This window comes from Carnobacterium divergens DSM 20623, assembly GCF_000744255.1.
GTDB classification, from domain to species: domain Bacteria; phylum Bacillota; class Bacilli; order Lactobacillales; family Carnobacteriaceae; genus Carnobacterium; species Carnobacterium divergens.
In genome coordinates, this window is the sequence record NZ_JQLO01000001.1 from 1960588 (window position 1) to 2075930 (window position 115343).

A 115343-nucleotide genomic window follows, 5' to 3' on the forward strand; every position below is an offset into this window, starting at 1 on the left:
ATCCCATGCAAAAAGTTTTTTATCCTGTTCATGAACTTCATCGACAAAATCACTGGTGAGGGTAGAATATTCAGCGGAATAAAAATCTGCTTTTGTTTTCGGTGGTCCAATTAAATTAAACGGCATTACATATCCTACATAAAGCTGTGGCGCTTTTTCTTTTAATTCTTCCACAACATCATAGCTGATACTGTGGATAATATGATTGTTTTCTAAAATAGACTCTTGATAACGTTGGATAAAATTTTCAACCATGTCTTTTGAATCTTGCTTAGTTACTTTTACTTCAATCAATAATTTTTGATTCAACTCATTGGCTTTTTTCAAATACTCATCAAAACTAGGAATTTTAGCTTCATGACCATTCTCTGAAACAGTTAGTTTTTGTAATTCAGCAAGTGTTAGCTCGTATACTTTTTTATTTTCACCCGTTAAATTCTTTAACTTTACATCATGCATTACAACAAACTGATGATCCTTTGTTTCCAAAATATCCATTTCTACATAGTCGGGCTTTTCTTTAGCCGTTTTTTCTAATGCCTCAATTGTATTTTGTGCCCCATTTTTATTAGTAACGCCTCGATGAGAAATAAAGAGAGGTTCTGAAATTGACCGATTTGATAAGTAATCGTAGTTATAGAGGCTCATCCCCGTAATCATAATCAGTACCGAACTACCGATGACCAGGTTTCCAAATAGGATTAAAAAGCGATTGCCTTTAACCGGTGTTAACTTTGGCTGGATGTTAAACGTCTCATGGCTACTTGTCGTTGTTTTGTCTAATAAATCCACGATCAAGTAAAACAGGATAATCATCGCTAAAATATTTCTTACTGCAATCAGCACTTGAAGAAGCGTTAATGAAACAACCCCACTTACTAATGCAGCAGACGCGTAGTGGGTTTCAATCAAATCTTGTAAAAAGAAAATCACAAGATAACTTCCCCCTACCATTATTGACAGTGCAACCGTTAATAAAATCAATTTTCGAATCAACGTCCAAAACTGATCCTTCGTCAACTTCCAACTACGTCTAATGGCTTCTTTTAGTGGTAAATGATACAGGATCATCATCGGCAAGACCAACAACAAACGAATGCCTATATAGACACAAATTAAATAGCCTAACCCCAATAATGGAACAAAAATTAAGCGGTATTCAAAAAGGTAATCCATAATAAAGACTGGAATTTTTATTTTTGCTAATAAGGCTGTTTTAAATCCAATTCCCGCAAAAGGTAAAATCAAAAAGAAATAAAAGAGTAAAAATAAGATCTCGCTCCCAAAAACATGCTTAAACTGTTGAAAGGTCAGTCTCAAAAGCGTCCTTAAATGAAGCGGTTCTTTTTTACGAATAAAATAAATACTTAGCAATAAAAATGTAAATTCGAAAAAAATCATTAATGCCATCAAACACATCATCAACAGTAACCCTAACAAAACAAAGGGATGACTTTTGATAATTGGAAAAATATTGTCGAAAGATAAGTACGCAATATTTCCTCCTTTTAAAATCATTTTTGTTAGACCTGTAACTAATGGAATCATCACAATTAAGATAAATCCATGGACAATCAACACATTTTTAGAAGACTCTTTTGCACTTTGAAAAAAAGTCGCAATTGTACGCCAATTTAATTTTAAACGATTCATAAGCAGTTCCTTTCATCTTCTCTGTTTTCTACTAATTAGTGTACCATATTTCTAACTAGTCGTGCTTTAATGATGACTATTACTACATAGAAAAAGAGTAAAGAAGCCTTCAACATAAAGGCCCTTTACTCTTTTAATAATGATTTATTTTCTAGCTTCGTGTACTTTTAATTGCTTACCTTTAACGGTTTTATTTCTCATCGCGTCTAAAACAATCATGCCTTTACCATTTAAAATATCAACATAACTCACATTTTCTTGGATGGTAATAATTCCGATGTCTTCAGAAGTGATTCCAGGAATACTTGTTAAGGTTCCGACAAAATCAACTGCACGAATTTTTTTCTTTTTCCCACCGTTAAAATAAAGTTTTAAAATATCTTCGCTTAATGCTAACCCTTTATCTTTTTTCAAACGAGGGCGTTCGCTGATTTTTTTATCAAATGCCGCTTTATGACGCAACACAAATCTTGGACTAGGAGGCGTAATTTCTAAAATTTCGCCCGTTACATAGTCACGAATCTCACGCCACCAGTTTTTTTCTTTTGGCAATACTAACGTCAATGCAATTCCTGTTTTACCAGCGCGTCCAGTTCTGCCTGTTCTGTGGACAAAGCTTTCCTTTTCAACAGGTACATCATAGTTGATGACATGAGTAACGCTATCCACATCAATTCCTCTGGCTGCAACATCTGTTGCTACTAAATACCGGAATTTGCCGCGTCTAAAGTCATCCATTACTTCAAAGCGATCTTCTTGTACCATACCACCGTGAATTTTATCCACAGGTAAGCCTTCTTTATTTAAAAATTGGTATAAGTTATTCACATGTTCTTGTGTATTACAGAAAATCATACACGTATCTGGGTTTTCCACAGTTAATAAGTCTAATAATTGTTGCGGTTTTTTATCTTCTTCCACTACAATATAAGACTGTAAAATTTTAGGTTGTGAAGCTGCCGTCGTTTCAATCGTCACGGATGTAGCATCAGCAGACATATACGAGCTTGCTAGACGTTGGATATCCTGAGGCATCGTTGCTGAAAACAATAGCGTTTGGCGATTTGCTTTTGGTAGAAAGTCAATAATCGCTTCTACTTGATCGATAAAGCCCATATTTAACATTTCATCTGCTTCATCTAAAACTAAATATTGTAATTTATCCACAGCTAATGTGCCTTTTTCTAAATGATCCAACACACGCCCCGGCGTACCTACTACAATATGACTTTTTTGTTTTAATTCTGATTTTTGGGTAACAAAAGAAGCTTTCCCGAAAACAGCCGTTGCTTTAATTCGTTTGAAACGACCAATATTTGTAATATCTTCTTTAACTTGCAAGGCTAGTTCTCTTGTTGGCACTAGCACTAAAGCTTGAGGTTTATTTTCTTCCCATAATACTTTCTCACACAATGGAATGCCAAAACTTGCTGTCTTTCCACTTCCTGTTTGAGACGTTACAATAACATCCATTCCTGCTAATGCTAGTGGAATGACTTCTTTTTGAACTTTTGTTGGAACTGCGTAGCCTAAGCCGCTCAATGCCTTGACGATATCTGTACTTATTTCATAATCTGAAAATGTCGCTTTTTCCATAATAACCTCTTTCAATTCGTTGATTGGTTTATTATAGCATTTTTAAGCGAGTGATAGTTCAATTATCCTTTATTTAGTTGAACTATTTTCCAAAACGGTGTCTTTTTCAAGTGATACTTTTTCTAAGCCTTCTAAAATTTTGAGTAAATAATTATGAATACTTAGATAACTGTCATTTGAAAAAAGTTTTCGATTCACTAAATAAAAATTACGTACATAGTTCTGATTTAACGTAGTATACGGAATCTTATCTGTCATGTAACGTTTGGAGATAATCGCTTGCCCCATTCCTTTTTTTAAATAATCCACAATCAGCTCGTTACTAGCTAGAACAACTTTTTTATCTGGTGTAATATTCTGATTTTCTAAATACTGATTTGCGTAATAAAAACTACCTGAATGTTCTTCTCTTAATAGCCATAGTGAGCTTGAAGGATCTCCAGCTAAAACCAATTCGTCTGTCATCACTTCTCTTCGTGACAACGTCGTCGTAGACATCGCTTTTTCAATAAAACCAAAATGTAGAAATCGATTTTCAACTTTTTCTAAAATCACTTCCGAGTTAGCTACCATCACTTCAAATTCTACTGCAGGAAACTCTTCTTGTAACCACGGTAAAATTTGAGGAAATATAGTACTGGCAACAGTTTGCGAAGCTCCAATTTTACAAAGACAATGGGCTTGATTTTCTTGGTTAAGAGCCGAAACTTGTTCTTTTGTATCTTGCCATAAATCTAATAAATCTAATGTTTTTTGATAGAGTAAGTCTCCACTTGGTGTGATTGTAATTTCCTTTCGACCATTGCGGTTAAAAAGTCTTACTCCGCCTAATTTTTCTTCTAAATAACTAATTTGTGAACTAACAGCGGGTTGTGAAATGTACATTTTTTTCGACGCTTTTGAAAAGCTTTGCGATTCGTAAACACATTTAAAAGTTTTCAATTGTTTGAACATCTTTTTCCCTCCTTGTCGTTTCTCTTATTTGGTTGCTAAGTGGTGCATATATTTGATAAAAACAAAGGTAACAATTATCGCTGCAAAAATAGTTTCATATATCGCTAAATCATGAATCATAGGCACAATATAGTTATTTTTTGTATAAAATTGATCGCTTAAAGTTGCTGCCATTGCGGTAATCACTAAAGGAAAAGTAAAGGCTGCATAGCTAGGATAAAATTGAATCGTCAATAATTTTGGCAATTGACACAATACAAAACAATAAATCAGCTGTGAAAAAATTAGCAGTACCGTAACCCCCACCACATTAGGATTTGCAAAGGCATTTAAATATCCCGCTAAACACAATGAGCCCGGTGCCGCAATAATCGTAATTAACGGCATTGTAGATTCATGCATATTTTTAATAAAGTAGACTTTTTTTATAATAATTGGTAGTAGCACCACGTACATAAATAATGCTGACCAAAATGCGATTTGACCAATCAAGGGTGAAAAGGCATGACTTGTCACTGAGCCTACACCAATTCCTACATATACAATAAACCAACTTGGGTAGACTGAATGAATCGTCGATTTTTTAGCAAAATAATGTGTGAAATACAGCATCAATAGAATGTGGCAACTAAGTGCACTCAACCAAATGATAGTTGCAAGTAGATGAAGTTTCGCAAATTCATTTAAATAGGTAGCGACAACCATTGTTGCCATTGTAAAGGTTGGTGCAACTGAAGCAATAATTGGATTTTTTAAATCTAATTTTGTGTGTTCAAATGTAATGACTATTTTTATCATAATAATCACTACTAAGATAATTCCCACTAATCCTATCAAATTTCCTGCCGTCTTAAATTGAACTAATTTTAACAAGTTGCCTAATGACACAATGGCTAAAATCAAGCCACACATTGGAATCGGTATTTTCTTTAAAAAGTTTTTCATTCGTATCATCCTTTTAGTTAAATTTTTATTTGTTTCTCTTGGATTACCTTCTCCTGTAGTATAGCTTATTTATTCTATTAATTAAAATAATGATTAATAATATTAACTATTAAAAAAACAAATGCAAACGCACTCTCTTAAAAAATGATGAATTCACAAATTAGTATTGATTAGAATCCTATTAAATCAGTCTGACTTCAAGTAGGAATATTTGACGGATAGTCTAAAAATCGATACACTATTTTTAATTATAAAAAAACATGAGGTTCGTTATTTTTCTAATCAAATTAAATTTATTCAACAAAATAAATACTTACAGGTGGTGAAATTTCATGTCATTTAGAAACAATAAAAATTTAAATATAGTTATTTTATTAGCTATTGTAACGCTTTTTTCTTTTTTGCCTTTATTCAATTCAACTTTTTATAGAATGGATGATATTTATTTTGACATGCTTCGAATTGAGTCAACTAAAGATGCGCTAATCCAAGGGATTTTCCCCTTAAAAATTGCGCCTCATTATTTAAATAATTATGGCTACGGTATCGGCTTTTTTTATTGCCCTTTATTTATTTATCCAGCAGCATTTCTAAAAATAATTGGCTTTTCTACTGTTACTTCGTTTAAACTATTTTTAGTTGGTTGTGGTTTTGCTGCAACGGCTTCTATGTATTTTGCGGCTTATAAAATAACCGCTAAAAAATATTTTGCTTTAATCGCAACCATTCTTTATACAACAAGTCACTACAAAATTATCGATACCATTTATCGTGGTGCGATTGGCGAAACCTTAGTCTTTATCTTCTTACCCTTTGCCATTCTTGGCGTTCATGAAATGCTTTATGGGGATGGAAAAAAATGGTCGTATTTAGCGATTGGAATGTCAGGGATTTTCTTGTCTCATGTGTTGGCTAGTTTGCTTTTAGCCATCTATTTAGTTATCAGTTATCTGATTCGAATCAAACTTTTATGGCATGAAAAATATCGTATTTTGAACTCCTTGAAAGCAATTGGTGTCACTCTGCTATTGTCTGCCTTTTATTGGATCCCAATGTTTGAGCAGATGTTCCATTCACGTTTTTCTTTGAATACAAGTATTGCTAATATCAATTCAAGAGGATTTGAACTTGCAAGTCTATTTGATACAAAAATGGTTAATCAAACCATCGACACGCCTTATTCTGTTGGATTTATTTTAATTAGTATTGGTTTATTTGCCTGGATTTATCGCATCAAATTATCCGCTTTTATGAAAACGAGTTTAATTTTAGGCTATTGCTTCTTCTTCCTAACATTAAAGTCTTTCTTTTGGACACTTATTTTACCGATCCTACCTTTCTTTAATCAAATTCAGTTTCCTTGGCGTTTTAATATGTTGGCAACGCCACTTCTTGCCTTAGGAGGCGCCGCTATTTTGTACCAGCTTTTCTTTCAAGAGCGTACCGTACAAACAAAACACTTTGCCTTAACAGCCATTATCCTTGGCGTTTTTGGTTATGTTGGCTTTTATACATTCCAGTTTCCTTACCAAAGAGAAATGATTACATTTGATGAACATTATTTTGATAAACCGAATCTTCATAGTGCCATTGGCGCAGGAGAATATTTACCAAAAGGAACCTCTAAACGAATGTTTTTAAATCGTGGAGTTGTTTTTAAACATGATGGAAATATTTTATTAGTGGATCGTGTTACAAAGAAAAAAAACAACTTATCGTTTGATTATTTTCTCAATATGAAGGAACAAAAAATTGATGTTCCTTTAGTTTATTATTATGGCTATCGTTATAAAATTATTCAAGAAGACGGTACGGAAAGTAAAAGCTATCCGGTTAGTGAAAGTAACGATCATACCGTACAAATCAATACTAAATCTACTCACAGTGGGACCATTTCTATCGATTACGTTCCTACTCTACTCACTAAGATAGCGTATGGTATTACGTTTACTACACTAGTTGGCATCTCATTCTTTTATGTAAAAACAAAAAAATTTCCCAGGAAATAACCCTAAACAAAATAACTCTTTTGTTTAGGGTTATTTTTTATTAAAATTCAATTGATTCCTCTTACTTTTTTCTTATTTCGAAGTATTTCCAAATAAATTATGCTAAAATAAGCTGATATGAAATTGTTCAAGGAGGAAATTGCTGTGAAAAATATTTTAGTATTACACACTGGTGGGACCATAGCCATGAGTGAAGATCAAACTACTGGAAAAGTAGCTCCTAGTTCAGAAAACCCTTTATTAAATCAAGGGCATTTATTTGAAAATTTGGCACATTTAGTTGTAGAGGATCTCTTCCAACTGCCTTCTCCTCACGTGACGCCTGTTGAAATGCTGATTTTAAAAAACCGCATTGAAAAAGCGATTACCCATGAAGGAATTGATGGAGTAATTGTGACTCATGGAACAGATACATTAGAAGAAACAGCTTACTTTTTAGACATTACATTAGATCACAATATTCCAATTGTTGTAACTGGTGCCATGCGTTCTAGTAATGAAATCGGTTCAGATGGTCTGTATAATTTTCAAAGTGCCGTATGGGTTGCAACATGTGAAGAAGCCAAAGACAAGGGTGTTTTAGTCGTAATGAATGATGAAATTCATACCGCTCGCTACGTTACTAAAACTCACACCACTAATGTCGCAACGTTTAGAACGCCTACGTTTGGACCAATTGGTTTAATTGCTAAAAACAAAGTCTTATTTTTCCAAGAACTAATTGCTGAAGAAAAATTTGAAGTAAATGCAATCAATCAAAATGTCTACCTACTAAAAGCTTATGCTGGAATGGATGGCAGTTTATTGCAAGCCCTTGATAATCCCTCTACAGATGGCTTAGTGATTGAAGCGTTAGGTGCAGGGAATCTTCCACCACACACTTTACCTGCACTAGAAAACCTATTAAACCGTGGTGTTCCAGTCGTTTTAGTTTCCCGTTGCTTTAACGGTGTCGCTCAAGACGTGTATGATTATGCTGGTGGTGGAAAACGATTAAAAGAAATGGGGGTCATTTTCACGAATGGCTTGAACGGACCTAAAGCTCGAATTAAGTTAATGGTCGCTTTAACGAAATATAAAGACCTTGATTCTATCAAAAAATATTTCTAATAATTGAAAATAGTAAAACCCACTCAAGAAAAAGAGAATCTTGGGTGGGTTTTTTTGGTATTTATTGCATTTTATTTAATTCATTTCTTTAGTATTCTGAAGTTCTTTCTGTATTTTTTTAGGTAACTTTTCTACTATCAAATGATAGGATTTTTTCAACAGCACTAAAATATGCCCATCTTCCAGCTCAGTTGTTGATAAATCAATCGAAATCCAATGGGTTTTATTCATATAGTACCCATATGTAACTGAATGAAAGTCTTCTCGAAGCCTTTCATTGTCTTCTGGCAAACCCTTAACTGTAATAATTTCTTTTCCATCTTTATTTTCACCCATCAATGCATATAATTTATCTCCAACGGTAAAGGCCATTGAACCCCATTCTTCCTTTAAGGCAACCTTCGCTCCTGCTAACTTTTTTCCCTCTGCAGTTAAAAAAGCTTGTCTACTGGCAATGTTCATGTTTATTCCCCCTCTTTATCTTCTTCATTTATTTTACTATAAATATAGTAAAAAAGGACAGAATGAAGTTCTGTCCTTTTTTACCGATTAAGAATTTTGTTTTGCAAAGATTTTCCCCAATTTCATAAGCAACTCTGGAGCATCCGTTTGATCCATCACTACTTCAATCCACTGCAATCGATTATTGTCTAATCGTGCTGCTTTCAGTGCATTGGCCAATTCAAGTTCCGTTGTCACTTTGTACGTTATGACGGATTGCTCGCTACCACCAAAGACCAAAGGCAATTTTTGGTAGTCCCACATGGGAATATCGTTGTAAATTTCATTTGGTCCGTGAATTTCACGTTCCACAGTGTAGCCGTTATTATTAATCACAAAAACGATAGGTGTTAATTTTTCTCTTAGTGCCATTCCTAATTCTTGGATTGTTAATTGCAAGGAACCATCCCCAATAAATAGCAAATGACGACTACTTGGATTTGCTAGCTGACTTCCTAGCATCGCTGGAAAAGTGTAGCCAATTGAGCCCCATAAAGGTTGTCCAATAAAGCTCATTTCTGATTTTAGTGGCACCGTTGATAGACCAAAAAATGAGGTTCCTTGTTCTGCTACTGCTGTGTCTCCTTTTTCTAAAAAGCCTTCAATTGCTTCCCAAAAATGGCGTTGTGTTAACACTTGGTTCGTCGGTTTAATGGATTTCAAACGAGCCATTGGTTGAATGTCACCTTGATATCCTTGATAATCAATAGATGTTAAAGCTTTCATTACAGCTGGTAAATGGATGCCTTCTAAATGTTCTTCTTTAACAATTACTTCATCACTCGCTAAAGAAAACAATTGCTTTTCAGAAAAATCATAGCTAAAACCTGAAGTGGCGGAATCAGTTAACTTAGCCCCTAACGCTACTACTAAATCAGCAGTATCCACTCGTTTTCTCAAACCTTCTTCTGTCGGGCTTCCTGCATAAACACCTAAATAATGCTCATCTTCTTCATTAAAGACCCCTTTTCCAAAAGGCAAGGTTGTGATTGGCAAATTAAACTTATGAATAAAATCAGCTAAATAGGTTTCTAAATGGAAACTTGCAAGTTCATTCCCTGCTAATACTACTGGATTCTTAGCTTGTTGTAAGGCTTTTTCTAATTCATGTACTAACTCAACTTCTCTTGCTGAGAGGCTTGCTTGTTTTGGTAATAGCGGTCCACTAGGTTTTTCAACCACCATCTCGGCAACATCAATAGGTAAGTTCAAGTAAACTGGACGTCGTTTTAAAACTGCAGCTCTCAATACACGATCAATTTCAGTAACAGCATTTTCTTTTGTTAAGCTCCCAATTGCTTCTGTTACCGACTCGTGCATGTTTTCAAAATGATCAAATTTTCCATCGCCTAATGTATGATGGACTAATTTGTGCGCATTTTGAACAGCCATTGTTGGCGATCCAACAATTTGAATCACTGGAACTTTTTCAGCATAGCTACCTGCAATTCCATTAATCGCGCTTAATTCTCCCACACCAAAAGTGGTCACCAGTGCGGATACTCCCTTAGTTCGTGCATAGCCATCTGCTGCATAGGCTGCATTTAATTCATTTGCATTTCCAATCCATTTTAAGTTAGGATGCTCTACAATATGATCTAAAAATTTTAAATTATAATCTCCAGGAACACCAAATATTTCTTTGATTCCTAACTCACTTAATCGTTCTAACAAATAATCTCCAACTGTGTACATCTTATTGCCTCCTAAAAACCCTCTTCTTATTTCTACTCTTGTAGTATATTCTCCAACAGATTATAAGTCAATTATATTGACCTATAATCCAATACCTGTTATTTTTTTATGTATTGATTTCGAAATGAATCAAGTAACTTATGGTATACTAACCACAATGAATAACGTAAAGGAGGCTTTTGATGAATCAAGAAGCAATTAACTTTGATAAAAATCTTGCTTTGTTTTATTTTGCGTATCGCGCTTTTAGCAAAACGGCAGATGATTTAGTAGAAAACTACGGCATTAGTAAAGTTCACCGTCGCATTCTATTTTTTGTAGCTCGGATGCCAGGTTTAACAGTCAATGAATTGTTGACTGTATTAGATATTTCAAAACAGGCATTAAACAAGCCTATGCAAGAACTTTTACAAAAAGAGTGGCTTGTAACGAAGCCTAATGAAGCCGATAAACGAAGTAAGCGAATTTATTTAACCGCGCAAGGAAAGAACATCGACGCTCAAATAAGTGAGGCTCAAAAAGAAAAAATGAAAACCATCTTTCAACAAACAGGCGATCCGACAGGTGAGGCTTGGACGAACGTAATGACTGAATATGCTAAGGAAACAGGTACAGATTTTATTGAACGAATTACTTAAAAAAAGATCAATAGCATGACAGATAGTCTCTGTATGTTATTGATCTTTTTTATTGATTAAATTCATCTTATTTTTCTGCTGGATTCATTTCTTGATAGTGAATTACAGCTCCTAGTAAGTTCGCATCATTCTTAAATTCACATACTTTAAGAGTTGGAATAGCTGCCCCTACCTGCGAAGACTCTTTTTTGAATAGTCTTTGAAACCATCCTAGTAATTCCGTGTCTTCTGAAACCAATTTTTCCATCGCTTTTTCAATTCCTGGCACAAATTCATCATTGTTACTGACTCCACCACCGATTCCAATAAATTCCGGTTCAAAGGCACTATTTAAAGTCACCATAATTTGAGCCAAGCTATCATACATTGCTTGAAGTTCATTGACAGCTACCTCATCGCCTTCTTTGGCTAAATCAAAAACTTCCTTTCCTTCAATTGAAGAAGGCATTTGGAATTTCTTTAATGCGACCCTTTTTCCTAAGCTAACTGGTGATGCTTTTGGTGTTTTAAGAGCTGCTAGCTGTTGGGCGATGGTTTTATCTAGCTCATCTAATTTAAGCTCTTGCTTACGAAGAACTTCGCCATTTTCAACAATTGCAATTCCTACGCCAGTTCCAATAATAACAAAAAGTGGATGTGTATAGCCTTTGCCAATTCCTTCTTTCATTTCAGCAATTGCCGCACAATTGGCGTCATTTTCCATACTTACAGGTAAACCTAGTGCCTCTGAAAGTGACTCTTTTATTGGAATTAAATGTAGAAAAGGAACTGCACTCGTTCCACGTATCAATCCCGCCTCTTCATCTACATCACCTGGTGTGCTGATAGCCACACCATCAAAAGAATAGGTATTGGCTAGCTTATCTTTTGCTTCATTTAATAAATCAAAAAAACTACCTCGCGTTAACGGTGTGGGAAATTCATCTTTTTCTTTTAATTCATTTTGATCCCAAACGGCGTATTTTACGGCTGAACCGCCAATATCTACTACTAAAAGAGCCATGCTATTTCCTTCTTTCTTTATTTATTCGTTTAGAGGTTCCCATACCATACTTGCTTCGCATGAAAGAACGTCATGGTTTACGATTTGATGTGCGGATATAATGCTGCCATCTTCTTGGGTGCTAAGGCTAACCTTGCTTTGCACCATATTACCATAGGCTACTTCTTTTTCATATTTGACATTTAATGATTTGATACGATGTGTTTTGATAAAATCCAACCCTAATGAATCTAAAAACCAATCTAAATACTTGGAATTATTTACATGTTGATTGGCATCAATATCTAAATAACGCACACGATAATCAATTGTTGCAGCTTTTTCTAAATCAACTTTTTCAGGTTTTGGCGTTCGAATTAATTTTTTAGAGGCTTCTACTTGATAAGGTGCCACAACATCTTCTGCAATTCGTGCCATTTTTCTAGCAGCAAAATCCATTAAAGCAAACGTACAATGAACTTGAACACATAGCTCACCCGTCTCATCAAATGCTTTGAATTCCCGATAGGTAAACAATTTGTTGTAACTTAATGCTTGTGTTGTAATCGTGATGGTTTCCCCTGCTTCAGGCAGTCGCTGAATGTGAATATCATTTTGTAAAATAATCCATGATAATCCCTTTTCTAAGAGAATCGCATCTCCTACGCCTAATTTGTAACTCTGCTCACCTGAAACATAGAGCATAATATTTAACAACATTGGAATGCTGATTTGTTTGGTTGCATCACACTCATAGTATTTAACTCGATGCTCTTTTTGATAAATTAGTCCACTCATTTTGTATCCTCACTTTGCTTCCATTTGATTTCTTCTTTTAGCCTATCACATATTGCAAAAAATAGGGACTATTTCGCTAAATTAGTCATTGATTTTCTATAAATTAAAGCTTTTTATTTCTTTTTCAGATAAGATAATCTCTACTAAAACAATAGACAACTTAACAATTAGAGAAGGTATTTTGCAACTAATGTACAAAAAAATGTAACAAACCTTGAACTAATTGTTTTTTCGTCTATATTATACTATTCTTAAAACAGAAAAGGAGGTACAACCAATGAACTTTAACTTTAAATCTGATTCAACAATTCCTACTATGAATGCAATCATCTCTACAAATCCATCTGACCAGGATAAATGGGAAATCATTAAACATACTCTCGACTCAATCTCACTATCACTAACCGTTATTAATCCCAAAAATAATCGTCAACTACTTATTAAGTTAGCTGAAATCGTTGCAATTGAATCAAAAAATCGATACTGCGTCGTGCAAACCTTAACTAATCAACATTTTTATTTAAATAATCGATTAAAAAATATTCTCAGTACAATAAAATCAACCCACTTTATTCAAATCAATAATCAAACTATTGTAAATTTAACATATGTAAAGCATTTTTCGACAACTACAAACGCTCGAATTGAAGTTGTACTACAAAATGACCTTATGTATTTTGTAAACAGGCACTACATTAAAATTTTTAGGAGGAACCTGTCATGTTAAATCAATTAAAACAAGCTTTTTTTCAAGTCTTCACACTAACTCTTTTATGGGAAGTTCTTCTTCATATTTTATTTAAATTTCAAATTCAGTTAGTAAATGCCGTTGGAATTGCTTTGATTTCTGCATGTATTTTTGGTGTTTTTTATAATCTTTTATGGAATTATCTACTATTTAAAGCTAGTTGGAATATACTGATATCCTCAATTTTCAATACATTGGCTGGATTTTTAGTAATCTTCTTAGTTTCACACAATTTATTTTTATTTATTAAACCTTGGATAATCATCATTTTTGTTTTAACTCTCCTACTTCATACTATTGCTTTTTATTTTTACGCACGTTTTCAAAATCAAAAACATGTCCGTGAATTAAATAACTATTTGTCTTAAAACATCCCTAAATAAACATATTAAAGAATTCACCATCTTTAATATGCTTATTTTTTAGATTAATTTTGATACAACAATCCTACTAATTAAATTTGGCAGAAATAAAAATGAATTTTATTACCGTTGGTTAATTGTCAAAAATTCTACTATCTATTGATTTTTAATTTCCTAAAAGATGTTTCCAGTAAGAATTAACATGCAGATTTCCCTATTGTTTTATTTTTCAACGCCATTCCAAACATATATTCATCAACACTATCGACACACTTGATATTTTCAAAATTTGTCATGATTGATGTATGAATATCCTCCATGGTGTAATCCATTGGAAAAATTAAGATTTTACTAATCATTCTTTCTTCTATGGTAGTAAATACAACGGAATAAATCAGCACATCATTCCAATAATCTTCAATCTTTTTCATAATAAATACTCCTTTTTAAAGTCAACTGCTTCCCCGTAGAGCAGTGAACCGGTTAATGATAGATACATTTCGGATAAATAGGAACGTTTGGAATTATCTGCTCCAAAGCCCCCTCCATTATTCACTTCACTTGAAACATTGAGAATCAATGGATTTAATTCTGTTAACGGTGTTTTTTGTTTCACATTTTGTACCTTTAAAGAATCAATCAGAACTGCTTTTTTGCCATTCGGTGGTGAAACCGAAAAGTATTCTGTTTCCTTGTCTTTTTGCTGATCTATTCTAGGCGAATATTCAGGCGGCAAGGGTTCTACCGTTTTATTTGGATCCATTGGATCTACTGGCAAAGTTTGATTTACTGTTTGATTTATTCCATCAACTTGATACAAATAGACACCTGTCTCTGCAAAAACCTCCGTACGTACATTCAAATCTAAAAAGACATTAAAAGAAAACAACGAACCAAAAAGCAAGCATGAACGCAAATAATTATTTTGTTTAGGATACTCCATATGCTTCAAACTTCCCTTCTTGTTTTTTTTCACTTCTTAGAGTTGAAATACAATCTCCAAAATTCGCCCAATCGCTAGTAGTAGGTGGTGCGTTCCAAACAATCACTTGCATTTCTTCATTTCTAGAGTCATTGATTGTGTAGTCACATAATAAAATATCGGTATCTGATGTTAAACGATTGGTGACTTCAATATTAATAAAGTCAAAAGATTGAATGTTTCTTGTAATAAATTTATTGTAATTTTCACCTAATGAAAAATCGACACAGACTTTAATTGGTGTAGCAAAAAAAGAAGGAGGTAATATGTCGATTAATAAGAAAATATAATGATTAAACAAAAAAATATTATTGGCTTTAATCAATTGATATTTTTTAATATTCGGTGTATTCCGAATCAAAGAAGAACAAAATATAAGCACCTCTGGGTAATTTTCTTCAACAAATCGCGCTTGAATCGGCTGATCTAATTCGTTTTGTAAATAGTTGAAATTCAAGATCATATAATGGATTCTTCTTAAATAAGTAGTGATTTGTCCTCTTAATTTTTGGTTCATGCGATTTTCAAAACTGGCTTCAAATTCTGTTAAAAAATAATCCGTCAAGTCATCTAATTTTCCTTTTTCTAATGCTAAAAATTGGCTGAATTCGTCCAAATTCAAAATGAAATAGGTTAATATTTCAACTTCACTTGCACCCATTTTATCGCTAAATGCTTTTTCTGCAGCCTCTAAAACAACCTGATTCATTTCTTTAAAATCAATGATTGTTGTAAAAGTCATTCGTTGCTTAATTCCTTTTTTGCGCTGTATACGTTGTAAACTAATACCAATAAAGAAGCGCAGTTTATCTATGCTCGTTTGAGATAACTGAATGGCGCTTCTTTTTTGAATCTCTTTAAGGAACAAGTCGATTTGGCTTCTTATTTTTTTTGGAAAAGGAATTTTTTGCCCTCCATAGCACGATTGATAAAGATTGTAAAAATACATGCGAATCGTTAGTTCATTCCCTAAAATTTTAAATTGACTGGATAACGTTAGCTCATATTTTTTTAATTGTTTTTTTATCCCCGTAATTTGTGTATATACTTTTGTCCGACTAATGTAAAAGCGCTCTGCGTAATCGCTTGGATTGCTAAATTTTTCTTCAAAAATATCTTCAATAATTTGAAAATTCAAGGAACGTTGAATGTAAATACTTCTAAGTGATTTACTTGAAAAATTCATTGTTCTTTTTATCTTAAGAATCTTATTGAATTTTTGAATGGCAATTTGATCGCTTAAACGATAATTCTTAATGTCTTCTTTTAACTCTTCATATGCGCTAATTACAATAAATTCAGAAACTTCCATTCTTTTTTTTAGTTCCGAAATTGTAATTTGTTGTTGAAAACTTTCTTCAATAATATGAAGTAAGAGTAGTTTTCGGGTATCTGCTTTTGATAAAAATATCGACATCCCCTTTTCCACTCCCTTCTTATTTGATAGTTATTTCTCTTATTATTGAACAAATCACTCGTTTCCTTGTGGGGAATTCCATCAACTATTCTTTATTTTTTTTGATTTGATTCGCTTGTTTTTTTCTTTGAGCTTTTCTTTTTCTTAAACGTGCTGCTTTTTTACGTCTTTCTTCTTCTTCTTTTTTCTTCTTTTTATTACGAATCAAAAAGAAAATAATCAAAGCCACAATCACTAACAATAAAAGTCCAATTACAAAATAAATCCAAGTATTGTCTTTTTTAATCGATACATCAGCTTGATTGTATTTTTTGGCATCCTCTGCTTTGATAGTAAAATTTTTAGTAAATGACCAATTTCCTTCTTTGGCATCAGCTTTTAAAGAGAGAGTGTAGTCTCCTGCTTCTAATTTTTGACCGTTTAATGAAATTGGGTAATTAAAGTTCGAATTGGGTGCCATTTGCATATTCTTTTTAGAGCTTTCGTACAATACTTCACTGCTGCCTTTTTTTGTTACTTTAGCAACCACATCTAGTGCATTTACATAAGCTGCTTGTGTATTTTGTAAATTTGCATTGATGACATTTCTAGCATTAACTTGCGCTGGCTTCACATCATTTAAAACTAATTTAGGTGCAACTTCTTTATCAGTTTGATTTAAAATTAAAGCCACCACGTACGCATATTTATTATTAATCGCTAACCCTTGGCTATCAGATTCTTTTTTATCTGTTGCGACATCTTTTTCTTTGATTGTAATTCCTCCAGCTAAAACACCATCAAATTTTGTAGCAGGCATTTTAATCGTTAAAGGAACTTTGACTGAATCATTGGCAGGAATCGTCACTTCTTTTTGTACCGTAACGATATCGGTTAAATTGACAGGTAAGGTACTGTCTTTTTTTGCTTTTGTAACACCATACTCTACAACACCATTTAAATTAGTAGTAGCTGTATTTACACTTGGTTCTACTGTTACATCAGCATCTGTATCATTTCTTAAGTTCACTTCAATCGTTTGTTCTGTACTTGGTTCCATTCTTAAATCAAAATAAGTTTTTGTTTTATCCCTTTGATTCTCTGGAATTACGGCTTCCACTGCAAAATTTAGCTCTGATGCGTGGGTGATTGTTGGCAACTGGAATAAACTTGTTGCTAGGATAGGAATCAGCATGAATAGTGTCATTAATTTTGTTTTCATCATTAGTAAACCTCTTTTCAATCATTAGTTGAAAAGCATCGACATTTTTTGCCGATGCGATTCAACGATAGTTTAGTTTTTATGGTTGTGTTTCTACATGTGGAACATCTGCTAATGTCCATGTTAATTCTGTTGTATATTCTTCTGCGTATTTAGTTGTGCTTCCTGGTACAGCTAGCGTTACACTTGTTTCTTTATTTGTATCATCACCAAAACGATAGACCCACGTTCCAGCACCTTCTCCTGTTTTAGCTCCAACGATATTTTGAGAAACACCTGCTCCGTCTTCATCAATTGTTAAATCAAAGCTTTTATTTACTAATGAAGGAACTGTTGAAGTTGAAATTGAATCAACTTGTCCATTTTTAACAGAAATTAAAGCGCCGTCTAGAGTACCGCTTGCTGAAGCAAATTGTGTATCTTGTTTTACTTGAACAGTCCAACCATTCGCGCCCCCACGCTTATCTGTTACTTGCAAATAATTTGGACGGAATGTTCCATCAGACAAGATTTGTGCTTTTGCATTGTACACTTCATCTTTAGTTGTAATTTTTTGTTCATCAAATCCAAATGATGACGCAAAGTCAATACTTAATGGTCCAGCTGTTCCTGGATCAGGGTTTGTACCATCTGGGTCAACAGGCGTTACTTCACTACCTGGATTCGTTGGATCAACGGGTGGGGTAATTGACGTATCTTGCACAAATTTTACTTTAGCGTTTGATTTATAGGTACCAGCAGTTGCTGCTGATGCTGTTCCTCCGATTGTTAGTGCTACTAATGCTACTGCCCCAGCAGTTAAGATTGTTTGTTTTTTCATTTTTATTTCCCCTTTAGTTTCATTTTTTTTAGTGCTTAATTGATAAAAATATTAGGCATTTTCTTCTGGTGTATTTGCTGGAACATCACTTAATGTCCAAGTTAAGTCTGTTGAATATTTAACAGCATCTTTTGGAGTTGTTCCTGGAATAGATAATGTGATGGCTTTATTTTTTTGAACGGTTTCGCCATTAACTTCTGTATCCTCAAGTGTTCCAAAAACATCTAACCATGTTAATGCTCCCCCGCCTGGCGCTGCACTCATTACAGTTGAAGCTTCTCCCGTTGGGTTTAATACAACATCTTTAACGATTGGCGCAGTGATAGTTGTTGCTGCACTAACTGCTCGTCCACTTGTAAACGAAAGAACAGCTCCGACTAATTCTTTATTTGTTGTTGTTGCATTTTTTAATTGACCTTCTTGTTTCACAGTTAACGTCCAACCACCATTTGTACCACGAGTATCTGTCACTTGAACAAAGTTTTCTCTTGTTGTTCCATCATCTAATTTTTGTGGTTCAGCAAAGTAAGTCACATCTTTGTTGGTGATTTTATTTTGACCAAAGCTTAGGCTTGAAGCATAATCAATACTTAATGGTCCCGCTGTTCCTGGATTTGGTTTTTCACCGTCTGGATCAGTTGGCGTTACTTCTTTTCCTGGATCTGTTGGATCAACTGGTGGTGTAATGCCATCATTTGGTACAAATTCTACTGAACCCGTTGATTTGTATACTCCTCCATCAGCTGCTAAAGCTACTGACGTGGTGCTTAATGCGGTTAATACGATTGCAGATGTTGCGATTAGTTTAGTTAATTTCATTTTTATTTCCCCCAAATTGTTTTTTTATAAATGAATATGCTACCTACTAAAAAGATAAAACCCACTAACAAACTCTGTTGACTTGAAGACTCCCCTGTTTGTGGCAATCGGTTTAAGTGAGGTGTTGTTGTACCAATAGTTGTTGGCAAAGTGCCATTAGGTACAGGTGTTACTGGTATTGGCTTACTATCTGGTTTATCACTTGGGTACTCATAGGTCCCATAAAAACTGATTTCACCAGTAGATTGATAACCTTGATTTGATTCTGCAAGTACCTCTTTAAAGGGAAAAATACTGAACAGAATCACAACTGAAAAGATGAAACTTTTTCTTAAAGTGCTCATATTCTTCCTCCTTATGGGGTATCTTGTAAAGTCCAAGTGATAGAGCCTGTATACTCTTCTGGATAAGCTTCACCTGCATCTATTGATAAGGATAGGCCATCTCCATTAGGGATCCAACCATTGGTGATTGAAACAGGATCATCATCCACATTTGTATTTTCATAAATTGTAATAGCAGAGGTTCCCAATATTTGCTGCTTACCGGCTTTTGAATACCTTACCGCCTGTGGCAATGTTTTATTCGTTGCACTGGTTAACACTCGATCCATTTTAGCTGTCAGTGTCCAACTTAACTTGTCGGCTCTTGTATCCTCAACAACTAAGTCACCATCCATACCTGCTATAGGATATTGCGTTGTCTTAGCTCCTAGCGGCAGTTCCTCTCCAAATGAAATATCCTTTGGTGCACTAATAAACGAAAGTTCTCCGTCTGCCACTGTCACTGTTGTTGCTGGTGGGAAGATAGCATCATAGAGCGTTTTTTGAGTGACTGGATTTTTATTTCCAACCGTATCGGTTAAGAAAATCTGAACCTTGTCCCCTATTGTTAAGCGAGGTCCAGGTGTTGGAATTTCCCACGTCCCATCTGGTTGAACAATCGCTGAAATGATTGTTCCATCAATTTTGGCATCTACACCATTAATGGTATAGGTTACAGTTGCACCTGGTTCCCCGTTGATTCCCTTAATTTTTTTACTTGCAATCGTAAATTTCCCAGTCAATTCTGCTGGCTTTGGTGGCGTTACATCAGATACAACCGTTGTTCCAGGTTCTTCACTAAGGTAAGGACCTCTTACTGCAGTCGCAGATAGTGTCGTTCCTGCCTTATAAAAACTAGAAACTTTGTAACTAATGTACCCATCTTTATCAGTTACTAAGTCTTTTTGGACAAGCGATCCATCATCCGCTGTAACTGTAACTTTGGCTTGACCTGCTGAGGCATATACCGGAATATAAGTGATGTTTCCATCCTCATCTGAACCATTATTATCGGGAACCGTTCCAATTTGTACACGACCTTTTACAGTTAGGTTGGCATCTGTTACCGGTGAAAGCTCTACAATTGGATTTTGATTCATCCCTGAAATACGGCGAAACTTATTGGTTCTAAAGTTCGTTTGTAAGGCAGGCTCTGTTGAGGTAACGACTTGTGTGTTTGCTGGACCTGTTGCTGTTAAATTGCCAACTAACGCATACGTTAAAGATGACGGACCTAAGACATCTACTCCCATATTCCATAAGTCAATGTCGGAATCTGAAATCGATAATTTATTAGCCGCTCCTGTTATTCCAACCGCTGATGATGTACCTAAATTTCGAATATCGTATTGGGCAGGTTTACTTAAATCAAATACGTTATTACTACCCGAAGCAATATTCACTAGTGGTACCGAACTTACACCAATTGTGTAGAAATAGGCTCCTTCTTCAACTTTAAATACACTATTGCTTGCATTAAAGTTTACTACTGCACCAGATGCTAATTTACTAGTTAAGTTCGTAATAGACCCTTTTTTAGCAGTAAAGGTACTGCCAGATAAGTCAAAACGAACGGCATTTCCTGGCATATTTACATTGAAAACAGCATTCTCGCCAATTGTCATACTCTTATAATATTGATAAACCGCTGGATAGGCTGTTCCAGTTTGAGTTTGCCCTAATTTCACATTGGCCCCTTCACCAATTGTAAATTCTTGACTTGCTCCTGTTTCACCTGCACTAGAATTCTCTACAAACCAAATAACTGAGAAGTTATAATAGTTTACGTTTCCAATGTATTTTGTCCCCGGTTCAATAACCATACTTCCCACATAAAAGTTTTCAGCTCTGGTGTCGAGATTATTATTTCCATACATCGTAACCTCAGCATGATAGGCTCTGATAACACGTTGCACATTGGCTTTTGTTACAATATTTCCAAGTCTGAATTTCCAGTTTCTTGTATTGGCTGAACCATAGCCACTATTCACAAATGCTTCATTGTATGCGTTGTTGCTCATAATCATATCGTGAATATGAAAAACGGATCCTGCCACACTTGGATTATTGACTCTTAAATCATAATTACGCATCTCTAAAAGAAAGCCTCCTCCATCAATTTCAATGGGAGTTGTTCTAAAAGAAGTTGCACTACTTGCTGTAATTTCATTTTTCATTATGATCTTAGTTGTTGTAGGCTCATCATAAGCTGCTTTAAATTCTGCCCATGTGCTTACTTCAACTTCACCCGCTGCTCGTGCCATCATTCTTGATTGAACAGCAACTGGTACGTCTGCTTCATTTGCTTGAGAGTTCGTTGATTGCTCTTTTGATGATTGGTTTGGGTCAGTCTCTGGTTTTGTTGATTCTGGATTACTAGTTGTAGGTAGCTTTAAAGTCAACTCATCTGAATGAATGACTGAATCTTCGTAAGAGGTGACCGCTTTTAAGGTATACTCTCCAGTCTGGTTCACTGTAAAGCTAACAAGTACAGATTGTTCTTGGAACTCAGTAACTACTGGTACATTTTCACTCGTTGCTAATTCAGATGATTGTCCTTGGTTGGATTGGTTTGTTTTTTCAAATGGTTGAATGACCAATTCCTTTTTTTCTGTATCCAACGACACTTTATTCTCACTTTGCAAGGAAGCTAATGTTTCTTGATAGGTTAGTCCTTCAGGTACAGGTATCCGAATCTCTTCTGTTAAATAGGGACTAAATGTAATTAAGACATCGACTTGGTTAGCTATTGAAGATTGTATTGCTTGTTCTATTTTTACATATTGTGTTTCAGCATTTGCTGCGTCCGTTGCTTTAACACTTGGATCTTTCTTTAGTTGTTGAATGGATAAGCCACTAATAATTAAAGAAAGAAGCACGACGATACTCAACACTATTTTATAATTTTGTTTTAATTTCATTTTGGTATCCTCCTTTCTTTCGTATTTTATTACTTATTGCGTTCCCCCTTACTTATCAAGAATAGCAAAAAATGAAATTGCTTTTGTCCATTTTTTTCTCAATTTTCTCAAAGTTATTTGAACAAAATCGAACAAAAGATTGTTAAAAAAGCGTTTCTATCAGTTATTTAACTGTTTATTTTAGTAAATAGAATATAGAAATACGATTAAAACCCTCGTTATATTTTAAAAATAGACACAACTAAAAAGAAGCCGATGATTTTATTCATCGCCTTCTTTTTACCTTTGTTATAAAAAAGTTCTTACAATTCTTGTAATAAATCAAATTGTGATTGATACAGTTCATAATAAGGACCTTTTTCTACCATCAATTCCTCATGGCTTCCTGCTTCCATAACACTCCCTTGATCGATATAGAAAATACGTGAGCTATTTTTGATCGTGGACAAACGGTGAGCAATAATAAATGACGTCCGACCTTCTAGTAATTTTTCTAACCCTTTTTGTAATAATGTTTCCGTTTTCGTATCAATACTAGAAGTTGCCTCATCTAAAATCAAAATTTTAGGATTTGCCAATAACGTTCGTGCGAATGAAATTAGTTGACGCTGTCCGGCTGAAAGAGTACTGCCTCTTTCTTTCACTGCTGTATGATAACCATCCTTTAATTCTGAAATAAAATCATGTGCTCTGACAATTTTAGCAGCTGCCACGACCTCTTCTTCTGTGGCGTCTAATTTCCCATAACGAATATTTTCCATAATCGTTCCTGAAAAAATAAAGGTATCTTGCAGCATCACACCCATTTGTTTACGTAAGGATTCCAACGTTACTTTTCGTAGGTCGATGCCGTCAATTAAAATTTCTCCCTCATTAATATCATAAAAACGACTCAATAAGTTAATGACTGTTGTCTTTCCGGCTCCAGTTGGACCAACTAACGCAATTGATTCACCCGGTTCTACATGAAAATTGATATTTTTTAAGATATCTTTTCCCTCTTCATAGCGGAAAGTCACATTTCTAAAGAGTACATCTCCTTTGATAGGTGGCATTTCAATCGCTGTTGGACTATCTTTAATATCTGGTTCTACATCCAGCGTTTCAAAAATCCGTTCAAGATAAGCCGTTGCAGTAATTAATGAGTTATAAAAATTCCCAATGTTGATGACTGGATTCCAAAAATTATTCACATAACCAATAAAAGCAATCAACGTTCCCGTAGTAATATCTACGCCAATTCCACGAATCCCGACATAATAAATTAAGGAAGTCGTAATCACCGCAATATTTTGTACCCCTGGCCATAATAAAAACTGAATACTAACAGCTTTCATCCATGAAGCTCGATAATTTTTACTTACTTCAGAAAAAATCTCATCATTTACATTTTCCCTTGCAAAGGATTGCGTAACTTTAATGCCTGCAATGCTTTCATGAATATACGCATTCATATTCGATTGCTTGTTACTTAAATCTTGATAAGCTTTACGCTGTTTATTTTTGATAAACATCACAAAGACAAACAATACTGGCAACAAAACTAAACTATATAACGTTAACTTCCAATCAATAGCTAACATAAAAATCAACGTGATTACAACACTTAAAATATCTGAAATTAAGTTAATTAAACCGTTCGATAATAAATCACTCAACGTATTGATGTAATTGACCACACGAATCAATATTTTCCCATGAGGACGACTGTCAAAATAAGAAAATGGTAGCTTTTGCAAATGCTCAAAAATAGCTGAGCGCATATCCTTTAATATATCCTGTCCAATTACTGTAATGGACTGAATACGATACCACATACACCAACCCGTTACAATTACAGAGGCTAGAAAAGCTACACCAACCCATATCAACAAAGTCATATTTTTAGTTGGAAGCACATCATCAATGACAACTTTGCTTAAATATGGTCCTAGCATCATTGCAATATTCGCAATTAAAATAACAAACAACGTTTGATAAATCGGCTTTTTATAAGGTTTAACATAAAACAATAATCGTTTAAAATCTTCTCTATTAAATTCCTGAGCCAACTCTTCATCTACATCAAATTTATTCCTCGCCATTACTTGCTTCCTCCTTTTCATCAAAATTGCCTAGCTGTTTATTAAAGACATCATAATAATAGCCTTTTTTAGCTAACAAAGATTCATGCGTTCCTCGTTCAATTATCTTACCTTGCTCCAAGATCAAAATCTCATCCGCATCTTTCACAGATGAAATGCGATGGGCAATAATAAATGTTGTCTTATTCCCGGTAATTCCATCAAGTTCCTCTTGAATCTTCGTTTCTGTTTCCATATCAACTGCTGACGTCGTATCATCTAATATCAAAATAGCTGGGTTTTTCATCAATGCTCTTGCTAAAGAAATTCGTTGCTTTTGTCCACCAGATAACCCAACACCTCGTTCCCCAACAATTGTGCCATATCCTTCTGGCATCTTTTCAATAAAATGATTGGCATCTGCAATTTGAGCCATTCGTTGAATATCCGCATCCTCAGCATCCGGTACACCAAAAGCAATATTGTCCCCAATTGTATCCGAAAACAGAAAAATATCTTGCATGACGATTGCAATATGATTACGCAATTCACGAACATGCCATTTTCTAGCATCTACTCCATCTATTAAAATTTTTCCAGCTGTTGGGTCATAAAAACGAGCAATCAAATTAACTAACGTCGACTTACCTGATCCTGTTTCACCTAAAATACCAATCGTCTGACCTGGCGCTGCCTTTAAACTAATATCACTTAAAACCTCTGTGGTTGGATCATCATCAAAATGGAAAGACACATGATCAAACTCAACAAAACCTTCTAAATGTGGCACCGAATTTTCAGAATGAATTGGGATTCTTGATTTTGCTCCTAGCATTTCACGAATTTTAAATGAAGAGGCAATAAAACGTTGCACATCGTTAATAAGCCAACCGCTCATTCGCATCGGCATATTTAACATCCATAAAAAACCTGTAAATGCGACTAAATCTCCAAGTGTCATTTGTTCGATAATCACAAGATACCCACCAAAAACAAAGGTAATAATCGTTAAGCTACTTGCTAAGGAATCCAAAATTGGCAAGTATCGTTTTGAAACTGCAGCTGAATCCATATTTCGTTGCTTAAAATCCTCATTGTGTTTATTAAATTTATCAATTTCATAGTCTTCTCTAGCAAAAGCTTTCACCACACGATTGCCACTAATATTTTCTTCTACCATTGAATTCAATCTTGAAAAACTTTCTCTAATTTCATAAAAAATAGGTTGTGCTTCATTGGCCATTCGCATCGTTAAAATCCCAATGATTGGCGTAACAGCAACTAGCGCCAACATCAAGCGCCAATCAATCGTCGCCATAACAACTACTGCGCAAATAAATAACAATAAATTCTCTAATAAATTATAAAATACCCAGGAGATAAAGTGACGAATCGCATCTGTATCACCTGTCATACGAGCCATAATATCTCCCACTCTCGTTTGATTGAAAAAATTAAAATCTAATTCTTGCAATTTTTGATATAGATCTTCTCGTATCCGAAACAATGAATCTTGACCAATTTTTTCAAACATGATTTGATAGCAATATCGCAACACCGTTCTTAAAAAAGCAACGCCCATCATCACACCTAGTATCGGAACCAGTAAATTTGTTTTTCCTTGATCAATTACAACATCAACAATTTTTCCACCTAATAATGGATAAACAATACTTAAAACTGATGTTACAATAACTAAAAAAATAGCAATTACAGTTAACAAACGATACTTCTTGGCGTATTGCCAAACCCACTTCACACTCTCCATCACACTTCCTCCTCACGTATCACTAACTACTAACAGATTAATGTATCCGGATACAAAAAAGAATGGTCATTTTTCTTATTTTTGATGGATAAAATTCTTTAATTAATTCTTGCAAAAGAGACATAATAGTTGTTTAATAAGGCATAATGGTTCACAATTAGTGTACATATTTGCAAGACAAAGGAGCATTTTTATGGAATTTTTCATCGACAAAACAGCTGAAAAAAAATTAGCACTCTTTAAACTACTTTTCTTTGCTGACGAACCAATTTCTGTAAAGGAAATTCTAACTCAATTACAGTTTTCAAAATCAACACTTTTTCGTTATTTAAAAGAACTAGAAGAAGATTTGGCTTTAACTTTTGATCCTCAAAGTTTTTTGCTTATCAATGAAAATAACGTGTACGCATATAAAAGTGAAACTCAGATTGATAAAAGTTTGATTGTGAATCGACTGAATCTGTACTATGTTAAAGGCTCGATTCGTTTTAAAATCATCCTCGCTCTTTATAAAAAACGTTACACTTCAGTTGATGAAGTTGCTAATGATCTCTATGTCAGTCCTTCTTATTTATATCGACAGCTCAAAGATATTTATACTTTTTTAGATGACTTTCATTTGAAAATCAATTTCAAACCAGACATACAACAATCGACAAATTTTGTAGGTAGCGAGATTCATTTACGCTTCTTTTTCGTCTATTTCTACTGGTCTGTTTTTAAAGGCATTGAATGGCCCTTCAAGCGCTTACCTGAATCAATGTATGATTTATATTATAAAAATGAAATTGACAAACATTTTCCAAAAGAAAATTTAGCTCCTGCTAAGGCAACCCAAATTGGTTACCTATTGACCATCACTTTTTGGAGAGTAAACTCAAGAAAAGAATATATTCAATTAGACAATGATTTAACTGAAATTCTTACAGCTATTTGTGAAATCAATGATATTTCAAGCTCCATTGCGACAACTTGGACTCAATTACCAGAAAATATTGTCACTCAAGAAAAATTATTTTTTAATTTTTTTACTCGGATAGTTGTAGCAAGCGTTGATAGCGATGAAATGAAGGCCGACATTGCAAAACATCTCCTAACCTTAGATTCTTCAATCATCTATTATTGTGTTTCTTTTTTAGACGAATTACAACTTTATTTCAACTTAAAAATGACACCTCAAAAAAAGATGATTAATCTTTACTACGTTATTTTATATCATCTGTACATGCGCTATATTAAGGTTGAGCATGCTAAGTACTTAAATGATCCTTTTCAATTGAAGGAATTAAATAGTCCTGTCAAACTTTCTAAATCATTAGAAGCCAGTCTTAATAAATTTTACTCTCAATTTATTAAAAAAAACCATTCATTCAATCAAAGCGATTCTTCCAAACAACTTACATTTTCGCTAAGCTACTTTATTATCAACAGCATTGAATTAGAACCGATTCCCGTTTTGGTTCACTTTTCTAATAATATTTCTGGAGAATACCTCATAAAAAACAAAATCAATACTATTTTCGGAACCTCAAACATTCGATTTATTGATGATATCGACCAAGCCTTTCTAGTTATTTCTGACTGCTACGAAGGGGCTATCCCCAATGAAAATTATTTCTATATTGAAGAAATGCATAATCCCATCATTTGGAAAGGTCTTTTTGATTTTATCCAGCAACACCTCTTCAATCATTCTTTTGCAAATTAAAAACCAGCAAGGATAACTTTTACAAGCTATCCTTGCTGGTTTAAATTATTTAAATGTTTCTTTAATCGTTTTAGCTAACTTAGTATATCGCTTTTCTAATAACGTGTATTGCTTCATAATAAAAACACTCTCATCTGCCGCAGTCATCATCAGTTCTAGCGGAACATTTTCAATGGCTTTTTCTTCATCAATCAACTCATCACAATATTGTGCATAGTACAAAATATTACTTTGAGCTCGATTCAACGCCTTAACTAACTCTATATTCCCATAAATATCAAGTTGCTCCGACCTTTGATCGTCTATACGTTTTCCGTAATCCAATTTAAAAAATCACCTCTTCTTTGATACATGGTATTATTTGTTATCACATATTTTTTGTGCTTATTTGAAAATTTATGAAGTTCGCGATCCGTCACTACAAGGCCTACTTGCTCATCTAAATAATCAACCACCTCAATATGGTCTAGTAGCTCTAATGTTAAAAATTGTCTTTTAAAACTGTGGCTATTAAAGCCATGAATTGCTACATGTAGTTTTATTTTGTCAAATTCAATAATCTCTTGCAAACACCACGCAATCGCTTCATTGCTTAAATAATCATTTTGATAATGACTTTGATTTAGCAATTTTAAACACTTATAGTAATTCATACTTTGTTTCTTAATCCCAATAAAATAATTTAACACAACTGTGCTATTGCATTTTCTTAAAATCATACATTTTTTGATTTTTAAATGAATTCGATCTTGATTTTCTTCATTCAATGTAACACCTAATATTGAATGAATATCTTTTAATACTTTTTCATAGGGTTCATCAAATTCTGACAAGCGAACTTCCTCAGTCTTTGGTAAAATTTGATGCACTGTTTCTTCTAAACCAACAATCAACTGATACCAAATAAATTTTGCCTCCATATAAATCTGCTTTGGTTTGACATCTGGTGGCAAATGATTAGACACCCACATCAAAATCGATTCAGGAACCTCAACCCGATCTTGATTTTTTACTTTAATAAAATTACCTTGCTCCCAACGTATTTTAGAGGCAATCAGAACTGTGTAAATATAAGAATTTTTAGGTGGTAACTCAATCCCTTCAAGAAGAGGATAAAGATCTTCTAGTGATTCTTTTAATTCATCTAGTTGTTCTTGATATTCATTATCTGTTTCAAGCATCAAAATAGCAATGTACTGACGTAATACTTCTTCATTTCCGATTATTTTAACTGGTGAACTTCTTTGAATTTGAAAATGTGGACTAAATTGCTCGTTAATCAAATGAATCCTTCGGTAAACTGCTGAGTAACTTAAATATTGATTGTCTGCATATTCTGTAATCGATGGAACTAGTTCTTCAAAACAGGCAAAAAACAAATTAATTAAAAGAGATTCTTGATAAAAATAATGTTTTAGTCTTTTCATAGAAAATTCTGTAGAAAAGACTGCTTGAATTAGTGAGCTTTGACGCTCCCAAGTTACTTGAACACCTAATTCTTGAAGTTTAGTTCTTTCTACTATTTCGTCAACAACTACACGTAATGTTTTTAGAGTAACCCCTAGTTCCTTTACTAGTTCTCGTTTAGAGACTAATCCATTTGGTGACTCATATAACCTTTTAATAATACTGTATTTTCTTTTCTTCTCTTTTTCTACTAAAAAACCATCCTGTTCCAATTTATTACCAGCTTCTTTCTTTTTATTTTGATAGGTTATATTTATAAGATAACATCAAAAAAGCAATTTCCTTTCTCTATTTCCAGTCCATTTCGTCCCATTTTTGTTCAAAGTTCTATTTTTCACAAAGGGGTATTTAATAACAAAGAAGCTCCTAAGTTAGTGCTTATTTTTTGAATGCCTTTTCTTTCTTTGACGAATACTTGAAATACTGTTGCCACTAGTTTCTATTTCACGTATAATAGAAAGCGCTTAAGGAGGTGTTTTAATCGTGTTACAACTAAATCCAAAAACATTTAACCCTGAAATTTTATATATTTTTGACTATTCCAATGTTGGCCCTACTACGGGACAAAATCATGCCCATGACTTTTTAGAGATGTCGATTATTATCGATGGTTCTGTTGAATATTTAATTGATGAAAAAGCTTTTTTATTAGAAAAAGAGACTATTCTTTTATTTAATCCAGGGATTCATCACTACGAACATTACGAAGCAGGTATGGAAAGTACACAGATTCATATTGGTTTTCGCAACTTTTCTTTAACGGATTTCCCCAGAGATCATTTCCCTTTTAAAACATCGATTCTAAAATTAACCAAGTTTAAAAAAGAATTTTTTGAAGTCTGTCAGGAAATTTTAGTTGAAAAAGCAAAAGGCGAAGAAGGATATGACTTAATGTTAAAGACGTTAGTTATGAAGTTGATTATTTACATTTTAAGGGATGCTGAATCCAATCATTTAGAAATTAATGCATTAAAACTATCCTATGAAGAACAAGAAAAACAAACAATTGTTAGCAATATTATTCATTATTTAGAAAAACATCATACAGAAGACGTCAGCCTATCTTCACTTTCTCAAACTTTGTACATCAGCCCTACCTATATTTCTCGTGTTTTTAAGGAGGAAACAGGTGAATCTCCGATTAATTATTTAATCAAGCTCCGGTTAACTAGAGCAAAAGAGCTACTAGAAAATCAAGAAGACATTACCGTTAAAGAAGCTGCAAACTTAGTTGGCTATAATGATGCATACTATTTTAGTAAACTTTTCAAAAAATACTATGGCAAACCACCTTCTGTTTTTATCCGAAACAAGCACTAAATCAGAAATGATGATAGGCTTGTTTTTAATTTAATGCCTTAAGTGGTAAAATGTGGTTATACTTGCACATCAGAAAGGACGTTTTTCTTGATTACTTTAAATCATCAATTAAAAAAATTAAAGAAATTAGAATTTGTAGAAATTATTTTTTATTTCATTAAATGGAGCTTTTATGCTGGTGTCGTCGGAATTCTAGTCGGCTGTTTATCGGCTTTTTTTCTTTTGACCTTAGACATGACAACTGCTGAACGGCTAGCTCACCCCTGGTTGCTTTTTGGACTGCCATTTGCTGGAGCATTTATTAGCTATCTGTATTTTAAGTTTGGAAAAAATGCTGGTCGAGGTAATAATTTAGTCATTGAGCAAGCAAATGGGGGTTCAGAAACTATCCCTAAACGATTGATACCTTTAACATTAATTGGAACACTTGCTACTCATCTTTTTGGTGGTTCTGCTGGTCGTGAAGGAACCGCTGTTCAAATGGGCGGTTCAGTTGCAGATGCTGTTGGGTCTCTTTTTAAAATTAACGCAAAAGAACGACGCATTTTAATTATTTGTGGTATGAGTGCTGGTTTTAGCTCTGTTTTTGGAACCCCTATTGCTGGAACACTTTTTGCTTTAGAAGTGCTCGCTCTAGGTTTTTTTCGTGAAGAAGGTCTATTTCCAAGTTTATGGGCTGCATTGATTGCCAATTGGGTGACCCTATCTTTTGGAGTCATTCATCATTCCTATCAAATGGGCACTATTCCTGCTGCAAGTTTTGGCTTAATAGCAAAAATTATGCTAGCGGCTTTGTGTTTTGGCTTAACCGGTCGTTTATTTAGCCGTCTAACCGACTTCTTGAAGAGCTTCTTTAAAAAATGGATTCTAAATCCTGCTTTAAGAAGTTTTATCGGCGGCGCTCTAATTATTTTGATGGTTTTTGTCGTTGGATCAAGAGATTATTTAGGTCTAAGCTTGCCGTTGATTGATCAAGCTTTTAATGGAGAAGCTCATCCCTTTGCATTTTTATTGAAGTTATTTTTTACTGCTTTTACTTTAGGAACAGGGTTTCAAGGAGGCGAAGTCACTCCGTTGTTTGTCATTGGAGCTACACTTGGAAGTACATTAGCTCCCATACTGGGGGTTGCAATCCCATTTCTTACTGGTCTTGGTTTCATCGGCGTCTTTGCTGGTGCCACAAATACACCAATCGCATGCTTTGTAATGGGGCTAGAATTATTTGGAACTAAAGCACTGCCCTATTTATTTTTAGTTTGTGTCATTAGCTATCTCTTTTCAGGAAACTTTGGCATTTATGAGTCTCAAAAAATTGGAATTCGTAAAACAAAGCTTTTTGAAGATGACTAATAAAAAAAAGCCATTGACTCTATCTTTTATTAAAAGATAAAGTCAATGGCTTTTTTTATTTTAATCACACATAGGTAAAAGGAACCGATGGACGGTTATTTTTAATCCATTCATGCAAATTCATTTCTTTAAAGTGTGGATTCTCATAATCAATTTCTTCATGTTTTTTCATACAAACATCCATATAAGCTGATGCCGTTTCACTAAATTTATTTTCTTTATCTTGACGCATTTCACTAATAATTCTAAATTCATCCTTATCTTCAATTCCTAGTAGTTCACAAGTCCGTTCCCATTCGTTGTCTTCAATTAAATTCAGCATAATATCGATAAAACATTTTAATTTTAATGGGTTCATGTTGAACCACTCCTATCTTAATTTTGAATGATTGCATAATGTTAAATAACAGAAAGATAGATACACTAATTCCTTTGGAATAGTTACAAAAACTATTTAAAATCAGTCTAACTTTCGTTTATTACAGGTATTAAGATAACATATAAAAAAAGAAATTAAAATATTTTAGTCTTTATTAACAGAAAACTCTCACCCTTTTTATACTATGAGTTGTGTTGATAAAAGCTTATTTAAGTACATTTCAAGCAGTTTATACCATCTTTTTTTGCTAATTCTCTATTTTTTTCTGAATTTCTCTAATTATTGATAAATTTAAATCCGGCTAATTTTTAGAATTTTTGATAATTCAGGCTTAGACGAATTTCAGTCTAAAGGTCTATATCTATCTCTACTTATTTCTTGTATAATTATTAAAAATACCTATTACATACAAAAAGGATAAACTAATGAAAATATACCTAGTTTTAACAGCTACAAGTAGCTTACTTTCAAAAACAATTAAATTATATACGGGTGCAAATTACAATCATGCCTCCATCGCTCTTTCCTCTGACTTAAATGATTTAACTAGCTTTGGTCGAAAGGACATTAACAATCCATTTATTGGAGGCTTTGTTAAAGAAGATATTTCCCACGCTTTTTTTCTAGACGCACAATGCTCTATTTATACGTGTGAAGTATCACCTAAAGAATACGCTCATCTAAAAAGAGAATTAGATTACTATCATCAACAACAAGATTTCTTTCGTTACAATTTTCTTGGCTTACTCGCTTTAGCTGTCAATGTAAACTACAAACGAGATCACGCTTTTTTTTGCTCTGAATTTATCGCAACACTATTAGAAGAGTGTCAGATTTATCAATTTGATAAATCTCCAAACCTTGTTACTCCCCAAGATTTACAAGCTTCTATTATTTTCAAACCTATTTATACAGGAACAATCAAAAATTATCTTGTCAAAACCCACATACCTCTGTATGACTATGTTTAAAAAACAGCTTCTAATCGAAGTTGTTTTTTATTTTGCTCTTGTTATCTTTTTCTTGACAAAAAACGATTACAAGTGTAAACTTCAATTATCACAAACGTTTACTTCTGTAATCGAAAAAAAGAGAAAGAAGGAATCTATTATGAAACAAACTTTTAAAATCACTGGAATGACTTGTCAACATTGCGTTAAAAATATTGAAACTGCTGTTCAAGAACTAAATGGTCTTAAAAAGATAAAAATTCACTTAAAAAAAGAGACTGCTTTAGTACATTACAACGAAGAACAACTTTCAAGTGAAGCGATTATCAATAAAATTACTGAAGCTGGCTATCAAGCCGAGGTGATTTAATATGAGCCAAGATAAAAATATTGCCATGGATACACTCGTACTCACTGGAATGACCTGTGCAAACTGCGCACAAAAAATTGAAAAAACATTAAATCAACAAGAAGGCGTAGAGTTCGCTAATGTCAATTTAGCAACTGAGAAAGCCACCGTCACCTTCAATACACACACAACTACCTTGGAGCAATTAATTGCAAGTATTGAAAAAACAGGTTATGGGGCTATTCGTTACGACGAAGAACATCGCGCTGAAGTAGCTAGAATCAAAGAGAAGAAAAACAAGCGGTTAAAAGTTGACTTTATTGCAAGCGCGCTTCTTAGTGCACCTATGGTTCTTGCGATGATTTTTATGTTACTTGGCTTCCACAACCCTGTTATTAATTTTTTTGAAATGCCACTTGTTCAATTTATTCTAGCAACTCCAGTTCAATTTATCATTGGTTGGCGCTTTTATAAAGGAGCCTATCACGCTATTAAATCGCTATCTCCCAATATGGATGTCTTAGTTGCAATGGGAACTTCTGCTGCCTATGCTCTTAGTGTCTACAACGGGTTCTTTTCTGGGAATAGCCATGAGCTTTACTTTGAAAGTAGTGCTGTGATCATTACATTGATTCTATTAGGAAAATATTTAGAGCATAATGCAAAAAATAAAACCGGATCAGCGATTAAACAACTGATGGCGCTACAAGCAAAATCTGCAGTCGTCATTCGAGATGGCAAAGAAATAACTGTTCCAATTGAAGAAGTTCAACCTCATGATCTATTAAGTATTAAACCTGGTGAAAAAATTCCCGTTGACGGAAACATTATCGAAGGTAGTAGCTCATTAGATGAAAGTATGCTTACAGGTGAAAGCTTACCTGTTGACAAGACAACAGGCGACAATGTATTTGGTGGCACTGTCAATACCAATGGTCGTTTAGTGGTTGAAGCGACTAAAATTGGCAGCGAAACTGCTCTTTCTCGTATCATTCAAATGGTAGAAGAAGCTCAAGGCAGCAAAGCTCCGATCCAACAAATTGCCGATCGAATTTCAGCGATTTTCGTGCCAATCGTACTCGTAGTTGCATTAGCAACCTTAGTCATCACTGGATTTCTCACTCAAAATTGGGAAACAGCCTTGATTCATAGTGTAGCTGTATTAGTTATCGCCTGCCCTTGTGCATTGGGACTTGCTACACCAACTGCAATTATGGTTGGAACGGGACTTGGTGCTAAAAACGGAATATTAATCAAAGGGGGCGAATCCTTAGAAGCCGCTGCAAAAATCCAAGCGATTATTTTAGACAAAACGGGTACAATTACAAAAGGAAAACCTGACGTTACCGATTATGAAACACGTCCAAATACTGATAAAAATGAAATTCTCTCTTGGATGATGGCACTTGAAAAAAATTCAGAACACCCTCTTGGCAAAGCTATTTTCAATTATGGCGCACAAAAAATAGCTATCGATACTCCAAAAGTCGATGACTTCAAAGCCTTAGTTGGATCTGGTATTTCAGGAACAATTAATGGAATGCCGATGTATATGGGAGCCAAACGTTTAATGATTGAAAAAGGAATTGATTTTTCTTATTTTGAAAAAGATATCGAAAGGTTAGAAGCAAGTGGCAAAACAGCAATGCTTTTTGCTAAAGAAGATCAATGTTTAGCAATGATTGCTGTAGCTGATCAAATTAAAGACACGTCAAAAGAGGCCATTGAAAAACTAAAACAACTCAATGTAGATGTGTATATGCTAACGGGTGATAATCGCTTAACTGCAGAAAGTATTGGTCGTGAAGTTGGTTTAACAGCTGATCACATTTTTGCAGAAGTCTTACCTGAAGACAAAGCAAACCATGTTGTAAAACTACAAAAGCAAGGTCTTTTGGTTGCTATGGTTGGCGATGGCATTAATGATGCTCCGGCACTTGCCACAGCTGACGTTGGAATTGCGATGGGCACTGGAACTGACATTGCGATGGAAGCTTCTGATATTACCTTAATGAATGGCGACTTAAACAGCATTCCAAAAACCATCCATTTATCTAAAATCACTTTAAGTAAAATCAAGCAAAACTTATTTTGGGCATTTATTTACAATACGATTGGCATTCCCTTTGCTGCTTTTGGTTTATTAAATCCAATTGTTGCAGGCGGGGCGATGGCCTTTAGTTCTGTAAGTGTCTTGATTAATTCACTAAGCTTAAATCGCAGAAAAATCTAATACAAAAGCCCTGAATTAAAAATAATTCAGGGCTTTTTGCTATTCTTTTTTTCGATTTTTTAAATTAATGACTAATAATACGGCGAAAATAATGGCAATGACTAATAATCCAAACAGACAAATTTTAACCAATAACATATTCTTCGTAAAGAAATAAAGTCCTAAGAATAGAATAATTAAAATTGAATAGATTGAACTTAATTGACTAATCAATTTTTTTTGATCAATATTTTTCATAAACGCTGGCACTCCTTATTCACATTAGTAGCTAAAGCATACCTTAATTTCTTGATGATATCAAATATTTTCAAAATCAGTAAACGATTTTCACAGTTTTTTAAAATTTCCTTACTTTATATTAAAAAAAGTTGTTCAAGAAAGACCACAGCCTCCACTGAACAACTCGTTTTTAAAATTCATAATCTGATTTTTGCATAGGTTCTACAACGCCTAATAAATAACCATTTCCCACTTGTGAGAAGAAATCATGATTACTTGTTCCAGCCGAAATCCCATTCATCACGATTGGGTTAACGTCCTCTGCATTATCAGGGAATAACGCATCCATACCTAAATTCATTAACGCTTTGTTTCCGTTATAACGTAAGAAGACTTTTACTTCCTCTGTCCAACCCACTGTATCGTATAACAATTCTGTATACTTCACTTCATTTTCATACAGTTTGTACAACAACTCATATGTCCAACCTTTAAGAGCCATCTGCTCTTCTTCTGGCAGTTCATTGAAGCCTAATTGGAACTTATAACCAATGTACGTACCATGAACTGATTCATCGCGAATAATCAATTTAATGATTTCTGCCACGTTTGGTAGTTTGTTGATTCCCAAGTAGTAAAGTGGTGTGTAAAATCCTGAATAGAACAAGAATGTTTCAAGAAAAACGCTGGCTACTTTCTTTTGTAAAGGCGATCCATTTTGGTAAATATCATTGATAATACGCGCTTTTTCTTGAAGAAAAGCATTTGTATTTGTCCAATCAAAAATTTCTTCGATTTCTCTTGGTGTATTCAACGTGCTAAAAATAGACGAATAGCTTTTAGCATGGACCGATTCCATAAATTGAATATTATTAAAAACAGCTTCTTCGTGAGGAGAGCGAACATCGGCTTTCAATGCTTCAATTCCATCTTGTGATTGTAGTGTATCTAGTAAAGTTAAACCACCAAAAACACGCTCTACTAATGTTTTTTCGATGCTAGACAGCTTGCGCCAATCATCTAAATCATTTGAAATTGGAATACGTGTATCTAACCAAAATTGTTCTGTTAGTTTTTCCCAAGTTTTTTTATCAATTATATCTTCAAAGCTATTCCAATTTATCGCAGCATAGTTTTCTGATTCTGTCATCGTCTAAAATCCCTTCTTATCCAAACAGCATTCAAAATCAATGACTCATTTTAGATAAAATGAACCATCGACTTTGAAGCGTGCATTCGTTTATTCTTATTTAAATCGAGCAACTTTCACAGGCATTACTTCCAATTTCTTGTGTATCGTCAGTAAATGTGCGGATATAATAGATTGATTTTACACCTTTATGGAAGGCGTAGTTACGCAAAATACTTAAATCTCTAGTTGTTTGTTTATCAGAAGTTTTCCATTCATATAGACCATCTGGCATCGTTGAACGCAAGAATAGCGTTAAGCTCATTCCTTGATCAATATGTTGTTGTGCCGCAGCGTAAACATCGATGACCTTACGCATATCCATGTCGTAGGCTGACGTATAATAAGGAATTGTATCATCCGATAAGAATGGTGCTGGATAATAAGTTTTACCTGTTTTCTTTTCTTGACGCTCTTCAATTCTTTGCGTGATTGGGTGCAAGCTTGCACTTGTTTCATTGACATATGAAATCGAGCCATTTGGAGCTACTGCTAAACGGTTTTGATTGTATAAACCATGAGCTTTCACACTTTCACGTAAGTTTTCCCAATCTTCTGGTGTTGGGATAAAAATGCCTTCAAATAATTCTTTGATTTTATCGGTTTCAGGGAACCAAGCTTCGTTGATATATTTATCAAAGTAAGTGCCTGATGCATAATCAGATTCAGCAAAGCTAGCAAAGGTTTCTCCACGTTCTTTAGCAATCGCATTGCTTTCTACTAGTGTCCAGTAGTTTAACAGTAAGAAATAGATATTGATGAAGTCAACCGATTCAGTTGAACCATAGTGAATATGATTCTTCGCTAAATACGTGTGTAAACCCATTGCGCCTAAACCAATCGTATGGGCTTCATCATTTCCGCGCTTAATTGAAGGTACCACACCAATTGATGAGCTATCTGTAATAAATGTCAACGCACGCGTCATCACTCGAACTGATTTTCCAAAATCTGGTGACTCCATTAAATTCACGATATTGCTTGAACCTAAGTTACAGCTGATATCTGTTCCAATCACTTGATAGCTTTGATCGTCATTAATCACGGATGGTTTTTGAACTTGTAAAATCTCTGAACACAAGTTACTCATTAGAATTTTACCGCTAATTGGATTGCTACGGTTAGCAGTATCAATGTTAATAATGTAAGGATAGCCTGATTCTTGTTGCAATTTACTGATTTCAATTTCTAAATCACGGGCTTTAATTTTTGATTTTTTGATTTCAGGGTTATTTACTAGTTCATCGTATTTAGCTGTGATGTCGATATAAGAGAATGGCTCGCCATAAATGCGCTCCACATCATATGGACTAAATAAATACATATAATCATCGTTTTTTGCCAACTCATAAAATTTATCTGGAACCACTAGCCCAAGAGATAGAGTTTTCACACGAACTTTTTCATCGGCATTTTCTTTTTTAGTCGCTAAGAAAGACACCACATCTGGATGGAAAACACTTAGATAAACCGCTCCAGCACCTTGACGTTGACCTAGTTGGTTACTATATGAAAAACTATCCTCTAGCAATTTCATTACAGGCACTACACCACTTGCAGCTCCTTCATAACCTTTAATAGGGTCACCTGCAGCACGTAAGTTAGAAAGTGAAATCCCAACTCCACCACCAATTCTTGATAATTGCAAAGCACTATTAATTCCACGTCCGATACTGTTCATATCATCCGTTAATTGTAATAAGAAACAAGATACCAATTCCCCACGACGTTTTCGACCTGCATTTAAAAATGAAGGTGTCGCTGGCTGGTAACGTTGGCTGATTAGTTCTTCTGCTAAATCCATTGCCAATTGTTCATTGCCATCTGCAAAGTACAACGCATTAAAGGCGATACGATCTTCGTAACGTTCTAAATAGCGCATATTGTCGTTGGTTTTTAACGCATATTGAGTATAAAATTTATGAGCTCCCATAAATGAACGGAAACGGAATTTTTTGTCATAAACTTGTTGGAATAATTTCTTGATAAATTCAAATGAATAATTGCTTAAAAACGCTTCTTCTACATAATCATTTTCAACCAAATAATCAATTTTCTCTTTTAAGGAATGAAAAAAAACAGTGTTTGGGTTTACATGCTCTAGAAAATAAGCACGAACCGCTTCTTTATCTTTATGTAGTTGGATTTTACCATCTACAGGAATATTTAATTGGTTGTTTAACTTGAAGTAGCTCGGGTTGTGTTGTTCTTTTGGAATATCATAAACGTTCAATCTGCTCAACCTCTTTCTTAAAATTAATGACATCTTGGTCTGTTCCACTGAATTCAAATTCAAAAATCATCGGAACGTTGTAAAGTTTGGCTAAATCTTTTGCTGTGAAAACAAACAAGTCCGCAAAATTACGATTTCCACCACCTGCAACACCCTTTAAGTGTTGTTGGTTATCGCCATATTCAATAAAATCATTGATAATCTCAGTGACTTCGATGTCATATGTCGGTGCAACTACAATATAATCTTCTTCAATTGGTTGAAAAGGATTCGTTGCATTGACTTCATAGCTATCTAACCCTAGCTTTTTGACAAATCTTCTTGTTTGTCCAGTCAATGAAAAGTAAACGATTTTCATATTGCTTTCAGTTCTTTTAGACGTTCAGGCTGAAATCCAACGATTGGCTCAATTCCTTCCACTAAAACAACAGGAACACTCATAAACCCTTTTTCTTTTAAGAAATTAAGATGATCTTCATCTTCCATGATATTTCTTTCATGAAATTCAATATTTTCGTTCTTTAATAAGAACTTTGTCATATCACATTGTGGACAATTTGGTTTACTATATACATGAATTTTACTCATTTTCAATTCCTCCAGTTACGTAAAAAATTAATTAATTTATTCAACAAATTCTATTATAGGCTACCCGAGAAAGAAACACAATATATTGTACCTAAATCTTCATTTTTATTTAACAATACTATATATAGCGTTTGTTTTTTTCTTAAGGAAACCTTATTATAGTCTAATTTACAGGAAAAAAGCAATCAATTTCTACTGCGTTTCCCTTTATTTTTTAGTTGCTGCTTGTTTTAACTTGTTCTAACAACCTTTCGCCACAAAAAAATAAAACAACTAAATGTTGCCCTCTCTTTTAAGGAAACATTTAGCAGTTTATTTATAAGTGATCGGTTCCTGCTGGCAACCCTTTTTCAACATCAATCATAACTGTATCGATTACTTCATCATTTTCATCAAAAAAGATTAGGTTGACTGGATTGACATTGTTTCTTAGTTTCCAGCCATCAATGCAATCAATTGTTTCTGATTGCCCAACATATTTATCCGCATTTTGAATCAACTCATTATCAGTGTCTGTTAAACTAGCATACTCAAAGTAGGCTTGCGAAATGTACGTATCTCCATCTGGCATAGCGGATGCTTGGCTAATGTCTAAATAAGTATCATTAGCAGACATCTCTTCTTCACTATTGTTTTTAAATGTATAATAAATAAGCACTGCTGGTAATGCTTCGTTATCCCGAACTACTTTATAGCCTGTAAGCTGCAATTCAAAAGTTTCTCCAGTAACGGTTTTATTTAATTTGTAAAACTTATCATAATTAAAGGCATTCTCAATAGTATTTGACTCTTTTTTCATTCTAGTACAACCTACCAATAAAAATACCATAAAAAGAAATACGATGATTTTCTTTGACTTTCCCACTTATTTCCCTCCCTTTAAGTCTTCTTCTTTTTATTAATTATAACATATTCAATTTATCTATTCTTGAATTAAATAAAAATCAGTTCTTAGAAATGATTTCTCTAAGAACTGATTTTTTGATTATCTAACTATTCTTGTTCGACGTTTATGCGTAAAGTATAACGTAGACAAGCCTAATAATAATACTCCTACTTGTTGAATCAGTTGATTCCTCTCATCTTCCCCAGTTTGTGGCAGTTTTTGATTCACTGGCGGTGTTGGATTCATTGGCGGCAAAGGACTAGGTTGCGTGTTAGTTTGAGGTACTATCGGCTTAGTGACAATCGTTTGAACCTCATTACTATCTAAGTCTTGACCTTCTGTTATAGATGGATCATCCGAAACAAGAGAGGCAATATTTGAAATGGTTGTTGTCTCACTGGGAATATCTGTAATCTTCACTTGGAATCGAATAGTCACACTTTGATTCCCTCGTAATCCTTCAACCATCACAGAAAGGTGACGTCCTTGCCAAATAGTATCATCTGCCAACTTAATGCTTTCACCTGTTGTATTAGTAACTGTTGTGCTGTCTGGAAGATAGGCAGTATGCTCTGGTATAGTATCTGTAACTTGACCAGACCACAGACCGCCATTGGGTCCATTTTTCACGACTAATTCATAGGTTAATACCTCCCCAACTGTGGCATTTTTTTGATCGACCACTTTTAAAATTGATATTTCAGAGGCTATTTTATTGTCTACGGACGGATGTTGTTCAATTCGTGTTTCAGGTTGCCCAGCTACTTGAACTGCCGTACCAGTAACATCTGCTGTATTCAAGATAGTAGTGTTCTCAGCTACTTCTTGTCCAATCAGCACCTCAAAGGAAATAGCAGCTTTTTCACCACTAAGCAATCTGCCTACCTCAACTGTAATCGTTTGGCCAACAACATGTTCATCCCCTAACCGTTCTGAGTTTAAATGTAGGGTTCCTTTGATATAACTCAAGCCGTTTGGCAATTGATCTTGCATAACAACTTGATTGACGTTTGCTGGTCCCGTGCTGATATTTTCAATCACAATTTCATAGCGTAATTTATCCCCTACTTTTACTGCTTTTCCACTGACATCTTCTGTTCCTTGGTAAGCTTTCTTAGTAGAATTTAATTTTCCTGGACCAGCCTGTAGAATAAATTCTGTTTCATCTTCTACTGGCTCCGTTAGAACTCCGTCCCCATTTGCACCAATAAATGTTGCTTTATTAACAATCGCTTTATCAAACTCAAGAGAGGTTACTAGAACCTTGAATTCAATGGTTAATTCTTCATTTTCTGCTAGCTTAATGTCTTTGATTGTTAACGAATTATTTTTCCAAATACCTGCATCTGCAATGTCTTTATTTGCAATTTTAGTCGTATTTGGTTGGTAACGAACTCCTGCTGGTAACGTATCCGTCACTACACCATCTTGTAAGAAACCTGCATTTTTGGCATTGCTAACAACCAAGCGGTACGTCAAAATAGTATTGGTAAAAGAATGCCCATTGAATTGAGGTGTTCCGTCTGTAACTGTTTTTATAATGTTTGGTTCTGGTTGCGCATTATTTAAAACATTAGGTGTTTCTTTTAATTCCGTTTCTTTTTCAGGTTCTTCTGAATTGACAGCGGTCATTCCTTTTGCTGTTGCAATATTTGCAATAGTTCCACTTGCTTTATTGGTTATTTTCACATCAAATATCACAACTGCTTTTTCTCTTGATTTCAAGGTACCAATGTTCAATGATAAGAATTGTTTCTCTTGATTAACGGCATCATCACTTTGTTGAATCAATTGGTTATCTTTTTCTAAATAAAGAGTATTTGGCAAATAGGATACTCCACTTGGAAGTAAATCTTCAACAATAACATCATGTACTTCTGAAAGTTTTTTCTCGCTTTTATTTTCTACTATCACTTTATAGCGAATGGTGTCATTAACATTAACTACTGTGTTATGAATGTTGTCACCATCTGATCCATCTGCATGAACGGCATAAACGGATTTAATCGCATCAATTTCACCTGGATCCGCAATAACATCAAATTTTGCACTGTCTTTTTGTTCCGTTATTGGATTATTGTAACTGTCTGTTCCGTTCATATAAGCAGTATTTAAAATATCTGTAACTACTTGCGGAACAGCTACTTTTACTTTGAATTTGATTTCCATCATTTCGCCACCAGCCAATTCAATATTACTTAATTTGAATTGATTGTTTGTCCAACTAAGTTGATCGGTATTATCTTCGATAGAAACGCCATTTATTGTGGTTGTTCCAGGTTGGTACTGTACTTCTTTTGGTAAGTTGTCTTCAACCGTTCCGTTTTTCAACACACTCGCACCTACTTCATTATGCAAAACGAGTGTGTAGATTAGGATACTCTCATTAAATACTACTGTTTTATTTGTCGCATTTTCTTCGGTAACAGATTTTTTAATGCTTGGTTTTGGATGAACTTCATTTTTAACTGAATTCGTTGGAATTTCTCCAATTTCTAAATTTTCACGATTTGGATCTTGTGGATCTGAGGGGGTTGGCGTCACAATCCCGTTAACTAAAGCTATATTGGTTAATAGTCCATCCGCCTTTTTATCCACGGTTACTTCAAAGCGAATAATCGCTTTTTCACCACTTAACAGATGTCCTATCGCTAAGTTTAAATAGTCGTTTCCATTTGAATCTGTAATTACGTTATCTGCTACGGTTTTTCCATTGACGGTTGTGGTACCTTTGATATAATTTAACCCCACTGGAATTGCATCTGTCACTACAATGTCGCGTACTTCAGAAATATCTAGCTCTGTATTGGTTACGATAATTTCATAGCATAAAGTATCGCCAATCTTAACTACTTGATTTTCAATTGGCTCACCAGCTTTATTGTAGACCGCTTTGACGGGTTCAATCTTACCTGGTCGTGGAACTACGTTTAATTTAGCGGAATCTGAAGCTTCTTCGGATGGTAGATTGTCTTTATCGGTACCATTAAAGGTTGCTTTATTTACAATTCCTGCCGTTGCTTTAGCAACGGTTATTTTAGCTTTAAATGTAATCGTCATAAATTCACCTGAAGCTAATTCAATTTGATCAAATCTAAAATTGTTGCCATTCCAATAGTTTTTTTCAGCATCTTGCCCATTTATTTGAGTAGTTCCTTCTTGATAAATAACGCCATCTGGCAATTTATCTGTTACAACCCCGTTATAAAGGTGTCCACTTCCCTCTTCATTGCGTACAATTAAGGTGTAGACTACTGTGTCTCCATTAAAGTTATTCTCTTGACTAACTGATTTTTCAATACTTGGTTTTGGTTTAGCTTCGTTCACTACTGGTGGTGTTTGACTACTATCTGGTTCAGCTGGCTCGTTTGGTTTAGGTGTAATTACCCCATTGGCTACAGCAATATTAGTTAATTTCCCACTCGCATTTGACATAACTTCAACCTCAAAAGAAATAACCGTTTGTTCCTTGCTGGCTAAATGTCCAATTGAAACTTCAAGCAGTTGATTTCCTGGACTAGCAGGGTTTTCAAAAATAAGTTCGTCGTCATTTGACATTAATTGATTATTAACAGTTAATGTATTTTTCACATATTTTAGACCTGTTGGAATAGCATCTTTTACAATCACATCACGTACTTCAGAAAAAGGAGTCTCAGTAATGTTCGAGACACTAATTTCATAGCGAATTGTCTCGCCAACTTTAACCTTATGATTATTGATATCTGTGCCATCTTTCCCATAGACCGCTTTTTTGGCTTCTAGTTTGCCGGGACTGTTGATAATTGTAACCGTCACATCGTCTTTTTTAGGCGGTAGCTTGTTTCCGTCACCGTCTTCACCCACAACTGTTGCTTCATTGAGGATGTTCATTGGAACTGCAGTTGCCGCTACTTTAACGGTAAAACTAATCTTCATTTCTTGTCCACTAACTAATTCAATATTTTCTTTTTTGAAAGTATTTCCTTGCCAATTTTCATCTCCTACTGACTTCCCATCAATAAAGGTTGATTTCGGTTTGTAAACAAGACCCTGTGGCAAGGAATCTTCTACCACACCATTTTTTAGTAACCCTGCTCCTGTTTGATTCGTTACAATTAACGTGTAGATTAACTCGTCTTCGTTAAATGCAGGTAGTGGTACCATCTCATGAGTTGTTTCATTTGTTGTGCCCACAGCTTTTACTGACTTTCTAATGGTTGGTTCAGGTTGAATCAGATTATTTACTGGTGGTGTTGTTTTATCACCAGTCGGCGTATCTGTTTCAGTTGGTGTCTGATTTGTTGTTCCATTTGCGATTGCAATATTTTTTAATGTTCCACTCGCATTTTTAGAAACGACTACTTCAAAGGATACCGTTGCTGTTGCTAAACTTCCTAATGTACCGATTGGTAGATTTAAATGGTAGATTCCAGTTTTTGAATCTAATGTAATAGCATCATCTTTTTGCAATACTCCATCTAAGGTTAACGAACCTGCTACATAAGTTAAACCAAATGGAATTTCATCTTTCAAGTGAACCTCTCGAACTTCGGAAAGAGGTGCTTCAGTTGTATTTGACACAATAATTTCGTAACGAATTGTGTCTGACACACTAACTTTCCCATCATTAATTGATTCACCCGCTTGGTTATAGACTGCTTTTTTGGCTTCTAACTCGCCTGTATTGCTAATCACTTTAACAGGAACTTTGGCTTCAACCTTCTTAGTACCTTCGCCATTGACATCTTTACCTAGGAAGCTGGCTGTATTGGTAATTGTTTGAAGTTCTTTGACTTTTATTTTAACTTTAAAACGAATGGTCATTTCTTGATTCTCGATTAACTCAATATCTCTTTTATTAAAGATATTGTCTTTCCAATTGTCATCATTTACTTTTTTGCCATCGATTTCTGTCGAGCCCTCCACATAGGTAATTCCGACTGGTAAACGATCTTCAACTTCTCCAAAATACAATTTACCTGCGTTTTTTTCATTTTTGATGACTAAGGTATAGTAAAATTCATCGTCATTGAATGCAACACCTTGATTATCCAACGATTTTGTAATGGATGGTGCAATTGGAACGCTATTTTTAACGGTTTCAGTTTCTGCTTTTGATGGTTTGGTAATGGTCAAATCATCTGGTTGCAAGGCTACTTCCCCTTCGGATTGGGCTGTATTCGTGAATTCTCCACTAGCCGAATCAAGTACGATAACATCTAATAAAATTTCAATTGACTTACCACCTGTCAATTCTTTTAGTTCAACAGAAAGAGTTTCTTCCCCTTGATCATTTTTTGTTACTTTCGCAATCGCAGTATTATCCCCCACTACTTTCAACGTATTATCAACATAATAAACGCTACTTGGTAACAGGTCACTTACTGTTATATTTTTAATAGTTGAAAGTGACTTGCCTTCGTTTTTCACTACAATTCTGTATTGAATTTGATCGCCAACTTGAAGTTTTTCTCCATTGATATTGGTTGCAATTTTCCCTGTAGAATATACAGCTTTTGTCGCGGACAGTACCCCTGGTGAAGCAACAATATCAAATTTTGCTTCGGCTGTGTTGCCGATAACTTCTTTTTTATCTTTGTCTGTTCCTTTAATTGAAACTTTATTTACGATATCTGTTTTCAACTGTTCTGATTTCACTTTTACTTTAAAAAGAACTTTGAAGGATTCGTTTTCTGCCAAGGTAAATCCTGAAATTCTTAACTTTCCTTCTATCCACACATCTTGATCTTTTAACTTTTCAATTTTTCCGTCTTCGTAATGAATCTCTGTACTTTCTGCAATATAACTTACTTCATCTGGTAATTTTTTATCCTCAATTTCGCCATTAAAAAGAACTCCTGCATTTTTCCCATTGGCAACTGTTAAGGTATAAGTCAATGTATCTTCATTAAAAGTTTGCAAATTTTCATTTTCTTTTGCGTTACGAATCTCCTCACCTACATTACGGCCCACTTCTTTTTTGATCGTTGGTTTTGGAGGCACATGATTTTGAACGCGGTCTGAATCATGTGTTTCAGCAGGTTTTGTTGGTTTGTCCTCTTCAGGTAACTTAGGATCCGTTGGTTCGGTAATGACATTTCCTTTTGAGGTTGCAATATTCGTTATTTCACCACTCGCTTCTTTTGTAACCGTCACTTTGAATGTTAGTGTAGCAAATTCACCGCCTTTGAGCGTCCCAACTAAAGCATCAATGGCTTGCTTTTCAATGTTGATAGTGTCTTCATCTTTTAGAGCAGTGACGGTGTCTCCAATTGTTAACTCCAAACTATTGGGCACATAAGCCAATCCTTTTGGCAACTGATCCTGTAAGTGAACGTTTTTCACTTCAGTTGCTCTATCGCCTGTATTGGCTACGCTAATTTGATAAGCAATTGTATCATTAACTTGAACATTTCCATTGTTGATCGTGCTATCTAGCGAGCCATCTTCCGTTAAGCTATAAACTTCTTTCGTTGCTGCGAGTTTACCTGGACTTGGAACAAGTTCAAATTCTGCCTCAGCATCCTTTTCGTAATTTTTGGAATCCTTTCCTTCATTACTTGTTCCCGTAATTTTCGCATAATTAATAATGGGTTTTTCAAATACAGCCTCTATCACTTTAACTTGGTATTGGATGGTAATGGTTTCTCCCTCTTTTAAAGTTAGTCCTGATAAGGAGAAATTACGCTCATTCCAATACTTGTCATTTTGAGCGCCTTCATGAATAACGCCATTTTGATCGATAATAACTGTGCTACCTGTTTCATAGGCCACTTCATCTGGTAGCTGATCTGTTACTTTGCCATTTACTAATAAACCGGCTTTTTTTGTATTGCTTATTACAAGTTCGTAATTTAAAACGTCATCTTTAAAAGCAAACTTACGATCAATTGACTTTGTGATTGTTGGATCTGGATCAACTACTGTGGTTGTACTTGAGTTGGGAGGGTTTAAAGAAATATCCGGCTGTGACGGTGTTTTATCAATAAATCCAACTACTTGCGCTTCATTTTTCAATGTTCCACTTGCTTGTTTCGTCACTCTAACATTAAATGTAACGACTGTTCGCTTGTCTAGTTCTTGATTGGTTCCTTGTAAATTCTTAATCTTAACAGTTAAAATAGGATGCATGGGATCTGCTGTATTCATTTCTGCATCTGCATCTTCAACAACTTTTCCTGATCTAGTAACCGTTAACGTACCTTGCATATATTCTAAACCTTCTGGTATAACATCTTTGATTTCGATATCTCGAACCGCCGTATTTTCATCTAATGGATTCCAAACAACAATTTGGTACTGAATAATGTCTCCAACAGCTACATTTTCTCCGTCATTAGATTCGCCAACAGCACCATCCACAACTGGAAAGACAGATTTCTCTGATTCTAGTTCTCCTGGTTGGAAAACGAATCTTGTGTCTACTTTGTCTTTATCAGTTGTTTTAAAAAGTTTATCTTTGTCGGTCCCACTAACTTCGGCCTCATTTTTCAAGATTTCCCCAGCAATTGACACATCTGGAATCACCTTAAAGGTAATGACTGCCTGTTGGGTACGGTTCATTGTTAAATCACTAATGGTTAAAATATCTCGTCCTTCTGTATTTTGGCTCCATGAAGAAGTCACATTACGAAATTCTCTTTTCAAAGCTGGATCTGTTATTAACTTTGTAGTGGGTTTTGTATCAATTATAATCGTAGCGTCTCCTAGTGGTTTTAAACCTGCTGGCAAGATATCGGTTATGACGCCATTATGAAGTGCTCCGGATTCTTCATCTAAGGTGACAACCAACCTGTATTCAAAGGGTTCTCCAACATAACCTACCGAATTAGCACTTTTTTGAATCTTAACGTTAGGTTTAATGTAGTTTTCTACTGAATTTGACGTGTAGTCAATAGACGCTCCCCATGAATTGTCAACAAAATCATTCTCTCTTACTTGTCCTTTTACTAATGCCGTATTTTCTAGAATCCCACTAGCATCTGGGGTTAATTCTACTTCAATTGTAATTAACATTCTCGCATCTTTAGGATCGTTTGTAATACTTAACAATTTATTTCTAGCAATTCTAGATACTGCAATTGATAGTTCATTTCCTTTTAACTCAAATAATTTTGAATTAATTGGTTTCGCCCCATCAATAGAAACTTTAATTTTAGATGGATCACTTACATTAATTCCAGCTGGTAATGTGTCAATAATATCAGTAGGTTTAATTTGACTATAGAGTTCACCTATTGCCGTAATTTGTATATCGTAACGCAACTTATTACTTCCAATAATAGTTGTTTTATTGTCTTTAATATCTGTAGTGACCCATTTTTCTGTTTGTTCTTTTGATTTTTCAAGAACTTCTACGGTTTTATCCACCTTTAAACTAATTGCTTTTTTAGGGTGAGCCATTACTTCAGCTTTATTTGCAAATTTTATAGATGCTTTTCCATTTTTATCAATCCCCATACCATTAATAGACATGGTGTACATCTGCATAAATGCTTTTGAATCTCTAGGAGTCATAATCCATTCTGTTACTAATTCTAATTTTTCGCCCGCTCCTAAAGGTTCTTTTATAGTAAATCCATTATTTTCATCTGTTAAGTCTATTTGATAGTCCAAAATATAGCCTTCTTCAACACTGCCTTGCATTTGCCAAACATCGTCATCATTCAAAGAAATTCGATCAACTTCAACATTATCTTTGTATCTAATTAGAACTGGATTAGGCAACTTCCTTAAACCACGTGCACTAGCTTGTGGAATACCTGCATCTGAAGGAATGGAAATGAAGTGCGCTTTGACAACATCTGTTCCATCTGTATAAATCATTTCTTGTCTGAATGTTACCTTATCTCCATAATAACCTTCAATTATATCCGCTGTTACTTTATTTTCAATAATTGGAGCAAGCGCAATTAACCCTAATTCATTTGGGTTTCCTTCACTAGCATTACTAATTCTGTTGGCCTCTCCTTCAAATTCAAACTTATATTGTTCACCGTTATCTCCTGTTATTAAATATCCAGATGCCTCTAATATCATAATAGAATATTTTGATGCGTCTTTGTTCTCTCTTAAAGGTAAATAGGCTACACCTTTATCATCTGTATAAATAGTATAAATTTCATCATCTGCTAGGACATTTTTCACACCTAGTTTAACATTAGGGATTGTCATTCCTGATAAGCTATCTTTCGTGACAACCTTTGTTGCTTGAGGATAAGTCCCTTTCAGTATGAATTCTGAAGAAGAAACACTTTTTTTATTAGAGGTTTCATAGTAGATATCAAAATTCGGTTTAAAATCATTAAACCCTGAATGTAAATTAAAAATTGAATCGTAATTAACTCCAAGTTTTAAAAGCAAGGAAAAATCATAAGTGTACGTACCCGCAGGAAGATTATCTCCTATAAATCCATCCTCCATATCTTCATAAAAATCATAATATGCATCATTTGAGTTTCCAGAAGAATCTGTATACGTAATATCTATAGGGGTTGTAATCCCAGTATCTGTCCAAAATGAATCCAACCCCAAATTGTTATCAAATCTTAACTCATTGAAGTCTTCTTCACTTGTAATCGTCATTCTAAATCGGACTTCTTTTTTATAATCACTTGGAGTCGCTAGTGTAGGATTCGTTATTTCATTTCCACTTTCATCAATCACTGCGAAACTTGTTTTTACATCTGCAGATTTAACTTGTTTTGTTTTTTCTAGGTTCTCTGATTCCTTTGAATTTTCTACTTTTTCTTCTTTATTTACAACAACCGTTAGCGGTCGTGCAGTATATGTTTGTCCATCTCTCGTGGTTTGAACTGTAATATTATGACTTCCTGACTCTACTCCTTTAAACACCAATAAAACTTTTTTAGGTTTTTGTTCTTTTTCTTCAACGGGTGGTGTATTTTCTATTTTAGAAGCAACTTCAGCTTCTTCTTTAGAAAGTAATCCTGCTTTTTCTGCAAGTGTCGTTGCTTCTTGTTGAACCTCTTCTTGCGTTTCATTCGTTTCTACTGTTGGTGACGTTACCCAGTTCACTAAAATATTCCCAGCTTCTTTACTATACGCCACTGTCACTTGGTTCTCTTGATTTGCACTATTCGTTGCTTCTTGATCTAACTCTAACCCTGGCAAAATCGTAACTGATAATTGCTGATCCGATGGATTATCAGATTTGATAACTGTCGTTAATTTTTCTCCCAATAAAATAGAAGCTTGGTCTAGTTTCTCTCCCGCTTCATTTGTAAAATATAAATCTTCAATTTGATTATTAACCCCGTCAGCAAATGCTTTGACACTTGTGGTTGCTGTTGCAATGACTTGAATAAACATGCTCAAAGTCAATAACCAATGAATTAATTTGCTTTTTTTCATTTTTTATCCTACTCCTTTCAGATTTAAATACCGATCATTCCTCATTTTTTTTATCTTCATCTACGACTGTAACAGTTGCTGGATTGGTTTTCTGCTCTAGTTTTTCTTCCGTTATCTCACTAGAAACTTCACTTTTTTCTGGTGAACTTTCTTTATTTTTATGATTCTGACAAGCTCCCAAGCTTACCAACAACAGACAAAGTAATAAAATATTGATTAATTTTTTCATTTTTTTCTTCCCCCCTACACTAAAATAATCGATTTTTTAAACATATTACATTCTATATTGAAAGTATCAAAATAACTGATTTTTATATATATATAAACCACCCACTATCAAAACATTATATCAAACAAAATAACAAACGATTTTTTTATTTTTTCTCTTTTTCAAGTAATTTATAAAAATAAAAATAAGGAATCATGATTATTTTATATCTCCTCACATTCGATCTAATCTACTGTTCACTTTACCTACAGCGATTATGTTCGAATCTTCCCTATCAAGATTTCGCGAACCATCAACTTTAAACACACACACATTTTTCATCTGATTTAATAACATTTATTATCTTCATTTCAAACTGAACAATAAAAAAGATACCTTCCAAAAATAGGAAAGTATCTCATAGATCTGTTTGACTTTTTAAACCATCACTCTAGTTTTTTTATCGATTTGTCTAACTATTTTTGAATCTCAATGAAAATAGAACTCTTCTTCTTAGCGTTCTTCACTTATCATCAATTCTTGTGGAACTGCAAATAGATACGTTAAAACAAAAGCAACAGCAAATGTTAACACTCCAACTAAGATATAGGTAATTAATTGATAAGGATCATAAATATACATCAAGGGAGATAAAATCACGGCTAGCCCATAGGAGTTCGCTTGAACGCCTAAAATAGAAAGCAATGCTCCACCAACGGCTGAACAAATTAGCATCACTAATAACGGTTTCATTCCATATCGGAGAGTAATTCCAAATAATGCTGGTTCGCTAACACCTAATAATTGTGTGATTCCTGCACTTGTTCCAATCACCTTGATATTTTTATTTTTGGCTTTAGTACTAATTGCAAAACAAACTGCTGCATTCGCAAATCCATACATCGCACATAGAGTAATCAAAGGATTGAAACCTGTTGACGCTAATAATGTCGTTTCAATCATAATAAATAAATGATGCATTCCCGTCATTACGGCTAACGGATATAAAAAACCAATAATCAATCCGCCAATTCCAAAAGGAACATGAATCAAGCCTTCAACTACATAAACTAAACCATTTTCAACAAAGTGCAACAGTGGTCCCAATATAAGTAATCCTGTTAGCATCATTACAAAAATAACGACAAAAGGGGTGAACATTAAATCTAGTGAATCTGGCATTCTTTTCCGTAAAATCCGCTCTAATTTTGCGCCTAAAATCCCAATGACTAATGCCGTCAAAACACTTCCTTGATATCCCACAATTGGTATAAAGCCAAATGCAATAATCGGATTAACGCCACTGTTAATATCTGCTACAGAATATGCATTAGGAAGCATTGGCGACACTAACATCAATCCTATGACAAATCCAATAATTGGTGTTCCTCCAAATTTTTTAAATGCGGACCAACAAATTAATGCTGGTAAAAAAGCAAAAACAGTGTCTGTTAAAACACTCATCAACGTTAACATATACGCAGGTATATGGTCGGCTGAAGTTCCAAAAAATCCCAAGACTGTATCATTTAACACAACACCTTTTAGTCCGAGAAATAGACCCGTTGCAACAATTCCCGGAATAATTGGAATGAAGATATCCGCTAACGTACGAATCCCTCGTTTGATTGGATTGCCTTCTTTTTTGATTTCTTCTAAATTGGTAACCTTGTCTTGAAAGACAGGATTATTTTGAATAATCGACTCGTATACTTTATTTACAATTCCAGTTCCTAAAATAATTTGGTACTGTCCAGCATTAAAAAAGACCCCTTTGACTTGATCAATTTTTTCTATCTCTTGGTCCTCAATCAGCATCCGGTCCTTAACTTCTAGTCGTAAACGAGTTGCACAATGTGTTATCGATAGAATATTTCCTTCGCCAACTACTGCAAGAATGTCTTCGCCTATCTTTTTATAATCTGTCGCCATGTTGTTCCCTCCAAAATTTTCTATTTTACTAAAATACTTTGATACGGTGCAAGTTTGATTTCTTTGCCTAGTAGCTGCGTCGAGTGAGATGTTAAATAAAGCACTTCCACTTCTTTTTCTACTATCAGCGTTTCTGACACAGGACTCAAATTGGTAAAAGAGTATATCTTTTCTCCTCCTAATTCTCGATAATACCCAATAATAGAATCTGGCAATTCCTTCAAGAAATGAATAGCGCCAGTTTTTAAAATTGGACTTATTGGCGAGTTTTGTCTCAACTCAATCATTTTTTTATAAAATTCTAACACTGTATTTTTCGCAGCGTTAATCGTTGGATATTCTTCAGTCATCGCTAACCATGGTTGATGATTTGAAAAACCACCATATTGGCTATTGTCCCATGGCATCGGTGTCCGAGAGTTATCACGGCTTCTCAAGTTAACAAAATTAAGTGCCTCTTTTTCAGAAATTCCCTCTTGTATTGCGCGGTAAAAATTATCAATGCTTGAGATATCATCAAATTGTTTCATATGATGTCGCTCGGCATTAATCATCCCTAATTCTTGACCTTGATAGATGAATGGCGTTCCTCTTAAAAAGAAATACATTGCACCAATTCCCTTAGCAGCTTCGGCTGTTTGAAATTCTTTCTTAACAAGCTTAGACAATGCTCTTGGTTGGTCGTGATTTTCAATAAAATTGGCTCCCCAACCTGCATTTTGTAGCGCTTCCTGAGATTGAATTATTAATTCTTTAAATTCTTTTGTAGTCCAGTTGGTTCGTTTAAACCAATCAGATCCAGATTCCACATCAATATCTGCATAATGGAAATCAAAAATCATTGAAAAATAACCCTCTTCTCCAATAAAATCTGAAAATTCATCGTAAGCCACTCCTGGAGCTTCTCCAACAGTTACACAATTGTATTTCTCAAAAGTCTCTTTCTTTAATTCATTCAGGAAAAATTCGATTCCTGGTTGATTTCTAGTCTTATGCTTGCAAGACACGAGACCGTCTACACCATCAGCAGGTAGACTTTCATAGTTCTGATCCTTCTTGATAAACGTAATCGAATCAATACGAAACCCTGCAATTCCCTTTTCAAGCCAACGATTAATCATCTGATACAACTCTTGGCGTAGCTCTGGATTTTCCCAATTTAAATCGGGCTGCTTTTTATCAAAGACATGCAAGTAGTAGCTCTCTTCTCCTGGAACTTTTTCCCAAACAGATCCTCCAAAAATCGAACGCCAATTATTCGGACGTTCCTTCCCTTCTTTAAAGATGTAATATTCTCGATATTTACTTTTTTTGTCGGCCAATGCTTGCTGAAACCAAGTGTGTTCGTCTGAGGTATGATTGATGACAAGATCTAGCATCAGCTTAATCTCTAGTTTTTTTGCTTCTGCTACTAATTCATCAAACTCTTCCATTGTTCCAAATTCAGGGTTAATGCCTTCAAAATCTGCAATATCATAGCCGTTGTCAACCATTGGTGAGGTAAAAATTGGGCAGATCCAAAGAGTTGTGATGCCTAATTCTTTTAGATAGGGTAACTTTTCTTTGATTCCTTTGATGTCTCCTACACCATCATTATTTGAATCTTTAAAACTCTTGGGATAGACTTGGTAAATAACTTCTTCTTTCCACCAATCTTTTGTTGTTTTGCTCTTTTTCATTTTTTATACCTCTTTTCATTTTGTGGTATCGATATCATATTAAAGATATAAGAAAACCCGTATATGTTTAAACGGATTTTCTTTGAACTAATGTTAATTCAAGTTGTGATTGATCTACTTGGTACGTTGTTTCTTCAATGAGCGAAATCAATAACTTCGTGGATTCTGCACCTAATGCGGCAACAGGTTGATTAATCGTTGTTAGTGGAACGGCCAGTAGTGAAGTAAATGGCTGGTTATCAAAGCCCATGATTGCTATATCTTCAGGAACTTGAAGCTTTTGCTGAAGAGTGTATTCTAAAATCCCCATCGCTACCTCATCACTATTTGTAAAAATAGCATCTGGTCGATTGCTCTCAGGCAACTCGATTAGTTGCTTTGCAACTTGATGGCCATCTTCAATTGTGTGTACTTGTTGAAAAATCCATTCTTTCTTAATAGCTAATTTTTGCTCAAGCATCGCACGTTCAAAGCCTTGCGTCCGCGTTTTTCCATGTCCCTTTGTCGTTAATGTTCCACCTGTACAATAGGCAATTTTCTGATAATTTTTTTTAATCAAAAATTGAATCGCTTCATATGTCGCTTGCTCTTGATTGGTTATGACCTGAGGTACTGCTGCTTCTGGTAGTTGTTCATTGCAAAAAACAATGGGACCAAAAGTTTGATAATCTTCTATCATTTTTGCATCGCCTTCAACTGAGCACATAATCAATCCATTAATAACACTCTGCTTCAACATTTCCAGCATCTTCATTTCTGCATCTGAATCATCATAGGTTTGCATAATCAAAACATTATAGCCATGCTCCTTTGCTTGCTTTTCTATGGCATCCACCAAATAAGAAAAAAATGGGTTGGTGATTCTGGATACTAAAATACCAATCATTGTTCCTTTTTTTGAACGTAGCTGAGTAGCGATTGAGCTAGGGGTATAATTTAGCTCCTCCATTGCTGCTTTAATTCGCTTTTTCTTGTCGTCAGAGATATAAGGATGTTGGTTTAAATACCTTGAAACGGTGGAAACTGAAAGATCAGCCCTTTTTGCTACATCTTTAATCGTCGCCATTTTCAATAACTCCTTTATGGTATCGATTTCATAATCAGTTTAAATGATTGCCCTTACATTGTCAAGACAATTTAAAACTCTATAAGAAAAAAAGAACACTTAAAAAAACTGTTACGTGTCCTTCTACCCTATTTTTTAAATTGCGATTTCTGATTTTTCTTTTACTAGCGTAAAGGAAGTAGTTTCAGCACCAAAATAAGTTTGAATTTCTTTTTGTAATTCATTCATTGCTTGATTAGCACGTTTTGATTGCTTTTCATTGATTGATTCTATCACTAAAATTGCATCTTTAGTTTCTTCTGTCAATAGGGTACGTTGTGCTTCACGCCAATTCAAGCAGCGACAAATTGCGCCTTCATTGTCATAATAAATAAATTCTCCTGCTAACGCTGGCGCATCTTTATCTGCTCCTAAAGGACGAAAAGCTTCTCCGCCAGTTGCTATTCCAAGACGCAACGCCCCATTAATTGAAGCACTATCTTCACCGCCGCAAGGAATTCCATATTTTAAAGATATGCTGTTGTAACAATCTACTAGAGGATTAATCGGGGTAAAGCTTTTTTCTTGGCTCACTCGTTTTAGCAATGCTTCTATTGAGGAACGTGCTCCTTTTTTAGTTTTAAACTTTGAAAAAGCCTCTCTCCATTCAGCAATTACTTCATTTTGGCTAAAAATTTCATCTTTCAAAAACCCTTTTGCTTCTTGCATTGCGTTCGTTAATAAATCAGCAAAATAGGCTTCATTCACTTCCGTTTTGTGATTATCAATGCCTTTAACAATCAGTATATTGAGTTGTCCTTCTGGAAAAACTTCCCAGAAAGCAGGTTCTACAATCATTTTGTTCATTATTACGCCTCCATTGTCGTTACTTTTTTTGTCATAATAATATCTAGTTGTTTTTCGCTTCCCATATAAAATGAATGTTCGCTTGTTTCTACAAATCCTAAGTGTTTATAAAAGTCCCGCGCATGGCTATTGTGTTCCCATACTCCAAGCCAAATTAGCTTTTTCTTTTTTTGATTTGCTAATTCTTCTGCTTTAGCAATCATTTTTCGTCCATACCCTTGACCTTTAGCTGTTTTCTTAATATAAATTCGTTCAACTTCTAAAGCTTCCTCTGCGATATTTTCTGACTGAGCAGTGTTTACATTAACCTTCAAATATCCAACAATTTCTTGCTTGTCCTTCAAAAAAAGAAAGGTTGAATCTGGATTGTTTAATTCATTTCTTAATTGTTCTGTATGGTACGCTTGCTCTAAATAAGTTATTAGATTTTCCGTTGTGTTTTGGTCTTTGAATGTATCGCTAAATGTTTCAATACTCATTTTTTGTAACGCCTGTAAATCACTCTCTCTACAAATACAAAATTCCAAGGTCATCTAATTCCTTCTTTCCTTTTTTAATATGTGCGTTTTTTTCCTTTTTTTACATCGTTCCAATCGTCTTCGATATTTTCTTTGACTCTCTTCAATAAACTCGCAATCTGTTCTTTTTCTTGATTGGTTAAGCCTTTTAGAGCTACTTCATTGGAATAGTGATGTTCTTTAATAATAAACGGAAACGTCTTTTGACCTTTTTCAGTTGGAAAAAGTTTTTTTATTTTCTTATTAGTGTTGTCCATTCTTTTTTCAATAAAGCCTTTTGCTTCAAGCTTTTTAATCGCTCTTGCCGCAGTCGTTCGATCTACTTTTATCATCTCTGCCAACCGATCTTGAATAACACCTGGATTTTCAACAATCCTCACAAGGTAGAGGTATTGGCCTTTGGCTAGATCGTATTCTTTAAATTCTATATTTGCAATTGAATCCAATGCTCTACTTATAATCCCGATATCTCTAAGAATGTCTGTCATATCATATCTCCCTATTATTGGTTACCTTTAGTATAAAATAATATTGTTGTATTTGCAACAATAAAGAAAGACACATCACTCAATGAGGATTGGCAAATCTTTCCTTTGATTCTTTCGCCTATTCTTAGTATAATAATTGTGCCTTTTGGAAAAGTAATCGCGCGAAATAGAATGGAGTTTAGCTATATGACAACTAATTTTTGGGCAGATTTACCAAAGCCCTTTTTTATTTTAGCACCAATGGAGGATGTGACGGATGTCGTCTTTCGCCATGTGATTAAAGAAGCCGGCTCGCCTGACGTCTTTTTTACGGAATTCACAAACTCGGATAGCTATTGCCATCCAGATGGAATCGAAAGCGTACGTGGCCGTTTAGTTTTCACCGAAGACGAGCAGCCAATTGTCGCTCATATATGGGGAGATAAACCAGAATTTTTTAGAGAAATGAGTATTGGATTAGCCGAAATGGGCTTTAAAGGCGTTGATATTAACATGGGCTGCCCGGTTCCAAATGTCGCTGGTCGCGGAAAAGGCAGTGGCCTAATTTTACGCCCAGATGTAGCTGCAGAGTTGATTGAAGCTGCCAAAGCAGGTGGCTTACCCGTTAGCGTCAAAACCCGTATCGGATACAAGGAAATGGCTGAAATGGAAGACTGGATTACTCACTTGCTGAAACAAGACATTGCCAACTTGTCCATTCACTTACGAACACGAGAAGAAATGAGTAAGGTGGATGCCCATTGGGAGATTATTCCTCAAATTATGGCGATTCGCGATCGCATCGCACCTGACACGCTTATCACAATCAACGGCGATATTCCTGATCGTCAAACAGGTTTGATGCTTGCTGAAAAATATGGAGTGGACGGGATTATGATTGGTCGAGGGATCTTTAAAAATCCTTACGCCTTTGAAAAAGAACCTCAAGAGCATTCTTCAAAAGAGCTACTTGGTTTACTACAATTACAACTAGATTTACAAGATCACTATTCAGAGCTAGCTCCACGCTCCATCGTTGGCTTGCATCGTTTCTTTAAAATTTATGTAAAAGGCTTTCCTGGCGCTAGCGATTTACGTGTTAAATTAATGACGACCAAATCGACAGATGAAGTTCGTCAGATTTTGACTGATTTTAACAAGAATGATTCTTTGATTTAATAGGTTGCAAATTTTGAACACTTTCCAGAAATGGGAAGTGTTTTTTGTTTTAAAGATGATTTGCGAAAAAGCTTTTTACTATGTAGTCGTTATTCTAGATAAAAAATGGTAAAAAAAAGACTCTCCATTTTTTGGAAAGTGTTTTTAAATCGACCTATTCTCATTTAAATAATTATTTATTATAAATTTTCGGACCTTTTCGCATGTTTTTACGGTCATTTTTTGGCGCTGTCACTTGGTTTGATCTGCCACCAGATTGTTTGTTTTTAATGATTTCTAACATTTTTTCTTTTGCGTTCATTTCTTCTACCACCTTTAATACTATTATCACTTGCTCACTCTCTTATGTCAATCTAGTATTGGTGATTCGTGTAATAAAAAAGAGCTTCACAACAAAGGTAAAAAACTACTTATTAGATATTATGTACATGAATTATTTAGAATAAGGTAATTGATTTAATTAGCCTATACAGAAATAAAATAAAGTAGCTTACTTAATGAGTAGTGAACTGAGATGAGGTGTGATTTTGCGAAAGAAAACATGGATATTAGTAGGGATTCTCATATTTATTCTAATTGGCGGTGTTAGTTTGTTTAATTTTAATCAAAACAAAGAGCAAATGGAAGAACGACAAATTGTGAGAATGGAAACAATAGCGAGAAACCAGTATTAGTAGTAGATACTATGAAACTTGGCGCTAACGCAATACAGACGCTTTTTTTAAAGACTTGATAATTAGTGCCCTAGATTAAATAAACTTTCAAAAAATAAAATCTTTAAAGCATGATAACAGTTCACACCTCGTCTATGTTATTCTTGATTTCCAAGAATAAAAATTATTTTGGTAAAACATTCTTACGTTTCTATGAATGTTCTTTATTTTATGTTATCATACACTAAATAAATAATACGTTCCAGAAAAAGGAGACGCCATGTCAAAAAATAACAGTGGGCAAACAATCGCTCTTTTAGATTCAATTGATGCTCAAAAAATGAGTGCTTTTTTCAAGTTAATGTCTGAAGAAATTAGATTTAAACTCATTTTTATTCTTGCTCACGAGGGAGAAATGTGTGTTAGTGACTTAGCAAAATGGGTTGATTCTACCATAGCTACTACCTCTCATCACTTACAACTTTTGAAAAAAAATAAAGTAATTGAAAATCGTCGTGAAGGCAAACAAATTTTCTACTTTATTGATAACATTAAAGTCAGCCACTTTATTAATATTGGACTTGATTTTAATCATTTATCTTAACTGAAAGGAACAAAATGCATGAAAAAAAACTTATTAATTATCCGACTTATCTTCTATGGTCTGCTTTTAAGTAGCACTATTAGTGCTATTTCATTTGCCTTTATTTTTTTAGAAAGTAACATATCCCACTACTTTTGGGGAAACCTGCTAATCAACCTCCCCTTTAAAATGCTTTCTACTCTAATTTTTTGTCTTTTAGGTGGGTTGATTTTAGGTAGCTTACGAGCTAAGTGGGGAAACTACCCACAAACGGCTCACTACACGATTGACCATTTAAAAAAACATCAAACAGTGGACTACAAACCTGTTTTTAAAAATCTGTTAGTTGCCTTAACAATTCTAATCTTTGGCGCAGGTGTTGGGCCTGAAGCCGCTTTGTTAAGCTCGATTGTTATGTTATCGATTTGGCAAGCAGATAAAATTCGGTATCTTTTTTTTAATCAGGAAGTATTTTCAGCACTCAATCCTTTCGAGCGAGTGACTCACATGCTTCATCCGACAAAATATTTAGTGATGTATAACCCAACCATAGCTCCTACTGATAAAAATTTTGTATCAACTAAAAAAGCGATGAATTTATTCTTTGTTATTAATGGTTTAGTTTCTTTTACACTATTGATGAAACTAACAAAACAGCCTTCATTCATCAGTAAAATGGGTGATTCTATGTGGCATCTCAACGATTTATGGTTGTTTATTCCTTTGATTATTTTAGGTCTTCTTTCAGGTGAATTATACAATTTATTCAAAAATAAAATGTCACAGTGGTTAAATTTTTGGCCAAATAATCCTATAAAAAAAGCGTTACTTGGGTCTATTACTATCTTTATCGTGGGTACATTTTTGCCTAATTTACTTTTCTCTGGTCAAGTAGCATTAGGCTCTGTTCCTAAAAAATATGTACACTTTTCGGTTTTAATTTTACTTTTTATCGTCATTGTTAAATTGATTTTTCTACAAATTTGTCTGAATACTGGTTGGATTGGCGGAGATATTTTCCCGATTGTCTTTGCTGCTATTATTCAAGGGTTTGCCATTTCTAAATTATTTCCATCATTTGATGTCATCTTTATTGTAGCAACTGTTGCTACTTCTATGGCTGTCACTATTTTAAATTCTCCAATTGGAGTAGCTATTTTTATGGCTTTGTTCTTCCCAGTTCAAATTTCACCTATTATCGCAGCAACTGCTCTTCTTTTAAAATTCACTAAAGAGTATATTCAAAAGAAAACTGCACGAGAATAACACAACAGTCAGTTAATTTATTGGTTCTAAGCGATGAAATCAACTCCTTACTCGATGTTTGAAAACAGATGCTGAACTTGGCAGCTGCTTTTGATTCCATCATTCACCCAAATATATCTTGTGACCGGGGTCTAACTCTGTAAAACATACCCTAGTCACTTGAAATATAACGGTGGAATAAGAATCCCCCCTTCTTATCTTCCGCTTGAACTGACCTGGAACTGACCCCATTTAATGGGACATGATCAAAAAAAAGCGCTTGTTAGGCTATAAATTTCCGATATTCTATCGGTTATTTATAGCCTAATTTTTGATGAATTCGAATTTTATTAGAGTATTTAATGTAATCTATTACAGTCTGTATTACAATAAAAAAGACACCTTCCAAAAATTGGAAAGTGTCTTGATATAACAAAGATTAACGTTTTGAGAATTGTGAAGCTTTACGGGCTTTTTTAAGACCTGGTTTTGTATAATAGTTTAATAAATAACTTCAATTTCTTTATATTTATTATTTTGCTGCACAATCATGTAAAGTCTATTTTAACGAATTACAATAATTTTCTTATAGATCGTCCCACGCAATACTACTCTTTATTTACCACCATCTATATGGTCTTTAAATCCTTTTTGGATCAATTTTCTAGCAGGACTTAACTTATCATCCTTTTTATATTCTATTAAATAATCTTCAAGCAGTTCGATACATTCATGAATAGATTTTTTTGGATATTTTTCCATGATGTATATAATGTACAAATATTTTTGATGATATTCATCATATTTAGAATCTATATAGTCTTTTTCTATCTCATAATATTTTATTATCAGATTAGCTAAAAATTCAAAATCTAATGTTTCTACATCAAAAATATCATCATAATATTTTTCAAATAACGCTTTTTTCTGATTAGTTGCTCTATCTGGATAACCTTTATAAGAGTATAATAACTGAGCCGTTTTCTCCATTGATATTCGGTGTATATATTTCTCATCTTTTTTCCCCGTATCACCAGATTTGCGAACATATAAAATACCCATTGCTTCTAAATATGCTCCTATTTGAATTTGGTAATTACTTATTGACTTCAAATCAATAGAAGATATTGCATTTTGACTATTAGTATATTCCGCTATATCATTAGTCAATTCTTTATCTGTTTCTGTTTGAAATAATCGTACTAACACCTCGGCATTCGCTAAGCTTTTTTCATCAAACTGACTTTTGTTAAACTCATATATAGTTCTTAAAGTTTGTCCGCCATTAACAATTTGAAAACCATTAATTGTACATTCAAATTTTTTATTTCCATTTTTATCTCCAGCAGTAATATTTTTTGCTGTCATTGTTATTCCGTTATTAAACATAAAAAACTTATTAGGATCTTCTACAATAGTTTTAATAATATTTTTATTGAATTTTGTAGTAGCTCCTAAGTACCCTCTTACATTATCAAATAATAAACTTAACTCTATTTCTTGTCCTTGTAATTTACTATAATCTGCATTTATATTATTTCTTAACTCTTCATTCTTACAAGTAATTCTAATTAATTCTGCTAAAGGTAGTTTAATTAGATAAGATTTACTAGATGACAATTTATCAATCTCATATGTCATTACAGAAGTACTATCCACCATAAATTTCGCACTTAAATCATCAGGAAACCCTGAAATATATGAAACAATATCATCTAAAACTACAGTTTTCACTTTCATACCATAACTATCTTTAAATTGATCCACCGTTGGATTCTCTAATTCCAAAGCCCGATTTTCATTGGAAACCATAAATAATTCAATAGTCCAAACATCTGTAGAATTTAAAGCTTCAATTATTTTATTAATTTTATTTTTAGTTATTGATGTGACCTTATCTGTATTTTCATTAGCGATATGAATTAAAAATTTGGTAACATCTATCATATCACCCAATTCTTGTCCTTTTTTTACTTTAAAGCTATCTCTATATTTAAAGTTAAACAGTTGTATCTTTCTATCTTCCTCGTCAATATTAACTGCATCAACACCTAAATCATTGTTTTTTTGTTTATAAACAACGCTTCTGAAATCTGTATCAATAACCATATCTACTAAATCACTTATTTCTTTAACATTAGTTATACACTCCAATGCTAATAAATAAAATCCAAATCTAGAACCATTTTTCTCCATTTGCTCAGGAGTCAAATTTAAAAATTCTGAATATTTTTTAGATTTCATATTTACCGTTTTAAAATCGTTAATATTAGCCATATACTTCTCCTTTTAATACTTTTTCATCCATTGTATCATGATCATGTTTAATAATGAACTAGTCTAGAACAATAATTTTATTATATATTTTTTCTTAAATCTATTTGTTACAAATTATCAATTAGTTTTAAATCTACAATAGTTGATGTCGCATCTGACAGTAAAACAGTTTTCAAATTACTTGGTAATTCTACTCCCTTCGTCATTCTTTCCACGAGATTATCAGCTAGTACTACTAAATCATTTTCATGTTCATTACAAAATTCTATTATTCCATATAGTTTGGTCCATTCATAAGCTTTTGTATTATAGAATTGTAATTGTCCTTCCGTTTTAAAACCTATAGTCCTCTCAATTAGCGAACCAAGTATAGGTGGACGGGTCTGTACACCAAAAAATTTTGATTTGCTTTGCAGATGCTTTTTTTAGCCAGTCAGCTATATATTGAGGAATAGCTAATTCTATTCCCATACTGTCAATAATAACTTTGTAACCTGAAACATCCATACTATGACAAAACGTTTAAAACTCTACAACAAGCAAAACAAGCTGATTTAGATTTTGATAATTATATTCAAGAAATACGAAGGAGACAACATATGAATGAGTTTGAGCTTGGTGGAAATATGATATTTGAGGATTTTTGTATCAAATATTGGTATGATGCTTATATCAATGGTTCAACAAGTTCTTATCCTACCCAACCCACCTGCTATACAGAACACTAAAGATATGTTTAGACTTCATATCTTGCCAATGCTCGGAGAACAGACATTAAACTTTTTAAATAACCACCCTGAATTTGTTACACCTAGAATGACTGCGAAAGCTAAAGAATACGCTAATTTTAAAGTTCTAAGGTGTTACGTGAATCAGGTTTTTGATTTAGCTGTTCACTATAAATATATTGAATACAACAGGGTTGCTGAACCACTTAAAAAAATAAAAGCTTTGAAAAAGATTCAGCTAGCAGAAAGCAAACTTGATGAAGACAGGTATCTAAACGAAAATGAATTGAATTACTGCTTCAAAGCAATTAATGAAGACTACAAAAATGGCGATTTAACTACACAAGAATATATGCTATTTTGGACAACATTCTTTTTGAGTTGTAGGAAAAGTGAATGCTATGCACTTCAATGGAAACATATTGATTTTGAACATAATTGTATTCATTTAGATCAAACATTGGATAAAAAAGGAACTGTAAAAGCTACTAAAGGACGCAAGAAAACAACGATTAAAATATCAGCAAATTTAAAAGCTATTTTAATCGCTTGGAATGAGCAACAGAAAAGAGAGCTGAAACAACTTGGAATTTCTCAAGACCCTAATCAGTTCCTCTTCACTTTCTGTGATAGTCAAGGAAATATTAACAAACGGGTTCACACGGATTCTTTAAATTACAGAATGAAAGTAGTCGAAAAACGACACCCTGAGCTCACACATGCCTCACCCCATAAACTTCGACACACTTCAGCAAGTTTAGCTAGTAAGCACGGAATGTCGTTAGACGATATTATGGAGGCTTTGACTCATAGTGACCAAGAAACAACGAAAATTTATATTAATATAAAGCCTACTGTTAGGATTACGCCTGCAGATTACATCTTTGATAATATTTCTGAATGTAGCGGTGGGGAATAGATGGGGATTCAAAAAAAGACTCCCAGATAAAATATCTGAGAGTCTTGTAAATCCCTTGATAACAAGGTTTTAACGTTTTGAGAATTGTGAAGCTTTACGGGCTTTTTTAAGACCTGGTTTTTTACGTTCTTTCATACGTGGGTCACGAGTTAATAGTCCAGCCGCTTTTAATGGTGCGCGGAATTCTGGGTCAACTTGTAACAATGCACGAGCGATTCCGTGACGAGCAGCGCCTGCTTGTCCAGTGAATCCTCCGCCATTTACGTTAACGTGGATATCGTAGCTTCCTAGAGTTTCTGTAGCTGCAAGAGGTTGTTTTACTACCTCGTGTAGGTATGGAAATGGAATGTATTCAACGATATCTTTTTTGTTCATGATGATTTTACCTGTTCCTGGTACTAAACGTACGCGAGCAGTTGAGTTTTTACGACGGCCTGTGCCGATATATTGTACTTGTGCCAATGAAATTCCCTCCTTAAATTAGGTTGTTGATGTCCAATAATACTGGTTGTTGTGCTTGGTGTTCATGTTCAGTTCCACCGTAAACGTTTAATTTAGTAAATTGTTTGCGACCTAAAGAAGTCTTTGGTAACATACCTTTTACTGATAATTCAACTAATTTACGAGAATTGTTCGCACGTAATTCGCCAGCTGATACTTGTTTCAAACCACCTTGGAATCCACTATGGTGATAATAGATTTTGTCAGTTGCTTTTTTACCAGTTAATTTAATTTTGTCTGCATTGATTACGATCACGAAATCCCCTGTATCTACATGAGGTGTGAAAGTTGGTTTATTTTTACCACGTAAAATAGTTGCTACTGCTGTAGATAGACGTCCTAATGGAATATCAGTTGCGTCTACTACGTACCATTTACGGTCTACTTCGTTTGTTTTAGCCATATAAGTTGTACGCACGTTAATTTCCTCCATATTCTTATCTGTTTGTTTGAATGCACAATAAGTTTCCGGGGCTCATCGTGGGGGCAAACAATACCATCTAACATATTACCGTTTTTTATCGGTTTTGTCAATCTTATTTCAAACTTTTACCAGAATTTATTTGTTTAGTAAATACCCCATAAAGACATCCTCTACATATCGATCCTTGATCCAAAATTCATCTTTTAAAACGCCCTCTTCAACAAATCCATGACGTTTATAAAAACGAATTGCTCCTTCGTTCGTCCCTAATACCCGCAGTGATAACTTATGAATGCCGCGTTCTTTAGCAAGTTCTTTAAGCTTTGACACCAGAAAATTCCCTACACCTCTACCTTGCGCGCTTGGCAAAACGCCAATGTCTAGCAACCAGGTTCTTTGATGCGCTGCTAAGCCTGTTGGGGGATGAAAGCCTAACAAACCTAAGACCTCCCCATTTTCAACTGCAACTAAATGTGAGCCAGTAGGATAGCGCAGTTGAAATTCAGCAACACTATTATAGGTCGTCACAGATGGCGTGTTTAAATCGTTCCAAATACTATTTTCAATGGCTACCATTCCGGGGTAATCTTCTACTAAACTTAATCTAATCTCCATTTTCACTCAGCTCCTTTTGTCGATCCCAAGCTTCCTTTTCAGCAATTTTTTCAGCGATTTCAGCAGCATTCAAATAATATACTTTTTTTAAATAGAGTCCATGGGGCAAGGCTGTCGGCCCTGCTTGTTGTCGGTCTTTTGCTTCAATGATGCGTTTCATATCTGTGACAGGTCGACGTCCGTTTGCAATTTGCATCAACGTCCCTATTAAAATCCGAACCATATTGTATAAAAAGCCATTGCCATAAAATTCAAAAATCAATTCATCACGCGTTTCATCTTTCGTTACGGTTGCTTCATAGATTGTTCTAACTTTATTTTCACGTCCACTTTTCACCGCACAAAAACTTGTGAAATCATGAGTTCCTACAATGTCCTTTAACGCTGCTTCTAAATACTCCATATGAATGGGGTAGGGATGGTGTAACGTATAATCTCTTAAAAATGGATCAGCAACTTTGCTGATATTGACTCGATACTGGTATCTTTTACCATTTGTAAAGTAGCGGGCATGAAACTGATCGTCCACAATCTCTGCTTCTATAAAGGCAATTTCATCTGTTGTTAAGCTATTTAAAGCCCGAAGCATATTAGCTGGTGGAATCTCACTAGGATAGTCAAAGTGAATCACCTGCCCTAATGCATGGACACCAGCATCTGTTCTACCCGACGCTTGGATTTTGATGACAGTGCCTTTCGTCATGGTTTTTAAAGCTTTTTCGATTTCTCCTTGAACCGTTCGACACTTTGGTTGAATCTGAAAACCAGCAAAATGCGTGCCATCATATTGAAGAGTTACTTTATAGCGTGTTGTTTTCATTCGATTTCTCCTTGTTTCTGCTAATAGAAAAGACTATTTCAATTAGAAATAGTCCTTCAAGTTGTTTAAGTTCTTAAATATACAAGTAAAACAGTTACCACTGCGTATACTAAAATTACGAGTGTATCATTGCGTTTCCATTTTAGTAAGCGATATTTGGTTCGACCTTCCCCACCTTGATAGCCTCGAGCCTCCATTGCTGTTGCAAGCTCTTCCGCGCGGTTAAAGGAACTGACAAAAAGCGGGACTAGTAATGGGACGATGGATTTCATTTGTTGGAAGACATTGCCTTCACCAAAATCAACTCCACGAGCCCGTTGAGCGTTCATAATTTTTTCCGTTTCATCCATCAATGTCGGAACAAATCGCAATGCTATCGATAGCATTAACGCAATTTCATGCACTGGAAATTTAACTACATTTAATGGGCGTAATAAAAATTCAATCGCATCGGTTAATGCTAAAGGCGCCGTAGTTAACGTCAATAAGGTCGACATAAAAATAATCAACACAAAACGACAGAAGATAAATACACCGTTTAACAACCCAAATTGTGAGATGACGATTGGTCCCCACTCAAAGTAGACTTCACCACCTCGGCTAAATAAAACTTGTAAGACAACGGTAAACAAGATTAACCAAATTAGTGGTTTTACGCCGTTAATAAAAAACTTATACTTGATTTTAGAAAGAGCGATTGTTGCCATTGTAAAGGCAAATAAAAATAAATATGTTTGCCAATTGTTTGCTAAAAAGATAATACCAATAAAGTAAAAACTTGCTAGTAATTTTGCTCGCGGGTCTAAACGATGAATAATCGAATCCCCAGGTATATAACGACCAAAAATCAGTTTGTCCATCATTTGCCGTCACCTGCTTTGTCTTGAATTTTCGTCACAAGCAAATCAGCTAAAGCCTCTGTCGTTAATGGCAATTCGCCTAAGTCAACACCTGTTCGTGCTTCAAAATAGTTACTGAAAGCAACCGCCGTTGGCACTCCTAATTGTTTTTCCTTTAACCAATCGGATTCTTTAAAAATCTCACTCGGTAAGCCTTTTTTCACAATTGTGCCACCTTCTAAAACAACCATTTGATCCGCATAATCTGCCACGTCATCCATTTGATGGGTTACTAAAACGATTGTCAGTCCCTTTTCTTTATAGAGATAGTGAAACATTTCCATCATATCTAGACGTCCTTTTGGATCTAAGCCTGCTGTTGGTTCATCTAAGACCAAGACATCTGGCTCCATCGCTAAGACACCTGCAATCGCCACACGGCGCATCTGGCCACCGGATAGATCAAATGGTGAGCGTTCCATATAAGATTCGTCTAAGCCCACCAAATCAAGCATTTCTTTTGCTAGCGCTTTGCCTTCTTCTTCCGTTGCGCCAAAATTTCGAGGACCAAATGCAATATCCTTTGCGATGGTCTCTTCAAAAAGCTGCGCTTCTGGAAATTGAAACACAATACCAACTTTTTTACGAATGCTTTTTAGGTTCTTATTATTGGTTTCAGGTGTAATCACACGATCGCCAATCGTTACAACACCTTCAGTAGGTTTCATTAGTGCATTTAAGTGTTGTAATACAGTCGATTTCCCACTACCAGTATGTCCCACTAACGCTGTAAAACTGCCTGATTTGATTTCTAAATCAATATCATATAAGGCGCGATTTTGAAAAGGAGTGCCTTTTTGGTAGGTATAGCCTACTTTTTCGAAAGTAATGTCCATAGCCAATCCACCATCCCTTCCTCAGTTAAATACTCTTCTGGTACTGTGATATTTCTAGCCTTCAATGCTGACTTTAATTTTTCTGGAAATGGCAAATCTAAGCCCATTTCAATCAGCTCATCCCCATAAGAGAAAATTTCTTCTGGAGTCCCTTCTTTAATCAACTTGCCCTCTTTCATCACTAACACACGATTTGCACTAGCCGCTTCATTGATGTCATGAGTGATTGAAATCACCGTTAAATTAGCAGTCTCTTTGATTGCTCGCACAGTCGCAAGTACTTCTTCTCGGCCTTGAGGATCCAGCATACTTGTTGCTTCATCTAAGATAATAATATCTGGACGCAGTGCCACCACACCGGCAATGGCCACTCGTTGCTTTTGTCCACCTGAAAGTCTGGCCGGCTCTTTTTCAAGATAATCCGTCATTTTCACTTTATCAATTGCGTCTTTTACGCGTTCTATCATTTTTTCACGGGGAACACCTATATTTTCTAAACCAAAAGCTACATCATCTTGAACCGTTGAACCTACAAATTGATTGTCTGGATTTTGAAAGACCATTCCAACCATTTTTCGAATATCCCAAACAGATTCTTCCGTTAAAAGATGTCCGCCAACGGTAACCGTTCCTTGAGTTGGAGCTAGTAACCCATTAATGGTTTTCGCTAAGGTGGATTTTCCTGAACCGTTATGTCCAATAATTGCAATCCATTCTCCAGCTTCAATATCAAGTGAGACACCGTCAATTGCTAAACCTTCTGCATCTGGATGATATTTATAGGATATGTCATTTAATGTTATAATTTTCTCCACTGACGAAACCTCCATATTGATTCAATTCAATCCCTATAAGACTATCAAAAAAGAGAGTCTTATGCAATATTATTTGTTTTAACTCCCTCTATTATAATGTTTCTGAAATTCAAAAACTAGCCTAAAATTTTCCCTTAGACTAGTTTTTTTATTAGTTATTTAAATAGTTATATGCGTACTGAGCATACATCTCTGCCCCCATTTTCATTGCGTCTTCATCAACGTTGAATTTCCCATGGTGGTGCGCCCATTCTGTGTCTTTAGCTGGATTTCCACAGCCCACTAGAGCAAAGCAACCTGGAGTATGTTCTGTAAAGTAGCTAAAATCTTCCCCACCAGTAGTTGGTGGCTCTTGAAGTAATGCGTCCTCACCAAAGCTATCTTGAATAATTTTTTGCGCAAACAAGGCATCTTTTTCATCATTTACAACTGGAAGCGTCCCGTATTGGTAATCAACTGCTGCTGTTGCTCCGTAAGTTAACGCTGTATGTTCTGCATATCGTTGAATCGCTTTTTTTACTCGCTCTCTTGTTTCAATACTAAAGCAACGAACGGTTCCTTCTAAACGTGCATTTTCCGCAATGACATTGAATCGCGTTCCAACATCCATTCTACCAATCGTCACTACTACTGGATCTAACGGATGTGTCTCTCTTGAAACGATTGCTTGAACATTCATTACAAAAGCAGACGCCACCATCGTTGCATCAATACATGCATCTGGCATCGCCCCATGACCTCCTCGTCCAGTAAAATCAATTGTGAAAATATCAGCAGAAGCAAATGAAGAACCTACTACACAAGAAACTTTTCCCGAAGGCATTTGTGACCAAATGTGAATGCCAAAAACATTGTCTACCTCTTCGACAGCACCTTGCTCCACCATCGCTTTAGCCCCTTTTGCATTTTCTTCAGACGGTTGAAAAATAAATCGTATCGTTCCTTTAATATCAGATTGAATCTCTTTTAAAGCTTTAGCAGCCGTTACCAGCATCGCTGTATGGGCATCGTGTCCACAGGCATGCATTTTACCGTCTTCTAAAGATTTATAAGCTAATCCTTCATTTAATTCTTGAACAGGTAATGCATCCATGTCAGCACGTAACGCTACTGTCTTACCAGGTTTCCCTCCTACTAACTCTGCAATCAAACCAGTAGGAACTGTTTTTCTATAAGGAATTCCTAACTTATCCATTTCATCTGCTACTTTTTGAGTCGTACGAAATTCTTCCCATTGCAATTCTGGGTGTTGATGTAAATCTCGTCTAAATGCAATCATTTCTTCTTCGTATTTTTTAACACTAGCTTTTAAATTCCCCATCAATTAAGACCTCATTTCTATAAATTTGATAAAATGCTTGAAAAAATACCTGCTAAAACAACAGATACGATTGTAACCGTGATAAAGCCTGCTACTAGCATCGGAGGCAGCATATGACTTGTTAATGCTTCTTGCTCTTTCTTGTCTTCTGTCAAAGCTTGGATCACTTCATTGGTAATAATATAATCTGCTGGGAAACCATAGAGCGCTGTTAGCGAAACTGCAAAAGCCATTTCTTTACTCACACCTAGTAGCCTTCCTATAATTGCTGAAAATACATACATTCCAAATACTCCAATGACAATAATTCCTACCATCGGCAACAATAATTCTTTTAGCATTTCTGGTGTCGCATTTTTTAATCCATCAAAGATAAACAACATCAAGCCTAAAATTGCAAAACCAAAACCATTTGCTTTTTGAAGTGGTTGTTTTTCTAAGAAACCACTACTTGAAGCTATAACTCCAAATAATAAACACAAAACAAACGGGCTAACTGAAACAAATGGAGCCAACCAAACAGAAACATAATAAGCGAACATTCCAACAATGGACAATCTAAAAAATCTAGAAAAATTTGTATGATATCGTTTTGGAACTTTGGCAAATAATTTAGGAATTTCTTCATCCTCTTCTTTTATTGCTTTTTGCTGTTCTTGCTCATTTGTAGGAGTCCATTCGCCACTTCGATAGTTGGCTAGCATTCGTTTGCCTTCCTTTTTCAACATAATCGATGTCAAAGGATACCCTGCAAAACCTTGCATCACATAGATCAAAATTGCAAGCACGGATAATGACATCAAACCAGCCTGTTGTGCTGCTTCTGACATAATCAAAGAGGAAACAACTCCACCCACCAATGGAGGGATCGCTACTAAAATCGTTTGTAAATCAAAAAACAACATCCCAACTGTTAAAAGTAAGACAACAATTCCAGCAATTCCTGACAGTGTGATGACAATCGTTTTCCACTGATTGATTAGCTCCTTAACAGAAAGCAATGTTCCCATATTGGTAATTAGCAAGTACATCAGTAACGTAGCTACGACACTTGGAATACCTGCGACTTCAACAATATTCTTTGGAAAAATAGTCCAATACCCAATAATAAACAAGACTGCACAAACAAAGACAGAGGATACCCAAGCTTTCGTTTTAGCAGATATAATATCTCCTATGTATAAAATTCCCATCAATAAAGTAAAAGCTAACATTTGCGACATAAACATTCCCCATGTTGTGTTATTGTCAGAATATTCTGATTTACAATAGTATACAAAAGAACCATTTGAATTGCAACCTTATTTTAAAACAAGCGTTAGTTTACGATTCTAATCCAAATAAAAAAACAGTTTTTACGAGCTCTTTTAAAAGAGTTTCGTAAAAACTGCTAGAAAACAAAAAAAATAATCACCTTTGATGAATTTACCTCCCCTGAAAACATTCAGGGGAAGTTTCGAGCTAGACTTGGAAGTAAACTTCCATCATCGTAACACTCTTTACAAACATCGATAAAGTGAAGCATTTGTAATGTTTAAATTGAAATTAAACCAATTCAATGATAACCATTGGTGCAGCGTCTCCGCGGCGAGGTTCAGTTTTCATGATACGAGTGTATCCACCTTGACGCTCAGCGTAACGAGGTGCTACATCGCCAAATAATTTTTGTAAAGCTGATTCAGTAACAATTTTTTCGCCATCTTCTTTAACAGAAGCAACTTCGTTACGAACAAATGCAGCTGCCTGACGACGAGCGTGCAAATCGCCACGTTTACCTAAAGTAATCATTTTTTCAGTTGTAGAGCGAACTTCTTTAGCACGAGCCTCAGTTGTTACAATACGTTCGTTAATGATTAAATCAGTCGTTAAATCGCGCAACATTGCTTTACGTTGTGAACTTGTACGTCCTAATTTACGGTAACCCATTGTGATTTTCCTCCCTTGATACGGTACTAGTCGTCTTGACGTAGACCTAAACTTAATTCTGCTAGTTTAAATTTCACTTCTTCAAGTGATTTACGACCAAGATTACGCACCTTAATCATTTCTGCTTCAGATTTGTCTGTCAATTCTTGAACGGAGTTAATACCAGCACGTTTCAAACAGTTGTATGAACGTACAGATAAATCTAGTTCTTCAATTGTCATCTCAAGCATTTTTTCTTTATGCGTTTCTTCTTTTTCTACCATGATTTCAGCTTTACGGGCTTCATCAGTTAGATTTACGAAGATATTTAAATGCTCTGTAAGAATTTTAGCTGCTAAACTCACAGCCTCTTCTGGGCTAATAGAACCATCTGCCCATACATCAAGTGTTAATTTGTCAAAGTTATCTTTTTGACCCACTCGAGTATTTTCTACTTGATAGTTCACACGACTAACTGGGGTGTAAATCGAGTCGACTGGTAATACACCAATAGGCATATCATCGTGTTTATTATGTTCAGCTCTTGCATAACCTCTTCCTGATTTTGCAGTTAAACGAACGTGGAAACGTGCGCCTTCAGCTACTGTACAAATGTACAAGTCAGGATTTAAGATTTCAACATCGCTATCATAAGTGATATCGGCTGCTGTTACAACTGCTGGACCTTTTACATCGATTTCAATCGTTTTATCTTCACCAGAATATAACTTGAGTGCAAGTTTTTTAATATTCAAAATGATTGAAGTTACATCCTCAACAACGCCATCAACGGTTGAAAATTCATGTAAAACACCATCAATTTGGATAGTAGTTACTGCTGCACCTGGAAGAGATGACAACAATATACGACGTAGAGAATTCCCTAGCGTTGTACCATAACCACGTTCAAGTGGTTCTACAACGAATTTACCAAACTTGGCATCATCGCTGATCTCAATCGTTTCAATTCTTGGTTTTTCAATTTCGATCATTCTATACATACCCCTTTCAAAACGTTAAGTTCATGTTACTGAGTGCAAACAAGTTCAATGTAGCAGCTCTCAATTAAACACGACGGCGTTTTGGAGGGCGGCATCCATTGTGAGGAACTGGAGTTACATCACGAATACCTGTAACTTCTAAACCAGTAGCTTGTAATGAACGAATTGCAGCTTCACGTCCTGAACCAGGACCTTTTACAGCAACTTCTACAGTTTTCATACCATGTTCCATACACGCTTTAGCTGCAACTTCTGCTGCCATTTGAGCTGCGAATGGAGTTGATTTTTTAGATCCACGGTAGCCTAATGATCCAGCTGATGACCATGAAATTGCATTCCCATGAGTATCAGTAATCATTACAATAGTATTGTTGAATGTTGAACGGATATGTGCTACACCAGATTCAATATTCTTTTTCACACGACGTTTACGAACGACTTTTTTTCCTGCCATGAAGAGTTACCTCCTAACTTAATTAATTATTTTTTCTTGCCTGCAACTGTTCTAGCTGGGCCTTTACGAGTACGCGCGTTGTTTTTCGTGTTTTGTCCACGAGTTGGTAAACCACGGCGGTGACGCATGCCTCGGTATGATCCGATTTCCATTAAACGTTTGATGTTTAGGTTAACTTCACGACGTAAGTCACCCTCAACTTTCAACGAGTCAATTTCAGCACGGATGCGATCTAATTGATCATTTGTTAATTCACGTACACGAATTTCTTCTGATACGTCTGCAGCTTTCAAAACTTCGATAGCTGTGTTTTTACCGATTCCATAAATATAAGTTAAAGAGATTACTACACGTTTATCACGTGGAATATCTACACCTGCAATACGAGCCATTACAATTACACCTCCTGTATATTTTTAGTTATTATCCTTGACGCTGTTTGTGTTTTGGATTTTCACAAATTACCATAACACGTCCGTTACGACGGATAACTTTGCATTTTTCACAAATTGGTTTTACTGATGGTCTTACTTTCATGAACTATACCTCCCATTTTATTGACGGAGTACAATTATTTAAAGCGATAGGTAATGCGACCGCGAGTTAAATCATACGGTGACAATTCTACTGTTACTTTGTCTCCAGGTAAAATACGAATGTAGTGCATACGGATTTTTCCTGAAACATGAGCCAATACAACATGCCCATTTTCAAGTTCCACTTTAAACATTGCATTCGGCAAAGTTTCAACGACTGTTCCTTCAATTTCAATGACATCGTCTTTAGCCACGCCTAGTACCTCCTTAAAATTGTTTCGCAAATCAATGCGATAAACTTAGCGAGAACCTTGGCCCCCACCATTCTGTTTCATCTTAACCTATTAATTCTATCACAATATAGACGCATTGAAAAGTCAAGACCCCGAATATTGTACCATAGAATTAAAATAGTGACAAGCCCCTCATGAGACTACCGCTTTTCCTCGTTCAACAATTTGGATAAAACGAGGCTTCATTTTCGTCATTAAAAAACTAAGCTTTTATTTTTCAATAATTGCTTTTACTTCTTTGAAAACATCGTGAATGTCTTGATCACCTTTAACAGTGTTCAAAACATGGCGCGTTTCATAAAAGTCTAACAAAGGTTCTGTTAACTCTAGATTAATATTGATTCTGTTTTCAACTGTTTCAGGTTTGTCATCATCTCTTTGATAGAAATCATGTCCGCCACAGCGATCACAAGTTCCTTCAACTGTTGGAGGATTAAATACTTTATGATAAGTAGCCCCACAAGTGCGGCAAATGATTCTCCCAGTTAAACGTTCCATTAAGATGTCTTTATCCACATGAATGTTGATAACGGCATCGATTTTTTTTCCCAGATCATTAAGGATTGTTTCCAAGGCTTCCGCTTGGTTAAGCGTTCTTGGGAAACCATCTAATAAAAATCCTTCTTTTGTATCAGCTTCAGCTAAACGTTCTTTTACAATCCCGTTTGTCACTTCGTCTGGTACGAGTTCGCCTTTATCCATAAAGGATTTAGCTTTTAAACCTAAGGCTGTTTCATTTTTGATAGCAGCTCGGAACATATCACCAGTTGAAATATGTGGAATTTTATAAGTATCCACAATTTGTTCAGCTTGTGTGCCTTTACCTGCACCAGGAAGACCCATTAAAATGAGATTCATGTTTTTCCTCCTTAAATGTAAGAATGAGTGCTGAAGGAAATCCCTCAACACTACTGTTCTTATTGTATAAAGCCTAGATAGTTACGCTTAATCATTTGGCCTTCTAATTGTCTAGTTGATTCTAATGCAACACCTACTACGATAAGTAAGCTTGTTCCACCAAGACCAATAGACTGAGGTAGGTTCCATAAGTTTTGCGCGATAATAGGTAAGATTGCAATTAAACCTAAGTAAACTGCACCGACTGTACTTAAACGCATTAATACGCCTGAGATATAATCTTCTGTCCCTTTACCAGGACGCACACTTGGAATATATCCACCTTGTTTTTGTAAATTTTCTGAAACTTTTTCTGGATTCACTTGAATGAATGCATAGAAGAATGTGAAAAGAACAATTAACAATGTGTATAAAACCGCACCTGCTGGTTTTTGATAATTAAAAATATTATTCATAATGATATACCATTGATCGTCAGCATGTGTCTTAGCGAAGAATCCCATAATCGTTTGCGGAGTTACAATAAATGAACTTGCAAAGATAACTGGGATAACACCAGCAGAGTTAACTTTTAACGGTAAGAACGAGCTTTGGTCGGAACCAGTTGCACGCTTAGAATATTGAATTTTAATTTTTCGTTTTGCTGTTTCAAAAAACACAACTAGTAAAACTACTGCAAGAATTGCAACAACTAAAGCAACAGTAAACAAGATTGCTTTCCAAAGTTCTGATCCCGCATTTTTGATTTGTGTATTGTAATAGGACATAATCCCATCTGGTACACGAGCCACAATACCGGAAAAGATAATCATAGAGACGCCGTTCCCAAATCCCTTAACAGTGATTTGTTCACCCATCCACATAACTAACATTGTACCTGCTGTTAACATCAATGCAATACTTAGGTAAGTCATTGTCCCTGGATTTTTAACTAAGCCAAATCCAGATAAAGCGTTAAACCCGTAAGAGATACCGATTGATTGGACAAATGCCATAATAATCGTTAAATATCTTGTTACTTGATTTAATTTTTTACGACCAACTTCCCCTTGCTTCGACCACTCAACAAACTTAGGAACAATGTCCATTTGAAGTAATTGAACAACGATTGAAGACGTGATATAAGGCGATACACCCATCGCAAAGATGGAGTATTGACTTAACGCGCCACCACCAAAGGTATTCAGCAAGCCGAAAATTCCAGAATCTGAAATGTTAGAAACGGCTTTAGCGTTAATGCCCGGAACTGTTAAATGAGTTCCTAGGCGAAAAACGATTAAAACACCTAAAGTGAATAATATTTTGTTTCTAATGTCTTTTACTTTGATTGCACTACTCAGTAATTTGATCATTAGATCACCTCGATTGAACCACCAGCAGCAACGATTGCTTTTTCTGCTGCTTCGGAGAATTTGCTTGCTTTAACAGTCAGTTTACGTTCAACTTGACCATTACCCAAAACTTTAATCCCTGATTTTTCATTTTTAACGATACCAGATTCCACCAACAATGCTGGTGTAACTACTGTTCCGTCTTCGAAGCGATTTAATGTTTCTAAATTAACGATTGCAAACTCTTTGCGGTTAATGTTAGTAAAACCACGTTTTGGTAAACGACGGAATAAAGGTGTTTGTCCACCTTCAAAGCCTAAACGTACTCCACCGCCTGAACGTGAGTTTTGTCCTTTTTGACCGCGACCTGAAGTTTTACCATTACCAGATGAAGTTCCACGTCCAACGCGGTTACGCACTTTACGAGAACCTTCAGCAGGTTTTAATTCATGAAGTTTCATATAGATTGGGCACCTCCTTCAATAATAAGTCTCATTCTTTTTTTAAACTTCTTTTACGTCCACTAAATGCGAAATTGTGTTAACCATACCTTTGATTGCTTCATTAGCTGGTTTCACGACAGTGCTGTTCAGTTTGTTTAAACCTAGAGCTTTCGCAGTATCTTTTTGATTTTGAGGACGTCCGATAACGCTACGTTTTAAAGTAATTTCTAAATTAGCCATTTCTTATTGTCCTCCTTAACCTGTAATTTCTTCAACTGATTTGCCGCGAAGTTTTGCAACTTCTTCAACACGTTTCAATTGTTTTAAACCGTCAACTGTTGCACGAACAACGTTAATTGGAGTGCTTGAGCCTAATGATTTACTTGTAATATCAGCAACACCTGCTAACTCAAGGACCGAACGAACGGGACCTCCAGCACTGACTCCAGAACCGGCTACGGCTGGTTTCATTAAGATGTTTCCGCCGCCAAAGCGTCCGATAACTTCATGAGGAATTGTTGAATCTACCATTGGTACTTCAACAAGATTCTTCTTAGCATCTTCAATTGCTTTACGGATAGCTTCAGGTACTTCTTGGGCTTTCCCAGTACCGAAACCTACGTGACCATTTCTATCTCCTACAACTACTAAAGCAGCAAAACGTAAACGACGTCCACCTTTAACAACTTTAGTAACACGGTTGATAGCAACGACACGGTCTTCTAATTCCAAATGTGTTGGATCGATATAAACCATGAATGGTATTCCTCCTTTTATTAAAATTCTAGTCCATTTTCGCGAGCAGCTTCAGCTAAAGCTTGTACACGGCCATGGTAAAGGTAACCACCACGGTCAAAGACTACTTCTTTAACGCCTTTTTCAACAGCGCGTTTAGCTACTAAAGCTCCCACAGCAGATGCTAGTTCAACTTTAGTTTCGCCTGATACTTCTTTATCTAATGTAGATGCACTTGCTAGCGTTACACCCGCTACGTCATCAATTAATTGAGCGTAGATGTTTTTGTTTGAACGGAAAATGTTCAAGCGTGGGCACTCTGCAGTACCTGAAATCTTAGAGCGAACTCGTGCGTGTCTCTTTTGACGCATTTTGTTTTTATCTAGTTTCGTAATCACAATTGTCACCTCTTTAATAGTTTATTTAGGCTATTCGCAGGCGATTATTTACCTGTTTTACCTTCTTTACGACGAACGTGTTCTCCAACGTAACGAATCCCTTTGCCTTTATAAGGCTCTGGAGGACGTACTCCGCGGATGTTAGCAGCTAATTCGCCAACGCGTTCTTTGTTAGCTCCTTTGATAATTACACTAGTATTTGAAGGAACTTCAACAGTAATTCCTTCTTCTGGTGTAAATTCAACTGGATGTGAGTAACCAACGTTCAATACAAGTTTTTTACCTTGTAATTGTGCACGGTACCCAACCCCGATTAATTCTAAAGCTTTTTCAAATCCTTCTGTTACTCCGATAACCATGTTATTTAGGTTAGCGCGCATTGTTCCGTGTAAAGCACGGTTTTCTTTATCGTCGTTTGGACGAGTAAAAGTAATTTCGTTACCTTCCACATGCATTGTAATGTTAGGGCTGAAAGAGCGAGTTAATTCACCTTTAGGTCCTTTAACAGTAATATCGTTACCATTTTCAGTAACAGTTACTCCTGCAGGAATTGTGATTGGTTTTTTACCAATACGGCTCACAGCAATGCACCTCCTTGTTTAATCTTAAATATTACCAAACGTAAGCGACGATTTCGCCACCAATGTTTTTAGCTCTTGCTTCTTTATCAGTGATAACACCTTCAGAAGTTGAAACGATCGCAATTCCTAGTCCGTTAAGAACTTTAGGAACTTCACCAGTTTTAGCGTAAACACGTAAACCAGGTTTAGAAATACGTTTCAATCCAGTGATAACACGTTCGTTGTTTTTTCCATATTTTAAGAAAACACGGATAACACCTTGTTTGTCATCTTCAATATACTCAACATCTTTAATAAAACCTTCACGTTTTAAAATTTCAGCGATATCTTTTTTTATTCTTGAAGCAGGCAATTCTAGTGATTCGTGACGCACCATGTTGGCGTTACGAATGCGCGTTAGAAAATCTGCAATCGGATCTGTCATGACCATTGTACTTATTACCTCCTTTTTGCAAGTATCGTTTTACCAGCTTGCTTTCTTCACGCCGGGAATTTGTCCTTTATAGGCAAGTTCGCGGAAGCAAATACGGCAAAGTTTAAATTTACGATAAACTGAATGTGGACGACCGCAACGTTCGCAACGTGTGTATGCTTGTGTTGAGAATTTTGCAGGGCGTTTATTCTTAGCAATCATTGATTTTTTAGCCACGTAGTTCGCCTCCTTTTTTTATTTTTGGAATGGCATTCCAAGTTGTGTTAAAAGTTCGCGTGATTCTTCGTCTGTGTTTGCAGTTGTTACAATAACAATATCCATTCCGCGGACTTTGTCTACCATATCGTAGTCAACTTCTGGGAAGATTAATTGTTCTTTGATTCCTAACGTGTAGTTACCGCGTCCATCGAAAGCTTTTTTAGAAACTCCGTGGAAGTCACGTACACGAGGTAATGAAACTGAAACTAATTTGTCTAAGAATTCATACATTCTTTCGCCACGTAAAGTTACTTTAGTGCCGATTGGCATTCCTTCACGTAAACGGAATCCAGCGATTGATTTCTTAGCTTTAGTGATCAATGGTTTTTGACCAGAGATTACAGTTAATTCGTCAACAGCTTTGTCTAAGTTTTTAGCGTTTGAAACAGCATCACCCACACCCATGTTAATAACGATTTTATCAACTTTAGGAGCTTGCATTACTGATTTGTAACTAAATTTTTCCATCATTGATGGAGTAATTTCTTTGATATATTTTTCTTTAAGGCGGTTCATGAAGTTAGTACCTCCTTCCTAATAGTATTATTTATCTAGAACTTCACCGGTTTTTTTAGAAACACGTACTTTTTTGCCGTCTTCAACTTTAAAGCCAACACGAGTTGGTTCATTTGTTTTAGGGTCAATAAGCATTACGTTTGATACGTGGATAGGAGCTTCCGTTTCAAGAATTCCACCTTGTGGATTTGCTGAATTCGGTTTTTGATGTTTTTTCATCATGTTGATTCCTTCAACGATCACGCGATCTTTTTTAGGGAAAGCTTTTAAAATTACGCCTTCTTTACCTTTGTCTTTACCAGTAATAACTTTAACTTTGTCACCAGTTTTTACGATCATGTTTTTCTCGCACCTCCTTCATGGATGGTTGTATATTAAAGAACTTCTGGAGCTAGTGAAACGATCTTCATGAAGTTGTTGTCACGTAATTCGCGAGCAACAGGTCCAAAGATACGTGTTCCACGTGGGCTCTTGTCATCACGGATGATAACACAAGCATTTTCATCAAATTTAATGTAAGAACCGTCTGCACGACGAGCTCCTGTTTTAGTACGAACGATTACTGCACGTACAACTTCACCTTTTTTGACAACGCCACCTGGTGTAGCGTGTTTAACAGTACACACGATTACATCACCAATGTTCGCAGTCTTACGGCCAGATCCGCCTAAAACTTTAATAGTTAAGACTTCACGAGCGCCTGAGTTATCAGCAACTTTTAAACGACTTTCTTGTTGGATCACTTCAGTATCCTCCTTTCGGAATTAGAAATCTCTTTGTCTCATCAAAATTTGTTTTAGATAACTACTGCTTCTTCAACAATTTCTACTAAACGGAAACGTTTTGTAGCTGATAATGGACGAGTTTCCATAATTTTTACGATATCTCCAGTTTTTGCAGCGTTATTTTCATCATGCGCTTTAAATTTCTTAGAGTATTTTACACGTTTACCATAGATGCCGTGTTTTTTATAAGTTGCAATTTCAACAACGATGGTTTTATCCATTTTGTCAGAAACAACACGTCCTTGGTAAACTTTACGTTGGTTACGTTCTTCACTCATTTAGATGTGGCCTCCTTTGCTTACTAGTCTCAACTATTTTTGTAATTCACTTTGACGTAACGCAGTTTTAATGCGTGCAATCGATTTGCGAACTTCACTTAAGCGAGCAGTATTTTCTAATTGACCAGTCGCTAATTGGAATCGTAGATTGAATAATTCTTCTTTATATTCTTTCTCTTTTTCAACCATTTCAGCAGTGGATAACTCTTTAAGTTCATTAGCCTTCATTCGATTCACCACCAATTTCTTTACGTTTTACAATCTTAGTTTTAACTGGTAATTTGTGAGATGCTAAGCGTAATGCTTCGCGAGCCACTTCTTCTGATACGCCGTCAATTTCAAACATGATCTTGCCGCGTTTTACTGGTGCTACCCAACCTTCAGGTGCTCCTTTACCAGAACCCATACGAACTCCGATTGCTTTTGCAGTATATGATTTATGAGGGAAGATTTTAATCCATACTTTCCCACCACGTTTCATATAACGAGTCATGGCAATACGGGCTGCTTCGATTTGACGGTTAGTAATCCAATGTGAATCTACAGCTTGTAAACCCCATTCACCAAAAGTTACTTCTTTTCCACCTTTTGCTTCACCACGCATTTTACCTCTAAACTCACGACGGTGTTTAACACGTTTAGGTACTAACATGATTATTTCCCTCCTTTCTCAGCGTTCTTTTTTGTAGGAAGTACTTCTCCACGGTGAATCCAAACTTTAACGCCTAGTTTACCGTAAGTAGTGTCTGCTTCTTCCCATGCGTAATCGATATCGGCACGCAATGTATGAAGAGGTACAGTTCCTTCAGAATAGCTTTCCGCACGTGCGATGTCTGCTCCGTTTAAACGACCAGAAACTTGCGTTTTGATCCCTTTAGCGCCAGAACGCATTGTGCGTTGAATTGCTTGTTTTTGAGCACGACGAAATGCTACACGGTTTTCTAATTGACGTGCAATTCCTTCGCCTACTAATTTAGCATCTAAATCAGGTTTTTTGATTTCAACGATGTTGATGTGAACTCGTTTACCTGTTAATTGGTTTAAGTTTTTACGTAACGATTCAACTTCAGAACCACCTTTACCGATAACCATTCCTGGTTTAGCAGTGTGTACTGATACGTTTACGCGGTTAGCGGCACGTTCAATCTCAACGGTTGAAACAGCTGCATCGCTTAGGTTTTTAGCAATGTATTTACGGATACGTAAATCTTCGTGTAAATAGTTAGCATACTCTTTTTCTGCATACCATTTAGCATCCCAATCACGGATAACGCCAACACGCAAACCTATTGGATTAATTTTTTGACCCACTGATTACCCCTCCTTTTTTTCTGATACCACGATTGTAATGTGGCTTGTACGTTTCATAATTGGTGAAGCTGAACCTTTTGCACGTGGACGGAAGCGTTTCATTGTTGGTCCTTCGTTTGCATAAGCTTCGCTAATCACTAAGTTTTCTACGTCTAAATCGTAGTTGTGTTCTGCATTAGCTACTGCTGACATTAGTACTTTCTCAACAGGTACTGAAGCACCATTTGGAGTGAATTTCAAGATTGAAATTGCTTCTCCTATGCTTTTTCCTCTGATAAGATCGATAACTAAACGAACTTTTCGAGCTGAAATGCGAACAGTATTTGCAGTTGCTTTAGCTGCTGTAATTTGTTCTGACATGAGTAATCCTCCCCTCGATATTAACGTCTAGTTTTTTTGTCATCCGCAGCATGTCCGCGGTATGTTCTTGTTGGTGCAAATTCACCTAGTTTGTGGCCTACCATATCTTCTTGAATATATACTGGCACATGTTTACGTCCATCATATACTGCAATAGTGTATCCAACAAAGCTTGGAAAAATTGTTGAACGGCGTGACCAAGTTTTAACAACGTGTTTTTTTTCACTTTCAGCGAGAGCATCCATTTTTTTCATTAGGTGCTCATCAATAAAAGGTCCTTTTTTTAAACTACGTCCCATGGTTGAACCTCCTTCTATTCGGTTGCTAACTGGCTTGTCGCCAGTTAACATTATTTTTATTTAGTTTTACGACGACGAACGATAAATTTATCTGATTTAGCTTTTTTGTTACGAGTTTTGTAACCAAGAGCTGGTTGACCCCAAGGAGAAACTGGAGCTTTACGTCCGATTGGAGCTTTACCTTCACCACCACCGTGTGGGTGATCGTTAGGGTTCATTACAGATCCACGAACTGTAGGACGTTTGCCCATCCAACGTGAACGACCTGCTTTACCAATATTGATTAGTTCATGTTGTTCGTTACCAACAGAACCGATTGTTGCACGGCATGTTGCTAAGATCATGCGAACTTCACCAGAGTTTAAGCGAACTAATACGTATTTGCCTTCTTTACCAAGTACTTGAGCACTTGTTCCAGCTGAACGAACTAATTGTCCACCTTTACCAGGTTTCATTTCAATATTGTGGATAACAGTACCTACTGGAATATTTTCCAATGGCAATGCGTTTCCGATTTTGATATCTGCGTCTTTACCAGAGAAGACACGTTGACCTACTTCAATTCCTTTTGGTGCAATGATATAAGTTTTAATACCATCAGTATAGTGAATTAGGGCAATGTTAGCTGAACGGTTTGGATCATATTCAACTGTTTTTACGATACCAGCGATATCGTCTTTGTTACGTTTGAAGTCAATCACACGGTATTGGCGTTTGTGACCACCACCATGATGACGAACAGTAATTCTACCATTATTGTTACGGCCAGCAGTTTTTTTAGTTGATTCTAACAAAGTCTTTTCAGGCGTTGTTGAAGTGATTTCAGCGAAATCTGAACCAGTCATATTACGACGACCGTTTGTGGTAGGTTTATACTTTCTAATTCCCAAGTGTTTTCCCTCCCGATATTTATTTTTAAGCTTTTAATTAAGCTTCAAAAAATTGAATTTCTTTAGATTCAGCTGTTAAAGTTACGATAGCTTTACGACGTTTTTTAGTGTATCCAGCGTATTTACCCATACGTTTTAATTTCCCACGTACATTCATGATATTTACGTTTTCAACTTTAACATCGAAAATTTCTTCAACTGCTTGTTTTACTAACGTTTTATTAGCGCGAACATCTACTTCGAAAGTGTATTTCTTGTCATCTGTAACAAGCATTGATTTCTCAGTGATGATTGGGCGTAAAATTATGTCACGTACATTCATTATTGAAGAGCCTCCTCTACCTTAGTAAGAGCAGTCTGTGTTAAAATCATTTTTTTGTTTGAAACAACATCTAGTACAGTAACGTTGTCATGAGCTACTACTGTAACTCCTGGAATGTTACGTGCTGATAATGTTGCAAAGTCGTTAGTGTCTTCAACAACAACTAATACTTTTGAATCAACGTTAAGATTTTTTAACACTTGTGCAAATTCTTTTGTTTTTGGTGCATCAAAGTTCAATGCGTCAACAACGATTAGGTCTTGTTCTGCTACTTTAGTAGAAAGAACAGATTTAATCGCTAAACGACGAACTTTTTTAGGAAGTTTATAGCTGTATGAACGAGGTGTTGGTCCGAAGACAACGCCACCGCCACGCCATTGTGGAGATCTGATTGACCCTTGACGAGCACGACCAGTTCCTTTTTGACGCCATGGTTTACGTCCACCACCGCGGACAGCACTACGGTTTTTAACCGAGTGATTTCCTTGTCTTAATGAAGCGCGTTGCATGATGATTGCATCAAAAACAACGTTTTCGTTTGGTTCGATACCGAAAATTGCGTCGTTTAAAGTAACTTCGCCGTTTTGTGTACCGTCTTGCTTAAATAATGCTACATTAGCCATTCCTTAGTTCCTCCTCTCTTCTCTATTATTTAGCTGCTGATTTAAGAGCAGTTCTGATTTGGATTAACGATTTTTTAGCTCCAGGAACATTACCTTTAATTAAGATAACATTTTTTTCTACGTCAACACGGACGATTTCAAGGTTTTGAATCGTAATACGATTTCCACCCATACGACCTGGTAATAATTTACGTTTAAATACTCTATTAGGAGCAACTGGACCCATTGAACCAGGACGACGATGGTAACGAGAACCGTGGGCCATTGGGCCGCGGCTTTGTCCGTGACGTTTGATAACGCCTTGGAAACCTTTACCTTTAGAAGTCCCTGTGACATCAACGATGTCTCCTGCTTCAAATACATCAACTTTAATTTCTTGTCCTACTTCGTATTCTCCAAGCTCTACATCGTTAAATTCACGAATGAAGCGCTTAGGAGTAGCATTTGCTTTTGCTACATGACCTTTAGCAGGTTTGTTTGACAATACTTCACGTTTATCTTGGTAACCCACTTGAACTGCTTCGTATCCATCGTTTTCCATTGTTTTTAATTGTAAAACAACGTTTGGAGTAGATTCGATTACTGTTACTGGGATTAATTCACCATTTTCAGTGAAGACTTGCGTCATTCCTACTTTTCTTCCTAAGATTCCTTTGGTCATGAGTACACCTCCATTATAATTAGTTTAGTTTTTTTGTCTTGCGGGGTATTACAGTTTAATTTCGATGTCTACGCCACTTGGTAAATCAAGTTTCATTAATGCATCAACAGTTTTTGGTGTTGGATTAACGATATCGATTAAACGTTTGTGAGTACGCATTTCGAATTGTTCGCGAGAATCTTTGTATTTATGAGTCGCACGAATAACAGTGTAGAGTGTTCTTTCAGTTGGCAATGGAATTGGACCAGACACGCTAGCACCAGTTCTTTTTGCTGTTTCTACAATTTTATCCGCTGATTGATCTAAAATACGGTGTTCATACGCTTTTAAACGGATACGAATCTTTTGTTTTGCCATTTTTGTTTTCCCTCCTTCGCCTATTCTTAAGAAATTAGACATTGCTCCACGAAAATTTCTGGCACGCCCTTCCGTGACAAAGCGGCCGGGTGTGTCACAACCTCTCGTTTCATAGCCGCAGGTATTCTTTCGAATTACCTCAGTGCGATTTGCTCTACAAATTCAGCACCTTTATCATTATACAAAGAACACACATAAATTACAAGCTTTTTCTGTTGATTTATCTAGGTTTTTTCTAATTTCTTTATTCCTCATTTTGAAAAGGGTTCCACTTGGAATGTTATTCCCCTTTTTTAGAAGGAGTTATTTTTGCCATCTGGTATAAAAATAAAACAAATAAATGCAACAGCGTAAAGACACCAACAAAATGAATCATTTCTGAATCCACTGTTTCAGCGACAGTTCGCATTGTACCTATAAAATCTGTAAGCAAGTAAACAGTATGGATGCGTAAAAATCGCCCTAAATAAATAGCATAAGCACTTAATAGAGATATAATAACGTAAAAGCCACTCAAAAGAAGAAGGTTATTTCCAAATATAGTTTCTTTTAATTTCGTAGCAACAGCTGTTAAACTTTCAAATCCCATAAAAACGCCTAACATGATTCCAGCTGTTAATAATGAAAAATGAAAATAGACATCCGGACTACTGATTGTCATCCCCACTGCTGACAGATGAAAGAAATCAGTAAGCATATAAAATGCATTTGGATAAAATAAGAGCCAACTAATAAGTAAAACAATTGAAACCATTTTTTGTTTATTTTTAGCATATAGCCAAGCGATTTCAAGCGGGATATAAGCAAGCCCCACATTTAAGATTAAAAATTGGTACCTATTTTCCGTAAAATAAACGAGAGAAAAGAATAAAAGAACCATTAATCGATAAATCCATTTTTTATTTACCATAAAAAAACCTCCTTGTTTGTTCATCTTATGTATTATACAAGTAAAACTCTTTAAATTTACTTAAGCTTCCACAAACCTTTTATTAAATAAAAGAATTAGCAAAGAAAACTTCTTTGCTAATTCTAACTTTTATACCTTCATTACCCAACCTGCCGGACTTTCGATATCACCAAATTGTATCCCCGTCAACTCTTCGTATAATCGTTGAGTTACAGGGCCAACTTCTGTTTCACTGTAAAAAACATGGAAATCAGCTCCTGCTTGGATACCCGCAATCGGAGAAATCACCGCTGCTGTCCCACATGCTCCTGCTTCTTTAAATTGATTTAACTGATCTAAATACACATCTCCTTCTATCGCCTCTAAACCTAGTCTGTTTTCCGCTAAATAAAGCAATGAATATTTTGTAATGCTTGGCAAAATCGACGGAGAAATAGGTGTGACAAATTGGTTTTCTTTTGTTATTCCAAAAAAGTTAGCTGAGCCGACTTCTTCAATTTTTGTATGTGTTTGAGGGTCTAAATAGATACAATCACTAAATTCCCGATCATGGGCTTCTTTACCTGGTAGTAAACTTCCACCATAGTTCCCACCAACCTTAGCAGCTCCCGTCCCGTTTCCAGCTGCTCGATCATACGTTGAAACAATAAAATTAGTCGGAACAATGCCCCCTTTAAAATAAGCCCCCACCGGCATACAAAATATTGAAAATAAATATTCCGGTGCTGCATGTACTCCAATATTATCCCCTATCCCTATCATATATGGTCTTAAATACAATGTCCCTCCACTTCCATAAGGAGGGACAAAATGTTCGTTTGCTTTAACAACTTGCTTACACGCATTTATAAATGTTTCTACAGGGATTTCTGGCATCAACAATCTTCTACAACTCGCTTGCATTCGTTTCGCATTTTCGTCTGGTCGAAATAAATTGATTGATCCATCTCTGCATCGATATGCCTTCAAGCCTTCAAAGCATGTTTGACCATAATGTAAAGCTGTTGAACCTTCACTAATATGGACTTGGTTGTCTGTCACTAGCTTGCCATTATCCCACTGACCATCTTTCCAATAAGACAAGTAGCGTTCATCTGTTTTGATATAGTCAAATCCCAAATTATCCCAATCAATTTTCGCTTCATTCATATCTTATCCCCCTAGTTGTTTGTTCTATGTACCAGTTTATCACATTTATGGCAAATAAATGAAATTTAAATGTGAACTATTTTAATTTAAAAATAAAAAGACCTGCTATTTATACAATAGCAGGTCTTTTTCTCGGATGGGCACGCATTGCACAAAGGCAATGACTAGAGTATTTTTCGAGATGTTTGATTCATCTTATTTTGAAAACTTAATTGCTTAAGTTTTGACTATGCTTCGATTTCAGCTACAACGCCGGCTCCAACTGTACGTCCGCCTTCACGGATTGAGAAGTTAGTTCCTGCTTCGATAGCGATTGGGTTGATAAGAGTAACGTCGATAGTAACGTTATCTCCAGGCATTACCATTTCAACGCCTTCAGGTAATTCACAAACACCAGTAACGTCAGTTGTACGGAAGTAGAACTGTGGACGGTAGTTAGTGAAGAATGGAGTGTGACGTCCACCCTCTTCTTTTGATAATACATAAATTTCAGCTTTAAATTTAGTATGTGGAGTGATTGTACCTGGTTTAGATAATACTTGACCACGTTCGATATCTTCACGAGCAACACCACGTAGTAATGCGCCAATGTTATCTCCAGCTTGTGCGTAATCTAATAATTTACGGAACATTTCAACACCTGTAACAGTTGTTTTAGTAGGTGCTTCAGTGATACCAACGATTTCAACTTCTTCACCAACACGTACTTCACCACGTTCAACACGGCCTGTAGCAACAGTACCACGTCCAGTGATTGAGAATACATCCTCAACTGGCATCATGAATGGTTTTTCAGTATCACGTTGTGGAGTAGGGATATACTCATCAACAGCAGCCATCAATTCTAGAACTTTTTCTTCGTATGAAGCGTCGCCTTCTAGAGCTTTAAGTGCAGAACCAGCGATAACTGGAGTGTCATCACCTGGGAAATCGTATTCTGTTAATAGGTCACGAACTTCCATTTCTACTAATTCTAATAATTCTTCGTCATCAACCATGTCAACTTTGTTTAAGAAAACAACGATGTATGGAACACCAACTTGACGAGAAAGTAAGATGTGCTCACGAGTTTGTGGCATTGGACCATCAGCAGCAGATACTACTAAGATAGCTCCATCCATTTGTGCAGCACCAGTGATCATGTTTTTAACATAATCCGCGTGTCCTGGGCAATCTACGTGTGCGTAGTGACGAGTTTCAGTTTCATACTCGATGTGTGAAGTATTAATTGTAATACCACGTTCTTTTTCTTCAGGAGCGTTATCGATATCAGCGTAGTTTTGCGCTGAACCGCCACCGTGTTTTGATAATACAGTTGCAATTGCAGCTGTTAAAGTTGTTTTACCATGGTCAACGTGTCCGATAGTACCGATGTTAACATGGGCTTTTGAGCGATCAAAGGTTTCTTTTGCCATTTTAATATTTCCTCCTCATATTGAGTTATAGATTTTTATTTTTGTTATAAACAACAAATAGAGCAAACTCTTTTCACTGTTTATAAGAAATTATATAGGTTGTTTCAAAGAAAATCAACCGTTAGAAACGAAAGACTAAGCAGAGCTTAGTTGCCACCGTTTTTGCTGATGATTTCTTCTTGAATTGATTTTGGTAGATCTTCATAATGATCAAATACCATCATGAATGTTCCACGTCCTTGTGTTGATGAACGCAATGTTGTCGCATATCCAAACATGTTAGCTAAAGGAACAATCGCATTAACGATTTGTGAGTTACCATGAGCTTCCATACCTTCAACACGTCCACGACGAGCAGTAATGTGTCCCATAATATCACCTAGGTAATCTTCTGGTACTGTAACAATTACTTTCATCATTGGTTCAAGAATTACAGGATTTGCTTTTTTAGCAGCTGCTTTTAAGGCCATTGATGCGGCAACTTTAAAGGCAGTTTCATTTGAATCGACATCATGGTAAGAACCATCATAAAGTTTTGCTTTAATATCTACTAATGGATATCCAGCAAGAACCCCATTGTCTAATGAACCTTCCAAACCAGCTTTAACAGCAGGAATGTATTCACGAGGAACAACCCCTCCGACAATTGCGTTTTCAAATTCGAAGCCTGCTCCTTCTTCATTCGGTGTAAATTCAATCCATACGTGACCGTATTGACCTTTACCACCCGATTGACGAACGAACTTACCTTCTGCTTTTGTAGAACCACGGAATGTTTCACGGTAAGATACTTGAGGAGCACCTACGCTAGCATCCACATTAAACTCACGACGCATACGGTCTACTAATACATCTAAATGTAATTCACCCATACCCGAGATAACAGTTTCACCAGTTTCAGCGTTTGTTTCAACGCGGAATGAAGGATCTTCTTCTGCAAGTTTTTGTAATGCAATACCCATTTTATCTTGGTCAGCTTTTGATTTAGGCTCAACAGCGACTTGGATAACTGGTTCTGGGAATTCGATAGATTCAAGAATAACTGGCGCTTCTAACGCACATAATGTATCACCAGTTGTTGTGTCTTTAAGACCAACAGCAGCAGCGATATCTCCTGAATAAACTTTATCGATTTCTTTACGTGTATTTGCATGCATTTGTAGAATACGACCAACACGTTCTTTTTTGTTTTTAGAAGCGTTCAAAACATATGAACCACTTTCAAGAACACCAGAGTACACGCGGAAGAAAGTTAGACGACCAACAAATGGGTCTGTCATTACTTTAAATGCTAATGAAGCAAATGGAGCTGAGTCGTCAGCAGGACGAGTCGTTTCCTCTTCTGTTTTAACATCAATTCCTTTAATAGCATCAACATCAAGTGGTGATGGTAGGTAATCAAGAACTGCATCAAGCATTAATTGAACCCCTTTATTTTTAAAGGCAGAACCAGCCATTACTGGGAAGAATTCAACATTAATTGTTGCTTGGCGGATACCCGCTTTTAATTCTTCTTCAGTGATTTCTTCACCGTCAAGATATTTCATCATTAATTCTTCATCAGTTTCAACAACTGCTTCGATTAATTTTTTACGCCATTCAGTAGCGGCTTCTACATATTCTTCAGGGATATCTGTTTCTTGGATATCTGTTCCTAAGTCATTTGTGTAGATTTCAGCTTTCATTTTAACTAAGTCGATAATACCAGTGAAATCGTCTTCAGCGCCGATTGGCAATTGAATTGGATGTGCATTGGCTTGTAAACGTTCGTGTAATGAATTTACTGAATATAAGAAATCTGCACCAATTTTATCCATCTTGTTACAGAAAACAATACGTGGAACTTTATAATCAGTTGCTTGACGCCAAACTGTTTCAGTTTGAGGCTCTACTCCTGATTGTGAGTCAAGAACAGTTACAGCACCATCTAATACGCGTAGAGAACGTTGAACTTCAATTGTGAAATCCACGTGTCCAGGAGTATCGATAATGTTTACACGGTAATTTTTCCATTCAGCTGTTGTTGCAGCAGAAGTAATTGTAATACCACGTTCTTGCTCTTGTTCCATCCAGTCCATTTGTGATGCACCTTCATGCGTTTCACCAATTTTATGGATTTTACCAGTATAGTATAAAATACGCTCTGTTGTTGTAGTTTTACCTGCATCAACGTGAGCCATGATACCGATATTACGAGTTTTTTCTAGAGAAAATTCTCTATTTGCCATAATTATTTTTAACTCCTCTCTATATCTTAGTAACTTGATAAGAAGGAAGACTCGATAATGTTATAAAATTCTCAATCAAAGGCCTTCTACTACAATAGCAGAGACCTTTTAAAGAGAAAATTTTACCAACGGTAGTGAGCAAACGCTTTGTTCGCTTCTGCCATTTTATGAGTATCTTCACGTTTTTTAACTGCAGCACCAGTATTGTTAGCTGCATCCATGATTTCTTTAGCAAGACGTTGTTCCATAGTATCTTCTCCGCGTAAGCGAGAGTAGTTTACTAACCAACGTAAACCTAAAGTAGTACGACGATCGCTACGAACTTCGACAGGGACTTGATAGTTAGAACCCCCAACACGACGAGCTTTAACTTCAAGAACAGGCATGATGTTTTTCATTGCTTGTTCGAAAACTTCCATAGGATCATTGCCAGTTTGTTCTTTAATAACATCAAAAGAGCTATAAAGAATAGTAGCAGCTTTTCCACGTTTACCATCAACCATTAAACGGTTAATTAAACGAGTTACTAATTTTGAATTATACATTGGATCAGGTAACACATCACGTTTAGTAATAGGACCTTTACGAGGCATCCAAATTCCTCCTTTCGATAATAGTCATTTTATAGTTCATAAGTTTTAGTTTAAGCTTTTGGTTTTTTAGCTCCGTATTTAGAACGGCTTTGTTTACGATCTGTAACACCGGCAGTATCTAAAGCACCACGTACAACGTGATAACGAACTCCTGGTAAATCTTTTACACGTCCACCACGAATAAGAACCACACTGTGTTCTTGTAAGTTATGTCCGATACCTGGAATATAAGCTGTTACTTCAAGCAAGTTTGACAAACGTACACGCGCGTATTTACGTAACGCTGAGTTAGGTTTTTTAGGAGTCATAGTTCCTACACGAGTACACACACCACGTTTTTGAGGTGAGCTAGTGTTTGTTTGTGATTTTTTGAAGCTGTTGTAACCTTTATTCAAAGCTGGAGAATCTGATTTTTCCATTTTTGCTTTACGAGGTTTACGTACTAATTGATTAATAGTAGGCATTTTTAGTTTCCTCCTTCCCTATGTTATCATTCTAAGTCCACACATCCAGGTGGTTCCTTTTTTTGCAAAAAAATAATTGCTATAATTGCAACCTTTTCCCATCAGTGTTTTAATGATGGCCCTTGTAACAGTCAGAACGACTGATTTACAGGAATCTGTCTACAAAAGCACCTTAGAAAGCATACCATGTTCCTTTAATATTTGTCAACCTATTTTAATAAAAAAACAGTTTTTTTTACTATTCTTTTTTTTAACACTATTTTAAATGAAAACTCCTTGTTTTTCGGATAGTATAGCTAGGATAGTTATTAAGATTGGAGTGAAATTTCATGTTGTTTTTAATATTACTTTGGATTTTTGGGTGTTGTTTTGGATCTTTTATTTTAGTAATTAGTTTGAGGGTACCATTAAATCAATCTATCATTCGCCCTCGTTCTCATTGCGAGCATTGTAAAACGACACTGCCTATTCTTTCTTTGATTCCCGTTTTTTCTTATATTATTCAAAAAGGCCGCTGTTTAATTTGTCAATCTGTTATTCCTTTTTATTACTTATTAATAGAATTTTCAACAGGAGTTCTTGCTGTCTTCTCTTTTTTCTTATTTAAAAGCCAACCTTTAGAGCTTTTGATTGCATGGACCTTGATTTTTTTTAGTTTAATCTTTAGCTTAACGGATTTATTTTATTTTATTTTGCCAAATTCTTTAATGCTTTTATTTTTAGTTATCATTCTTTTAGAATGTTGGTATTTAGATGATTTTAATTGGTTTCACAGTGCGTTAAATTCTATTTTTATTCTCTTTTTATTACTTAGTATTTCTTTTGTAACTCATGAAGGGTTAGGTGGTGGCGATATTAAATTTTACTTTGTGTTAAGTTGGCTCTTAGGTTTCCAAGGAATATTAGTAGCCATTATTATTAGTTGTTTTTTTGCATTAATAGCAATTTTTATCAGTCGAAAGCGACTGTTCTTTTCACTAAATGATAAACTTCCTTTTGCTCCTTTTATTAGTCTTGGTGCTTTTCTAGTTTTTTGTTTTCAAAGATATTAAAAAAAACGATTAACCTTTGCTAGATTAATCGTTTTTATCATCTACTATGGATTCATATATTCTCGTGTCATTGGCAAATCATTATTGGCTCCTTTAGTCACTAAGTACTGAATTAAATCAATATTGCCTGATTTAAACGAAGCAGCACAAGCTTGCAAATATAGATCCCACATTCGAATAAAGCGTTCGTCTTTTATTTTGCGTATTTCTGGCAATTGCTTTTTAAAGTTTTCATCCCAAATTTCTGTTGTTTTTTGATAGTGACGACGTAGGCTTTCTAAATCTATTAATTGCAGTCCATTTCCAGTAATTTGTGTGACCATTTCTGCAACTCCCGGAACGTAGCCTCCTGGAAAAATATATTTGTTTAACCAACCATTTGTGGCACCGCCTTGTTGTCTTGAAATCCCATGAATTAAAGCTGTTCCATTTGGTGCTAATAATTCATAAACATCTTTGAAGTAGATACCTAAATTTTCTTGCCCTACATGTTCAACCATTCCCACGCTTGTAATATGATCAAAGGTTTCATTTTTTAATTTGCGATAATCTTCTAATTTAACCGTTACAAGTTCTTCTAAATTTTCGTCTTTAATTTTGCTATTAATGTATCGGAATTGCTCTTTACTTAAGGTGATACCCGTTGCTTGTATTTGATATTTTTTTGCAGCTGTCAGAATTAAAGTCCCCCACCCACATCCAATATCTAACAACGTTTCATTTTCTTTCAAGTCGAGTTTATTTAAGATGTGTTCCACTTTGTTTTGTTGAGCAACTTCTAAGGTATCTTGTGGGTTTTTAAAATACGCACATGAGTAGGTCATCGTTTTGTCTAACCATAAATTGTAAAAATCGTTTCCTAAATCATAATGCATTTGGATATCTTTCTTACTTTTTTGCTCAGAATGTGACATCTTTGGTAAATACTGACGGAAATCTTTTTTTAACATAAAACTTTCTGCATTTTCATAGGCTGATGCAATTAACTCTTCTAAGGAACCTTCTATTTCAATTTTTTTATCCATATAGGCTTCGCCCAATGCAATTGAAGCATTATTAAGAATTTCTTTGATTGGGATATTTTCATGAAACGTAATTGTTACTTGAGGCTCGCCAACTCCATAAATTTCGAATGTTCCATCCCAAAAATTCACTCTGACAGGTATTGAAAATGAATGACTAAATACTTTTTTGAAAAATTGTTTTTCTAACATACTTACCGCTCCCTTGTCTGCTAACCAATTTATAATCCACTAAATTATTTATTTGCTTAACTCCTCATCTTCTATTGTAGACCTCATTTTTATAGTTTTCCAATCATAGCTCTTTATGTAACTTGAGTTTCCAAAAAAATATCAAAAAACCACCCACTATTTGATTGAACAAATAGTGGATGGTTTAAATGGATTTAGAAATCTGTTTTTGGTTCAATTGTGTCATTAATACTGTAAACATTTTCACTCACAACACCAATTCCTTTTGGTTCCATGTTACGGTATTTAGCCATACCGGTACCAGCTGGAATGATCTTACCAATGATAACATTTTCTTTAAGACCAAGTAACGGATCACGTTTTCCACGAATTGCAGCATCTGTTAACACACGAGTTGTTTCTTGGAAAGATGCAGCTGATAAGAAACTGTTCGTTTCAAGAGAAGCTTTTGTGATTCCAAGTAGTACAGGACGACCCGTTGCTGGTACATTTCCTGCCATAATTGTTTCGTAGTTTTTGTCTGTAAATTCGCTGATGTCCATCAATGTTCCTGGTAAAATCTCTGTTGAACCTGGGTCCATAACTCGGACTTTACGTAACATTTGACGAACCATTACTTCGATATGTTTATCGCCGATTTCTACCCCTTGCATACGGTAAGTTTTTTGAACTTCACGTAATAGATAGTTTTCAACAGATAATACATCACGAACACGTAATAGTTGTTTTGGATCAATTGATCCTTCAGTAAGTGCTTCTCCACGATGAATCGTGTCGCCTTCTGCAACTTTCAAGCGAGCGGTATAAGGTACTGGATAGCTACGAGTATCCGTTGTTCCTTTGATTGTCACTTCTTTAGTGCGTTCAGCAGCATTTTCTGAAATGGCAATGATTTCACCAGTAACTTCAGTGATAACCGCTTGCCCTTTAGGATTACGAGCTTCAAAGATCTCTTGGATACGAGGTAAACCTTGAGTAATATCATCTCCGGCAACCCCACCTGTATGGAAGGTACGCATTGTTAATTGGGTACCTGGTTCTCCGATTGATTGAGCCGCAATTGTACCAACTGCTTCCCCAACTTCAACTTCTGAACCTGTTGCAAGGTTACGACCGTAACAATGTTTACATACACCATGTTTCGTGTTACATGTAAATACTGAACGGATTGATACTTCTTCGATTCCAGCGTCCATGATTTCTTTTGCAAGATCTTCAGTGATAATCTCGTTTTCTTTCATGATAACTGAACCATTTTCTGGATGGAAAATAGTTTTACGAGTGTAACGACCAAGTAAACGCTCTTCAAGAGGTTCAATGACTTCGTTTCCTTCTTTGATTGCTGAAATATCTAAGCCACGATCAGTACCACAGTCTGTTTCACGAATGATAACATCTTGTGCTACGTCAACTAGACGACGAGTCAAGTAACCTGAATCGGCAGTCTTAAGGGCTGTATCGGTCATACCTTTACGAGCTCCATGGGTTGAGATAAACATTTCTAAGACGGTTAAACCTTCACGGAAGTTTGATGTGATTGGCAATTCCATGATTTGTCCATTAGGAGCGGCCATAAGTCCACGCATACCAGCAAGCTGAGTAAAGTTGGAAATATTCCCACGGGCTCCAGAGTCACTCATCATGAAGATTGGGTTCTTCGCATCTAAACTTTCCATTAATTTAATTTGGATACGGTCTTTAGCTGAATTCCAAATGCCAATAACGCGTTCGTAACGTTCCTCGTCAGTGATTAAACCACGACGGAATTGTTTTGTTACGTTATCAACTTGTTTATGAGCTTCATCTAAAATTTCTTGTTTTTCATGTAGTACTACGATATCAGCGATACCTACTGTAATACCAGCACGTGTAGAATGTTTGTAACCTAAGTCTTTCATTCTATCTAACATTTTAGAAGTTTCAGTGATATGGAATCTTTTGAAGACTTCGGCAATGATATTTCCAAGATTTTTCTTTTTAAATGGTAAATTGATTTCTTGTTTTTTAATATGAGCTGGGATATCTGTTCCTGGCTCTACAAAGAAACGATCTGAAATAGCAACTTCTAAGTTTTCAGTAGTTGGTTCATTCAAGTAAGGGAATTCTACAGGCATGATTTCATTGAAAAGTAATTTCCCTACTGTCGTAATCAATGTACGTTCTTTTTGCCATTCAGTAAATGGTTTGTCTTTTAAGGACGTTGTTTGAACACCAATTCTTGAATGTAAATGAACGTATCCGTTTTGATAGGCAATCAATGCTTCGGTTAAGTCTTTAAAGACCATCCCTTCGCCTTCGCGTTGTTCTTCTTCCATTGTTAGGTAGTAGTTACCTAATACCATATCTTGAGAAGGAGTTACAACTGGTTTACCATCTTTTGGATTTAAGATATTTTGGGCAGCTAACATCAACATACGTGCTTCAGCTTGTGCTTCATCACTAAGTGGAACGTGAACCGCCATTTGGTCTCCATCGAAATCGGCATTGTAGGCTTCACATACTAATGGGTGAAGACGAATTGCGCGACCTTCAACTAGGGTTGGTTCAAAGGCTTGGATCCCTAATCTATGAAGAGTAGGTGCTCGGTTAAGCAATACTGGATGTTCACGAATAACGTCTTCTAATACATCCCAGATACCTTCATCTTGACGATCAATTTTACGTTTCGCGTTTTTGATGTTGCTTGCAAGATCACGTGCAACTAGTTCTTTCATTACAAATGGTTTGAATAGTTCAATAGCCATTTCTTTTGGAAGTCCACATTGGTACATTTTCAAGTTTGGACCAACTACGATAACGGAACGACCAGAATAATCGACACGTTTTCCTAGTAAGTTTTGACGGAAACGACCTTGTTTCCCTTTAAGCATATGTGACAATGATTTCAATGGACGGTTACCTGGTCCAGTAACTGGACGGCCACGACGACCATTATCAATCAATGCATCAACAGCTTCTTGAAGCATACGTTTTTCATTTTGCACGATAATATTCGGTGCATTTAAGTCTAATAAGCGTTTTAGACGGTTATTACGGTTGATTACACGACGATATAAATCATTTAAATCACTCGTTGCAAAGCGTCCACCTTCTAATTGAACCATTGGGCGTAAATCTGGAGGAATGATTGGAACAACGTCCATAACCATCCAGCTAGGTTCATTACCTGAATGACGGAATGCTTCTAAGATATCTAAACGGCGAATGGCGCGAGTTCTTTTTTGCCCTTGAGCAGATTTTAACTCTTCTTTTAATTCAGCCACTTCTTTTTCTAATTGAACATCATCTAGCAATTGTTTGATTGCTTCTGCTCCCATTGCTGCTTGGAAGTTTTGACCATATTGTTCACGTTTATCACGATATTCTCTTTCAGTTAACAATTGTTTGCGTTCTAAAGAGGTGTCACCTGCATCGGTAACAACATACGAAGCAAAATAAATGATTTCTTCAAGAGCACGTGGGCTCATATCTAAGACAAGACCCATTCTACTTGGAATTCCTTTGAAATACCAAATGTGTGAAACAGGTGCTGCTAATTCGATGTGACCCATACGTTCACGACGAACTTTAGATCTTGTTACTTCCACTCCACAACGATCACAAACAATTCCTTTATAGCGAATACGTTTGTACTTACCACAAGCACATTCCCAGTCTTTTGATGGGCCAAAAATGCGTTCACAGAACAAGCCATCGCGTTCTGGTTTTAGTGTACGGTAGTTAATGGTTTCAGGTTTTTTCACTTCTCCATAAGACCAACTACGAATCTTGTCTGGAGATGCTAAACCGATTTGCATGTTTTCAAAATTATTAACGTCTATCAAGGGGCCTACCTCCCTTTAATTATTGGTTGAGCTGCCCTACCTGCTCGATTTGCTATTGAGGGATCATCTAAAGTCAAATCTGCATTCGACTTTAGATGTCTCAATAGGATACTTCTATTATTCTGCGCCTTCTTGCTCTAAACGTTCTTTTTCACGAGCATCTGCACGAATTTTTTCTTGTTCTTCTGCATATTTACTAAGTGCATCAATGTTTACGATATCGTCATCATCATCTAAATCACGTAATTCGATTTCATCGTCATTTGCATCTAGAACTTTCATATCTAGTCCTAAAGCTTGTAACTCTTTTACTAATACGCGGAATGATTCTGGAACACCTGGTCTTGGAATTTTTTCACCTTTAACGATTGCTTCATATGTTTTCACACGTCCAACAACGTCATCTGATTTGTACGTTAAGATTTCTTGTAGTGTATAAGCTGCCCCATACGCTTCAAGTGCCCAAACTTCCATCTCTCCAAAACGTTGTCCACCAAATTGAGCTTTACCTCCAAGTGGTTGTTGTGTAACTAATGAGTAAGGTCCAGTTGAACGAGCATGTAATTTATCATCAACCATGTGGGCTAATTTAATCATATACATCACACCAACTGAAACACGGTTATCAAATGGCTCACCACTACGTCCATCGTATAAAACAGTTTTAGCATCACTTGCCATTCCTGCTTCTTGTACAGTTTCCCAAACATCTTCCTCGCTTGCTCCATCAAATACAGGAGTCGCAATATGGATTCCTAGTTGACGAGCGGCCATTCCGATGTGTAATTCAAGAACTTGTCCGATATTCATACGTGATGGTACCCCAAGAGGGTTCAACATGATATCAACAGGTGTGCCGTCTGGTAAGAAAGGCATGTCTTCTTCTGGCATAATGCGAGAAACGACCCCTTTATTTCCGTGACGTCCAGCCATTTTATCGCCTTCGTTGATTTTACGTTTTTGTACGATATAAACGCGTACTAACATATTCACACCGGGTGATAATTCGTCTCCTGCTTCACGTGTAAAGATTTTAACGTCGTGAACGATTCCGCCACCACCATGTGGAACTTTCAATGATGTATCGCGAACTTCACGAGCTTTTTCACCAAAGATCGCATGTAATAGACGTTCTTCAGCAGATAATTCGGTTACCCCTTTAGGAGTTACTTTACCAACTAATAAATCGCCATCATGAACTTCAGCCCCAATACGGATAATTCCGAATTCGTCTAAGTCTTTTAATGCGTCTTCTCCGACATTTGGAATTTCACGAGTGATTTCTTCAGGTCCAAGTTTTGTATCACGAGCTTCTGATTCATATTCTTCAATATGGACAGAAGTGTAAACATCATCTTTAACTAGACGTTCACTCATGATAATCGCATCCTCATAGTTGTACCCTTCCCAAGTCATGAAGGCCACTAAAACATTTTGTCCTAATGCCATCTCACCGTTTTCCATTGAAGAACCATCAGCTAGGATTTCGCTAGCATCCACACGGTCGCCTTTAGAAACGATTGGACGTTGGTTGTAACATGTACCAGAGTTTGAACGACGGAATTTTGTGATTGAGTATTTGTCTAAAGCGCCGTTATCTTGACGAACACGAACTTCTTTAGCATCTACATATTCAACGACACCAGGATTTTTACAAATTAATGCAGCTCCTGAATCGTGTGCTGATTTGTATTCCATCCCAGTTCCAACTAGTGGAGCTTGTGGATGAATCAACGGTACAGCTTGACGTTGCATGTTGGCTCCCATTAACGCACGGTTACTATCATCGTTTTCCAAGAACGGAATACATGCTGTCGCAACAGCAACTACTTGTTTTGGTGAAACGTCCATGTAATCGACACGGCTAATTGGAACTTCTAAGTTTTCACTGATGAAACGAGCCATCACGATGTCACTTTCAAAGCTACCATCTTCAAGCAATACTGAGTTTGCTTGGGCAACAACGTAGTGATCTTCCTCGTCTGCTGTTAAATAATCAATGTGTTTTGTTACTTTACCAGTTTCACGATCCACACGACGGTATGGTGTTTCGATAAAACCAAATTTATTAATTTTTGCATAACTTGATAGACTATTAATCAACCCGATATTTGGACCCTCAGGTGTTTCGATAGGACACATACGACCATAATGGGAATAATGTACATCTCGAACTTCATATCCGGCACGGTCTCTTGTCAAACCACCAGGCCCTAAGGCAGATAGACGACGTTTGTGAGTCAACTCACCTAGTGGATTCGTTTGATCCATGAACTGTGACAATTGAGAAGAACCAAAGAATTCTTTGATTGCTGCTACAACTGGGCGAATGTTGATTAATTGTTGCGGTGTTACGGTTGCAACATCTTGAATCGACATACGTTCACGAACAACACGTTCCATACGTGACAAACCAATACGGAATTGATTTTGTAATAATTCTCCAACAGAACGGATACGACGGTTTCCTAAATGGTCAATGTCGTCTACGTTGCCGATATTTTCTTGTAAGTTGAAAAAATAGCTCATTGAAGCTAAGATATCAGCTGGCGTAATGTTTTTGATGTCAGTTGAAACGTTGCCGTTTCCAATCACATTAACAACACGTTCGCCATCTTTTGGTGAAATTACTTGAACTACTTGAATCGTTACAGGTTCTGGTACAACACCATCATTTGTTGGATATAAAGTCACACTGTTTAGACCTGCGTCTAAGAATGGTGTCAGTTTATCAATCATTGGACGATCTAAGAACGTTCCTTTTTCTGCTAAAATTTCACCAGTCTCAGGATCAACTAATGTTTCAGCAAGAGTTTGGTTAAATAGACGGGTTTTAAGGTTTAGTTTTTTGTTGACTTTGTAACGACCAACATTTGCTAAGTCGTAGCGTTTTGGATCAAAGAAACGAGCATTTAGCAAGCTTCTTGAGCTGTCAGCAGTTTTAGGCTCACCTGGACGTAGACGTTCGTAAACATCTTTCAAGGCTTCCTCTGTACGAGAATCGCTAGAATTTTTGTGTAAATCTTTTTCTAACGTTAAACGTAGACTTTCATTATCGCCAAAAATTTCTAAGATCTGATCATCTGATCCAAATCCTAAAGCACGAACTAATACTGAAAGTGGAATTTTACGTGTGCGGTCGATTCTTACATAAGAAAGATCTTTTGCATCTGTTTCATATTCTAACCATGCTCCACGGTTAGGGATAACAGTAGAACCAAAACCTTGTTTGCCATTTTTATCCACTTTACCATGGAAGTAAACCCCTGGTGAACGAACTAATTGTGATACAATAACACGCTCTGCTCCGTTGATAATAAATGTACCCATTTCAGTCATTAATGGGAAATCGCCAAAGAATACTTCTTGGTCTTTTACTTCACCAGTTTCTTTGTTGATTAAACGTAATTTCACGTGAAGCGGAGCTGAGTAATTGGCATCATGGCTTCTCGCTTCTTCAACTGTGTATTTTGGGTTGTGTAATTGATAATCAATAAATTCTAATGATAGGTTTCCTGCAAAGTCTTCAATTGGTGAGATATCTTTAAACATTTCACGCAATCCTTCATCTAGGAACCATTGGTATGAGTCAGTTTGGATTTCAATTAAGTTTGGTAACTCTAAAACCTCGCTGATTCGTGCAAAACTTCTTCGTGTACGGTGTTTTCCGTAATTTACTAAGTGGCCTGCCAACCTATTCACCCCTCAAAACATATTTAATGCAACCGTAGCAAGCTTTAAAATGAATATTACATTTCCGTTACTTTTGTTAAATATAAGTAACAAACTAGCTTTTTTTTCATTTTTTGGCAAAAAAAAACCAAAAGATTCGTGACATTTTCTTTAATAAAATTCACAATTTCTTTTGTTTTCCCTTTAAAAACTCACTCTGGACAATATTTCAGGGTGAATTCTATGCTACTGACTACAGTATTCGCATTTAGTCATTATATAACTGATTGACTCACTTGTCAAGATTTTTAAAACATCCTCGATATATGAAAAAACACAGAAGGAAAAATTCCTTCTGTGTGTGATTAACCTGCGATTTGATGATAATAAGCTCGCCAATTCCCAGTTGCTAAATAGGTACTTTGAGTAGCGAATGTTTCATCATGGTCCGGTACATATAGATAACAATAAACCGTTTCTTTAAGGTCATATTTTTCTGTAGCTTCATTAAAAACTTCTACTTCAACGAGTTGACGTTCGTATTCATTGTTGCTTGCGCCTTTTCCATAGTAGTTTTCCATTTTATCTAACGGAAGGATTTCTTTTGAGAATTCTTTCAGCTCAAAAATTTCACCATATACCCAGTTGTCTCCTGGCAACAATGCTGGATAGCCTTTAGAATCTAAATGATAGAGTTCTCCTTTTATACGTGCTTTTTTAGGGGATCCAGTTACTTTCCCAGCTAAATACAAGTCGTAATTAAAAAGATTTTCCATCAAACTACCATAGGTGAATAAGGGACGCGGTACTGCTTCTTTCATTAATGAATGGCACCTCCAACAGCTTTTAAATCTTCTTTGCCATCATATAAAATAATGGCTTCGATTGCTGCTGTCAGTCCTTTAGTCATATCTGTTAGACTCATAAATGGTTGACCTGCTTTTTCGATAACTTGCTCTGGAATATAAGGAACATGGATAAATCCGCCTTTAACTGCTGGATATTCTTTTTCAATCAAATATTGAACTTGATACATAATATGGTTGCAGACGAATGTTCCTGCTGTATTTGATACGTTAGCAGGAATTCCTGCTTCTTTCATTTGAGTCACCATTGCTTTAATAGGTAGTTGTGTAAAGTAAGCAGGTGCTCCGTCTTCTTGAATTGCGATATCAACAGGTTGATTGCCTTCGTTATCTGGAATTCTCGCATCGTCAATATTAATCGCTACTCGTTCTGGCGAAATTGCAAAACGACCGCCTGCTTGACCGATATTTAACACAACATCTGGGTGATGTTTTTCCATTGCGGCTTTTACAACTTCAGCCGATTTGCCAAATACTGTTGGAATTTCTAACTTGATGATTTCTGCACCATTGATTGTATCCGCTAATCCTTTAACAGCTTCTAAAGCAGGGTTAATTGGTTCTCCACCGAATGGATCGAATCCTGTAACTAAAATTTTCATATACTTTACTTCCTTTCTATCCTTAAAATTTATTTTTTAAAACGCCCAGAAATACATTAAGACGATGTGAATTAAAATCATTAAAATCGCTAACGGCGCTTGCGCTCGGATAACACCGTTTGTATCTTTCATTTCTAATAAGGCTGCTGGCAACGCATTGAAGTTCGCTGCCATTGGTGTTAATAGCGTTCCACAAAAACCTGCCGTCATTGCAAGTGCTCCAGCCACAACTGGGTCGGCTCCTTGCATCATCACAAAAGGAACACCGATTCCAGCAGTAATAACTGTAAAGGCTGCAAATCCATTTCCCATAATCATTGTGAAAATAACCATTCCTAGACAATAGGCAATAACACCTGCTAAGCGATTCCCTTCTGGAACTACTGTTGAGATTCCATTCGAAATCACTGTCCCAACACCAGCTTGTGTGAAAATCACACCTAAAGCAGCTAGTAATTGAGGTAAAATTCCGGTTGTTCCAACTTGTTGAATCATACGATCTGAATCGTCTAAGACGGTTTTAGGTTTTGCTTTCGTTATGAAAATAACAACAAGTAACGAACCAATTGAAGCTAACCCAATCCCAACTTGACCACCTAATGGTGTTAGTTGAGCAATTCCAACTGCCAAAGCAGCTAGTAAAATACATGGTAGAAAAATCCATGCGCCAATTCTTTTAGAAGCAGCTTCTGATTCTGCTTCATTTAATTCAGCTAATTTGCCGATTTGAACCTGTTTAAACAACGTCAAGACACCCATCACTAAAATAATGATGCCATCAATCATGAACGGAATGAAGTTGCCAAATGCAAAAACAATTCCTAGTAACATCCAAAATAAAGACGTTCCCATTCTCGTTGGATGTGTTTTATCCATAAACACACGTGCAGCCGTTGTCATTAACAACAAACCGATTAAAATATAGAAGAACTCCAATAAATTATTGATTAAACTTTCCATTAAGAACGTCCTCCTTTGCTTTTGATTTCTTCAACTTTTTCCATGCCATATTTTTTAGCCATTTTTTTATCAAATAACACATTTGAAATCGCAACTAACAGCAACATAATCAACGCGATTGGAATAGATGCTTGTGCAATCGCTACCGCTGTCGCTTCATAACCTAATGATTTCATTGTTGCTTCAATCAATAATACTCCGGCTGCTGCAATAAACGTATTTTGAGCAAAGAAATTCCCAAAGTTTTCGGTCGCGGCTGCTTTTGCTTTGATTTTATCTTCATCTTCTGGCGTAATTTCACCATATTTAGTCAATGCGGCAGCTTGTGCCATCGGATTGACGATTGGACGGATAAATTGTGTATGCCCTTGTACACGAATTGAAAAGAAGCCTGCCAATTCACGGATTATCATATAGATTGTTAAAAATCGCCCCGGTGTTAAACCTTTCATTTTTTCAATTAATACAACGGCTTGCTGACGTAAACCAAAACGTTCAGATAAACCGATCATAGGTAATGTTAGTAAAAATAACGTAACTAAACGATTGGAAACAAACGCTTCTCCTAACATCGTTAAAAAATCTGGAATCGAAATCCCCGAAACTAATGCTGTTGCTAATGCTGCTACCAATACCACAGCAATTGTGTCAAACTTAAAAATAAAGCCAACTAGAATAATCAAAATACCTATCAACTTAATTGCTTCCATCTTATTTAAACCCCTTCATAATTCATTATATTTTTTCAGTATACACTATGTAAAATTGAATGGAAATGATTTAATAACATTTTTTTGAAAAATAAAAAAACATCAAAAGAACAATAAACACTCTTCTTTTGATGTTTTAATTTAGTTTTCTTTAATGCTTTGAATAATCCAGTAACCTTTATCCTTAGCGATAACTTCAGCATTTCCAAAGGTTTCTTCCATTTTTTTCATTCCACTTGGTGCCCCTTGTTTTTTCTGAATTACAATAACTAACTTCCCACCTTTTTTCAAGTGTGTATATGCGTCAGTTAAGATCGTGTGTACGACTGTTTTTCCTGCACGAATCGGCGGATTGCTTACAATTAGCGCAAATTCTTTGCCTTCAACTTGATCATACACATCTGATGAATGAATCAAAACATTGGAAATACGATTATTCGAAGCATTTTGTTTTGCTAATCCTAACGCTCGTTCATTTACATCAACCATTTCAACTTGACGATTTGGATCTGCTTTGGCTAAAGATAAGCCCATTGGACCATATCCACACCCTACGTCTAACACGTCACCACTGACTACATCGTTTAAATCAATTGTTTCTATTAGTAAACGCGATCCGAAATCCACTGTTTTTTTTGAAAACACACCTAAATCTGTAACAAATTTAAAATCAAAGCCTTTTAACTGATACGTCCAAACACTCTCTTTCGATTCAGTTTTAGGTTTGTTTGTATAATAATGATCTGCCATTGTAAATTCCTTTCTGAACCAATTGTTCATTAATCTCTTCTATATTCTACACTTTTTTTGCTAAACTTCCTACTTTTCAACTAAATACTTACTAAAAAAATAGAATCCCTCTATTTTACAGACTTTTCTCTTTAAAAATAGTTCGGCAAACGCAGACACATCAGTTTTTTACATTTTCTTACTCAATTTTGGGAAATTTAAAAAAATCAAAACGGTTGTATTTTTAATTATTTCTTCGTATACTGACGTCAGCTACTATTCATTAACTAGTAATCAAAAAATAGTAGAAAAAAACTTAGGAGGTTCTACATTATGAACAAATTAACAAAATCAACATTAATTGCAGGTCTAGTTTTATCAGTTGGCGCGATGTCAACGTTAGCCGTTAGCCCAAAAGCTCACGCAGAAACAGTTCTCGAGTCAAATCAATACAAATCGGTGACATTATTTAGCAAAGCTGAAATCAAAACATTAACAGGTCTTGATGTAACTGTTAAAAATGCACCTGCTATCCAAAAAGCTTTATCTGAAGTAGCCGTTTGGGAAGAAGCTGGTTACGAAACTTCTGAAGCTACTTTAATTGCGAACCGTGTTAAATTAAGCTATAACCAATCTTTAAACCTTTTAAAGAAAATGGCAAACACTTCTAATTTACAATTTAAAGTGACTCTTGTAAAAAATAATTACTATCCAAAAGCTGAAATCGGCGTTCAAAATCACGTATCTGCTCCAGAAGCTGAAAAACCTGAAGTAAGTAACCCAGGTACAGAAACTCCTGAAGTTGAAGTTCCAGAAACATCAACTCCATTAGGTACTGTAATTGAATCTAATGCGTACAAATCAATCACTTTATTCACGAAAGCTGAAATTAAAGAATTAACTGGACTTGAACTAACAACTAAAAATGCTGCTGCTATCCAAAAAGCGTTGACAGATGCTAAAGTTTGGGAAAAAGCTGGTTATGAAGCTTCTGAAGCTACTTTAATTGCGAACCGTGTTAAATTAAACGCTAGCCAATCACTTGCTCTTTTACAAAAGGTTGCAAATGTTGCGAACTTAGACTTTAAAGTAATTGTTATCAAAAATAATTTCCCTAAAGCTGAATTAGGCGTGCAATCTCATGGATCTGCTCCAGAAGTTGAAGCTCCAGAAACTGAAAAACCTGGTGATTCATCAAACGCTGGTGAAGAAGAAAGTGCTGAACAAACTTCAGATATCCGTCAATTACAAATCGAACTTGATTATAAAAAAGGCGATATCCAATTACAATATCAAGTAAATTCTAACGGAACTATTAAAGCTCAATACAAAAATGGCTTAACAAAAAAAAATTTCCAAGGCGCTAAAGCTGAAGAAAAAGTAAAAGCTGTTTTAACTGGTATCGATTTGAATTCTGCTAGTCAATCAGACATTGAAAAACACGTTGTTAAAAAATTAAATGCGGGTTCTGACTACAAACAATTCCAATTACAAGCACAATTTACAGATAATACTAAAGTTAAAATCAAAATTAAAAAGTAACCCCTCTTCTTTTTAATTAATCGATAAATTTAGATTGCTAATTCTTATTTAAACCTCAAAAAATAAAACTATACTAAAAGATACCCTAATATCTCAGTTAATCAGAAAAACGCTGTATCCAATGGATACAGCGTTTTTTCTTTATTTTACTTTTACAATTAAATCAATCGCTTCTTTAACACGTTGTTCATAAACTTCTTTACTATTGTCGCTTTCTTCAATGCAATGAACGAGGTTTTCAGCTACCATGATTCCCATTACTTTATCAATACTTGAACGGACTGCCGAAAGTTGCGTGATGACATCTTGGCATTCTCGTTCTTCTTCTATCATTTTCAAAACGCCTCTAATTTGACCTTCTGAACGTTTTAGACGATTTAATATTTTTTTATCACATTCCACTAAGAGTCTCTCCTTTCCAAGCAGACATTCCACCCATGACGTTTGTAACGCTGTATCCTTTTTCTGCTAAGAAAGCACTTGCTGATGCTGAACGCATACCGGAATGACAAATAATATAATACTCTTTTTCTTTATTCAATTGATTTAATTGTTCTGGAATTGAATTCAACGGCATTAGAACCGCTTCTTTAATATGACCGCTACTAAATTCAGTAGGTTCACGAACATCTAAAATTGAAATTCCACCTTGTTTTACTAAGTGCTCAAATTCTGGCATTGTAATTGATTGATACATTATTTTACGATCTCCTCTGGTTTTATAGTTGAATACAAGTTAAATGCGCCGTCTAAATTTTTCGCTTGATAACCTGATTGTTTTAAAATACGTTCTGCAAGATAACTACGTAATCCACTTTGACAACTTACAATAATCTCTTTGTCTTTTGGCAATTCATGAAGACGGCATCTCAAATCATCTAACGGAATGTGATACGCACCTTTTAAACTACCTTGAGCTACCTCATTGGTTGTTCGAACATCTAATAAAAAGGCTCCTTCTGCTTGTTTTTCTGTTAATTCATACCACTGAATCGACTCAGAAATACCTTCCATAATGTTTAATGCAGCATAACCCGCCATATTCACTGGATCTTTTGCAGAGCCAAATGGAGGTGCATAGCTAAATTCCAATTCTGGTAAATCCTCAACGGTCAAACGACCTTTAATCGCCGTTGCAATAATGTCAATGCGTTTGTCCACGCCATCTTTCCCAATTGCCTGAGCGCCATATAGCTCACCTGTTGTAGGGTTAAATAGCAGCTTCAATAAAATCCCTTCTGCATGAGGAAAATATCCAGCATGGCTTTTCCCTTGAACGTGGACACTCTTATACTCTAAACCAAGGGCTCTTAATTGACGTTCAGTTAAACCAGTCGAAGCAACTGCTTGGCTAAAGACGCGGACAATTGCTGTTCCTAAGCTTCCTAAATTTTTGCGGGGTATACCTGATAAAACATCTGCAACTTGTCTACCTTGTCGGTTAGCAGGAGATGCTAGTGAGATCAGGGCATCCTCTTGGCTCGTAAACTGCTTCACCAAAATAGCATCGCCTACAGCATAAATATCCTTTTGACTTGTTTGATAGTGTTCATCTACTAAAATTCCTCCACGCATTCCTGTTTCAATACCAGCTTGTAGAGCCAATGTATTTTCAGGTTGCACACCGACTGATAAAATAATTAAATCTGTTGCAATCTCTTCTCCATTTTCTAAAAGGACACGTCCCCCGTTATTCGTAAAGGCTGTCGCTGACGTTCCTGTCAAAACAGTTACTTGATTGGCTTTTAATTCTTTTGTAACAAAAGCAGCCATTTCTTCATCAATAGGAGGCAGTACATGAGGTGCTTTTTCGACAATTGTTACGTCTATCCCTCGTTTTGCTAAGCTTTCGGCCATTTCCAAACCGATAAAACCAGCACCGATAACCATTGCTTTTTTCGGATTTTGACTAATGGTAAATTTCATAATTTGGTCAACATCCGGTACATTTCTAAGGGTAAAGACATTGCTTGCTTGATCCAATCCTTCGATAGGCGGAATAAACGGTTTGGCTCCTGGCGATAGAATCAACTTATCGTAAGACAAAGAATACTCTCCTTCATCATTTCGAACCTGTACAACTTTATTTTCAGCATCAATTGAAATGGCTTCACTAAATGGTCGAACATCTAGTTGAAAACGTGCCTTTAATTGTTCTGGTGTTTGTACTAGCAATTCTTGGCGTTGCTGAATTTCTCCTGAAACATAATAAGGCAAGCCACAATTTGCAAAAGACACATACGGTCCTTTTTCTAACACAACAATCTCTGCATCTTCGTTTAATCTTCTTAAGCGAGTAGCCGCCGACATTCCGCCAGCTACTCCACCAATAATAACAAATCTCATTATAATTTTCCTCCTCTAACTTTTCCAGCCCAACTCATCATTCCGCCCTTAACGTTGACTGCATCCATACCTTTAGCTCGTAATGTCTTCACCGCTTGTTTGCTTCGCATACCAGACTGACAAATAATGTAAACAGGTTCTTTTATTTGATAGCTGTTTATCTTTTTCAAAGGAATATTTTTAGCTGTAGGAATATGTCCACCACTAAACTCCTGTGGCTCACGAACATCAATAATCATCGGTTTCTTAGGTAACATTTCTTCTAATTCTTTTGTTGTGATACTTGGTAATTTTTTAAAGAAAAACATTCTATACACAATCCTTTCATACTCTATACTTCATTTAGAAGGAAATCCAAAAATACCTCCTACCGTATCCAAAACAAATTATACCCCTTGCGGTATAATTTGTAAATAAAAAAGATTACTATGAAAGAAATTTCTTCCACAGTAATCTTTTTTTATTTCCAAAATCTCATTAACTGGCTCTTTAGTTCTCTATCATTGTTTACACTCTCGATTTGTTGCCAATGTTCTGGGAATAACTCTCTGTATCTTCTAGCATTAAAACGTTGATCTAATAATAGAACAACGCCAATATCTGTTTCGCTTCGAATCACGCGCCCTGCCGCTTGAAGAACTTTGTTCATTCCAGGAATTTGATACGCAAATTGATACCCCTCATGGTTTTCTGTTTGGTAATATTTTTGAACTAAATCAGCTTCTGCATTCAATTGTGCTAATCCCACGCCAACTATAGCCACACCAATAAGACGTTCCCCTTTTAAATCGATTCCTTCTGAAAAAATGCCTCCTAGTACACAAAAACCAACTAAATTCGATTCTGGCCTATTCTTAAACTTCTGTAAAAACAATTCACGTTGCTGTTCATCCATAACCCTTCCTTGAACCACCGTTTCTACTGTCGGATTCTTTTCGACAAACTCTTGATAAATCGATTCCAAATATTGATAAGAAGGAAAAAAGAATAAATAATTGCCTTTTTTTTGAGTAACCATTGTAGTCAAAGCGTTGGCAATCGGTTGGTGGCTGGCTTGACGCACTTGGTAACGAGTATCAATGTAATTTGCAATTACTAACAATTGATGTTCTTGCTTAAATGGTGAAGGCAATTGATACATTAAAGGCTTTTCTTTCCCTCCTAGTAATTGCGCGAAATAGTTGATTGGAGACAGTGTGGCGGAAAATAAAACTGATGCTTTTCCACGTTTCAATGTTTGATTAATTAAAAAAGAGGGATTTAAACAGAATTGCTTAATAGTGACATCCTTCCCTACTAAATGAACATAGGTTACGTATCGTTCATCATAAAATTCTGAAATTTTCAAGTAGGTTAGTGCTTCAAAATAAAGCTCTAACATTTTCGAATGACTACTCGCTTGTTGATTCACCAGCAACCATTCTTTTGTGTTCTCAGTAAATTTAACTACATGTTTTAAAAATAAATCCGCTGGTTCACTTTGAGTCATAAACTCAACTTCGCCACAGTTGGTTCTGAAACTTTTAAAATCTTTTATTAAACGGTTCATCACACGTCGTTGCTTTTGATCTTCTTTCATCAACTCCCTGTATATCGTTATTATTTTTTGTTCCGATAAGCTTGCAGAGAACATCTCTCTTGAACGATCAACTAAGTTATGGACTTCGTCAATCAAAAATACATACTCATTCTTTTCATCATTAAAAAACCGCTTCAAATAAACAATTGGATCAAACAAATAATTGTAATCACAAATAATTATGTCACACCATAAGCTAATATCTAAAGATAATTCAAACGGACATAACGTGTATTTTCTAGCATAATTTTCCACAATCTCTCTTGTAAAATGATTTTCTTGCTGTAGCATTTCAAATAACGCTTCATTCAAACGATCATAATAGCCTCTTGCAAATATACAGTGCTCCGGATCACATTTACGTTCATCTAAAAAACAAATTTTATCTTTAGCCGTTAACGTAACGCTCTTTAGTTTTGCTCCATTTCGTTCCATTTGTTCGACTGCATCTTCTGCTACTTGACGTGTAATGGTTTTAGCTGTTAAATAGAATAATTTTTCAGCTTTCTCTTCTCCAATCGATTTCACCGCTGGAAATAAAGTAGACATTGTTTTACCAATTCCAGTTGGCGCTTCACAGTATAAATTTTGTTCAGTTAAAATTGTTTTATACACCGCAACAGCAAGTTCTCTTTGTCCTGAGCGGTAATCACCATAAGGAAAGTCAAGTTGTTTAAGTGTTTGATTGCGCAAAATACGCCAATTGTCATTAAAAATGACCCATTTTTCATATTGTTCCACTAAATGATTAAAAAAAGAAGTCAATTCAGTGATGGATACTTTTTTTCTAGTTCGAGTTATTTTTTCATTTAATGTTTCATAGTATGTTAACTGCAATTCAATCTCTGCTAATTCTTTTTCCACAGCTAGCATATAGCCGTAACACATAAGTTGTCCCCAAAACCGTTCAAGCGTATTATCAGGTAATAAATCAAAGTCTATTTCAGAGGTTTTAATTTCATCGACCCAATATTTCCCACTTTTTTCTTCGACAACGCCATCCGCTCGTCCTTCGATGGAGTAATTCCGCTGATTTATTAACAGCTCTTTTTTTAAGAACACTTCTTTTTGATAGTTATCCCCAGCTTCTTTTTGGATTTTCTGATGAAGCTTTGTTCCCTCGATTGCAGTATGCGCAGAACCTGTATAACGTTCATCAATACTACCTTTTTTCAATACAAACTCTACTAATTTCCTAACAGATAACCGATTGTTTTGATTCATACGCACCCTACTCTCTTTATGTAACTCTCCACATTATAGAACATACATTCGAAAAAAGACAGACTTATCCACAAAAAATGACTTGTTTTTCTTTACTGTGGATGAATAGCAAGTTAGAATCCGGAAAAAAGTTTTCCACAACTGAATAACTTTTTGATTGTATCTTATTTATCCACAAAAAAAGACACACAGTAAACTGCGTGTCTTCTTCTATCATTAAAAATGATTATTTAACTTCTACAGAAGCTCCAACTTCTTCAAGTTGTGCTTTCATAGCTTCAGCGTCATCTTTAGATACGCCTTCTTTAAGTGCTGTAGGAGCTCCGTCAACTAATGCTTTAGCTTCTTTAAGACCTAAGCCAGTAGCTTCGCGAACTACTTTGATTACTTTAATTTTTTGATCTCCAGCAGAAGTTAATTCTACTGTAAATTCAGTTTGTTCTGCTGCTGCAGGACCTGCAACACCAGCAGCTGCTACAGGAGCAGCTGCAGTAACGCCAAATTCTTCTTCGATTGCTTTTACTAAGTCGTTTAATTCTAATACTGTTGCTTCTTTCACATCAGCAATGATTT

112 protein-coding genes (2 of these 112 only partly in view) are annotated in these 115343 nt (G+C 35.6%); 17 read left to right on the plus strand and 95 right to left on the minus strand.

All coding sequences use genetic code 11. The features are described 5' to 3' along the window. The 4 genes from BR52_RS09405 to BR52_RS09420 all read right to left on the minus strand — a co-directional run. Positions 1–1653: the 5' portion of a glycerophosphoryl diester phosphodiesterase membrane domain-containing protein gene (locus BR52_RS09405; RefSeq protein WP_034571927.1), read on the minus strand. The gene continues 162 nt to the left of window position 1, outside the view; the window shows 1653 of its 1815 coding nt (coding positions 1–1653); it begins with the start codon at positions 1651–1653; its stop codon lies beyond the left edge, outside the window. Positions 1654–1797: 144 nt separating this feature from the next. Then, the gene (locus tag BR52_RS09410) at positions 1798–3249 is read right to left on the minus strand and encodes a DEAD/DEAH box helicase (RefSeq protein ID WP_034571930.1); all 1452 of its coding nucleotides are present in this window, start codon (positions 3247–3249) and stop codon (positions 1798–1800) included. 69 nt (positions 3250–3318) lie between these two features. Then, positions 3319–4203: a LysR family transcriptional regulator gene (locus BR52_RS09415; RefSeq protein WP_051915693.1), complete on the minus strand. Its 885-nt coding sequence runs from the start codon at positions 4201–4203 to the stop codon at positions 3319–3321. Positions 4204–4227: 24 nt separating this feature from the next. Next, complete coding sequence (locus tag BR52_RS09420; RefSeq protein ID WP_034573804.1) at positions 4228–5148, minus strand: TDT family transporter; 921 nt, start codon at positions 5146–5148, stop codon at positions 4228–4230. Positions 5149–5480: 332 nt separating this feature from the next. Between BR52_RS09420 and BR52_RS09425 the strand changes: the two genes are divergently transcribed. Next, positions 5481–7157 (plus strand): 6-pyruvoyl-tetrahydropterin synthase-related protein, encoded by a 1677-nt coding sequence (locus tag BR52_RS09425; protein ID WP_034571933.1) that lies wholly within the window; start codon positions 5481–5483, stop codon positions 7155–7157. Positions 7158–7301: 144 nt separating this feature from the next. After that, a complete protein-coding gene (locus BR52_RS09430) occupies positions 7302–8267 on the plus strand; it encodes an asparaginase (RefSeq protein WP_034571936.1) in 966 nt (321 codons plus the stop codon). A 75-nt stretch (positions 8268–8342) separates the two neighbouring features. On the opposite strand, the gene BR52_RS09435 is transcribed toward BR52_RS09430, so the two are convergent. After that, complete coding sequence (locus BR52_RS09435) at positions 8343–8729, minus strand: MmcQ/YjbR family DNA-binding protein (RefSeq protein WP_051915694.1); 387 nt, start codon at positions 8727–8729, stop codon at positions 8343–8345. A gap of 87 nt (positions 8730–8816) precedes the next feature. Beyond that, entirely contained in the window at positions 8817–10463 is a 1647-nt protein-coding gene (locus BR52_RS09440) for an alpha-keto acid decarboxylase family protein (protein ID WP_034571939.1), read from the minus strand. Positions 10464–10645: 182 nt separating this feature from the next. Between BR52_RS09440 and BR52_RS09445 the strand changes: the two genes are divergently transcribed. After that, entirely contained in the window at positions 10646–11101 is a 456-nt protein-coding gene (locus BR52_RS09445; RefSeq protein WP_034571943.1) for a MarR family winged helix-turn-helix transcriptional regulator, read from the plus strand. 67 nt (positions 11102–11168) lie between these two features. Here the strand turns inward: BR52_RS09445 and BR52_RS09450 are convergent, their stop codons facing one another. After that, on the minus strand, positions 11169–12104 hold the full coding sequence (locus tag BR52_RS09450) for an ROK family protein (RefSeq protein WP_034571944.1): 936 nt from the start codon (positions 12102–12104) through the stop codon (positions 11169–11171). A 21-nt stretch (positions 12105–12125) separates the two neighbouring features. Next, positions 12126–12881 (minus strand): acyl-[acyl-carrier-protein] thioesterase, encoded by a 756-nt coding sequence (locus BR52_RS09455; protein WP_034571947.1) that lies wholly within the window; start codon positions 12879–12881, stop codon positions 12126–12128. Between the two features lie 316 nt (positions 12882–13197). On the opposite strand from BR52_RS09455, the gene BR52_RS13190 reads away from it, so the two are divergent. Both BR52_RS13190 and BR52_RS09465 read left to right on the plus strand, forming a co-directional pair. Continuing rightward, positions 13198–13608 carry a LytTR family DNA-binding domain-containing protein gene (locus BR52_RS13190; RefSeq protein WP_366945595.1) on the plus strand — a complete coding sequence of 137 codons (411 nt, stop codon included), beginning with the start codon at positions 13198–13200 and terminating at the stop codon, positions 13606–13608. Next, positions 13602–13997 carry a hypothetical protein gene (locus BR52_RS09465; protein WP_034571949.1) on the plus strand — a complete coding sequence of 132 codons (396 nt, stop codon included), beginning with the start codon at positions 13602–13604 and terminating at the stop codon, positions 13995–13997. The genes BR52_RS13190 and BR52_RS09465 overlap by 7 nt, the downstream gene beginning before the upstream one ends. A gap of 191 nt (positions 13998–14188) precedes the next feature. On the opposite strand, the gene BR52_RS09470 is transcribed toward BR52_RS09465, so the two are convergent. From BR52_RS09470 to BR52_RS09515, 10 genes are all read right to left on the minus strand, one after another. Beyond that, positions 14189–14422 (minus strand): hypothetical protein, encoded by a 234-nt coding sequence (locus BR52_RS09470; RefSeq protein WP_034571952.1) that lies wholly within the window; start codon positions 14420–14422, stop codon positions 14189–14191. Further along, a complete protein-coding gene (locus BR52_RS09475) occupies positions 14419–14934 on the minus strand; it encodes a hypothetical protein (protein ID WP_034571954.1) in 516 nt (171 codons plus the stop codon). Before BR52_RS09475 ends, BR52_RS09470 begins: the two co-directional genes overlap by 4 nt. Continuing rightward, positions 14921–16390, minus strand: coding sequence for an AcpB/EbpR/MafR family transcriptional regulator (locus tag BR52_RS09480; protein ID WP_034571957.1), 1470 nt, complete (start codon positions 16388–16390; stop codon positions 14921–14923). Before BR52_RS09480 ends, BR52_RS09475 begins: the two co-directional genes overlap by 14 nt. 85 nt (positions 16391–16475) lie before the next feature. Further along, the gene (locus tag BR52_RS09485) at positions 16476–17591 is read right to left on the minus strand and encodes a WxLIP family cell surface protein (RefSeq protein ID WP_081890766.1); all 1116 of its coding nucleotides are present in this window, start codon (positions 17589–17591) and stop codon (positions 16476–16478) included. A 79-nt stretch (positions 17592–17670) separates the two neighbouring features. Continuing rightward, on the minus strand, positions 17671–18411 hold the full coding sequence (locus BR52_RS09490; RefSeq protein WP_034571964.1) for a WxL domain-containing protein: 741 nt from the start codon (positions 18409–18411) through the stop codon (positions 17671–17673). 51 nt (positions 18412–18462) lie between these two features. Then, positions 18463–19230, minus strand: a complete 768-nt coding sequence (locus tag BR52_RS09495) for a WxL domain-containing protein (RefSeq protein WP_034571966.1) — start codon at positions 19228–19230, stop codon at positions 18463–18465. Positions 19231–19232: 2 nt separating this feature from the next. After that, positions 19233–19574 (minus strand): LPXTG cell wall anchor domain-containing protein, encoded by a 342-nt coding sequence (locus tag BR52_RS09500; protein WP_034571976.1) that lies wholly within the window; start codon positions 19572–19574, stop codon positions 19233–19235. Between the two features lie 11 nt (positions 19575–19585). Continuing rightward, a complete protein-coding gene (locus BR52_RS09505; protein ID WP_051915696.1) occupies positions 19586–22474 on the minus strand; it encodes a pectate lyase-like adhesive domain-containing protein in 2889 nt (962 codons plus the stop codon). Between the two features lie 302 nt (positions 22475–22776). Next, the gene (locus tag BR52_RS09510) at positions 22777–24558 is read right to left on the minus strand and encodes an ABC transporter ATP-binding protein (RefSeq protein ID WP_034571979.1); all 1782 of its coding nucleotides are present in this window, start codon (positions 24556–24558) and stop codon (positions 22777–22779) included. Further along, the gene (locus BR52_RS09515; protein WP_034571982.1) at positions 24545–26305 is read right to left on the minus strand and encodes an ABC transporter ATP-binding protein; all 1761 of its coding nucleotides are present in this window, start codon (positions 26303–26305) and stop codon (positions 24545–24547) included. The genes BR52_RS09510 and BR52_RS09515 overlap by 14 nt, the downstream gene beginning before the upstream one ends. A gap of 193 nt (positions 26306–26498) precedes the next feature. Between BR52_RS09515 and BR52_RS09520 the strand changes: the two genes are divergently transcribed. Next, positions 26499–28013, plus strand: a complete 1515-nt coding sequence (locus BR52_RS09520; protein ID WP_034571985.1) for a helix-turn-helix domain-containing protein — start codon at positions 26499–26501, stop codon at positions 28011–28013. A 45-nt stretch (positions 28014–28058) separates the two neighbouring features. Here BR52_RS09520 and BR52_RS09525 read toward each other — a convergent pair whose 3' ends face one another. After that, positions 28059–28259 (minus strand): hypothetical protein, encoded by a 201-nt coding sequence (locus tag BR52_RS09525; protein ID WP_147291892.1) that lies wholly within the window; start codon positions 28257–28259, stop codon positions 28059–28061. Between the two features lie 56 nt (positions 28260–28315). Beyond that, entirely contained in the window at positions 28316–29692 is a 1377-nt protein-coding gene (locus tag BR52_RS09530) for a helix-turn-helix domain-containing protein (RefSeq protein ID WP_034571991.1), read from the minus strand. Positions 29693–29963: 271 nt separating this feature from the next. Between BR52_RS09530 and BR52_RS09535 the strand changes: the two genes are divergently transcribed. Further along, a complete protein-coding gene (locus BR52_RS09535; RefSeq protein WP_034571994.1) occupies positions 29964–30800 on the plus strand; it encodes an AraC family transcriptional regulator in 837 nt (278 codons plus the stop codon). Positions 30801–30890: 90 nt separating this feature from the next. Continuing rightward, entirely contained in the window at positions 30891–32150 is a 1260-nt protein-coding gene (locus BR52_RS09540; protein ID WP_034573815.1) for a voltage-gated chloride channel family protein, read from the plus strand. Positions 32151–32214: 64 nt separating this feature from the next. Here the strand turns inward: BR52_RS09540 and BR52_RS09545 are convergent, their stop codons facing one another. Next, positions 32215–32508 (minus strand): hypothetical protein, encoded by a 294-nt coding sequence (locus BR52_RS09545; protein WP_034571997.1) that lies wholly within the window; start codon positions 32506–32508, stop codon positions 32215–32217. A 446-nt stretch (positions 32509–32954) separates the two neighbouring features. Here BR52_RS09545 and BR52_RS09550 point away from each other — a divergent pair, with 446 nt between their 5' ends. The 3 genes from BR52_RS09550 to BR52_RS09560 all read left to right on the plus strand — a co-directional run bounded on the left by BR52_RS09550 (position 32955) and on the right by BR52_RS09560 (position 36061). Then, complete coding sequence (locus BR52_RS09550) at positions 32955–33500, plus strand: hypothetical protein (protein WP_034572001.1); 546 nt, start codon at positions 32955–32957, stop codon at positions 33498–33500. 139 nt (positions 33501–33639) lie between these two features. After that, positions 33640–33849, plus strand: a complete 210-nt coding sequence (gene copZ / locus BR52_RS09555; protein WP_034572004.1) for a copper chaperone CopZ — start codon at positions 33640–33642, stop codon at positions 33847–33849. Position 33850: 1 nt separating this feature from the next. Next, positions 33851–36061: a heavy metal translocating P-type ATPase gene (locus tag BR52_RS09560; protein ID WP_034572007.1), complete on the plus strand. Its 2211-nt coding sequence runs from the start codon at positions 33851–33853 to the stop codon at positions 36059–36061. A gap of 39 nt (positions 36062–36100) precedes the next feature. Here the strand turns inward: BR52_RS09560 and BR52_RS09565 are convergent, their stop codons facing one another. The 14 genes from BR52_RS09565 to BR52_RS09630 form a co-directional block, all read right to left on the minus strand. Further along, on the minus strand, positions 36101–36298 hold the full coding sequence (locus tag BR52_RS09565) for a hypothetical protein (RefSeq protein WP_034572010.1): 198 nt from the start codon (positions 36296–36298) through the stop codon (positions 36101–36103). Between the two features lie 172 nt (positions 36299–36470). Next, positions 36471–37430, minus strand: a complete 960-nt coding sequence (gene nrdF, locus BR52_RS09570; RefSeq protein WP_034572013.1) for a class 1b ribonucleoside-diphosphate reductase subunit beta — start codon at positions 37428–37430, stop codon at positions 36471–36473. A 100-nt stretch (positions 37431–37530) separates the two neighbouring features. Beyond that, on the minus strand, positions 37531–39687 hold the full coding sequence (gene nrdE / locus BR52_RS09575) for a class 1b ribonucleoside-diphosphate reductase subunit alpha (protein ID WP_034573818.1): 2157 nt from the start codon (positions 39685–39687) through the stop codon (positions 37531–37533). Position 39688: 1 nt separating this feature from the next. Further along, positions 39689–40060, minus strand: coding sequence for a class Ib ribonucleoside-diphosphate reductase assembly flavoprotein NrdI (gene nrdI, locus BR52_RS09580; protein ID WP_034572017.1), 372 nt, complete (start codon positions 40058–40060; stop codon positions 39689–39691). Beyond that, positions 40057–40290, minus strand: a complete 234-nt coding sequence (locus BR52_RS09585; protein ID WP_034572020.1) for a glutaredoxin family protein — start codon at positions 40288–40290, stop codon at positions 40057–40059. The genes nrdI and BR52_RS09585 overlap by 4 nt, the downstream gene beginning before the upstream one ends. Before the next feature lie 316 nt (positions 40291–40606). Continuing rightward, positions 40607–41155, minus strand: coding sequence for a DUF5067 domain-containing protein (locus BR52_RS09590; protein WP_034572023.1), 549 nt, complete (start codon positions 41153–41155; stop codon positions 40607–40609). A gap of 120 nt (positions 41156–41275) precedes the next feature. Next, positions 41276–51532 (minus strand): isopeptide-forming domain-containing fimbrial protein, encoded by a 10257-nt coding sequence (locus tag BR52_RS09595; protein WP_034572026.1) that lies wholly within the window; start codon positions 51530–51532, stop codon positions 41276–41278. Positions 51533–51566: 34 nt separating this feature from the next. Continuing rightward, positions 51567–51761: a hypothetical protein gene (locus tag BR52_RS09600; RefSeq protein ID WP_034572029.1), complete on the minus strand. Its 195-nt coding sequence runs from the start codon at positions 51759–51761 to the stop codon at positions 51567–51569. A 492-nt stretch (positions 51762–52253) separates the two neighbouring features. Continuing rightward, entirely contained in the window at positions 52254–53672 is a 1419-nt protein-coding gene (locus BR52_RS09605; RefSeq protein WP_034572032.1) for a PTS transporter subunit EIIC, read from the minus strand. Positions 53673–53692: 20 nt separating this feature from the next. After that, entirely contained in the window at positions 53693–55351 is a 1659-nt protein-coding gene (locus BR52_RS09610; RefSeq protein ID WP_034572035.1) for an alpha-glucosidase, read from the minus strand. A gap of 67 nt (positions 55352–55418) precedes the next feature. Then, entirely contained in the window at positions 55419–56417 is a 999-nt protein-coding gene (locus BR52_RS09615; protein WP_034572037.1) for a LacI family DNA-binding transcriptional regulator, read from the minus strand. A gap of 135 nt (positions 56418–56552) precedes the next feature. Beyond that, entirely contained in the window at positions 56553–57263 is a 711-nt protein-coding gene (locus BR52_RS09620; RefSeq protein WP_034572040.1) for a B3/B4 domain-containing protein, read from the minus strand. 2 nt (positions 57264–57265) lie between these two features. Further along, positions 57266–57796, minus strand: a complete 531-nt coding sequence (locus BR52_RS09625; protein ID WP_034572043.1) for a GNAT family N-acetyltransferase — start codon at positions 57794–57796, stop codon at positions 57266–57268. A gap of 20 nt (positions 57797–57816) precedes the next feature. Then, the gene (locus tag BR52_RS09630) at positions 57817–58269 is read right to left on the minus strand and encodes a MarR family winged helix-turn-helix transcriptional regulator (protein WP_034572046.1); all 453 of its coding nucleotides are present in this window, start codon (positions 58267–58269) and stop codon (positions 57817–57819) included. 186 nt (positions 58270–58455) lie between these two features. On the opposite strand from BR52_RS09630, the gene BR52_RS09635 reads away from it, so the two are divergent. Continuing rightward, positions 58456–59427 (plus strand): tRNA dihydrouridine synthase, encoded by a 972-nt coding sequence (locus tag BR52_RS09635; protein ID WP_034572048.1) that lies wholly within the window; start codon positions 58456–58458, stop codon positions 59425–59427. A gap of 172 nt (positions 59428–59599) precedes the next feature. Here BR52_RS09635 and BR52_RS13160 read toward each other — a convergent pair whose 3' ends face one another. Then, a complete protein-coding gene (locus BR52_RS13160; protein WP_034572051.1) occupies positions 59600–59728 on the minus strand; it encodes a hypothetical protein in 129 nt (42 codons plus the stop codon). A 632-nt stretch (positions 59729–60360) separates the two neighbouring features. Here BR52_RS13160 and BR52_RS09645 point away from each other — a divergent pair. Then, the gene (locus BR52_RS09645) at positions 60361–60684 is read left to right on the plus strand and encodes an ArsR/SmtB family transcription factor (protein ID WP_051915698.1); all 324 of its coding nucleotides are present in this window, start codon (positions 60361–60363) and stop codon (positions 60682–60684) included. A gap of 204 nt (positions 60685–60888) precedes the next feature. Next, on the plus strand, positions 60889–61929 hold the full coding sequence (locus BR52_RS09650; protein ID WP_236707179.1) for a chloride channel protein: 1041 nt from the start codon (positions 60889–60891) through the stop codon (positions 61927–61929). Positions 61930–62523: 594 nt separating this feature from the next. Here the strand turns inward: BR52_RS09650 and BR52_RS09655 are convergent. Beyond that, positions 62524–64185 (minus strand): AIPR family protein, encoded by a 1662-nt coding sequence (locus tag BR52_RS09655; protein WP_034572056.1) that lies wholly within the window; start codon positions 64183–64185, stop codon positions 62524–62526. Between the two features lie 675 nt (positions 64186–64860). Here BR52_RS09655 and BR52_RS09660 point away from each other — a divergent pair. Continuing rightward, the gene (locus tag BR52_RS09660) at positions 64861–65832 is read left to right on the plus strand and encodes a tyrosine-type recombinase/integrase (RefSeq protein ID WP_160113845.1); all 972 of its coding nucleotides are present in this window, start codon (positions 64861–64863) and stop codon (positions 65830–65832) included. 69 nt (positions 65833–65901) lie between these two features. On the opposite strand, the gene rpsI is transcribed toward BR52_RS09660, so the two are convergent. The 44 genes from rpsI to rpsL all read right to left on the minus strand — a co-directional run bounded on the left by rpsI (position 65902) and on the right by rpsL (position 94450). Next, positions 65902–66294, minus strand: a complete 393-nt coding sequence (rpsI, locus tag BR52_RS09665) for a 30S ribosomal protein S9 (RefSeq protein WP_034572058.1) — start codon at positions 66292–66294, stop codon at positions 65902–65904. A 13-nt stretch (positions 66295–66307) separates the two neighbouring features. Continuing rightward, positions 66308–66751 (minus strand): 50S ribosomal protein L13, encoded by a 444-nt coding sequence (gene rplM / locus BR52_RS09670; RefSeq protein ID WP_057002217.1) that lies wholly within the window; start codon positions 66749–66751, stop codon positions 66308–66310. Between the two features lie 141 nt (positions 66752–66892). Further along, positions 66893–67372, minus strand: coding sequence for a GNAT family N-acetyltransferase (locus BR52_RS09675; RefSeq protein ID WP_236707178.1), 480 nt, complete (start codon positions 67370–67372; stop codon positions 66893–66895). Beyond that, positions 67362–68192 (minus strand): tRNA pseudouridine(38-40) synthase TruA, encoded by an 831-nt coding sequence (gene truA, locus BR52_RS09680; protein ID WP_034572063.1) that lies wholly within the window; start codon positions 68190–68192, stop codon positions 67362–67364. The genes BR52_RS09675 and truA overlap by 11 nt, the downstream gene beginning before the upstream one ends. 65 nt (positions 68193–68257) lie before the next feature. Next, entirely contained in the window at positions 68258–69055 is a 798-nt protein-coding gene (locus BR52_RS09685; protein WP_034572066.1) for an energy-coupling factor transporter transmembrane component T family protein, read from the minus strand. Continuing rightward, positions 69052–69927, minus strand: coding sequence for an energy-coupling factor ABC transporter ATP-binding protein (locus tag BR52_RS09690; protein WP_034572069.1), 876 nt, complete (start codon positions 69925–69927; stop codon positions 69052–69054). Before BR52_RS09690 ends, BR52_RS09685 begins: the two co-directional genes overlap by 4 nt. Further along, a complete protein-coding gene (locus tag BR52_RS09695) occupies positions 69903–70742 on the minus strand; it encodes an energy-coupling factor ABC transporter ATP-binding protein (protein ID WP_034572071.1) in 840 nt (279 codons plus the stop codon). Before BR52_RS09695 ends, BR52_RS09690 begins: the two co-directional genes overlap by 25 nt. A gap of 151 nt (positions 70743–70893) precedes the next feature. Beyond that, entirely contained in the window at positions 70894–72063 is a 1170-nt protein-coding gene (locus BR52_RS09700; RefSeq protein WP_034572073.1) for a M20 family metallopeptidase, read from the minus strand. Between the two features lie 17 nt (positions 72064–72080). Beyond that, positions 72081–73286, minus strand: a complete 1206-nt coding sequence (locus tag BR52_RS09705) for a DUF819 family protein (protein ID WP_034572075.1) — start codon at positions 73284–73286, stop codon at positions 72081–72083. A 322-nt stretch (positions 73287–73608) separates the two neighbouring features. Then, entirely contained in the window at positions 73609–73989 is a 381-nt protein-coding gene (rplQ, locus tag BR52_RS09710; RefSeq protein ID WP_034572077.1) for a 50S ribosomal protein L17, read from the minus strand. A gap of 26 nt (positions 73990–74015) precedes the next feature. Beyond that, entirely contained in the window at positions 74016–74960 is a 945-nt protein-coding gene (locus BR52_RS09715; protein WP_034572079.1) for a DNA-directed RNA polymerase subunit alpha, read from the minus strand. Positions 74961–75033: 73 nt separating this feature from the next. Further along, entirely contained in the window at positions 75034–75423 is a 390-nt protein-coding gene (rpsK, locus tag BR52_RS09720) for a 30S ribosomal protein S11 (RefSeq protein WP_034572082.1), read from the minus strand. Between the two features lie 26 nt (positions 75424–75449). Further along, entirely contained in the window at positions 75450–75815 is a 366-nt protein-coding gene (gene rpsM, locus BR52_RS09725) for a 30S ribosomal protein S13 (protein ID WP_034572084.1), read from the minus strand. 31 nt (positions 75816–75846) lie between these two features. After that, positions 75847–75960 (minus strand): 50S ribosomal protein L36, encoded by a 114-nt coding sequence (gene rpmJ / locus BR52_RS09730; RefSeq protein WP_010052089.1) that lies wholly within the window; start codon positions 75958–75960, stop codon positions 75847–75849. 34 nt (positions 75961–75994) lie between these two features. Then, positions 75995–76213: a translation initiation factor IF-1 gene (infA, locus tag BR52_RS09735; RefSeq protein ID WP_010052088.1), complete on the minus strand. Its 219-nt coding sequence runs from the start codon at positions 76211–76213 to the stop codon at positions 75995–75997. Between the two features lie 249 nt (positions 76214–76462). Beyond that, entirely contained in the window at positions 76463–77110 is a 648-nt protein-coding gene (locus BR52_RS09740; RefSeq protein WP_034572086.1) for an adenylate kinase, read from the minus strand. A gap of 59 nt (positions 77111–77169) precedes the next feature. Next, positions 77170–78462 carry a preprotein translocase subunit SecY gene (gene secY / locus BR52_RS09745; RefSeq protein ID WP_034572088.1) on the minus strand — a complete coding sequence of 431 codons (1293 nt, stop codon included), beginning with the start codon at positions 78460–78462 and terminating at the stop codon, positions 77170–77172. Further along, positions 78462–78902, minus strand: coding sequence for a 50S ribosomal protein L15 (rplO, locus tag BR52_RS09750; RefSeq protein WP_034572090.1), 441 nt, complete (start codon positions 78900–78902; stop codon positions 78462–78464). The genes secY and rplO overlap by 1 nt, the downstream gene beginning before the upstream one ends. A 42-nt stretch (positions 78903–78944) precedes the next feature. Next, complete coding sequence (gene rpmD / locus BR52_RS09755; protein WP_034572091.1) at positions 78945–79124, minus strand: 50S ribosomal protein L30; 180 nt, start codon at positions 79122–79124, stop codon at positions 78945–78947. A gap of 15 nt (positions 79125–79139) precedes the next feature. Beyond that, positions 79140–79640 (minus strand): 30S ribosomal protein S5, encoded by a 501-nt coding sequence (rpsE, locus tag BR52_RS09760; protein WP_034572093.1) that lies wholly within the window; start codon positions 79638–79640, stop codon positions 79140–79142. A 20-nt stretch (positions 79641–79660) separates the two neighbouring features. Next, positions 79661–80017, minus strand: coding sequence for a 50S ribosomal protein L18 (gene rplR / locus BR52_RS09765; protein ID WP_034572095.1), 357 nt, complete (start codon positions 80015–80017; stop codon positions 79661–79663). 44 nt (positions 80018–80061) lie between these two features. After that, positions 80062–80598 carry a 50S ribosomal protein L6 gene (rplF, locus tag BR52_RS09770; RefSeq protein WP_034572097.1) on the minus strand — a complete coding sequence of 179 codons (537 nt, stop codon included), beginning with the start codon at positions 80596–80598 and terminating at the stop codon, positions 80062–80064. Positions 80599–80629: 31 nt separating this feature from the next. Next, positions 80630–81028: a 30S ribosomal protein S8 gene (gene rpsH / locus BR52_RS09775; protein WP_034572100.1), complete on the minus strand. Its 399-nt coding sequence runs from the start codon at positions 81026–81028 to the stop codon at positions 80630–80632. Positions 81029–81061: 33 nt separating this feature from the next. Continuing rightward, a complete protein-coding gene (locus BR52_RS09780) occupies positions 81062–81247 on the minus strand; it encodes a type Z 30S ribosomal protein S14 (RefSeq protein ID WP_010052071.1) in 186 nt (61 codons plus the stop codon). Between the two features lie 18 nt (positions 81248–81265). Further along, a complete protein-coding gene (gene rplE, locus BR52_RS09785) occupies positions 81266–81805 on the minus strand; it encodes a 50S ribosomal protein L5 (protein ID WP_034572106.1) in 540 nt (179 codons plus the stop codon). 27 nt (positions 81806–81832) lie between these two features. Then, positions 81833–82144, minus strand: a complete 312-nt coding sequence (gene rplX / locus BR52_RS09790; protein ID WP_034572108.1) for a 50S ribosomal protein L24 — start codon at positions 82142–82144, stop codon at positions 81833–81835. A 35-nt stretch (positions 82145–82179) separates the two neighbouring features. After that, a complete protein-coding gene (gene rplN / locus BR52_RS09795) occupies positions 82180–82548 on the minus strand; it encodes a 50S ribosomal protein L14 (protein WP_034562452.1) in 369 nt (122 codons plus the stop codon). Between the two features lie 53 nt (positions 82549–82601). Beyond that, a complete protein-coding gene (gene rpsQ, locus BR52_RS09800; protein WP_034572110.1) occupies positions 82602–82868 on the minus strand; it encodes a 30S ribosomal protein S17 in 267 nt (88 codons plus the stop codon). 33 nt (positions 82869–82901) lie between these two features. Beyond that, complete coding sequence (gene rpmC, locus BR52_RS09805) at positions 82902–83096, minus strand: 50S ribosomal protein L29 (RefSeq protein WP_034572113.1); 195 nt, start codon at positions 83094–83096, stop codon at positions 82902–82904. Beyond that, complete coding sequence (gene rplP / locus BR52_RS09810) at positions 83086–83520, minus strand: 50S ribosomal protein L16 (RefSeq protein WP_034572116.1); 435 nt, start codon at positions 83518–83520, stop codon at positions 83086–83088. Before rplP ends, rpmC begins: the two co-directional genes overlap by 11 nt. Before the next feature lie 2 nt (positions 83521–83522). After that, the gene (gene rpsC, locus BR52_RS09815; protein ID WP_034572119.1) at positions 83523–84179 is read right to left on the minus strand and encodes a 30S ribosomal protein S3; all 657 of its coding nucleotides are present in this window, start codon (positions 84177–84179) and stop codon (positions 83523–83525) included. Between the two features lie 3 nt (positions 84180–84182). Beyond that, positions 84183–84539 carry a 50S ribosomal protein L22 gene (rplV, locus tag BR52_RS09820; RefSeq protein WP_034572121.1) on the minus strand — a complete coding sequence of 119 codons (357 nt, stop codon included), beginning with the start codon at positions 84537–84539 and terminating at the stop codon, positions 84183–84185. 20 nt (positions 84540–84559) lie between these two features. Further along, positions 84560–84838, minus strand: coding sequence for a 30S ribosomal protein S19 (gene rpsS / locus BR52_RS09825; protein ID WP_034572123.1), 279 nt, complete (start codon positions 84836–84838; stop codon positions 84560–84562). Positions 84839–84894: 56 nt separating this feature from the next. Beyond that, positions 84895–85728 (minus strand): 50S ribosomal protein L2, encoded by an 834-nt coding sequence (gene rplB, locus BR52_RS09830; RefSeq protein ID WP_034572125.1) that lies wholly within the window; start codon positions 85726–85728, stop codon positions 84895–84897. Positions 85729–85765: 37 nt separating this feature from the next. Next, a complete protein-coding gene (rplW, locus tag BR52_RS09835; protein WP_034572128.1) occupies positions 85766–86050 on the minus strand; it encodes a 50S ribosomal protein L23 in 285 nt (94 codons plus the stop codon). Then, positions 86050–86673, minus strand: coding sequence for a 50S ribosomal protein L4 (gene rplD / locus BR52_RS09840; protein WP_034572132.1), 624 nt, complete (start codon positions 86671–86673; stop codon positions 86050–86052). The genes rplW and rplD overlap by 1 nt, the downstream gene beginning before the upstream one ends. A gap of 25 nt (positions 86674–86698) precedes the next feature. Then, positions 86699–87334, minus strand: coding sequence for a 50S ribosomal protein L3 (gene rplC, locus BR52_RS09845; RefSeq protein ID WP_034572134.1), 636 nt, complete (start codon positions 87332–87334; stop codon positions 86699–86701). A 48-nt stretch (positions 87335–87382) separates the two neighbouring features. Beyond that, positions 87383–87691 (minus strand): 30S ribosomal protein S10, encoded by a 309-nt coding sequence (gene rpsJ / locus BR52_RS09850; protein ID WP_010052046.1) that lies wholly within the window; start codon positions 87689–87691, stop codon positions 87383–87385. 280 nt (positions 87692–87971) lie between these two features. After that, positions 87972–88601 carry a DUF1361 domain-containing protein gene (locus tag BR52_RS09855; RefSeq protein ID WP_034572136.1) on the minus strand — a complete coding sequence of 210 codons (630 nt, stop codon included), beginning with the start codon at positions 88599–88601 and terminating at the stop codon, positions 87972–87974. Between the two features lie 129 nt (positions 88602–88730). Beyond that, entirely contained in the window at positions 88731–89750 is a 1020-nt protein-coding gene (locus BR52_RS09860; RefSeq protein ID WP_034572139.1) for a branched-chain amino acid aminotransferase, read from the minus strand. Positions 89751–89977: 227 nt separating this feature from the next. Further along, positions 89978–91165 (minus strand): elongation factor Tu, encoded by a 1188-nt coding sequence (gene tuf, locus BR52_RS09865; protein WP_034572142.1) that lies wholly within the window; start codon positions 91163–91165, stop codon positions 89978–89980. A 146-nt stretch (positions 91166–91311) separates the two neighbouring features. Beyond that, entirely contained in the window at positions 91312–93393 is a 2082-nt protein-coding gene (gene fusA, locus BR52_RS09870; protein ID WP_034572145.1) for an elongation factor G, read from the minus strand. Between the two features lie 122 nt (positions 93394–93515). Then, the gene (gene rpsG, locus BR52_RS09875) at positions 93516–93986 is read right to left on the minus strand and encodes a 30S ribosomal protein S7 (protein ID WP_034572147.1); all 471 of its coding nucleotides are present in this window, start codon (positions 93984–93986) and stop codon (positions 93516–93518) included. Between the two features lie 50 nt (positions 93987–94036). Further along, entirely contained in the window at positions 94037–94450 is a 414-nt protein-coding gene (rpsL, locus tag BR52_RS09880; RefSeq protein WP_034572150.1) for a 30S ribosomal protein S12, read from the minus strand. A 329-nt stretch (positions 94451–94779) separates the two neighbouring features. Here rpsL and BR52_RS09885 point away from each other — a divergent pair, with 329 nt between their 5' ends. Continuing rightward, positions 94780–95502: a prepilin peptidase gene (locus BR52_RS09885; RefSeq protein WP_034572153.1), complete on the plus strand. Its 723-nt coding sequence runs from the start codon at positions 94780–94782 to the stop codon at positions 95500–95502. A 44-nt stretch (positions 95503–95546) separates the two neighbouring features. On the opposite strand, the gene BR52_RS09890 is transcribed toward BR52_RS09885, so the two are convergent. The 8 genes from BR52_RS09890 to BR52_RS09925 form a co-directional block, all read right to left on the minus strand. Beyond that, positions 95547–96716 carry an SAM-dependent methyltransferase gene (locus tag BR52_RS09890; RefSeq protein WP_034572155.1) on the minus strand — a complete coding sequence of 390 codons (1170 nt, stop codon included), beginning with the start codon at positions 96714–96716 and terminating at the stop codon, positions 95547–95549. A 194-nt stretch (positions 96717–96910) separates the two neighbouring features. Then, on the minus strand, positions 96911–100540 hold the full coding sequence (rpoC, locus tag BR52_RS09895; RefSeq protein WP_034572157.1) for a DNA-directed RNA polymerase subunit beta': 3630 nt from the start codon (positions 100538–100540) through the stop codon (positions 96911–96913). A gap of 117 nt (positions 100541–100657) precedes the next feature. Further along, positions 100658–104242 (minus strand): DNA-directed RNA polymerase subunit beta, encoded by a 3585-nt coding sequence (rpoB, locus tag BR52_RS09900; RefSeq protein WP_115588657.1) that lies wholly within the window; start codon positions 104240–104242, stop codon positions 100658–100660. A gap of 335 nt (positions 104243–104577) precedes the next feature. Beyond that, on the minus strand, positions 104578–105033 hold the full coding sequence (locus BR52_RS09905) for a gamma-glutamylcyclotransferase family protein (protein WP_034572162.1): 456 nt from the start codon (positions 105031–105033) through the stop codon (positions 104578–104580). Continuing rightward, the gene (gene pcp / locus BR52_RS09910; protein WP_034572165.1) at positions 105033–105680 is read right to left on the minus strand and encodes a pyroglutamyl-peptidase I; all 648 of its coding nucleotides are present in this window, start codon (positions 105678–105680) and stop codon (positions 105033–105035) included. The genes BR52_RS09905 and pcp overlap by 1 nt, the downstream gene beginning before the upstream one ends. A gap of 36 nt (positions 105681–105716) precedes the next feature. Next, on the minus strand, positions 105717–106640 hold the full coding sequence (locus tag BR52_RS09915) for a DUF979 domain-containing protein (RefSeq protein WP_034572168.1): 924 nt from the start codon (positions 106638–106640) through the stop codon (positions 105717–105719). Then, positions 106640–107350, minus strand: coding sequence for a DUF969 domain-containing protein (locus tag BR52_RS09920; protein WP_034572171.1), 711 nt, complete (start codon positions 107348–107350; stop codon positions 106640–106642). The genes BR52_RS09915 and BR52_RS09920 overlap by 1 nt, the downstream gene beginning before the upstream one ends. 141 nt (positions 107351–107491) lie before the next feature. Then, the gene (locus BR52_RS09925; protein ID WP_034572174.1) at positions 107492–108100 is read right to left on the minus strand and encodes a class I SAM-dependent methyltransferase; all 609 of its coding nucleotides are present in this window, start codon (positions 108098–108100) and stop codon (positions 107492–107494) included. Positions 108101–108412: 312 nt separating this feature from the next. Here BR52_RS09925 and BR52_RS09930 point away from each other — a divergent pair, with 312 nt between their 5' ends. Beyond that, the gene (locus tag BR52_RS09930; RefSeq protein WP_034572176.1) at positions 108413–109621 is read left to right on the plus strand and encodes a YusW family protein; all 1209 of its coding nucleotides are present in this window, start codon (positions 108413–108415) and stop codon (positions 109619–109621) included. A gap of 141 nt (positions 109622–109762) precedes the next feature. Here BR52_RS09930 and BR52_RS09935 read toward each other — a convergent pair whose 3' ends face one another. The 6 genes from BR52_RS09935 to rplL all read right to left on the minus strand — a co-directional run. Next, positions 109763–110023: a metal-sensitive transcriptional regulator gene (locus tag BR52_RS09935; RefSeq protein ID WP_034572179.1), complete on the minus strand. Its 261-nt coding sequence runs from the start codon at positions 110021–110023 to the stop codon at positions 109763–109765. Further along, complete coding sequence (locus tag BR52_RS09940) at positions 110013–110318, minus strand: rhodanese-like domain-containing protein (protein WP_034572181.1); 306 nt, start codon at positions 110316–110318, stop codon at positions 110013–110015. Before BR52_RS09940 ends, BR52_RS09935 begins: the two co-directional genes overlap by 11 nt. Next, on the minus strand, positions 110318–111967 hold the full coding sequence (locus tag BR52_RS09945) for an FAD-dependent oxidoreductase (RefSeq protein WP_034572183.1): 1650 nt from the start codon (positions 111965–111967) through the stop codon (positions 110318–110320). Before BR52_RS09945 ends, BR52_RS09940 begins: the two co-directional genes overlap by 1 nt. Continuing rightward, on the minus strand, positions 111967–112275 hold the full coding sequence (locus tag BR52_RS09950; protein ID WP_034572187.1) for a rhodanese-like domain-containing protein: 309 nt from the start codon (positions 112273–112275) through the stop codon (positions 111967–111969). The genes BR52_RS09945 and BR52_RS09950 overlap by 1 nt, the downstream gene beginning before the upstream one ends. Before the next feature lie 152 nt (positions 112276–112427). Then, positions 112428–114770, minus strand: coding sequence for an ATP-dependent DNA helicase (locus BR52_RS09955; protein ID WP_034572190.1), 2343 nt, complete (start codon positions 114768–114770; stop codon positions 112428–112430). Between the two features lie 226 nt (positions 114771–114996). Continuing rightward, a protein-coding gene (gene rplL, locus BR52_RS09960) for a 50S ribosomal protein L7/L12 (RefSeq protein ID WP_034572192.1) crosses the window boundary here: on the minus strand, positions 114997–115343 show its 3' portion. The gene runs 19 nt beyond the window's last position; only the last 347 of its 366 coding nucleotides appear in the window; its start codon lies off the right edge, out of view — the gene reads right to left on this strand; it ends in the stop codon at positions 114997–114999.

What these genes read in the sequence shown, in the direction of transcription:
- BR52_RS09410 (WP_034571930.1), bottom strand. Translation starts at nt 3,249, where the DNA reads ATGGAAAAAGCGACATTTTCAGATTATGAAATAAGTACAGATATCGTC.
- BR52_RS09415 (WP_051915693.1), bottom strand. Translation starts at nt 4,203, where the DNA reads ATGTTCAAACAATTGAAAACTTTTAAATGTGTTTACGAATCGCAAAGC.
- BR52_RS09420 (WP_034573804.1), bottom strand. Translation starts at nt 5,148, where the DNA reads ATGAAAAACTTTTTAAAGAAAATACCGATTCCAATGTGTGGCTTGATT.
- BR52_RS09425 (WP_034571933.1), top strand. Translation starts at nt 5,481, where the DNA reads ATGTCATTTAGAAACAATAAAAATTTAAATATAGTTATTTTATTAGCT.
- BR52_RS09435 (WP_051915694.1), bottom strand. Translation starts at nt 8,729, where the DNA reads ATGAACATTGCCAGTAGACAAGCTTTTTTAACTGCAGAGGGAAAAAAG.
- BR52_RS09440 (WP_034571939.1), bottom strand. Translation starts at nt 10,463, where the DNA reads ATGTACACAGTTGGAGATTATTTGTTAGAACGATTAAGTGAGTTAGGA.
- BR52_RS09445 (WP_034571943.1), top strand. Translation starts at nt 10,646, where the DNA reads ATGAATCAAGAAGCAATTAACTTTGATAAAAATCTTGCTTTGTTTTAT.
- BR52_RS09450 (WP_034571944.1), bottom strand. Translation starts at nt 12,104, where the DNA reads ATGGCTCTTTTAGTAGTAGATATTGGCGGTTCAGCCGTAAAATACGCC.
- BR52_RS09455 (WP_034571947.1), bottom strand. Translation starts at nt 12,881, where the DNA reads ATGAGTGGACTAATTTATCAAAAAGAGCATCGAGTTAAATACTATGAG.
- BR52_RS13190 (WP_366945595.1), top strand. Translation starts at nt 13,198, where the DNA reads ATGAATGCAATCATCTCTACAAATCCATCTGACCAGGATAAATGGGAA.
- BR52_RS09465 (WP_034571949.1), top strand. Translation starts at nt 13,602, where the DNA reads ATGTTAAATCAATTAAAACAAGCTTTTTTTCAAGTCTTCACACTAACT.
- BR52_RS09470 (WP_034571952.1), bottom strand. Translation starts at nt 14,422, where the DNA reads ATGAAAAAGATTGAAGATTATTGGAATGATGTGCTGATTTATTCCGTT.
- BR52_RS09475 (WP_034571954.1), bottom strand. Translation starts at nt 14,934, where the DNA reads ATGGAGTATCCTAAACAAAATAATTATTTGCGTTCATGCTTGCTTTTT.
- BR52_RS09480 (WP_034571957.1), bottom strand. Translation starts at nt 16,390, where the DNA reads ATGTCGATATTTTTATCAAAAGCAGATACCCGAAAACTACTCTTACTT.
- BR52_RS09485 (WP_081890766.1), bottom strand. Translation starts at nt 17,591, where the DNA reads ATGAAAACAAAATTAATGACACTATTCATGCTGATTCCTATCCTAGCA.
- BR52_RS09490 (WP_034571964.1), bottom strand. Translation starts at nt 18,411, where the DNA reads ATGAAAAAACAAACAATCTTAACTGCTGGGGCAGTAGCATTAGTAGCA.
- BR52_RS09495 (WP_034571966.1), bottom strand. Translation starts at nt 19,230, where the DNA reads ATGAAATTAACTAAACTAATCGCAACATCTGCAATCGTATTAACCGCA.
- BR52_RS09500 (WP_034571976.1), bottom strand. Translation starts at nt 19,574, where the DNA reads ATGAGCACTTTAAGAAAAAGTTTCATCTTTTCAGTTGTGATTCTGTTC.
- BR52_RS09505 (WP_051915696.1), bottom strand. Translation starts at nt 22,474, where the DNA reads ATGAAATTAAAACAAAATTATAAAATAGTGTTGAGTATCGTCGTGCTT.
- BR52_RS09510 (WP_034571979.1), bottom strand. Translation starts at nt 24,558, where the DNA reads ATGGCGAGGAATAAATTTGATGTAGATGAAGAGTTGGCTCAGGAATTT.
- BR52_RS09515 (WP_034571982.1), bottom strand. Translation starts at nt 26,305, where the DNA reads ATGGAGAGTGTGAAGTGGGTTTGGCAATACGCCAAGAAGTATCGTTTG.
- BR52_RS09520 (WP_034571985.1), top strand. Translation starts at nt 26,499, where the DNA reads ATGGAATTTTTCATCGACAAAACAGCTGAAAAAAAATTAGCACTCTTT.
- BR52_RS09545 (WP_034571997.1), bottom strand. Translation starts at nt 32,508, where the DNA reads ATGAACCCATTAAAATTAAAATGTTTTATCGATATTATGCTGAATTTA.
- BR52_RS09550 (WP_034572001.1), top strand. Translation starts at nt 32,955, where the DNA reads ATGAAAATATACCTAGTTTTAACAGCTACAAGTAGCTTACTTTCAAAA.
- copZ (WP_034572004.1), top strand. Translation starts at nt 33,640, where the DNA reads ATGAAACAAACTTTTAAAATCACTGGAATGACTTGTCAACATTGCGTT.
- BR52_RS09560 (WP_034572007.1), top strand. Translation starts at nt 33,851, where the DNA reads ATGAGCCAAGATAAAAATATTGCCATGGATACACTCGTACTCACTGGA.
- BR52_RS09565 (WP_034572010.1), bottom strand. Translation starts at nt 36,298, where the DNA reads ATGAAAAATATTGATCAAAAAAAATTGATTAGTCAATTAAGTTCAATC.
- nrdF (WP_034572013.1), bottom strand. Translation starts at nt 37,430, where the DNA reads ATGACAGAATCAGAAAACTATGCTGCGATAAATTGGAATAGCTTTGAA.
- nrdI (WP_034572017.1), bottom strand. Translation starts at nt 40,060, where the DNA reads ATGAAAATCGTTTACTTTTCATTGACTGGACAAACAAGAAGATTTGTC.
- BR52_RS09585 (WP_034572020.1), bottom strand. Translation starts at nt 40,290, where the DNA reads ATGAGTAAAATTCATGTATATAGTAAACCAAATTGTCCACAATGTGAT.
- BR52_RS09595 (WP_034572026.1), bottom strand. Translation starts at nt 51,532, where the DNA reads ATGAAAAAAAGCAAATTAATTCATTGGTTATTGACTTTGAGCATGTTT.
- BR52_RS09600 (WP_034572029.1), bottom strand. Translation starts at nt 51,761, where the DNA reads ATGAAAAAATTAATCAATATTTTATTACTTTGTCTGTTGTTGGTAAGC.
- BR52_RS09605 (WP_034572032.1), bottom strand. Translation starts at nt 53,672, where the DNA reads ATGGCGACAGATTATAAAAAGATAGGCGAAGACATTCTTGCAGTAGTT.
- BR52_RS09610 (WP_034572035.1), bottom strand. Translation starts at nt 55,351, where the DNA reads ATGAAAAAGAGCAAAACAACAAAAGATTGGTGGAAAGAAGAAGTTATT.
- BR52_RS09615 (WP_034572037.1), bottom strand. Translation starts at nt 56,417, where the DNA reads ATGGCGACGATTAAAGATGTAGCAAAAAGGGCTGATCTTTCAGTTTCC.
- BR52_RS09620 (WP_034572040.1), bottom strand. Translation starts at nt 57,263, where the DNA reads ATGAACAAAATGATTGTAGAACCTGCTTTCTGGGAAGTTTTTCCAGAA.
- BR52_RS09625 (WP_034572043.1), bottom strand. Translation starts at nt 57,796, where the DNA reads ATGACCTTGGAATTTTGTATTTGTAGAGAGAGTGATTTACAGGCGTTA.
- BR52_RS09630 (WP_034572046.1), bottom strand. Translation starts at nt 58,269, where the DNA reads ATGACAGACATTCTTAGAGATATCGGGATTATAAGTAGAGCATTGGAT.
- BR52_RS09635 (WP_034572048.1), top strand. Translation starts at nt 58,456, where the DNA reads ATGACAACTAATTTTTGGGCAGATTTACCAAAGCCCTTTTTTATTTTA.
- BR52_RS13160 (WP_034572051.1), bottom strand. Translation starts at nt 59,728, where the DNA reads ATGAACGCAAAAGAAAAAATGTTAGAAATCATTAAAAACAAACAATCT.
- BR52_RS09645 (WP_051915698.1), top strand. Translation starts at nt 60,361, where the DNA reads ATGTCAAAAAATAACAGTGGGCAAACAATCGCTCTTTTAGATTCAATT.
- BR52_RS09655 (WP_034572056.1), bottom strand. Translation starts at nt 64,185, where the DNA reads ATGGCTAATATTAACGATTTTAAAACGGTAAATATGAAATCTAAAAAA.
- BR52_RS09660 (WP_160113845.1), top strand. Translation starts at nt 64,861, where the DNA reads ATGGTTCAACAAGTTCTTATCCTACCCAACCCACCTGCTATACAGAAC.
- BR52_RS09675 (WP_236707178.1), bottom strand. Translation starts at nt 67,372, where the DNA reads ATGGAGATTAGATTAAGTTTAGTAGAAGATTACCCCGGAATGGTAGCC.
- truA (WP_034572063.1), bottom strand. Translation starts at nt 68,192, where the DNA reads ATGAAAACAACACGCTATAAAGTAACTCTTCAATATGATGGCACGCAT.
- BR52_RS09685 (WP_034572066.1), bottom strand. Translation starts at nt 69,055, where the DNA reads ATGATGGACAAACTGATTTTTGGTCGTTATATACCTGGGGATTCGATT.
- BR52_RS09690 (WP_034572069.1), bottom strand. Translation starts at nt 69,927, where the DNA reads ATGGACATTACTTTCGAAAAAGTAGGCTATACCTACCAAAAAGGCACT.
- BR52_RS09700 (WP_034572073.1), bottom strand. Translation starts at nt 72,063, where the DNA reads ATGGGGAATTTAAAAGCTAGTGTTAAAAAATACGAAGAAGAAATGATT.
- BR52_RS09705 (WP_034572075.1), bottom strand. Translation starts at nt 73,286, where the DNA reads ATGTCGCAAATGTTAGCTTTTACTTTATTGATGGGAATTTTATACATA.
- rplQ (WP_034572077.1), bottom strand. Translation starts at nt 73,989, where the DNA reads ATGGGTTACCGTAAATTAGGACGTACAAGTTCACAACGTAAAGCAATG.
- BR52_RS09715 (WP_034572079.1), bottom strand. Translation starts at nt 74,960, where the DNA reads ATGATCGAAATTGAAAAACCAAGAATTGAAACGATTGAGATCAGCGAT.
- rpsK (WP_034572082.1), bottom strand. Translation starts at nt 75,423, where the DNA reads ATGGCAGGAAAAAAAGTCGTTCGTAAACGTCGTGTGAAAAAGAATATT.
- rpsM (WP_034572084.1), bottom strand. Translation starts at nt 75,815, where the DNA reads ATGGCTCGTATTGCAGGTGTAGATATTCCACGTGATAAACGTGTAGTA.
- rpmJ (WP_010052089.1), bottom strand. Translation starts at nt 75,960, where the DNA reads ATGAAAGTAAGACCATCAGTAAAACCAATTTGTGAAAAATGCAAAGTT.
- BR52_RS09740 (WP_034572086.1), bottom strand. Translation starts at nt 77,110, where the DNA reads ATGAATCTCATTTTAATGGGTCTTCCTGGTGCAGGTAAAGGCACACAA.
- secY (WP_034572088.1), bottom strand. Translation starts at nt 78,462, where the DNA reads ATGATCAAATTACTGAGTAGTGCAATCAAAGTAAAAGACATTAGAAAC.
- rplO (WP_034572090.1), bottom strand. Translation starts at nt 78,902, where the DNA reads ATGAAACTTCATGAATTAAAACCTGCTGAAGGTTCTCGTAAAGTGCGT.
- rpmD (WP_034572091.1), bottom strand. Translation starts at nt 79,124, where the DNA reads ATGGCTAATTTAGAAATTACTTTAAAACGTAGCGTTATCGGACGTCCT.
- rpsE (WP_034572093.1), bottom strand. Translation starts at nt 79,640, where the DNA reads ATGGTTTATATCGATCCAACACATTTGGAATTAGAAGACCGTGTCGTT.
- rpsH (WP_034572100.1), bottom strand. Translation starts at nt 81,028, where the DNA reads ATGGTCATGACAGATCCGATTGCAGATTTTCTAACGCGCATTCGTAAC.
- rplE (WP_034572106.1), bottom strand. Translation starts at nt 81,805, where the DNA reads ATGAACCGCCTTAAAGAAAAATATATCAAAGAAATTACTCCATCAATG.
- rplX (WP_034572108.1), bottom strand. Translation starts at nt 82,144, where the DNA reads ATGATCGTAAAAACTGGTGACAAAGTTAAAGTTATTACTGGTAAAGAC.
- rpsQ (WP_034572110.1), bottom strand. Translation starts at nt 82,868, where the DNA reads ATGAGTGAAGAACGTAACCAACGTAAAGTTTACCAAGGACGTGTTGTT.
- rpmC (WP_034572113.1), bottom strand. Translation starts at nt 83,096, where the DNA reads ATGAAGGCTAATGAACTTAAAGAGTTATCCACTGCTGAAATGGTTGAA.
- rplP (WP_034572116.1), bottom strand. Translation starts at nt 83,520, where the DNA reads ATGTTAGTACCTAAACGTGTTAAACACCGTCGTGAGTTTAGAGGTAAA.
- rplV (WP_034572121.1), bottom strand. Translation starts at nt 84,539, where the DNA reads ATGTCAGAACAAATTACAGCAGCTAAAGCAACTGCAAATACTGTTCGC.
- rpsS (WP_034572123.1), bottom strand. Translation starts at nt 84,838, where the DNA reads ATGGGACGTAGTTTAAAAAAAGGACCTTTTATTGATGAGCACCTAATG.
- rplW (WP_034572128.1), bottom strand. Translation starts at nt 86,050, where the DNA reads ATGAATGTACGTGACATAATTTTACGCCCAATCATCACTGAGAAATCA.
- rplD (WP_034572132.1), bottom strand. Translation starts at nt 86,673, where the DNA reads ATGGCTAATGTAGCATTATTTAAGCAAGACGGTACACAAAACGGCGAA.
- rplC (WP_034572134.1), bottom strand. Translation starts at nt 87,334, where the DNA reads ATGACCAAAGGAATCTTAGGAAGAAAAGTAGGAATGACGCAAGTCTTC.
- rpsJ (WP_010052046.1), bottom strand. Translation starts at nt 87,691, where the DNA reads ATGGCAAAACAAAAGATTCGTATCCGTTTAAAAGCGTATGAACACCGT.
- BR52_RS09855 (WP_034572136.1), bottom strand. Translation starts at nt 88,601, where the DNA reads ATGGTAAATAAAAAATGGATTTATCGATTAATGGTTCTTTTATTCTTT.
- BR52_RS09860 (WP_034572139.1), bottom strand. Translation starts at nt 89,750, where the DNA reads ATGAATGAAGCGAAAATTGATTGGGATAATTTGGGATTTGACTATATC.
- tuf (WP_034572142.1), bottom strand. Translation starts at nt 91,165, where the DNA reads ATGGCAAAAGAAACCTTTGATCGCTCAAAAGCCCATGTTAACATCGGT.
- fusA (WP_034572145.1), bottom strand. Translation starts at nt 93,393, where the DNA reads ATGGCAAATAGAGAATTTTCTCTAGAAAAAACTCGTAATATCGGTATC.
- rpsG (WP_034572147.1), bottom strand. Translation starts at nt 93,986, where the DNA reads ATGCCTCGTAAAGGTCCTATTACTAAACGTGATGTGTTACCTGATCCA.
- rpsL (WP_034572150.1), bottom strand. Translation starts at nt 94,450, where the DNA reads ATGCCTACTATTAATCAATTAGTACGTAAACCTCGTAAAGCAAAAATG.
- BR52_RS09885 (WP_034572153.1), top strand. Translation starts at nt 94,780, where the DNA reads ATGTTGTTTTTAATATTACTTTGGATTTTTGGGTGTTGTTTTGGATCT.
- BR52_RS09890 (WP_034572155.1), bottom strand. Translation starts at nt 96,716, where the DNA reads ATGTTAGAAAAACAATTTTTCAAAAAAGTATTTAGTCATTCATTTTCA.
- BR52_RS09905 (WP_034572162.1), bottom strand. Translation starts at nt 105,033, where the DNA reads ATGAAAGAAGCAGTACCGCGTCCCTTATTCACCTATGGTAGTTTGATG.
- pcp (WP_034572165.1), bottom strand. Translation starts at nt 105,680, where the DNA reads ATGAAAATTTTAGTTACAGGATTCGATCCATTCGGTGGAGAACCAATT.
- BR52_RS09915 (WP_034572168.1), bottom strand. Translation starts at nt 106,640, where the DNA reads ATGGAAAGTTTAATCAATAATTTATTGGAGTTCTTCTATATTTTAATC.
- BR52_RS09920 (WP_034572171.1), bottom strand. Translation starts at nt 107,350, where the DNA reads ATGGAAGCAATTAAGTTGATAGGTATTTTGATTATTCTAGTTGGCTTT.
- BR52_RS09925 (WP_034572174.1), bottom strand. Translation starts at nt 108,100, where the DNA reads ATGGCAGATCATTATTATACAAACAAACCTAAAACTGAATCGAAAGAG.
- BR52_RS09930 (WP_034572176.1), top strand. Translation starts at nt 108,413, where the DNA reads ATGAACAAATTAACAAAATCAACATTAATTGCAGGTCTAGTTTTATCA.
- BR52_RS09940 (WP_034572181.1), bottom strand. Translation starts at nt 110,318, where the DNA reads ATGTATCAATCAATTACAATGCCAGAATTTGAGCACTTAGTAAAACAA.
- BR52_RS09945 (WP_034572183.1), bottom strand. Translation starts at nt 111,967, where the DNA reads ATGAGATTTGTTATTATTGGTGGAGTAGCTGGCGGAATGTCGGCGGCT.
- BR52_RS09950 (WP_034572187.1), bottom strand. Translation starts at nt 112,275, where the DNA reads ATGTTTTTCTTTAAAAAATTACCAAGTATCACAACAAAAGAATTAGAA.
- BR52_RS09955 (WP_034572190.1), bottom strand. Translation starts at nt 114,770, where the DNA reads ATGAATCAAAACAATCGGTTATCTGTTAGGAAATTAGTAGAGTTTGTA.